Annotated in this window: 64 protein-coding genes and 1 riboswitch (1 of these 65 only partly in view); of the genes, 40 read left to right on the top strand and 24 right to left on the bottom strand. The window is 71.2% G+C overall.

Annotated elements, in window-relative coordinates; translation table 11 throughout:
• The first annotated feature begins 303 nt into the window (after positions 1-303).
• From ACWEGE_RS04820 to ACWEGE_RS04810, 3 genes are all read left to right on the top strand, one after another.
• On the top strand, positions 304-522 hold the full coding sequence (locus ACWEGE_RS04820) for a hypothetical protein (RefSeq protein ID WP_449659069.1): 219 nt from the start codon (positions 304-306) through the stop codon (positions 520-522).
• 113 nt (positions 523-635) lie between these two features.
• Positions 636-4,013 carry a pyruvate carboxylase gene (locus ACWEGE_RS04815; protein ID WP_449659068.1) on the top strand — a complete coding sequence of 1,126 codons (3,378 nt, stop codon included), beginning with the start codon at positions 636-638 and terminating at the stop codon, positions 4,011-4,013.
• A gap of 16 nt (positions 4,014-4,029) precedes the next feature.
• Positions 4,030-4,818, top strand: a complete 789-nt coding sequence (locus tag ACWEGE_RS04810; protein ID WP_449659067.1) for an arginase family protein — start codon at positions 4,030-4,032, stop codon at positions 4,816-4,818.
• Positions 4,819-4,825: 7 nt separating this feature from the next.
• Here the strand turns inward: ACWEGE_RS04810 and ACWEGE_RS04805 are convergent, their stop codons facing one another.
• Complete coding sequence (locus tag ACWEGE_RS04805; protein ID WP_449659066.1) at positions 4,826-5,188, bottom strand: GntR family transcriptional regulator; 363 nt, start codon at positions 5,186-5,188, stop codon at positions 4,826-4,828.
• Positions 5,185-5,880, bottom strand: coding sequence for a hypothetical protein (locus tag ACWEGE_RS04800; protein ID WP_449659065.1), 696 nt, complete (start codon positions 5,878-5,880; stop codon positions 5,185-5,187). Before ACWEGE_RS04800 ends, ACWEGE_RS04805 begins: the two co-directional genes overlap by 4 nt.
• Before the next feature lie 272 nt (positions 5,881-6,152).
• Between ACWEGE_RS04800 and ACWEGE_RS04795 the strand changes: the two genes are divergently transcribed.
• The gene (locus ACWEGE_RS04795; protein ID WP_449659064.1) at positions 6,153-7,436 is read left to right on the top strand and encodes a PucR family transcriptional regulator; all 1,284 of its coding nucleotides are present in this window, start codon (positions 6,153-6,155) and stop codon (positions 7,434-7,436) included.
• Between the two features lie 34 nt (positions 7,437-7,470).
• On the opposite strand, the gene ACWEGE_RS04790 is transcribed toward ACWEGE_RS04795, so the two are convergent.
• Entirely contained in the window at positions 7,471-7,971 is a 501-nt protein-coding gene (locus ACWEGE_RS04790) for a hypothetical protein (protein WP_449659063.1), read from the bottom strand.
• A 160-nt stretch (positions 7,972-8,131) separates the two neighbouring features.
• Between ACWEGE_RS04790 and ACWEGE_RS04785 the strand changes: the two genes are divergently transcribed.
• Both ACWEGE_RS04785 and ACWEGE_RS04780 read left to right on the top strand, forming a co-directional pair.
• Positions 8,132-19,756 carry a LamG-like jellyroll fold domain-containing protein gene (locus ACWEGE_RS04785; RefSeq protein ID WP_449659062.1) on the top strand — a complete coding sequence of 3,875 codons (11,625 nt, stop codon included), beginning with the start codon at positions 8,132-8,134 and terminating at the stop codon, positions 19,754-19,756.
• Positions 19,753-20,199, top strand: coding sequence for a hypothetical protein (locus ACWEGE_RS04780; protein ID WP_449659061.1), 447 nt, complete (start codon positions 19,753-19,755; stop codon positions 20,197-20,199). Before ACWEGE_RS04785 ends, ACWEGE_RS04780 begins: the two co-directional genes overlap by 4 nt.
• Positions 20,200-20,225: 26 nt before the next feature.
• Here ACWEGE_RS04780 and ACWEGE_RS04775 read toward each other — a convergent pair whose 3' ends face one another.
• Positions 20,226-21,656: a DUF6801 domain-containing protein gene (locus ACWEGE_RS04775; RefSeq protein ID WP_449659060.1), complete on the bottom strand. Its 1,431-nt coding sequence runs from the start codon at positions 21,654-21,656 to the stop codon at positions 20,226-20,228.
• An 82-nt stretch (positions 21,657-21,738) separates the two neighbouring features.
• Positions 21,739-22,377, bottom strand: a complete 639-nt coding sequence (locus ACWEGE_RS04770; RefSeq protein ID WP_449659059.1) for a DUF6801 domain-containing protein — start codon at positions 22,375-22,377, stop codon at positions 21,739-21,741.
• A 422-nt stretch (positions 22,378-22,799) separates the two neighbouring features.
• On the opposite strand from ACWEGE_RS04770, the gene ACWEGE_RS04765 reads away from it, so the two are divergent.
• A complete protein-coding gene (locus ACWEGE_RS04765; RefSeq protein ID WP_449659058.1) occupies positions 22,800-23,696 on the top strand; it encodes an RCC1 domain-containing protein in 897 nt (298 codons plus the stop codon).
• A gap of 39 nt (positions 23,697-23,735) precedes the next feature.
• Here the strand turns inward: ACWEGE_RS04765 and ACWEGE_RS04760 are convergent, their stop codons facing one another.
• The 13 genes from ACWEGE_RS04760 to ACWEGE_RS04700 form a co-directional block, all read right to left on the bottom strand.
• The gene (locus tag ACWEGE_RS04760) at positions 23,736-24,383 is read right to left on the bottom strand and encodes a hypothetical protein (RefSeq protein WP_449659057.1); all 648 of its coding nucleotides are present in this window, start codon (positions 24,381-24,383) and stop codon (positions 23,736-23,738) included.
• An 80-nt stretch (positions 24,384-24,463) separates the two neighbouring features.
• On the bottom strand, positions 24,464-25,357 hold the full coding sequence (locus ACWEGE_RS04755) for a hypothetical protein (RefSeq protein ID WP_449659056.1): 894 nt from the start codon (positions 25,355-25,357) through the stop codon (positions 24,464-24,466).
• The gene (locus ACWEGE_RS04750; RefSeq protein WP_449659055.1) at positions 25,354-25,857 is read right to left on the bottom strand and encodes a hypothetical protein; all 504 of its coding nucleotides are present in this window, start codon (positions 25,855-25,857) and stop codon (positions 25,354-25,356) included. The genes ACWEGE_RS04755 and ACWEGE_RS04750 overlap by 4 nt, the downstream gene beginning before the upstream one ends.
• Positions 25,845-27,053, bottom strand: a complete 1,209-nt coding sequence (locus ACWEGE_RS04745; protein ID WP_449659054.1) for an MCE family protein — start codon at positions 27,051-27,053, stop codon at positions 25,845-25,847. The genes ACWEGE_RS04750 and ACWEGE_RS04745 overlap by 13 nt, the downstream gene beginning before the upstream one ends.
• On the bottom strand, positions 27,053-28,141 hold the full coding sequence (locus ACWEGE_RS04740; protein WP_449659053.1) for an MCE family protein: 1,089 nt from the start codon (positions 28,139-28,141) through the stop codon (positions 27,053-27,055). The genes ACWEGE_RS04745 and ACWEGE_RS04740 overlap by 1 nt, the downstream gene beginning before the upstream one ends.
• Positions 28,138-29,175 (bottom strand): MCE family protein, encoded by a 1,038-nt coding sequence (locus ACWEGE_RS04735; RefSeq protein WP_449659052.1) that lies wholly within the window; start codon positions 29,173-29,175, stop codon positions 28,138-28,140. Before ACWEGE_RS04735 ends, ACWEGE_RS04740 begins: the two co-directional genes overlap by 4 nt.
• Complete coding sequence (locus ACWEGE_RS04730; RefSeq protein WP_449659051.1) at positions 29,172-30,164, bottom strand: MCE family protein; 993 nt, start codon at positions 30,162-30,164, stop codon at positions 29,172-29,174. Before ACWEGE_RS04730 ends, ACWEGE_RS04735 begins: the two co-directional genes overlap by 4 nt.
• Positions 30,161-31,165 (bottom strand): MCE family protein, encoded by a 1,005-nt coding sequence (locus ACWEGE_RS04725; protein ID WP_449659050.1) that lies wholly within the window; start codon positions 31,163-31,165, stop codon positions 30,161-30,163. Before ACWEGE_RS04725 ends, ACWEGE_RS04730 begins: the two co-directional genes overlap by 4 nt.
• Complete coding sequence (locus tag ACWEGE_RS04720; protein WP_449659049.1) at positions 31,162-32,439, bottom strand: MCE family protein; 1,278 nt, start codon at positions 32,437-32,439, stop codon at positions 31,162-31,164. The genes ACWEGE_RS04725 and ACWEGE_RS04720 overlap by 4 nt, the downstream gene beginning before the upstream one ends.
• Positions 32,436-33,287 (bottom strand): MlaE family ABC transporter permease, encoded by an 852-nt coding sequence (locus tag ACWEGE_RS04715; protein WP_449659048.1) that lies wholly within the window; start codon positions 33,285-33,287, stop codon positions 32,436-32,438. Before ACWEGE_RS04715 ends, ACWEGE_RS04720 begins: the two co-directional genes overlap by 4 nt.
• Positions 33,288-33,289: 2 nt before the next feature.
• Positions 33,290-34,084, bottom strand: a complete 795-nt coding sequence (locus ACWEGE_RS04710; protein ID WP_086843216.1) for an MlaE family ABC transporter permease — start codon at positions 34,082-34,084, stop codon at positions 33,290-33,292.
• A gap of 442 nt (positions 34,085-34,526) precedes the next feature.
• On the bottom strand, positions 34,527-35,519 hold the full coding sequence (locus tag ACWEGE_RS04705; protein ID WP_449659047.1) for an LLM class flavin-dependent oxidoreductase: 993 nt from the start codon (positions 35,517-35,519) through the stop codon (positions 34,527-34,529).
• Between the two features lie 8 nt (positions 35,520-35,527).
• Positions 35,528-36,904 (bottom strand): FAD-dependent monooxygenase, encoded by a 1,377-nt coding sequence (locus ACWEGE_RS04700; protein WP_449659046.1) that lies wholly within the window; start codon positions 36,902-36,904, stop codon positions 35,528-35,530.
• Between the two features lie 57 nt (positions 36,905-36,961).
• Between ACWEGE_RS04700 and ACWEGE_RS04695 the strand changes: the two genes are divergently transcribed.
• Genes ACWEGE_RS04695 through ACWEGE_RS04685 form a run of 3 tightly spaced genes read left to right on the top strand, consistent with a single transcriptional unit; the run spans position 36,962 to position 41,478 of the window.
• Positions 36,962-37,165, top strand: coding sequence for a hypothetical protein (locus ACWEGE_RS04695; protein WP_449659045.1), 204 nt, complete (start codon positions 36,962-36,964; stop codon positions 37,163-37,165).
• Between the two features lie 7 nt (positions 37,166-37,172).
• Entirely contained in the window at positions 37,173-37,631 is a 459-nt protein-coding gene (locus ACWEGE_RS04690; protein WP_449659044.1) for a Clp protease N-terminal domain-containing protein, read from the top strand.
• Between the two features lie 55 nt (positions 37,632-37,686).
• Positions 37,687-41,478, top strand: a complete 3,792-nt coding sequence (locus ACWEGE_RS04685; RefSeq protein WP_449659043.1) for an nSTAND1 domain-containing NTPase — start codon at positions 37,687-37,689, stop codon at positions 41,476-41,478.
• Between the two features lie 253 nt (positions 41,479-41,731).
• On the opposite strand, the gene ACWEGE_RS04680 is transcribed toward ACWEGE_RS04685, so the two are convergent.
• Positions 41,732-43,846: a HelD family protein gene (locus ACWEGE_RS04680; RefSeq protein ID WP_449659042.1), complete on the bottom strand. Its 2,115-nt coding sequence runs from the start codon at positions 43,844-43,846 to the stop codon at positions 41,732-41,734.
• A 123-nt stretch (positions 43,847-43,969) separates the two neighbouring features.
• Between ACWEGE_RS04680 and rsmD the strand changes: the two genes are divergently transcribed.
• The 14 genes from rsmD to ACWEGE_RS04610 all read left to right on the top strand — a co-directional run bounded on the left by rsmD (position 43,970) and on the right by ACWEGE_RS04610 (position 55,395).
• Positions 43,970-44,530: a 16S rRNA (guanine(966)-N(2))-methyltransferase RsmD gene (rsmD, locus tag ACWEGE_RS04675; protein ID WP_449659041.1), complete on the top strand. Its 561-nt coding sequence runs from the start codon at positions 43,970-43,972 to the stop codon at positions 44,528-44,530.
• Positions 44,531-44,573: 43 nt separating this feature from the next.
• The gene (coaD, locus tag ACWEGE_RS04670; protein ID WP_449659040.1) at positions 44,574-45,059 is read left to right on the top strand and encodes a pantetheine-phosphate adenylyltransferase; all 486 of its coding nucleotides are present in this window, start codon (positions 44,574-44,576) and stop codon (positions 45,057-45,059) included.
• A 128-nt stretch (positions 45,060-45,187) separates the two neighbouring features.
• Positions 45,188-45,889 (top strand): ribonuclease domain-containing protein, encoded by a 702-nt coding sequence (locus tag ACWEGE_RS04665; RefSeq protein WP_449659039.1) that lies wholly within the window; start codon positions 45,188-45,190, stop codon positions 45,887-45,889.
• A 63-nt stretch (positions 45,890-45,952) separates the two neighbouring features.
• A complete protein-coding gene (locus tag ACWEGE_RS04660) occupies positions 45,953-46,456 on the top strand; it encodes a SigE family RNA polymerase sigma factor (protein ID WP_449659038.1) in 504 nt (167 codons plus the stop codon).
• Positions 46,453-47,148: a hypothetical protein gene (locus ACWEGE_RS04655; protein ID WP_449659037.1), complete on the top strand. Its 696-nt coding sequence runs from the start codon at positions 46,453-46,455 to the stop codon at positions 47,146-47,148. The genes ACWEGE_RS04660 and ACWEGE_RS04655 overlap by 4 nt, the downstream gene beginning before the upstream one ends.
• A 114-nt stretch (positions 47,149-47,262) precedes the next feature.
• Positions 47,263-47,991 carry a DivIVA domain-containing protein gene (locus ACWEGE_RS04650; RefSeq protein ID WP_449659036.1) on the top strand — a complete coding sequence of 243 codons (729 nt, stop codon included), beginning with the start codon at positions 47,263-47,265 and terminating at the stop codon, positions 47,989-47,991.
• Between the two features lie 607 nt (positions 47,992-48,598).
• Complete coding sequence (locus ACWEGE_RS04645) at positions 48,599-49,186, top strand: YceD family protein (protein ID WP_449659035.1); 588 nt, start codon at positions 48,599-48,601, stop codon at positions 49,184-49,186.
• A gap of 83 nt (positions 49,187-49,269) precedes the next feature.
• The gene (rpmF, locus tag ACWEGE_RS04640; protein WP_003090635.1) at positions 49,270-49,452 is read left to right on the top strand and encodes a 50S ribosomal protein L32; all 183 of its coding nucleotides are present in this window, start codon (positions 49,270-49,272) and stop codon (positions 49,450-49,452) included.
• A gap of 13 nt (positions 49,453-49,465) precedes the next feature.
• Positions 49,466-50,215, top strand: coding sequence for a ribonuclease III (gene rnc, locus ACWEGE_RS04635; protein WP_449659034.1), 750 nt, complete (start codon positions 49,466-49,468; stop codon positions 50,213-50,215).
• A gap of 87 nt (positions 50,216-50,302) precedes the next feature.
• Positions 50,303-51,658, top strand: coding sequence for a polysaccharide lyase 6 family protein (locus ACWEGE_RS04630; protein WP_449659033.1), 1,356 nt, complete (start codon positions 50,303-50,305; stop codon positions 51,656-51,658).
• A 44-nt stretch (positions 51,659-51,702) separates the two neighbouring features.
• On the top strand, positions 51,703-52,563 hold the full coding sequence (gene mutM, locus ACWEGE_RS04625; protein WP_449659032.1) for a bifunctional DNA-formamidopyrimidine glycosylase/DNA-(apurinic or apyrimidinic site) lyase: 861 nt from the start codon (positions 51,703-51,705) through the stop codon (positions 52,561-52,563).
• A gap of 55 nt (positions 52,564-52,618) precedes the next feature.
• A complete protein-coding gene (locus ACWEGE_RS04620; protein ID WP_013223693.1) occupies positions 52,619-53,053 on the top strand; it encodes a helix-turn-helix domain-containing protein in 435 nt (144 codons plus the stop codon).
• A gap of 594 nt (positions 53,054-53,647) precedes the next feature.
• A complete protein-coding gene (locus ACWEGE_RS04615; RefSeq protein ID WP_449659031.1) occupies positions 53,648-54,214 on the top strand; it encodes a hypothetical protein in 567 nt (188 codons plus the stop codon).
• Positions 54,211-55,395 carry an MAB_1171c family putative transporter gene (locus ACWEGE_RS04610; protein ID WP_449659030.1) on the top strand — a complete coding sequence of 395 codons (1,185 nt, stop codon included), beginning with the start codon at positions 54,211-54,213 and terminating at the stop codon, positions 55,393-55,395. The genes ACWEGE_RS04615 and ACWEGE_RS04610 overlap by 4 nt, the downstream gene beginning before the upstream one ends.
• 190 nt (positions 55,396-55,585) lie before the next feature.
• Here the strand turns inward: ACWEGE_RS04610 and ACWEGE_RS04605 are convergent, their stop codons facing one another.
• Positions 55,586-56,488, bottom strand: coding sequence for an SMP-30/gluconolactonase/LRE family protein (locus ACWEGE_RS04605; protein ID WP_449659029.1), 903 nt, complete (start codon positions 56,486-56,488; stop codon positions 55,586-55,588).
• A gap of 61 nt (positions 56,489-56,549) precedes the next feature.
• On the opposite strand from ACWEGE_RS04605, the gene ACWEGE_RS04600 reads away from it, so the two are divergent.
• The 4 genes from ACWEGE_RS04600 to ACWEGE_RS04585 all read left to right on the top strand — a co-directional run bounded on the left by ACWEGE_RS04600 (position 56,550) and on the right by ACWEGE_RS04585 (position 59,674).
• A complete protein-coding gene (locus tag ACWEGE_RS04600) occupies positions 56,550-56,996 on the top strand; it encodes an Lrp/AsnC family transcriptional regulator (RefSeq protein ID WP_449659028.1) in 447 nt (148 codons plus the stop codon).
• A gap of 86 nt (positions 56,997-57,082) precedes the next feature.
• A complete protein-coding gene (locus ACWEGE_RS04595; protein WP_003090651.1) occupies positions 57,083-57,406 on the top strand; it encodes a PadR family transcriptional regulator in 324 nt (107 codons plus the stop codon).
• The gene (locus tag ACWEGE_RS04590; protein WP_449659027.1) at positions 57,403-58,632 is read left to right on the top strand and encodes a DUF1700 domain-containing protein; all 1,230 of its coding nucleotides are present in this window, start codon (positions 57,403-57,405) and stop codon (positions 58,630-58,632) included. Before ACWEGE_RS04595 ends, ACWEGE_RS04590 begins: the two co-directional genes overlap by 4 nt.
• Before the next feature lie 76 nt (positions 58,633-58,708).
• Entirely contained in the window at positions 58,709-59,674 is a 966-nt protein-coding gene (locus ACWEGE_RS04585; RefSeq protein WP_449659026.1) for an alpha/beta fold hydrolase, read from the top strand.
• A 342-nt stretch (positions 59,675-60,016) separates the two neighbouring features.
• Here the strand turns inward: ACWEGE_RS04585 and ACWEGE_RS04580 are convergent, their stop codons facing one another.
• Complete coding sequence (locus ACWEGE_RS04580) at positions 60,017-60,541, bottom strand: general stress protein (RefSeq protein ID WP_449659025.1); 525 nt, start codon at positions 60,539-60,541, stop codon at positions 60,017-60,019.
• A gap of 228 nt (positions 60,542-60,769) precedes the next feature.
• Here ACWEGE_RS04580 and ACWEGE_RS04575 point away from each other — a divergent pair, with 228 nt between their 5' ends.
• The 5 genes from ACWEGE_RS04575 to ACWEGE_RS04555 are packed head-to-tail and all read left to right on the top strand — an operon-like array spanning position 60,770 to position 65,904.
• Entirely contained in the window at positions 60,770-62,116 is a 1,347-nt protein-coding gene (locus ACWEGE_RS04575; protein ID WP_449659086.1) for a glutamine synthetase family protein, read from the top strand.
• Positions 62,097-62,807 carry a gamma-glutamyl-gamma-aminobutyrate hydrolase family protein gene (locus ACWEGE_RS04570; protein WP_449659024.1) on the top strand — a complete coding sequence of 237 codons (711 nt, stop codon included), beginning with the start codon at positions 62,097-62,099 and terminating at the stop codon, positions 62,805-62,807. Before ACWEGE_RS04575 ends, ACWEGE_RS04570 begins: the two co-directional genes overlap by 20 nt.
• A complete protein-coding gene (locus ACWEGE_RS04565; RefSeq protein ID WP_449659023.1) occupies positions 62,804-64,168 on the top strand; it encodes an aldehyde dehydrogenase family protein in 1,365 nt (454 codons plus the stop codon). The genes ACWEGE_RS04570 and ACWEGE_RS04565 overlap by 4 nt, the downstream gene beginning before the upstream one ends.
• The gene (locus ACWEGE_RS04560; protein ID WP_449659022.1) at positions 64,168-64,935 is read left to right on the top strand and encodes a 3-oxoacyl-ACP reductase; all 768 of its coding nucleotides are present in this window, start codon (positions 64,168-64,170) and stop codon (positions 64,933-64,935) included. Before ACWEGE_RS04565 ends, ACWEGE_RS04560 begins: the two co-directional genes overlap by 1 nt.
• A gap of 12 nt (positions 64,936-64,947) precedes the next feature.
• Positions 64,948-65,904, top strand: a complete 957-nt coding sequence (locus tag ACWEGE_RS04555) for a cyclase family protein (protein ID WP_449659021.1) — start codon at positions 64,948-64,950, stop codon at positions 65,902-65,904.
• Here the strand turns inward: ACWEGE_RS04555 and ACWEGE_RS04550 are convergent.
• Positions 65,901-66,092: a hypothetical protein gene (locus ACWEGE_RS04550; RefSeq protein WP_449659020.1), complete on the bottom strand. Its 192-nt coding sequence runs from the start codon at positions 66,090-66,092 to the stop codon at positions 65,901-65,903. The two genes, ACWEGE_RS04555 and ACWEGE_RS04550, sit on opposite strands and share 4 nt — an antisense overlap.
• A 72-nt stretch (positions 66,093-66,164) precedes the next feature.
• Between ACWEGE_RS04550 and ACWEGE_RS04545 the strand changes: the two genes are divergently transcribed.
• The 7 genes from ACWEGE_RS04545 to ACWEGE_RS04515 all read left to right on the top strand — a co-directional run bounded on the left by ACWEGE_RS04545 (position 66,165) and on the right by ACWEGE_RS04515 (position 75,749).
• Positions 66,165-67,469, top strand: a complete 1,305-nt coding sequence (locus tag ACWEGE_RS04545; protein WP_449659019.1) for a helix-turn-helix domain-containing protein — start codon at positions 66,165-66,167, stop codon at positions 67,467-67,469.
• Between the two features lie 78 nt (positions 67,470-67,547).
• A riboswitch (glycine riboswitch) is annotated at positions 67,548-67,641 on the top strand.
• A 132-nt stretch (positions 67,642-67,773) separates the two neighbouring features.
• Positions 67,774-70,605: an aminomethyl-transferring glycine dehydrogenase gene (gene gcvP, locus ACWEGE_RS04540; RefSeq protein WP_449659085.1), complete on the top strand. Its 2,832-nt coding sequence runs from the start codon at positions 67,774-67,776 to the stop codon at positions 70,603-70,605.
• A 7-nt stretch (positions 70,606-70,612) separates the two neighbouring features.
• Positions 70,613-71,704: a glycine cleavage system aminomethyltransferase GcvT gene (gcvT, locus tag ACWEGE_RS04535; RefSeq protein ID WP_449659018.1), complete on the top strand. Its 1,092-nt coding sequence runs from the start codon at positions 70,613-70,615 to the stop codon at positions 71,702-71,704.
• A 13-nt stretch (positions 71,705-71,717) separates the two neighbouring features.
• Positions 71,718-72,095 (top strand): glycine cleavage system protein GcvH, encoded by a 378-nt coding sequence (gene gcvH, locus ACWEGE_RS04530; RefSeq protein ID WP_372670496.1) that lies wholly within the window; start codon positions 71,718-71,720, stop codon positions 72,093-72,095.
• On the top strand, positions 72,095-73,369 hold the full coding sequence (glyA, locus tag ACWEGE_RS04525; RefSeq protein WP_449659017.1) for a serine hydroxymethyltransferase: 1,275 nt from the start codon (positions 72,095-72,097) through the stop codon (positions 73,367-73,369). Before gcvH ends, glyA begins: the two co-directional genes overlap by 1 nt.
• Positions 73,366-74,367: a lipoyl synthase gene (lipA, locus tag ACWEGE_RS04520; protein WP_449659016.1), complete on the top strand. Its 1,002-nt coding sequence runs from the start codon at positions 73,366-73,368 to the stop codon at positions 74,365-74,367. Before glyA ends, lipA begins: the two co-directional genes overlap by 4 nt.
• 14 nt (positions 74,368-74,381) lie before the next feature.
• On the top strand, positions 74,382-75,749 hold the full coding sequence (locus tag ACWEGE_RS04515; protein ID WP_449659015.1) for an L-serine ammonia-lyase: 1,368 nt from the start codon (positions 74,382-74,384) through the stop codon (positions 75,747-75,749).
• 26 nt (positions 75,750-75,775) lie between these two features.
• Here ACWEGE_RS04515 and ACWEGE_RS04510 read toward each other — a convergent pair whose 3' ends face one another.
• Positions 75,776-84,676, bottom strand: coding sequence for a hypothetical protein (locus ACWEGE_RS04510; RefSeq protein ID WP_449659014.1), 8,901 nt, complete (start codon positions 84,674-84,676; stop codon positions 75,776-75,778).
• A protein-coding gene (locus ACWEGE_RS04505; protein ID WP_449659013.1) for a trypsin-like peptidase domain-containing protein crosses the window boundary here: on the bottom strand, positions 84,666-86,049 show its 3' portion. 665 nt of this gene lie beyond the right edge of the window; only the last 1,384 of its 2,049 coding nucleotides appear in the window; the start codon falls outside the window, past its right edge; the stop codon is at positions 84,666-84,668. The genes ACWEGE_RS04510 and ACWEGE_RS04505 overlap by 11 nt, the downstream gene beginning before the upstream one ends.

The following is an 86,049-nucleotide window of genomic DNA, read 5'->3' as shown; positions in this document are numbered from 1 at the left end:
GCTGCGACGTCCTCTACTCCATGCTCCGCAACGGCACCCACTACCGACACCCCGCGCCCGCCGCGGCTTGACAACCACATAGGGACACCCCCCCCAACCGCCGCGCAGTCCGCGTGCGGCGCGCCAGCCGCCGCAGGGCGGGCCCGCCAGTCGCCGCCGTGCAGCCACCGAGCGGCCCCGCCTGCAGTCCGCGGGCGGCCCATCACCCGCCGTTCGGCCCTCCAAATCCCACTCACTTCCCCTGCCCGCCGTCTGGCGACCGAAGCCGGACTCCGGGAAGCTGAACCCCACAGGAGGTGCGCCATGCCCGAGATCCGCCTCGAACGCCGGCTGCCCTCGTTCGACCTGGCCGAACTCATCGGGCGGAAGACCGCCGAAGCCAGGGCGCGCTGCGAACGCGACGGCTTCCGCGTGCAGGTCGTCGACCTCGACCGGGCGTCGGGGGTCACCCTGGACTGGCGGCCCGACCGGATCAGGCTCGAAACGCGGCGAGGCCTCGTCGAGGACTGCCACCAAGGGTGACCACCGAACCGCCTGGTCCGCATGATGTCCATCACCCGGGACTCAACTCCCGCAGAGCGGGAAAAACCGGGTAACGTGCGTTGACTTACCGATCCAAGAGGGAAGGACCGGGCATGTTCCGCAAGGTTCTGGTGGCCAACCGCGGGGAGATCGCGATCCGGGCGTTCCGCGCCGGCTACGAACTCGGTGCCGGCACGGTTGCCGTGTTTCCGCACGAAGACCGCAACTCGCTGCACCGGCTGAAGGCCGACGAGGCGTACGAGATCGGCGAACCCGGTCACCCCGTGCGCGCCTACCTCTCGGTCGACGAGATCGTCGCCGCGGCGAAGAAAGCCGGGGCCGATGCCGTCTACCCCGGTTACGGCTTCCTCTCGGAAAACCCCGATCTCGCGCGTGCGTGCGAAGAAGCCGGTATCACCTTCGTCGGACCGAGTGCCGACATTCTCGAACTCACTGGTAACAAGGCCCGTGCGGTCAAGGCCGCGCGTGAGGCCGGCGTGCCCGTGCTCGGGTCGTCCGAACCTTCGAGCGACGTCGACGCCCTGGTCGCGGCGGCCGAGGAGCTCGGCTTCCCCGTCTTCGTCAAGGCCGTCGCCGGCGGTGGTGGGCGCGGGATGCGGCGGGTCGAGGACCCCGCCCAGCTGCGCGAGTCCATCGAGGCCGCCGCGCGCGAGGCCGAGTCCGCCTTCGGCGATCCGACCGTCTTCCTGGAGAAGGCCGTCGTCGAGCCGCGGCACATCGAGGTGCAGATCCTCGCCGACGGCGCCGGCAACGTCATCCACCTCTACGAGCGCGACTGCTCGGTGCAGCGGCGCCACCAGAAGGTCGTCGAGCTCGCCCCGGCGCCCAACCTCGACCCCGAGCTGCGCGACCGGATCTGCGCGGACGCGGTCAAGTTCGCCCGGCAGATCGGCTACCGCAACGCCGGCACCGTCGAGTTCCTGCTCGACAAGCAGGGCAAGCACGTCTTCATCGAGATGAACCCGCGCATCCAGGTCGAGCACACGGTCACCGAAGAGGTCACCGACGTCGACCTCGTGCAGTCGCAGCTGCGGATCGCCTCCGGCGAGACCCTCGACGACCTGGGCCTGAGCCAGGACAAGATCTACCTGCGCGGCGCCGCCCTGCAGTGCCGCATCACCACCGAAGACCCGGCCAACGGCTTCCGCCCGGACACCGGGATGATCTCCGCCTACCGCTCCCCGGGCGGCTCCGGCATCCGGCTCGACGGCGGCACCGCCTTCTCCGGCACCGAGATCAGCGCGCACTTCGACTCGCTGCTGGTCAAGCTCACCTGCCGCGGCCGGGACTTCAAGACCGCCGTCGGCCGGGCGCGCCGCGCCGTCGCCGAGTTCCGGATCCGCGGCGTCGCCACGAACATCCCGTTCCTGCAGGCCGTCCTCGACGACCCGGACTTCCGCGCGGGCCGCGTCACGACGTCGTTCATCGAACAGCGCCCGCAGCTGCTCACCGCTCGGCAGTCCGCCGACCGCGGCACGCGCCTGCTGACCTACCTCGCCGACCAGACGGTCAACAAGCCGCACGGCGAGCGCCCGAAGACCCCGGACGCCACGGTCAAGCTGCCGAAGCTCGCGAAGGACGCCCAGCCGGCGCCGGGGTCGAAGCAGAAGCTCGCCGAGCTGGGCCCGGCCGGGTTCGCGGAGTGGCTGCGCAACTCGCCGCACATCGGCGTCACCGACACGACCTTCCGCGACGCCCACCAGTCGCTGCTCGCCACGCGCGTCCGGTCGAAGGACCTCCTCGCGGTGGCGCCGGTCGTCGCGAACACCCTGCCGCAGCTGCTGTCGCTGGAGTGCTGGGGCGGCGCGACCTACGACGTCGCGCTGCGGTTCCTCGCCGAGGACCCGTGGGAGCGGCTGGCCGCCCTGCGCGAGGCCGTGCCGAACATCTGCCTCCAGATGCTGCTGCGCGGGCGCAACACCGTCGGGTACACGCCGTACCCGACCGAGGTGACCACCGCCTTCGTCCAGGAGGCCACGAAGACCGGCATCGACATCTTCCGGATCTTCGACGCCCTCAACGACGTCGAGCAGATGCGTCCGGCCATCGAAGCCGTGCGCGAGACCGGGTCCGCCGTCGCCGAGGTGGCGCTCTGCTACACCTCGGACCTGTCCGACCCGGGCGAGAAGCTCTACACGCTCGACTACTACCTCAAGCTGGCCGAGCAGATCGTCGGCGCCGGGGCGCACGTCCTGGCGATCAAGGACATGGCCGGGCTGCTGCGCGCGCCCGCGGCGACCAAGCTGGTCACCGCGCTGCGCAAGGAGTTCGACCTGCCGGTGCACATCCACACCCACGACACCGCGGGCGGCCAGCTGGCCACCTACCTCGCGGCGATCAACGCGGGTGCGGACGCCGTCGACGGCGCGGTCTCGTCGATGGCGGGCACGACGTCGCAGCCGTCGCTGTCCTCGATCGTGGCGGCCACCGACCACTCGGCCCGCACCACCGGCCTGGACCTGCGGGCGATCGGCGACCTGGAGCCGTACTGGGAGAGCGTGCGCAAGATCTACGCGCCGTTCGAGGCCGGGCTGGCGTCGCCCACCGGGCGCGTCTACGACCACGAAATCCCCGGCGGGCAGCTGTCGAACCTGCGCACGCAGGCCATCGCGCTCGGCCTGGGCGACCGGTTCGAGGACATCGAGGCGATGTACGCCGCCGCGGACAAGATCCTCGGCCACCTGGTGAAGGTGACCCCGTCGTCGAAGGTCGTCGGCGACCTCGCGCTGCACCTGGTCGGCGCGGGCGTCTCGCCGGCGGACTTCGAGGCGGAGCCGAACAAGTTCGACATCCCCGACTCGGTGATCGGCTTCCTGCGCGGCGAGCTCGGCGACCCGCCCGGTGGCTGGCCGGAGCCGTTCCGCACCAAGGCCCTCGAGGGCCGCGCGGCGGCGAAGCCGGTCGCCGAACTGTCCGAAGAGGACCGTACGGCGCTCGCCGAGCACCCGCGGCGGACGCTCAACCGGCTGCTGTTCCCCGGCCCGACGAAGGAGTTCGAGGCGCACCGCGAGGCCTACGGCGACACGTCGGTGCTGCCCAGCAAGGACTTCTTCTACGGGCTGCGGCCGGGGGAGGAGTACGCGGTCGACCTCGAGCCCGGGGTGCGGCTGCTCATCGAGCTGGAGGCGATCGGCGAGGCCGACGAGCGCGGCGTCCGCACGGTGATGTCGACGCTGAACGGCCAGCTGCGGCCGATCCAGATCCGCGACCGCTCGATCGCCTCGGACATCCCGGCGACGGAGAAGGCCGAGAAGGGCAACCCGAAGCAGGTCGCGGCGCCGTTCGCGGGCGTGGTGACGCTGCAGGTCGCCGAGGGCGACACGGTCGAAGCCGGCGCGACGGTCGCGACCATCGAGGCGATGAAGATGGAGGCCTCGATCACCGCGTCCACCGCCGGCACGGTGGGCAGGCTGGCGATCACGAACGTGCAGCAGGTCGAAGGCGGTGACCTTCTGCTGGTCCTCGAGTGAGCGATACGCTCGGCGGATGCTGATCAACGCGGTACCGCAGCGGCAGGGCGCGGCCGGGCCGCGCGCGGCGGAGCTGCCGGACGGCTGTGTGGCCCTCGCGGAGCTGGCCGGGCACGTGCTCGGCCGGCCCGTGCACCACGTCCGGCAGACTCGTGCGGTGTCCGAAGTGGACCGTGGCATCGCGTCGCGGGCGGTGCTGACCGGCCCGAACCGGGCGGCCCAGCTGGCCGCGTTGGAGGCCCCGGGTGGCCCGGTGCTGACGATCGGCGGAGACTGCGGCGTCGAACTGGTGCCGATCGGCGTCGCGCGGTTCCGCCACGGACCCGGCCTGGGCGTCGCGTGGTTCGACGCCCACGCGGACCTGAAGACGGTGGAATCGTCGCCGTCGGGGGCGTTCCACGGCATGGTGCTGCGGTCGCTGCTGGGCGAGGGCGACCCGGAGTTCGCGGCGGCGCCGGCGTTGACGCCCGGGAACGTGGCACTGCCCGGGACGCGCGTGTTCGACCCGGACGAAGAAGCCGCGGTGGCGCGTGGCCTCGCGGTGACGTCGGTCGAAGCCCTGACGGGTGTGGAGAAGCTGTACGTGCACGTGGACCTGGACGTGCTCGATCCGGGAGAGTTCGCGGGCCTGAACTACCCGGAGCCCGGCGGCTGGTCGATCGCGCGGCTGGTGGCCGAGCTGGACGCGCTGGCCCGGTTCGAGGTGGTCGGCGCGGGGATCACGGAGTGCGTGGGAACGCCGCGCGAGGTCGAGGTCCTGGAACCCGTGATCGCGGCGGTGGGCCGGCTGCTCGGAGCGAGGTAGGCGCCGCTCAGCCCGGCCAGGCGGTGCGGACGGCCTCCAGCGTGGTCTCCAGGTCCGCGCCGAGGTCACGGGCCTGGGCCGCGAACTCCGCCGCGGCCGAGGCCAGCAGGGCCCCGCGGTCCGGGCGGCCCGACGGGACCGTCACCACCGTGCCGCGCGCGCGGGCGGTCGCCACCCAGCCCGCCGCCTCCAGCTCGCGGTAGGCCCGGGCCACCGTTCCCGAGGCCAGCCCCAGATCCCGGGCCAGCTGGCGGATCGGCGGCAAGCGGGTCCCCTCCGGCAGCGCACCCGTCGTCGCCGCGCGGATCACCTGGTCGTGGACCTGCCGCCACGGCGGCACGCCGTTTTCGGTGTCGACGACGATCTTCACGCCGCCGCCGGTCGCCGTTTCGCCGGGGCCGTCACCGCCAGGAACGCGGCCAGGCCGGCCACGACCGCCAGGAACGAGACGAAGTCGCCCGCCGGCCAGCCGACCGCCGTGCACGCGCCGATGCCCAGGCCGACCGCCACCCGCGCGCTGCGGCAGCGCAGCGCCAGGTCGGCTCGCGGGGCGCCGATCGCCGGGCGGCGCACGGCCAGCAGCGTGATCGCCGCGCTGACTCCCGCCGTGCCGGCGGCCACGGCCAGCAGCTTCCACTGCGCCGTCAGGCCCAGGTGCAGCAGCGATCCCGCGGCCGCCAGCCCGCCCAGGACCAGGATCCACGCCGGGACGATCTCCTGCAGCGTCCGCGGTGCCAGCTCGGCTTCGCGGCGCGGGCCGCGGGACGGGCGCTGCGCCAGCAGCTCGGCGATCAGGCCCCCGAGCAGCAGCGTGGCGAGGATCGAGCCCGTCGTCGTGTCGTCGAGCAGCGGCGGGATCACGAGGAACAGCCACGGGTACCAGAGCCGGCGCCGCTTGAGGTAGCGGACGGCGAGGTCGACCTCCGCGGCGTCGGGCTTGGCCACGCCCCACCGCTCCAGCAAGCGCTTACCGTGCTTCCGACCCGGCCAGAGCACGATCAGGATCGCCAGCCCGACCAGGCCCATGAGCAAAGCGACAGCGAGCACGTTGTCCCAAGGCATGCGGTTCCTCCTCGACTTGTATCAACCACACGATACAAGATGCGGGCGTAACCGCAGCGCGGGCCGCTCGTTGGAGGTTCGGCCGTTCGTACGCATGTGCACGTGCAGTCGGCGGGACGCCTGTCACCCGCTCGCAGCCGGGCGGCGGGAAATTGTCATGGATGTGACAACAAATCGGTTTTCCTTCACGGGTGTGACACGTTTGGCGTTAGTTTTTCGATGTGCCCGTTGTCACCCTGCAACAGGTGCGGGGTCGGAGCGAAGGAGCTGCGATGTCGGTGGAGCGCGGATTCGATCACGCTGCGCCGCCGCCGACCGCCGCCCTACCGCGCAAACTGGCCGACATCCTGCGGCCGGAACTGGCCAGCCTCGCTGCTGAAATCGTCGAAGAAATCCGCGCGACCATCCCGGCCTACGCGCGCCCGCTCGACGGGCCCTACGGCAAGTCGATCCGAGCCGGTGTCGAATACGCGATCACGTTGTTCGTCGCGCAGATCGCCGACCCCACGGTGTCGAAGGAACAGTCCCACGAGGTGCACCACCGGTTGGGGCAGAACGAAATGCGCGAAGGCCGCAGCCTCGACACGCTGCAGTCGGCCTACCGCGTGGGCGCGCGGGTGTCGTGGCGCCGGATCATGCGCGTCGGACGGCGCAGCGGCCTGTCCTCGGCGGTGATGTCCCAGCTGGCCGACGCGATGCTGGCGTTCATGGACGAGCTCGCGTCCGTGGCGCTCGACGGCTACCTGGAGGCGAAGGCGCGCACGGCGGGCGCGCTGGACACCTGGCGCCGCAAGCTGCTCCACCTGCTCCTCGAGACGCCGCCGGCGTCCCCGAAAGCGGTTGCCGAGCTGGCCCAGCTGATCGGCTGGCCGGTGCCGTCGGACGCGACGCCGGTGGCGGTCGGCCCGGCCGGCGGCGTCGCCCCGGCCCGGCGGCACGCCGGGCTGGACGCGGACGTCCTCGCCGAACTCGACACGCCCGAGCCGAAACTGATCGTCCCGGGCGAACTGAGCGGCGCCCGGCTGGCGGCGCTGCAGGTGGCGCTGCCGGACTGCCGTCTGGCGATCGGCCCGTGCGTCCCGCTGGCTTCGGTCGCGGATTCCCTGCGCTGGGCCCGGAACTCCCTGCAGCTGGCCGAGCGCGGCGTCCTGCCGGCGCGCCCGGTGATCCGCGCCGAAGAGCACCTGGCGACGCTGCTGGTCAACTCCGACACGGGCCTGGTCGGGACGCTGCGGCACCGCTTGTTCGCGCCGCTGGCGGACATGACGGGCAAGCAGCAGGAGCGGCTCCTGGAGACGCTGCGGGCGTGGCTGGACAGCCAGGGCAACGTGGTGGAGATCGCCGAGCGCCTGGGCGTCCACCCGCAGACGGTCCGCTACCGCATGCGCCAGCTGCAGGCGACGTTCGGCGAGAGCCTGAAGGACCCGGCGGCGCGGTTCGAGATGGAGCTGGCTCTGCGGGCGGGGGCGGCGCCGCTGCCGTTGCGGTACCCGGTGAGCGAGCTGCTGCCGTCGCCGCGGACGGGCGGTTCGCGTCCGCAGTGGACGTCGAAGTAGCCCGTCCGGCCGGCGGTTTCCGCGACGATCCGGTTCAGCTGCCCGCGCGCTGCGCTGCCAGTACTTCGTCGGTTATCCGGCTCTGTTCGGTTGCCGGATAGGGAATGTTGCGGACGTTGGGAAGTGTCACGGGCGTTCCGATGTTCACGAACTTCGTTGCCGGATTCGCCGAGGCGACGGCCTGGAAGTCGGCGAAAAGATTTGTTCCGTCGGCGACAATAAGCCGGCATTGTGACGCGATGAGGCCGGCGAAGTAGGGGCCGGTCTCACCGGTGGCGTCGTCCGGGACGACGAGCTTCTGCGCGTTGATCGTGCCGGCGCCGGTCGAGGCCTGGACACCACGCCAGACCAGCTCGGTGTCGGCGCTGTTCGCCGAGGTCAGCAGGCAGGTCTTGAAATGGGACGATACGTCCGGATGGTCCGGTTCGGTGTCGAGCAAAAATGCTGCGGCCAATATCCCCAAAGTGGCTGCTCCGAATGCAGCACAAATGGCGATTCGGAGCCTTCTTTGTGGCGGAGTGAGGGTGGTTGGCATGGGAAGCAGCTTAGCGTGGTCGCGGCATGGCGAAGACCGGAAAAACTGTTCGATGGTGACAAAAAATACGCCTTGTCGCTTTCTGTCGATTGACGGCCGGGTTCGGGCTGTGCTGTATTGACGGGCGGTTTGATCGCCGGAGCCACGAGGGGGAGTGGTCATGCTGGTGCGCCCTGGACGGATCGCGAAGCGCTGTGTTCCCGTTGTCGCCTTGACGGTCGCCGTGGCCGTCGGGTTCGGGCAGTCGGCCGCGCAGGCGACCGAGGCCACCTGGCGGTACCCGGCCACCCCGGCCACCCGGGACATCGCCACCCCCGGCCAGCTCACCGGCTCCGCCGCGGGACGGGGGCACACCGCGTCGTCGGCCGACACCAAGGCATCCGACGGCGTTCAAGGGCACGCACCCGGGGTCGCGCCGCACCAGCTCGAAGCCGATGTCGCGCACCAGCGGGCCGCGACGCCGCGGCTGTCTTCGAACACCGCGACCGTGACCGCCGCGGGTACGTCCACCCCGCCCGGCAAGGGCGAAAGCAGTTTCGACGCCGCTCGCAGCTCGTTGCGGGCGAACGCCGGTGACGAGCACACCCTCGTCTACGACAACCCCGATCACACCAGCACGGCGAAGATTTCCGCCGGCCGCGTCCAGTACTTCCGCCCGGACCACCGCTGGGCGCCGATCGACAACACGCTGACGCGAGCCGGAAACGGGCGCTGGACCAAGAAAGCCGACTCACAGGACGCCCAGCTGGCGCCGAACGCGGCCGACGCCGCACTCGGCTCGCTGGCGGTGGGCGCCGGGCAGCGGGTCGGGTTCGGCGTGGCCGGGGCGGCTCCCGCCGTGCCGCAGGTCTCCGGCGACACGGCGACCTACCGGCTGGTGCGGCCCGACTCCGACGTGCAGCTGCAGGCCGTGGAGTCGGGCATCAAGGAGTCACTGACGCTGCGCTCGCCCGCGGCACCGACGTCGTGGGTGTTCCCCCTGACCGTGCAGGGGCTCACGCCCTCGGTCGCCGCGTCCGGTGACGTGGTCTTCGCCGACCGGTCGGGTGCGGAGCGCGTGCGCATCCCCCACGGATCGATGGTGGACTCCGCCGTCGACCCGCGGTCGAACGAAGGCGCCTGGTCCAGCGGGGTCACCTACCACCTGACCACCGTCAACGGCGGCCCGGCGCTCCAGGTCGACCTGGACGCCCAGTGGCTGCACGATCCGGCGCGCAAGTTCCCCGTCGTCGTCGACCCGACGACGCTCACGAGCACCGCGTCCACCTACGTCATCAACACCGACTGGACCAACCACTCGGCATCCCCGCTCCTGAACGTGGGCTCCTACGACCGCGGTGCCCATGCCGCGGGAGCCGCCCTCAAGTTCGACAACTTCGCCGGCACGTTCGCCAACGACTTCATCCGCGGCGCGTGGCTTTCCGTCTACGACGCCTTCGACCAGTCGTGCACCCCGCAGGAGGTGAAGGTCTGGTCGATCGTCAAGCAGTGGTCCCCGGACGCGGTGAACGCCGACAGCCCGCTGTTCGGCGCGGTGCTGGGGGCGAAGTCCTTCGCCAGCTCTCCGAAGTGCTTCGGCGGCAGGACGGGGAGCTTCAACTGGGCCACGATCGGTCTCGACCCCTCGGCGTTCGACTCGTGGGCGCACGGCGGCGGCGTCTACGGCCTGAGCCTCAGCGCCGACGTCCACTCCGCGTCGAGCTGGAAGCAGCTGGCCTCCAGCACGTCGGCCAACAAGCCGTACCTGTCGATCGACTTCAGCCCGTATGGCGTCAAGTGGCCGGGCAACCTCTCCTGGAGCACCACCCCCACCGCGGCGACCGACGGGGTGCTGCAGGTCCCGGTCCAGAACTGGGGCAATGCGGCGTGGACGTCCGGCAACGGCTACAAACTGCGCTACACGCAGACGAACGCCGACACCGGCGCTTTCCTCTCCCAGGGCACCGCGAACGTGCCGGGAACCGTCACGCCACAGCAGTCGGTGACCATCCCGATCACGATCGCCCACCAGCCCGCGGGCACGCCGCTGCACGTGGCGCTCGACATGGTGGCGCCGGACGGCTCGGCCTTCAGCAGCTGGTTCGCCCCGACCGAGACCTTCGACTACACGCCCGCCGACATCGCCCCGCAGATCGACCGCCAGTCGCCGCCGTCCAACGTCACCGAAGGCACGCTCACCCCGACGTTCAGCGCGACCGGCCACGACCCGGACAACTACAAGGACCCGGTGACCTACGGCTTCTGGGTCTGCCCGGCCACCGCGAAGTGGCCCGACGGCTGCACTGCGTCGGGGTGGCTGCCCGCCGGCGTCAGCGCGTGGACCGTGCCCGCGGGCAAGCTCGCCTACAACCAGAGCTACTACTGGGTCGCGGAGGCCTACGACGGCATCCAGGCGAGCTACCCCAGCGCCCCCTCGTGGTTCACCACGGTCGTCGGGCAGCCCGTTATCACTTCGCACCTCGCGCAGAACTCCGACCAACGCGGGTTCGACCCGGAGATCGGCAACTACACCACGGCCGCGACCGACCTCACTGTTCCCGGGGCCGGGCTGAAGCTCGCGGTGGAACGCACCTACAACAGCCTCGACCCGCGGACGCCCGGGGCGTTCGGCGCCGGGTGGTGGTCGGTGTTCGACATGCAGGCCGTACCGGACGCGGACGGCACCGGCAACGTGGTGGTCACCTACCCGAACGGCCAGGCCGTCCGGTTCGGCCGCAACGCGGACGGCACGTTCACCGCGCCGCAAGGCCGGTACGCCACCCTCACGACGACCGGCACCACGGGGTACACGCTCGTCGACAAACTCGGCACCACCTACGTGTTCACGGGAGCCGCGGGCGCGGTCGCGTTCCCGATCGCGTCGATCACCGACCGGGCCGGGCACCAGGAGCTGTTCGCCTACGCCGGCGGGCGGCTCGCGACCGTCACCAACACGACCTCGCACCGCGCCCTCCACCTGAGCTGGACGACCCCGGCCGGTGCGCGTGCCGCCCACGTCAGTGCCGTGGCCACGGATCCCGTCGCGGCCGGGAACTCGGCGTCGGCGGTCACCGCCACCTACCAGTACACCGCGGACCAGCTGAGTTCGGCGTGCCGCCCGGGACCGGAGTGCACCGGGTACGCCTACCAGGCGGGCGCGCACGACAGGTCCGTCGTCCTCGACGCCGAACCCTCGGCGTTCTGGCGGCTGGCGGACCAGCCCGGTGCGGAGCAGGCCGTGAGCGAGGTGCTCCAGAACGAAGGCGAAGACACGGCTCGGCGGGTCGACGTCGCGTTCGGCAAGCCGGGGCCCAACCCCACCGCGACGGCCGCGGAGTTCGACGGCACCCAGTCCTTCGTCCAGCTGCCCCAGGACCAGATCAAGGGCGTGGCGTTCCTCACCGTCCAGCTGTGGTTCTCCACGACTTCGTCCGGGACCGCGCAGATGCTGCTGGCCACCGGGCACGACCCGGCGAACACCGCGAACCCGAACACCGGTGCCATGCCGGTGCTCTACATCGGCACGGACAACAAGCTGCATGGCCACTTCTGGGACAACACGGTGGCCGGCATGGCCTCGGCCGCCCCGGTCAACGACGGCAGGTGGCACCAGGTCACGCTCACCGGGTCGGCCGGCGCCCAGGCGCTCTACCTCGACGGCAAACCGATCGGCACGGAATCCGGCACGATCGTGAACATCGACCCGTACACGATCGTCGGTGCGGGCGTGTTCAACACGAAGGGCTGGCCCGCGGCCCCCAGCACCACCACGTGGTCCCACTTCCACGGCTCGATCGCCGACGTGGCGATCTACCCGAAGCCGCTGTCGGCCATCCAGATCGCCTCCCAGTACGACGGCGCCGCCAACCCCGCGTCGCTGCTGACCGGAACCACGCTCCCGTCGGGCAAGACCGCCGCTTCCGCGCGGTACGACACGCGGGCCGACCGGCTCGTCGAGCTCACCGACCAGAACACCGGTACCTGGCACGTGGGCGGGCCGACGGTGTCGGGGACGTCGGCGATCTACCGGTCCACCGTCCTGGGCGCGGCGCCGTACGGGTACTGGCGGCTCGGTGACAGCGCGGGCACGACGGCCGCCGGGGAGACGGACACCCAGACAGGGACCTACACCGGTGTGACGCTCGGCGTGGAGGGACCGTTCGGGCGGAACGACAGCACCGCCGCGTCGTTCGACGGCACCGGCAGCTACGTCCAGCTGCCGTCGGACATGCAGCCGTCCTCCGTGCCCAACCTGTACCCGGTCATCCCCAGCCAGGGACCGATGGCGATCGAGCTGTGGTTCTCCACGAAGACCAGCGGGGTGCTGTTCTCCTACTCCGGGAACCCGGTCACCGGAACTCCGAACGCCAACTACGACGACTTCACCCCGGCGCTCTACGTCGGGACCGACAACAAGCTCCACGGTGGAACCCGCACCTGGGACCTGGGGAACAACATCCTCACGATGCAGAGCAAGTCCGCGGTCACCGACGGGAAGTGGCACCACGTCGTCCTGTCGGTCGACGGGGCGGTCCAAACCCTGTACCTGGACGGCACCTCGGCCGGCACGCAGGCTTATCAAGGGGCCTACGACAGCGGCTACGTCTACGCCGGCGCCGGGTTCATCGGGAACCGGTGGCCCGCCGCGCCGCAGCAGGGAACGGGCACGTCCGGGCATCCGAGCCACTTCACCGGCAGCATTGCCGAAGTCGCGGTCTACCAGCACGAGCTGAGCTCCGACGACGTCGTCCACCACATCAAGGCGTACGGCAACTCGCTGTCCCACGCCTCGCCGACGCTCAGCGTCGCCGTCGAGGACCCGGCCGGGAACCCGCAGAACTACACCTACGACCCGTACAACGGCGGCCGCCTGGTCAGCTCGAGCGACGTGCTGAACCACACGACGTCCTACGGCTACGACACCGGGGGCTTCCGCCACACCGTCACCGACCCCAACGGGGTCCAGGTGATCACCGGCCACGACGTCCGCGGCAACGAGGTGTCCCGGACGACGTGCCAGGACTTCTTGACCTCGAAGTGTTCGACCGCCTACTACACCTACTTCCCGGACGGCACTTCGACGTCCCTGCGCCCGGACCCGCGCAACGACGTGGTGACCAGTTTCCGGGACGGGCGGTCGGCCGACGCCACCGACGCCCGGTACGCGACCCGCTACACCTACGACGTCAACGGAAACCTGCTTTCGACGGCAGGCCCCGCGGTCGAGGGAGCCCCGGCCGGCCGGACCACGAGCACCGTCTACACCGACGGGACGACGGCGTTCCCGAGCATCGACGGCGGAGCCGCGCCGCCCGCGCTCCCGGCCAAGACGACCACCCCGGGTGGCGCGACCACGAGCTACCGCTACTTCGCGAACGGGGATCTCGCCTCCGTCACCGACGCGGTGGGTCTCGTCACGAGCTTCACCTACGACGGTCTCGGCCGGGCACTGACCTCCAAGCAGACGAGCGACAGCTACCCGGCGGGCCTCGTGACCGCCCTGTCCTACGACGCGGCCGGCCGCCAGACGACCGTGACCGCGCCCGGCGTCACCGACCGGGCCACCGGCACGGTGCACACCGCCAAGACGACCACGAACTACGACCGGGACGGCAACATCGTCGAGCAGGTCGTGGCCGACACGACCGGCGGCGACGCGGCCCGGACGACGAAAACCGGCTACGACGACTCGAACCGGGTGGTGTCGACGACCGATCCGGCCGGTGCCGTGACGACGTACACCTACGACGTCCTCGGGCACCGCACGTCGCTCACCGACCCGGCGGGGACCACCACCGCCTACGAGTACCTGGCCGACGGCCACCTCGCGACGACGACGCTGCGCGGGTACCGGGCCGCCGACGGCTCCACCCGCGACCTGGTCACCCAGTCCCTCGCCTACGACCCGGCGGGGCGGCTCGCGTCCACCACGGACGCCATGGGCAGGATCACGAACTACCGGTACTACGACGACGGCAAGCTGCAGTCGAAGTCCCACCCCGACCCGGCGACCGGCAAGACGGGCTTCACCGAAGTCGCCTACGAGTACGACCTGGCCGGCAACAACAACACAGTGTGCCGCAACAACTGCCGGCTCGGCTTCGAGGCCTACAGCCAGGGCCTGTTCACCCGGTACCGGTTCGACGCGGCCGACCGGGTCACCACGGCCACGACGCAGTACGACTCGGCGAAGATCGGCACCGTTCCGGTCCCGCAGCCGCGCAACTCCATCACCACGGTGACCTACGACCCGGACGACCACCCGGTGACGATCTCTTCCACGGACGAGCAGTCGCCTTCGGTCAACGGGACGAACGTCGGCTACACCTACGACCCGCTCGGCCGGAAGACGAGCGAGACGGTCCAGCAGGCCCTGCCCGCGCAGGCGGCGGACGCCGCGTTGCTGGCGCAGTGGGACCTCGCCGACGGCACGACGACCACCGCGGCGGACGGTTTCGCCGGCGTGACCGCCGGCCCGGCGACCCCGCTGCCCCTCGACGACACCCGGTACCCCGCGTCGGCGAGCAAGGTGTGGAACGGGCAGGCCGCCCGGCTCGTCTGGCAGAGCGACGGCAACCTCGTGCTCTACCGCACCAGCGACAACGTTCCGATCTGGAGTTCGGGGACCGGCGGCAAGAGCGCGAACGCCGTGCTCGTCCTGCAGAGCGACGGCAACATCGTCATCTACGGCGATCCCACGTTCAAGACCGTGCTGTGGCACACCCAAAGCGGGGGCAACCCCGGTTCCAAGGCTGTCCTGACCGCACGCGGTGAGCTGGTCGTCACCGGCCCGTCGGGGGCGACGCTGTTCACCAGCCGCTCCGCGCAGCTCGGGTTCAACAACCCCGCGACGGTGTCGGGTGGGGTGTCCTGGAGGGCGGCGGATCCGTACTCGAGCGCCTTCGACAACAAGGGCTCCGTCCGGTTCGACGGTGTCACCGGGCAAGCGAGCACCGCCGGGCCCGTGGTCGACACCACCGGCTCGTTCACGGTGTCGCTGTGGGTACGACCGGACGAGTACGGCACTCGCTCCCAGACCTTCGCCGCCCAGCAAGGCGCCCAGCAGCCCGGGTTCGCTCTCGAGTACCAGGGATCGACCGGCAAGTTCGCGTTCACGAGGGCGCTGACCGACACCGCGAACGCCCAGGCCGTTTCGGCGCAGGCGCCCGTGCTGTCGTCCGCGCACGACTTCTGGACGCACCTGGTCGGCGTCTACGACCGCGCGACCGGCAAGGTCTCGCTCTACGAGGACGGCAAGCTCCAGTCGACCGTCACCGACTCCACGCCGTTCGCCGCCACCGGCGCCTTCCTCATCGGGCGGGGCTTCGCCAACGGCCAGGCGACCGGTTTCACCAACGGCAAGATGACCAACGTCCGGGTCTACTCCCGGGCGCTCGGCGACAGCGAGATCAAGGACCTCGCTATCGGGGCCGCCGGCGCCGGTCCGGGGCAGCGCGGCCTGGCCGGGGCCTGGAGCCTCACCGACGGTTCCGCCGGCGCGGCCGTCCCCGCTGCCGGAAACGTGGCGGCCACGCCCAGCGGCGAGGTCGGCTGGTCGGCAGAACACGGCGGCGCCGCGCAGTTCGACGGTTCCTCGGGGCTGCTCCAGAGCAAGCCACTTGGGTTCACCCACACGAAGAGCTACACCGTGGCCGCCTGGGCGAAGCTGGACACGGTGGCGAAGTCGCAGACCGTCGTCTCCCAGGACGGGGCGACGCTGTCCGCCTTCGCTCTCCGGTACGACGCCACGGCGAAGAAGTGGGCCCTCTCCGCGCCGGCTTCGGACACCGCCGGAGCGGCGCTCACCAGCGCGTTCTCCACGACTTCGCCGTCGGCCGGCGTCTGGACCCACCTCACCGGCGGCTATGACGCGGACGCGCACCGCCTGAGCCTCTACGTGAACGGGCAGCTCGCGGGTTCGGTCCCGTACACGGCGCCCGCTTCCTACGAGGGCACCATCGTCATCGGGGCCGGGATGAGTGCCAAGGCCCGCTCGGAACCGCTCGACGGGCGCGTCTCGGGCGTGAAGGTGTTCCAGCAGCTCCTCACCGCGGACCGGATCGGCACGGTGTACGCGGGCGGGAACCTACTGCACCCCACCACGACGCAGACCACCACGTGGACCGTCGACCAGCGCGGTCTCACGACGTCCGTGACCGATGCCCGGGGCAACGCGCCCGGCGCTTCGAAGGCCGCCTACACCACCACGTACGAAAACGACGAAGCCGGCCGGCTCGCGTCGGTCCTGGCGCCGACGGTCAACACCGAGGTCGCGGGCGGAGCCGCGACGCCGACCCGGCCGCGGACCGTGACCGGCTACGACACCTTCGGCGAAGTCACCGAGACACAGGACCCGACCGGGAACATCACGACGACCGGGTACGACCCGGCGGGCCGCCCGGCCTCGGTCGCGCGGCAGGCCTACACCGCCCCCGGAGCCACCGCGCCGGTGCACGCGGTCACGGTGACCACCTACAACCAGCTCGGCCTGCCCGCGACGGTGACCGACCCGCTCGGCAACCAGACCGGGTTCGCCTACGACCAGCTCGGGAAGCTGGTGAAGCGGACCGACCCGGCGGGCGGTGAGTGGACCTACACCTACAACGCCGACGGAGAGCTCGCCTCGGCCACCGACCCGACGGGGGCGCAGAACCAGCTCACCTACGACTACCTGGGCCGGAAGCTGACGAGCACCCAGGTCGTCCGGCAGGCCGGCGCGGCGTACACGACGACCTACGGCTACGACGGGCAAGGCGATCTCGCCACGGTGACCACGCCGGCCGGGGTGCAGACGAAGAGCACGTTCGACAACGCGGGCGAGCAGCTGACCGTGGTCGACGGCGCGGGCAACACGACCGCCAACACCTACGCCAACGGCCGGCTGGTGGCGACCGTCGCGCCCGACGGCAGCAAGGTCAGCCGCGGCTACGACGCCGCGGGCCACCTGACCACGCTCAGCGAGTCCGACAGCACCGGCGCGGTGCTGCGGACCAGCAGCACCGGCTACGACGCGGTGGGCAACCGCACGTCGGCGACCGACGCGACCGGGGTGACCACGGAGTTCGGCTACGACGGGGCGAACCGGCTCGTCAGCCAGCTCGAACACGTGTCGGCCGGCTCGAACATCGTCACGACCTACGGGTACGACGCGGCGGGCAACCGGACCCGCTACACCGACGGCAACGGCAACCCGTGGATCAGCACGTACAACGCGTGGGGCCTGCGCGAGTCCAAGATCGACCCGAGCACGCCCGCTTACCCGGCGCTCGCGGACCGCACCTACACCACGGGCTACGACGCCGCGGGACGCCCGGCGGAGGTCGCCAAGCCCGGCGGGGTCCGGCAGACCCGGACCTACGACGTCGTCGGCAACCTGAAGCGGGAAACCGGCAGCGGCGCCGGCGTCGGCACCCCCGACCGGGAGTTCGGCTACGACACCGCCGGCCGGCTGACCTCGGCGTCCGCGCCCGGCGGCACGAACACCTTCACCTACGACGACCGCGGGCTGCTCACCGGCACCGACGGGCCGTCCGGGAAGGCGTCGTTCGGCTACGACGCGGACGGCCGCACCACCAGCCGCACCGACGCCGCCGGAACCACGGCCTACACCTACGACACCGCCGGCCGCCCGGCGACCTTGACCGACCCGCTCGCGCAGGTCGCCGGGACCTACAGCTACACCAAGCTGAACCAGCTCGCCGGGATCGACTACGGGACCGGGAACAACACCCGGGTGTTCACCTACGACGCCCTGCACCGGCTCAAGACCGACACCTGGAAGACGAGCACCGGGTCGGCGGTCGGCTCGATCACCTACGACTACGACCTCGCCGACCGGGAGACCGGCAAGACCACCACCGGGTTCGCCGGCTCCTCGGCGAACGCCTACACCTACGACCAGGCGGGCCGGCTGTCCACTTGGGACAACGGAACCGCGAGCACGGCCTACGGCTACGACGGCGCGGGCAACCGCACGAAGATCGGCTCCCGGACGTTGACCTACAACGCCCGTGACCAGCTCCTGGACGACGGGACACGGTCCTACGGCTACACCGCCCGCGGCACCCGCGCCGACCTGCCGTCCGACGCGTTCGACCAGGAACTGGCCGGCGACAGCAGCTACGACGCCCTCGGCAGGCTCGTCGCCCACGGCACCACGAAATTCGCCTACAGCGGCCTCGGCACCACCATCGCGTCCGAAGGCGACACGAGGTACAGCCACGACGCCGACGGCGGCGGGCACGCCGCCGCCAAGGCCGGCAGCGCGCTGATCACCCTCACCGACCGGCACGACGACCTCGTCGGCAGCAGCACACCCGGCGCAACCGCGCTGGCGGGCTCGACGACGTTCGACCCGCTCGGCAACCCGACCGCGCGTGCGGGCACCCAGTTCGACCTCGGGTACCAATCCGGCTACACCGACGGGACCTCGGGCCGCGTCAACATGGGCGCCCGCTGGTACGACCCGGGCAGTGGGCAGTTCGGCAGCCGTGACACGGTTTCGAACAGTCCCAACCCGGCCAGCGCCAACGCCAACCCGTATGCCTACGCCAACGGGAACCCGGTCAACGGAACCGACCCGACCGGTCACACGTGCTGGGGGTGCATCGTCGGCGGGGCGCTCGGCGCCATCGGCGGGGCACTGATCGGCTGCGTCGTCACCATCGAGGTCGGCTGTATCGGCGGCGCGGGCGTCGGAGCCTGGCAGGGCGCGGGCTGGGGAGCCGCCGCCGGGATCTGGGGCGGCTTGGCCGCGCAGGTCGTGTCCGACATCAGCAACCCCGACTGGGCGAACGGAAATACCGCAGGCATCCCCACCGTGGAGGTGCCCGTCCTGCCCCTGCCCGTGATCACCGGTATCCACGCCGGAGCGGGCGGACACGCGACGTCCACCGTCCGCGCCCGCCCGTACGTGCCCCGGCCGCCACCGCCGCCGACGCCGACCGACTACGCGAAGAAGCCGCAGCCGCACCCCTTTGACCCCATCCTGGGTTCCGGTTCCGGGATCGCGGCGTCGATCGCGCAGCTGATCGCCGTCGCCACGGCACTTGCGGTGCCGGCCGACGAGCTGACCCAGTACCAGCCGGAAGACCTGGGGACGCTCACCAGCGGAGGGCTGGCCGCGGGCGGAGCCCTCGGCCTGACCGATTCGCCCGATGGGCCGCACCTGCCGAAGCCGCCGTCGCCGCTGGACCTGTTCAACATCGCCAACAGCATCATCGGGCTGCAGAACTGCGATACCATCATCGACTGCGCGGCGGCAGCATTCGGCATCATCCCCGGCGAAGCGCTCGCCGGCGCCGTCGGCCGAGGCCTCGCCGATTCCTCGGCCGCTGTCGCGAACGACGGCCCGGAAAGGATCTTGTTCGGGCAGGCCAGAATCAGCCCGGAATACTCCGGGAAAGCAAGTGCGCCCGACTACCTGCGGAACCGCAACATCTACGAAGTGGCAGATGATCTCATGAACGGCCGGTTGTCTCCGGACCAGTTCCACGTGGTCGCGTTCAGGCACTTCGAAAGCGGTGAACTCGTCACCAACAACAACCGGAGCCTTGCGGTGCTCAGCCTGGCCGGTCTGCGCCCCACCAACCTGCGAATCTTGAATACGCCCGAGGAGATCGCCCGGGCGATACAAGACGGAAGCGTCGACCGGGACATACTCGATCGGCTGCGCGAAGGGAACCCGCTCGGAGATACACTGCCGTCTGTCCGGATACCTGTCACGCCGTCCCAGCGTGATTTGACGATCGACTACGGCGATCCGCAGCGGCCAGGCGTGATCTACATCCCCGGGGAGGCGCCGTGACGCACCGACGCGTCGGAGGCGATGAAACACGCACCCGATATGCGTCCGCTCCCCGGGTCACCGTTGCCGCGCGGCCGAACAACCTGCCCACCTTGACCATGGAGTTCCCCTGTGCCGCGTGGCGCGGGACCGGTCCAGGACCGACGACCAGGCTGACGTTCGCCGATGTGTTCGAGTACCGGTTCGTCGAATCCAAAATCGCCTATTTCGAATCCAATTCGGAAGATTCCGCACTTGCGTTGATCGAGATCGTCGATTCGCAGCTCAAGGAGCGGATCCTCGGCAGGGGTTGGTATCGGAACACTGCCCCAGAAGGCGAATGGATGCCCGGCATAAAAGACGCTGATGTGCACCACTACCGGATCGGTTTCGACGAACACGGGCACTATGAAATCGTATGCCTTGGAGTTGACATAGAAGAAACAAGCGGTGAATGGAGCTAGTCAATTGGCGGCCTGCTGATGTGAGTTCACCTCGGCTTCGCGGCCGCCTTCTGCGCCGCCGCCGGTGAGCCCTGCGTGGGCGGGAGGGTGTCCGGCGGGCACTGGGTGTGGTCGGGCTCCATGCAGCCGTTCAGGTTGTAGGTGTCGATGAGGGCCTCGTTGCCCTTGCCCGAGCTCATGCCGGTGAGCAGCGGGGTGAGGTCCTGGCTGCCGGAGCCGCAGTCGCGGAATTCGGGCAGCTTGAAGTCCGGGTCCTGGATGTGGCCGGTGGAGAAGGGGTCGTAGTGGCCGCTGACGTGAAGGGTGATGGGGTCCTTCGTCACGCAGTCGGGGCCGACGTCGACCGGGACGCCGTTGATCTTCACGCCGCTCACCCGGCCCATCACGTCCAGCTGGGTGGTCAGCCACACGTAGCCGTCGTCGCCGGTGTACAGCCCGCCGCCGATTTCGATCATCTTGCTGTTGAGGTAGTCCACCGGCAGGAACTCGACGGTCGCCGTCACCGGCACGAACCCGAACGCGAGGAACGTGGTGGTCGCCGGCTTGAACACCGCCGACCCGGAAACCCGGGACGCGCCGGTGTCGAGGTCCACCGAGAAGAACCCGTTGATCAGGAGGGCGGGGTCGGACACGACCTTCGCGCCCAGCCGCTTGATGGTCGACTTCGTGAAGATGGTGATGAGGCCGAGCGGCACGGTGTATTCGTTCGGGGGCGGCGGTTCGTCTTCCGGCGCAGCAGCCGCGCCGAGCGCGGCCTTCTGCTCGGGACCCGCCGTCGGCTGGACGAGGATCGTGCCCAGCGTCGCCTGCTGGTCGGGGTCGAGGGTGCACGCGATCGGCGGCGCCGGCTGGGCGGCCGCGGGCGTGGCCGGCGCGTCGGGCGCGGTGGGGGTCGCGGGCGCCTCGGGTGCGGGGACGGCGGTCAGCGCGAGTGTCGGCGCGGTGACGTCGAAGGTGACGGCGCCGATGGTGTTGATCGCGATCTCCGGCACGTCGCCGGTGGTGGTGAGGGTGACGTCACCGGTTTCCGGCAGGGGCGTCGGCGCCACGGTGAGGGGGACCGGGATCTTGTCCGAGCGTTCGCCCTGGTGCACGGTGAGGTCGAGCTGCACCGCGCCCTGCAGCGAACCGGCGGTGGCGCCGGCGGGCAGGAGCGACACCGCGACGTCGCGGGGGAGGCTCAACTGCACCGAGTACTTGCCGATCGTCGCCGAGGTGCCGGACTTCGCCTGGCTGGGCAGGGTCGCCGACGTTTCGACGGTGAGCTTGCGCGGGCCGAGCGGATCGGCGAAGGGACAGGTCACCGAGACCGACGCCGTCGCCGTCTTCTCCGGCGGCGATGCGGGGGCGGGGGCGGCCGAACCGACCCCGGTCAGTGCGCCGTTCGCCGCGGACAGCAGGCCGGCGGCCGCCAGCGCGGTCACCGTGACGGAGCGGGGCCGGACTCGACGGGGCATCGGTTTCCCTGGTGTGTTCGAAAGCGGGGACGGAAGATCCCGGGTGCGGGCCCGGCGAGGGGTCCGCACCCGGGAAACCCGGTCAGGAGACGGTGATGCTCGGGCTGAACGCGGTGTTCTGCGCCGGGTTGGTGACCTTCAGGTTGCAGCTCATCGTCCACGGCGTCCAGGTGTTGTTCGCCTTCTTGTGGAACTCGAGGCTCGCCGTGACCGTGTTGCCCATCGACAGCGTGTCGGTGCCCGCCGTCGCCGGAGCGGTGTAGGTCGGCACGGTGGAGGTCGCGACCTGCGAGATGTTCACCGTGATCGGGCCGCCGGCCGGGTAGATGGTCTCCGGGATGTCGAGCCCGGTGGCCGCCGGCTGCGACAGGGTGCCCGACGCCGCCGTCACCGGCACCGTGGCGGTACCGCGGATGCCGTCGTAGCCGACCGCGGTGAGCAGCGCGTGGACGCCGGCGCTGATCGTCGCGGAGCCGCCCACGTTGGCCGGGGTGACGGTGCCGCCGGCCGCGACGGAGTCATCGGCGTCCAGGTGCGACGTGACGAGGACCGGCTGCGGCGAGACGCCGGGGAACGTGCAGGTGTAGGTCAGGGGCGTGGTGCCACCGGCGGTGTAGGTGATCGTGGCGGCGGCCGCGGTCCCCGCGGTCAGCACCGCGATGGCGCCGACGGCGGTAGCGGTGGTCGCGATTCCGGCGGACAGCCTGCTGAGTCGGGACATACCCATCTCCTTTGATTCAGTACAGTCTCGGCTTTGGCTGATCGATTGCTCGCCGTCGTTGGTCTCCCATCACGTTCGCCCGCCCCCATTGCCCCGAGCGGCGGGACGTGAATTCACCGACGTGCGAGGTGGAGGTCCATCTGCCGGGAATGAGGCTACTCGCGAGTTCATTACGGTACAAGACTTTGTGGCATCGTCAGCGCACCGCACCGGGACGGTTCGGGTTTCTTGTTCGCTGCCGCGCAGGACTGACGGCGGTTTCATCGGATCTTGACAAAGAACCACCGCGTGGTCGAACACCGCTCAGAACGGTCTACCATTCACGATCTTGCCGAAGCAATCCAAGATAACGAAACGGGAGAAAGGAGGCTACCGTGCCACTTATTTCACGTTGTGAACGGGTATCGCTCAGGGGAGCCGTATTGACGGCCTCGGCGGCGGTGGCCCTGTCGCTCTGCGCGTCGCCGGCGTCCGCGGCCACCGTGGGCGGGGTGGTCGGCTGGGGGAAGCCGGACTTCAACCTCACCGTTCCCCCGGCGGCGGCGCTGACCGGGGTCACCGCCGTGTCGGCGGGCACCACGACCGTGCTCGCCTTGAAGGGTGGGACGGTCCTCGCGTGGGGCGCGAACAACTGGGGCGCCAACGAAGTGCCCGCCGCGGCACTGTCCGGGGTCGGCCAGATCGCGTCGGGCTGGGGCCACGAACTCGCCCTCAAGGACGGTCAGGTTCTGGCCTGGGGCAACGACTGGTACGGCCAGACCGACGTGCCCGCCTCGGCGACCAGTGGTGTCACGGCGATCTCGACGTCCTACATGCACAGCCTGGCGCTCAAGCAGAACGGTCAGGTGGTGAGCTGGGGCGTCCGGACCGACGTGCCGGCGGCCGCGCAGTCCGGCGTGACCGCGATCGCCGCCGGTGGTGACCACAACCTGGTGATCAAGAACGGCGGCGTGCTGGCCTGGGGGAGCAACATCTACGGGCAGGCGGCCGTGCCGGCGGCCCTGGCGTCGGGCGTCACCGCGGTGTCCGCCGGGTTCCAGCACAGCCTGGCCTTGAAGGACGGCCGCGTCTACGCGTGGGGGCGCAACAACTACGGTCAGGTGACCGTCCCCGACGAAGCCCTGTCGGGTGTCGTGGGCATCGATGCCGGGGCCAACCACAACCTGGCCTTCAAGGCCAACGGCGACATCATCGCGTGGGGTTCGAACCTCGTCGGCGAAACCCACCCGGACCCCGCCCCGTGCGGGCCGGTCTTCGCCGTCTCGGCCGGGGACAGCGACAGCTTCGGGCTGAAGGAAGATCCCACCGCGGTGTGCTGAGCGGGCGGGTGGCGGGCGGTGCGCCCGCCACCCGTCGCCTCAGCTGACGTCGCTGGTCAGGTCGAGCGAAATCGTGTTGCCCGGCCCGGAAACCAGGGCGCCGAGCGCGAGGTCGGCGAGGAAGCAGTTGTTGAAGTCGGGGATGGTGTAGGTCGAGCTGAGCGTGATGGTCGGCGACGTGATGTCGATGTTCGGCGCGACCAGGTCCATTTCGATCGGCGTCTTCGTCTTGCAGGCGCCGGGCAGGGTCGGCAGCGGGATGGTCGGTTCGCTGAGGATGCCGAAGTAGATGTTGGAGATCTCCATGTTGGACTTGGCGTGCGCGGTCAGCGTGCCGTCGGCGAGGGTGCCGGTGGACGGCCCGAGCGGGACCACCTTCACCGTCGCCTTGATCCGGAACAGACCGGCGACCAGGGAGATGTTGGCCTGGGCCGGCGGCAGCGACAGGTCCGCGCTGAGGCCGACCGAGCCGGTCTGGTCGTCGATGATGAGGTTGCCCTTGAGGGTGCCGGGGCCGAGGGTCATGGCGCTGCCGGTCTTCTTGACGGTGGTGGAGCCGGACACCTTGTAGGACACGGGGATCTCGATGACGTCGGCCGAAGCCGGCGTCACGGCCACCCCGCCGAGCACGACGGCCGTCGCCGACGTGAGCACGGCCAGTCTCTTCAGCTGCGTTGCCACGGACATGGTTGTCCTCCTTTTGCGTTTTCCCGGCCGTTTCCGGGTGCTCCCGGAAACGGTTACGTGCGGTATTTCGGCGAGTCGGGTCAGCGCGGCTCGAGTGCGGTGATGACCCAGCCGCCGGTGGTGTGCTCCGCGGTCACGGAAAGCTGCGCCGCGGCACTGTCGGTCGCATTGTTTTCGGCCCGGACGGCTGATTGGTCGAGAAAGACGAGCAACCGCGCTTGACCATTTTTGAGTTCCTGCACGGCGATGGCCGAAACGCGCGACGTGAGCACGAGCTTCTGTTCGGGTGCCTTCCGCTTCACTTCGGTGAAGAGCTTGTCGTAGGAATCCTTGGCCGACCCGCGCAACACGGCGGCGGCGGCCTTTTCGGTGACGTCGGTCCGGTCGTAGGAATAGGAGAAGATCCGGTTGACGGCGAGGGTGACCGCGGAGCTGACATCGGCGGTGGCACCGACGTCGGTGAGCGCCACGTTCGCGGCGGCGGGGTTGCCGGCGGCGGCGCGGGCTTCGAGGGTGAACCAGACACCGGCCCCGGCGAGGACGAGGGCGGCGGCGAGGAGGAGGGCGGGCAGGCGGCGCCAGACGGGCCGCGGCTCGGCTGGGGCGGCTTCGGCTTCGGTTTCGACGGCTTCAGCTTCGTCCGGGTCGGCTTCGGCGGTGGAGTCGGCTTCGGCGGTGGAGCCGGCTTCGGCCGGATCGGTTTCGGCGGTGGAGCCGGCTTCGGACTGGTCGGTTTCGCTGGCTTCGGCCTGGTCGGTTTCGGCTGCGGGCTCGGTCGCGCGGTCCGCGGTGGCGTCGGCCTCGGCCCCCGCGCGGGCGGAGGCACTGCCTTCGGGAGACGGGGTCGCACCTCCGGAGCCGGCGGCGCCGGGCTCGGCCGCGCCGCCCTCGGCGGTGTTCGCGTCAACGGCGTCAACGGCGTCCGTGGCGGCAGCGTCGGCCGGCTCCTCCACGGCCGTCTTCGCGCGGCTCATCGGGCACCCACCGGCAGCTGGTCCAGCGCGCTCAACTTCCACCCGTCCGGCGTCCGGCTCAGCGCCGCCGCGAAGCGGTTGCGCTTGACCGCCGGGGCCGTTCCTTGCTTGGCCATCGTGATCTCCACCGAGGCCAGCAGCTTCGCCGTGCCCGTGTGCTCGTCCAGTTCGCTCAGGCCCGCGTCCACCACGCGGCCCGTCGCCACCGTGGCGTTCGCCGCCAGGGTCTTCTTCGTCGTCTCGTCGGTGCGGGCCAGCTGGTCGTGCAGCGGGCCCGTCGAGGCCGACAGCCACTTGCCGAGACCGGCGTCCACGTCGTGGTAGTCCAGCGTGGTGAGCTCGGCCACCAGCGTGCGGCCGGTGGCCAGTGCCTCGTCGCGGGCGGCCCCGTACGTCACCGAGGTCGCGTGGGCCGCCGAGTACCACGAATAGCCCGACCAGCCCGCGAACACGGCCGCCGCCGTCAGGGCCACTACCGGCGCGAGCTTCAGCGCAGCCACAGCACCTCCCCGAGGGTCGTCGCCGTCGCCTGCGTCCCGAGCGAGAGCGGGTTCGTCAGCCCGCCCGGCAGCACCGCCGCCGGGACCGGCGGGTGCGGCGCGTTCTGCGAGCCGCGCACCGAGCTCGGGTTCCCGTAGGGCAGCGTGCAGGCCGCGTCGGTGTTGAACGGCATCGGCGAAAGGTCGTTGCTCGGCCGGTGCGGTGTCTTCTCGTAGCCCTGGGTGCACGGCGGCGGGTCGTTGAAGTTCAGCACCAGCCCCATCCGCAGCTGGTCGCCCCGGTCGTTCAGCGCCGACCCGACCGTCGCGACCGCGCGGGGCACGTCCGACAGCAGCTGCTCTTCAGCCTGGGTGCGGGTGCCGAACACGCGAGCCGTGGTCAGCAGGTTGGCCAGCAGGATCGGCAGGCCGGGGTCGTTCTCCTTCAGCAGCCCGCCGAGTTCGGACGCCGCGGGCGGGGCGGCCGCGATCAGCCGCCGCAGGTCGCCGTCGGACCTCGCCAGCTGCTCGGCGAAGACGCGCGCGTTGCTGCTGAACGCACGCCACTCGCCGGAGGAGTCGATCTGGGTGCGCAGCACCGTGGCGCCGTCGCCGATCAGCTTCGACGTCTGCGGCAGGTGGCTGCTCGCCTCCTGGGTGAACGTCGTCGCCGAGTCCATCAGCGTCTGCAGGTCCGGGCCCGTGCCGCGCAGGGCGTCGTCGAGCTCGTTCACCACCGTGCGCAGGTCCTGCGTCGGCACGGACCCGGTGAACTGGTCCAGGTCGGTCAGCAGGCTGTTGACCGGCAGCGGCAGCGTGGTCGACTCGCGCCGGATCACCGAGCCGCCCTCGAGGTAGGGCGCGTCGGCGGTGCGCGGCTGCAGGTCGACGTACTGCTCGCCGACCGCCGAGCGGTTCGCCACCACGGCCCGCGAGTCGGCCGGGATGGGCGGGGCCGCGTCGTCGATCAGCAGGTCCGCCTCCATCCCGGTGACGGTGAGCCGCAGCTCGCCGACCCGGCCGACGGCGACACCGCGGTAGGTGACCTCGCCGTTGGTGAACAGCCCGCCGCCTTCGGCGAGTTCGAGCTTCACCGTGTAGCTGCCGGAGCCGAACAGCCGCCCCAGCCCGGCGTAGTTCGCGCCGACGAACGCCGTCGTGGCCAGCGCGATCACGACGAACAGGACGACCTGGACGCGTACCCTGTTGCTCAGCATCAGCGGCCTCCGGAGGGAGCCGGGGTGGTGCTGCTCGGCAGCGGGGGGAAGATCGGCAGGCCCTCCCGCGGAACACCCTCGTTGAGCGGCGGCAGCGGTGCGCCGGGCGCCGGGATCATCGAGACGAAGGCGTTGACGTAGTCGCCCTTCACCGCGCCGAGCACCGAGTCCGGGAACGGGAACGTCGGCAGCATCTGCAGCGACTGCGGCAGGTTCTTCCCGGCGGCGGCCAGCTGCTCCAGGATCGGGGCCAGCGCCCGCAGGTCGGCCACCATGTCGGCCCGGCTGCGGTCGACGACGTCGGTGGCCACCGTGGAGAGCCGGTCCAGCGACTGCAGCATCGAAACGAGCTGGGTGCGCTGGTCGGTGAGCGTCTTCAACCCCGGCGTCAGGTCGGTCAGCGCGCCGGAAATCTGCTCGTGGCGGTTCGCCAGCGTGGTCGACAGCCGGTTCAGCCCGTCGAGCGCTTCGGTGATCTCCGAGCGGTGGGCGTCCAGGTCGGTCATCAGGGTGTTCACCCCGGAGAGGAACGACCGGATCTGCTCTTCGTTGCCGTCCATCACCTTCGACAGCTCGCGGTTGATCGTCTGCAGCTGCCCGATGCCGCCGCCGTTGAGCAGCAGGGAAAGGGCGCCGAAGATCTCTTCGAACTCGGGGTTGCGGTTGGTCCGGTCCAGGGTGATCGTGGCGCCGTTCGCCAGCCGGCCGGTGCCCGCGGTCTTCGTGTCGCCGTCCGGTGGGGCCAGCTCGACGAACTTCTCGCCGAGCAGGCTGGACTGGCGCAGCCGCGCGACCGCGTTCGCGGGCAGCACGACGTCGCCGTTGACTTCGACGACCGTTTCGGCCGTCCAGCCGTCCCCGCCCAGCCGGACTTCGCGCACGCGGCCCACCGGGACGTCCCCGACCTTCACCGCGGCCTGCGGCACGAGGTCGAGCACGTCGGCGAACTGCACGGTCACCGAGTACGGGTGGTCGCCGACGTCGGCGCCGCCCGGCAGCGGCAGGTCGTAGACGCCCTTGAACTCACCGGACGAGCAGCCCGCGAGCGTCAGGCACCCGACGGCGAAGACGGCGAGCACGCGCTTCATCGCCCGCCTCCGTTCGTGTAGGTGTCACCGGTCACCGGCAGCGGCAGCGGCGGCTGGAGGTAGTAGTCGAAGTTGCCGCGGCCGAGCAGCCGTCCGGTGGCCGGGTCGACCGCGTTGAGCACGTTCGCCACCGCCAGCGGCGCGACGTCGAGCGTTTCGGCCAGCGACGCGCGCTGCTCGACGAGGGTCCGGGTGGTCGTCACCAGGTTGTCCACATCGGCCTTGAGCGCGCCGCGGTTGTCCCGGATGAACGCCTGGACGTCGGCGAGCGCGCGGCCGAGGCCGTCGAGGGCCCGCGCCAGCTCGCCGCTGTTGGCCGCGAGGGTGCCGGAGATCTGCGCCAGCTGCTGGTTCACGGTGCTGACCTGGTTGTCGTTGGTGGCCAGCATGGTGGTGAACTGCTGCAGCTCGGTGACGGTGCCGAACAGGTCGTTCGAGTTCCCGGCCAGCGTGCGGGCCAGCTGGGCGAAGTTGCGGACACTGTCGTTGAACGCGCTGCCGTTGCCCTGCAGGGTCTGCGCGCCGGTCTTCAGCAGGTCCGACAGCGCCCCCTGGGAGTTGGCGCCGTTCGGGCCGAGTGCCTTCGAGATCGTGTCGAGGCTGGCGTAGAGCTGGTCGAGCTCCACCGGGGTGGCCGTCCGCCGGATCGGGATCGTCGCGCCGTCGGGCAGCCGGGGGCCGCCCCGGGCCGGCTTGGCGAACTGCAGGTAGCGGTCGGCGACGACGCTGGGCGCGATCACCAGGAGCGTGGTGTCCTCGGCGACGCCGACCGAGCCGTCGACGCTCATGGTCACCCGCACCTGCTCGCCCTCCGGCGTGACCGAGTCGACCTGGCCGATCCGGACGCCGAGCACACGGACGTCGGAACCGGGGTAGACGCCGACCGCGCGGGTGAAGAACGCGGTGACGTGGTGCTGGCCGGAGCCGGAGAACACCCACCACAGCGCCGCCGAAACGACGAGGGCGAGCAGTAGGGCGGCGGCGACGAACCGGCTCGCCAGGACGCCGGCGCGGGTGGTGGTCAGCGCGCTCACTTCGCTCCTCCCTTGTTCTTCGGCGGGGTGCAGGGGTCGTGGTTCTCGGGCAGCAGCCCGCAGAGGTAGGCGTCGACCCAGTGGCCGTTGCCCGCCGTGTTGGTGAGCACCCGGAAGTACGGGCCGGCCAGCTGCAGGCCCTTGGAGAGGTTGTCGTTCTGCCGCTTGAGCAGGTCGGTGACCTGGTTGAGCGACTGCAGGGCCGGCTTGAGCGCGTCGTTGTTGTCCTGCACCAGCCCGCTGAGCTGGGTCGCCAGCCGCGCCGAGCCGTCCAGCAGGTCGCGGATCGCGTCGCGGCGGCTGTTCAGCTCGGTGAGCAGCAGGTTGCCGTCGCCGATCAGCTTCTCGAAGTCGTCGTTCGAGTTCGCCAGCGTCGTGGTCAGCTTCCGCGCGTTGGCCAGCAGTTCGGCGATCTCGCCGTCGCGGCTGGAGACCGTCTTGGACAGCTGGGACAGGCCGTCGAGCGCGCTGCGGACGTGCTCGGGGGAGTTGCGGAAGGTGTCCGACAACGTCGTGAAGCTGTCCGCGAGCTGCTTGGTGTCGATCGCGCCGACGGTGTCGGCGAGGCCGTTGAAGGCGTCGGTGACGTCGTAGGGCGTGACCGTCCGGCTCCGCGGGATGGGCCGATCGGGGTCCTGGACGTCGTCGCCGGTGGGGTTGAGCGCGAGGAACTTGCGGCCCAGCAACGTCTTGATCTTGATCTCGGCGGACGTGCGGTCGCCGATCCAGGCGTTCTTGACCCGGAAGGAGATCAGGACGTGGTCGTCGGCCAGCGCGACCGTGCGGACCTCGCCGACCTTGATGCCGGCGATCCGGACCTCGTCGTCCGGCTGCAGGCCCGCGGCCTCGGAGAACTCGGCCGCGTACGTCGTGCCGCCGCCGACGACCGGCAGGTTGTCGTAGTTGAGCGTGACGGTGAGCAGGGCGGCCAGGCCGATGCTGCCCACGACGCCGAGGACGATCGGGTTGCGTTCCTTGAAGGACTTCACGATCCGCACCTCGCCGTGTGGGTCAGCACTCCGCGCGGGGGCGTGGCTTCGAGCGTGGCGCGGCAGAGGAAGAAGTTCATCCACGATCCGTAGGAGGCGGTCCGGCCGATTTCGGTGAACTTCACCGGCAGGTTGGTCAGGAAGCTGTCCACATCGGACTGGTTCTGGGCCAGCGTGCCCGCGACCTCCTGCAGGCCGGCGATGCTGTCCTTCAGCGGCGGGCGGGCCTGCTCGAACAGCCCGGCGGCCGACTCGGTCAGCGCGCCGATGCCGCTGATGGCGTCGCCGATCGCGGCGCGGTCGCCGGCCAGGCCGGAGACCAGCTGACGCAGCGTGGACACGAGGTTCGCCAGCGCGTCGCCCTTGCCGTTGACCGTGTTCAGGACCGTGTTGAGGTTCCCGATCACCTCGCCGATCACCTTGTCGCGCCCGGCGAGGGTGGTGGTCAGGGAACCGGTGTGCTGCAGCAGACTCTCGACGGTGCCGCCTTCGCCTTGGAGCACCTGGACGATTTCGCCGGAGAGCTCGTTGACGTCGTTCGGCGACAGCGCCTGGAAGAGCGGTTTGAAGCCGTTGAAGAGGTCGGTGAGGTCCAGCGCGGGTGTCGTGCGGTCCAGCGGGATCTCCGCACCCTGCGGCAGCTGCTCCCGGGTGCCGGTGTTCCCGCGCTCGAGGGCGACGTACCGCTGGCCGACCATGTTGCGGTACTTGATGACCGCGCGGACGTCGGCGGGCAGCCGACGGCCCTGGTCGAGGGAGAACCCGACCACCGCGCGGTTGCGGTCGCCGATGTCGAGGGATTCGACCTGGCCGACGCGGACCCCGGAGATCCGCACGTCGTCGCCGACGTTGAGCGAAGTCGCGTCGAGGAACTTGGCCGTGTAGCGCTCGGTGGCGCCGACGCCGGAGTTCGTGATGGAGATGGCGAGCACCGTCGTCGCCAGCACGGTGACGGCGATGAAGATCAGGCTCTTGATCAGCGGGGCGGCGATGTTCCTCACTTGAGCGTCACCTCCGTGCCGCGGAAGAGCGGGCCGACGAGCACGCTGCTCCAGCCCGGGACCTCGGCCGTCGGCACCCCGATCGACGGGGCGAGGAGCGTGGACAGCAGCTGCTGCTCCTGCGGCGAGTTCGGGAGCCCGAGGTCACCCCGGCCGCCGGTGAGCAGCGGGTGCCCGGTGGTCCCCGGGGCCGCCGCGGCGGTGCCGATCGTCGGGGAGACGCCGGAGGGGTAGCACCGCGGCTCGCCGCCGCCGGTGAAGCGCGGGTCGTCCCGGCCGCCGGGCAGGTACTTGCCGCTGTCGGGCACGATCGCGACTTCGGCGTGCACGCCCGGTTCACCGGTGCCCGCGCCGAGCACCTTGTCCATGGAGCCTCTCAGTGCGTTGAGCGAGCCGATGGTGCAGGCGAAGCTGGGGGAGTACTTCGCCGCGATCTCCAGTGGCGCGCGGCTGTCGGCGGCCAGGGAGATGAGGTTGTCCCGGTTGGCGGCCAGGAAGGTGGCGACCTCCTGGGACGAGGACGTCACCTGCTGGTACACCCCGGCGAGGTCGGACTGCTTCTCCTTGACCGTGTTGAGCGTGACGGCGGAGTCGGTGAGCGCGTCCAGGAGGTCGGGCGCGATGTCGCCGTAGAGCCGCGAAACCGTCGCGAGGTCCTTCAGGTCCGAAGTGAGCTGCGGGAGGTCGGGGTTGAATTCCTTGAGGTAGTCCGCGGCGGTGCCGATGGTCTTGCCGAGCTGCTCGCCGCGTCCCTCCAGGGCCGTCGAAACCGCGGTCAGGGTCGTCGCCAGCTTCTGCGGCTGGACCGCCTGGAGCACCGGGAGGAGGTTGTCGAAGACCCGTTCCAGCTCGACCGCGTTGGCCGACCGGTCCTGCTCGATGACGTCGCCGGCGACCAGGTGCGGGGCCCGCTCGCCGTCCGGGATGGACAGCTGGACGTACCGTTCGCCGAACAGCGTCTTCGGGACGAGCAGCGCGGAGACGTTGCGGGGCAGCATGTCCACTTTGCCCGGCTCCAGAGCAAGCGCTATCTCGGCGCCCTGCGGCGTCGCCCGGACGCCGCGGATCTCGCCGACGAGCACGCCGCGGGCCTTGACCTGGCCGCCGGGGGAGAGCTGGTTGCCGATGCGGCTCGCCTTGAGCGTCACCGGGACGGTGGTGACGAAGTCCTTGTCGTACACCTTGATGGACAGCGTCACGAGGACGCCCATCACGGCCAGGAACAGCACGCCCGCGGTGCGGACCCCGGCCTTGTGGCGGGTTTCGCGTCTCATCCGGCCACCTGCACGGTCGTCGTCGCGCCCCAGATCGCCAGGGACAGGAAGAAGTCGAGGACGCTGATCGCGACGATCGCGGTGCGCACCGCGCGGCCCACCGCGACCCCGACGCCGGCCGGGCCGCCGCTCGCGCGGAAGCCGTAGTAGCAGTGCGCCATGACCACCACGACGCTGAACACCAGGACCTTCCCGAACGACCACAGCACGTCGCCGGGCGGCAGGAACAGCAGGAAGTAGTGGTCGTAGGTGCCCGCGGACTGGCCGTAGAACCAGACGGTGACCTGCCGCGACGCGAGGTAGCTGGACAGCAGCCCGATCGCGTACAGCGGGATGACGGCGAGGAAGCCCGCGATCACCCGGGTCGTCACCAGGTACGGGACGCTGGGGATGCCCATGACCTCGAGGGCGTCGATCTCCTCGGAGATCCGCATCGCGCCGAGCTGCGCGGTGAAGCCGCAGCCGACGGTGGCGCTCAGGGCCAGGCCGGCGACCAGCGGCGCGATCTCGCGCGTGTTGAAGTAGGCGGAGACGAACCCGGCGAACGCCGACGTCCCGACCTGGTTCAGCGCGGAGTAGCCCTGGAGGCCGACGACCGTGCCGGTCGCCACGGTCATCCCGATCATCACGCCGATCGTGCCGCCGATGACGGCCAGCGCGCCGCTGCCGAAGCTGACCTCGGCCAGCAGGCGGACGACTTCGCGCAGGTAGCGGTGCAGGGCGCGCGGGGTCCAGGCGATCGCGCGGAGGAAGAAGAGGATCTGGTCGCCGAGGGTGTCGAGGAAGCCGAACCGGCGGTCGACGGCCTCGCGTACCCGAGCTGCTCTCGGGAGGTCCGTGGTCGTCACTTCTAGCTCCCCTTGGGCGGGACGAGTTGCAGGTAGACGGTGGTGAGGATCAGGTTCAGCACGAACAGCAGCAGGAAGGTGATGACCACCGACTGGTTGACCGCGTCGCCGACGCCCTTCGGGCCGCCCTTGGGGTTGAGGCCGCGGTAGGAGGCCACGACCCCGGCGACGAAGCCGAAGATGAGCGCCTTGATCTCGCTGATCCACAGGTCCGGAAGCTGGGCGAGGGCGGAGAAACTCGCCAGGTAGGCGCCCGGGGTGCCGTGCTGCATGATCACGTTGAAGAAGTAGCCGCCGAGCACGCCGACGACGCTGACCATGCCGTTGAGGAAGACCGCGACCCCCATCGCGGCGAGCACCCGCGGCACGATGAGGCGCTGGACCGGCGAGACGCCGAGGACCTCCATCGCGTCGATTTCTTCGCGGATGGTGCGGGAGCCGAGATCAGCGCACATCGCGCTGCCGCCGGCGCCGGCGATGAGCAGCGCCGTGACGATCGGGCTGGCCTGCTGGATGATCGCCAGCACGCTCGCCGCGCCGGTGAAGGACTGCGCGCCGATCTGCGTGGTCAGCGAGCCGATGTGCAGCGCGATCACCGCGCCGAACGGGATCGAGACCAGCGCCGTCGGCAGGATCGACACGCTCGCGATGAACCAGAACTGCTGGATCAGCTCACGCACCTGGAACGGGCGGCGGAAGGTCAGCCGGACGACGTCGAAACCGAGCCCGTAAAGCCGGCCGGTCTGCCGCAGTGCGGCCGCCCCCGGGAACGACGCCGTCGTCGTCCGTTCGGCCATTCGTGTGCCTCCAGCGGTTTCGGCGGCACGACGAATACGCCCGAGAAGACTAAAGGGAAATGGTCCGAACGGGGTAACAAATTCCGGCCATTCACGGTCTCGGGGGCACCGTGCCGTTTCCTACTGGTCGGTACGCTAACGACGGCCTTGCTGGGAGACAAGAACTTGAGCAGGATCACGGGGTCACGGGCTGGTAACCGAGCATTTCTTGTCCGGTGCTGACAAACGGACCCGATCTTGTTGTCAACGAAGGAAAAGAACCTCCGCTCCCGGCGCGCACGGGCTTGACAATTCCCCGCGCGTTGTCAATTCCCGCGTACCGGAACAGACGACACGCGTACCCCGCCGGACGACACGCGTACCCAGCTGGACGACACGGGAAACCCGGCGGGCGCGGCCGTGTCGTCCTTCGGTGTACGCGTGTCGTCCGGCCGGGTACGGGTCAGGACTTGAGGTCGGCGAGGAGTTCGTAGGAGCGGATGCGGTCGGCGTGGCCGTGGACCATCGTGGTGACCATCAGCTCGTTCGCGCCGGTGTCGGCCAGCAGCTGCTCGAGTCCCTTTTGGACGGTCTCCGGCGAGCCGACGACGCTGGACCCGAAGCGCTCGGCGAGGAACGCACGGTCCATTTCGGTGTACGGGTACTCCGCGGCCTCTTCCGGTGTCGGCAGCGCGATCGGACGGCCGCGGCGGAGGCTGAGGAACGTCAGTCCGCTCGGGCCGGCCAGGAAGCGGGCGCGCTCGTCGGTTTCGGCGGCGACCACGGACACGCCGAGCATCACGTACGGCTCCTCGAGCACGCCGGGCCGGAAGTTCTCGCGGTAGAGCTGCACGGCCGGGATGGTGTTCTCGGCGGCGAAGTGGTGCGCGAAGGAGAACGGCAGCCCGAGCCGGCCGGCGAGCTGGGCGCTGAAGCCGCTCGAACCGAGCAGCCACACCGGCGGCTGGTTGCCCTCGGCCACCACCGCGTTGACCCCGCGGGCCTCCGAGTGGGTGAAGTAGCCGATCAGCTCCTGCAGGTGCTCCGGGAAGTTCTCCGCGGACAGCCCGCCCGGCCCGCGCAGGGCGAGCGCGGTGCGCTGGTCGGTGCCGGGCGCGCGGCCGATGCCGAGGTCGATCCGGCCGGGGTGGAACGCCTCCAGGGTGCCGAACTGCTCGGCGACGACCAGCGGGGCGTGGTTGGGCAGCATGATGCCGCCCGACCCGACGCGGATGCGTTCGGTGGCGTCGGCGACGTGCCCGATCAGCACGACGGTGGCCGAGCTGGCGATGCCGGGCATGTTGTGGTGCTCGGCCAGCCAGTAGCGGTGGTAGCCCAGCCGTTCCGCGGCGCGGGCGAGGTCCAGGGTGTTGCGCAGCGTCTCGCCGACGGTGTTCCCCTCCGAAACCGGGGACAGGTCGAGCACGGACAGCGGCACGTCAGGCAGTGAGCTCACAACCGGGGTCAACGCCCCGGTGCCGTCATTGCTTCCCGCAACGCCGCGGGATCACCGCCGCGGAAGGCCACCACGCCGTCCGGACGCACGAGCAGCGCGTCGGCCGGGGCGTCCGGGCACTCGGCTGTGACGATGTTCACGCCCGCCCCGGCCGCCTCCCGCAGGTCGGCGCGGTCGGCGAAGTCGAACAACACCGTCCGCGCGGCGCGCATGACTTCGGCCACCCGGGTCGGCTCGCCGCCGACGGTCAGCGGCAGGTCGGGCACGTAGGGCAGCTCGTCGGCGTCCCGCAGGAGCTCCCCGAGCCGCCGGGCCGGCTCGGGGAACGCCGCCAGCTCGCCGAAGAGCGTCCGCAGCGCATCGCCGTCTTCGCCGGTCAGGCGGTCGAGCAGGGCTTGGACGCGGGTGTGCGTCAACGTCCGCGCGGCCACCGGGTGCCGTTCGGCGTGGTAGCTGTCGAGGAGGCTTTCCGGTGCCGAACCGCGCACGACGGCGGCGAGCTTCCAGCCGAGGTTGACCGCGTCCAGCAGCCCGACGTTGAGCGAGGACCCCCCGGCGGGAAAGAGGTGGGCGGCGTCGCCGGCCAGGAGCACGCGGCCGGCCCGGTACCGCGAGGCGAGCCGCGCCGAACTCGTCGTCCGCGACAGCCAGAGCGGTTCGCCGAGGGGGAGGTCTTCGCCGAGGACCCGCCGGAGGGCGGCGCGGAACTCCGCCAACGTCGGCTCGCCGGGCGGCTCCGGCGTCACTTCACGGACGCCGACGATCACGACACCCGGCGTCAGCGACGTCACCAGCACGCGGCCGCCCGGCCGGCGCCGCCAGCCGCCGGTCGCGCCGGACAGCGGCGCCTCCGCCCGGAAGTGGCCGAGCCGCAGCAGTTCGCCGTCGGTGGTGCCGGGAAAGCCGATCCCGGCCAGCTCGCGGACGCGGCTGTGCGCGCCGTCGCAGCCGACGACGTACTCCGGGTCCGCGCGGTACTCGCCGTCCGGGCCGCGGACGGTGAACGGGTCGAGGCTCACCAGCTCGTGCCCGCGCCGGAGCTCGGCGCCGAGCTCGGTGGCGCGTTCGGCCAGCACGGCCTCGATCCGCGGCTGCTGCACCAGGAGCGAGTGCAGCGGCGAGCGCGCGAGTGGCGTGAAGTCCAGCGGCACCGGCCCGAACGGGAAGCGGGGGACCGGCCCGGCGAACGCCGCTTCGGCCCGGAACCGGCCGAGGAGCCCGCGGTGGTCGAGCTGCTCGACGATCCGGCCGACGAGGCCGTTGGCCCGCGGCCGCGGGTCGGGGACCGCGCGCCGCTCCAGGACCACCGGGGCGGCGCCGCCGAGCCGCAGCTCCGCCGCCAGCATCAGGCCCACCGGGCCCGCTCCGATCACCGCGATTTCCATGACGCCCTCCCTGGTGTCAGTTCAAACTGACGAGGATGTCAGGCTAGACTGACACCCGTGGAAGCGGAAGAGCTGGCCGGACGCGTCTCGGAAACCGATCCGGCGGTCGCGCTGCGGGCGGTGGGCGCCCTGCACCGGCTCGCCGAGCAGGTCGAAGCGGCGGCCGTCGCGCACGCGCGGGACCGGGGCTGGTCCTGGGAGCAGATCGGGGACGCGCTCGGCGTCGCCCGCCAGTCCGTGCACGCCAAGTACGGGAAATGAGGCGCTCGTGCTCGACCGGCTGATCGCCAAGAGCCCCTTCGCCGCGGTGGTGACGGCGGCCCTCGAGGAGTCCCGCCGCCGCGGCGACCGGCGGCTCGGCACCGAACACCTGCTGCTGGGCCTGCTGCACGATCCGGACTGCGCCCGCACCCTGGGTACGGACCTGACCGCGGCCCGCGCGGCCCTCGACCGCCTCGACCGGGCGGCACTGGCGGCGCTCGGCATCGACGTCGACGGCCTCCGCCCGGCGGAAGTCCCGCCGCGGCGCGGGAAGCCGGGAGCGTTGACGTCCGGGGCGCGCGCGGTCGTCAACGAGGCGATCCGCGGGGTGCCGCGCCCGCGCGAGCCGGGCCGGCTGCTGCGGGCGCTCGTGCGGCTGACCCCACCCGATCCGGCGGCCGATCTGCTGGTGGAACTGGGCGTCGACCGGGACGCCGTTCGCCGTCGGCTGGATTCCGCCACCTGATGCCGCCCGATTGGCTACGGTGGGCGAATCGGAAAATGAACAACAGGAGGGCCGGGTGCCGCGTCCCGAGCGACCCTTGGATCCCGGGGATGATCTGCTGACCGAATTCGCCGCCGATCTGCGGCGGTTGCGCGAGAGCGCCGGGAATCCGACCTACCGCGAGCTCGGGCGGCGCGCGCACTACTCCGCCGGCACGCTGTCGGAGGCCGCCGGCGGGCGGAAACTCCCCAGCCTGGCGGTCACCTTGGCCTACGTCCGGGCCTGCGGCGGGGTGCCGGGGGAATGGGCGGAACGCTGGCACGCCGTCGCCGAAGAGTCGCGGCCGGACGGTGCCGATTCACCGCCCGAGCCGGAACCAGGGGAAATTCCGCCGTACGTCGGGCTGGCCGCTTTCGGACCCGCCGACGCGGAACGATTCTTCGGCCGGGAACGGCTTGTCGAAAAACTCGTCGAAAGACTCACGAGACAACGTTTTCTCGCCGTGCTCGGCGCGTCCGGTTCGGGGAAGTCGTCCCTGCTGCGGGCCGGTCTGCTGCCCTCGGTGAAAGGGCCGGTCGTGCTGCTCACCCCGGGCCACCGCCCGCTGCAGGAGTGCGCGGTCAAGTTCGCCGCCGCGCTCGGTGTCGCGCCCGGCGCCCTGCTCGACGACTTCGCCGCGCACCCGCGCAACCTCGGCCTCGCCGCCCGTCAGCTGGCCGACAGCGGCGAAGAAGACCTCGTGCTGGTCGTCGACCAGTTCGAGGAGGTCTTCACGCTCTGCCAGGACGACCAGGAGCAGGCCCGGTTCCTCGACGCGCTCGTCACCGCGACCACCGAACCGGGCAGCCGCACCCGGGTCGTGCTCGGCATCCGCACCGACTTCTACACCCACTGCGCGCGGCACGCCGAACTCGCCGAGGCCATGCAGGACGCCCAGGTCCTGGTCGGCCCGATGACGACCGAGGAGCTCCGGCAGGCCATCTCGCGGCCCGCCGTCGACACCGGGTACCGCGTCGAGAACGCCCTGGTCTCCCGGCTGGTCGCGGACGCCACCGGCCAGCCCGGCGTGCTGCCGCTGCTTTCGCACGCGCTGCTGGAGACGTGGCGCCGTCGGCGCGGCACCACGCTGACCCTCGCCGGCTACGAGTCGACCGGCGGCATCGAGCGGGCCATCGCGCAGACGTCCGAAGGCACCTACGCCAAGCTGTCGGCGCGGCAGCAGCGGTTGGCGCGGCAGATCTTCCTCCGGATGACCGCGCTCGGCGAAGGCACCGAGGACACCAAGCGGCGCATCGGCCGCGCCGAGCTCGACGCCGACGACGCCGACACCGCCGTGGTGCTCGCCGAGCTGGCCGCGGCCCGGCTGGTCACCCTCGACGACACCGGCATCGAGATCACCCACGAAGCCCTCATCCGCGGCTGGCCGCGGCTGCGCGAGTGGCTCACCGAAGACCGCGAAGGCCTGCGCGTCCACCGGCAGCTCACCGAGGCGACCGGCGCCTGGGAGTCCGTCGCCGAAGACCCGGGCTGGCTCTACCGCGGCACCCGGCTGGCGATCGCCCGGGAGTGGGCCGCGCGCCAGGACTCCGCGCTGTCCCGCCGGGAACGGCGGTTCCTCGACGCGAGCCTCGCCGTCGAGCACGCCGAGCTGGAACGCGACCGGCGGCGCACGCGGCGGCTGCGCCAGCTGGTCGCGCTGCTGGCGGTGCTGCTGGTCTTCGCCGTGGCGGCCACCGTCTACGCCGTCCGCGCCGAGACCACGGCCACCGAGCAGCGCAACAACGCGCTCGCGCAGAAGGTCGCCGGCCAGGCGCTGGCCATGCGCGCCACCAACCCCGCGCTGGCCGCGCAGCTCGCGCTCGCCGCCTACCGGCTCGATCCGGGGGCCGAGGAGCGCAGCGGCCTGCTCGGCATGTTCGGCTCGCCGTACGCGACGCGGCTCACCGGGCACACCGGCCGGGTCAACACCGTCGCCCTCCGGCCGGACGGGCAGGTCGTCGCCACGGCCAGCTGGGACGGCACGGCCCGGCTCTGGGACATCCACGACCCGCACCACCCGGCGCCGCTGGGCGTGCTCGCCGGGCACGAAGGCAACGTGAACAACGTCGCCTTCGCGGCCGACGGCCGGACCGTCGCCACCGCGGGCTTCGACGGCACCGTCCGCGTCTGGGACGTCTCCGACCCGGCCCGGCCCGGGCCCGGCACCACGATCGAAAAGCACGCGGGCAAGGCCTACGCCGTCGCGTTCAGCCCGGCCGGGCCGCTGCTGGCGACCGCCGACGTCAAGGGCACGATCCGGCTCTACGACACGACCGACCCCGGGCACCCGCGGCCGTCGGGGGAGCTGACCGGGCACACCTCCTACGTCAACAACCTCGCTTTCAGCGGCGACGGCCGGCTGCTCGCCTCCGCGTCGGCCGACAAGACGGCCCGCGTCTGGGACGTCGCTTCGCGGGGCCAGCTCGGGGTGGTCGAAGGGCACACCGACGTCGTGCACTCGGTCGCGTTCAGCCCCGCCGGGCCCGTTCTCGCCACGGCGAGCCAGGACCAGACCGCGCGGCTGTGGGACATCGCGGACCCGGCCCACCCGGTGCCGCTGGCGTCGCTGACCTCGCACAAGGCGACCGTGCGCTCGGTGGCCTTCGCCGCCGACGGGCACACGCTCGCCACCACCGGCTTCGACCGCACGGCCCGGCTGTGGGACGTCGCCGACCCGCGGCAGCCGCGCGAGCTGCAGTCGCTGCCCGGGCACATCGGCGCCGTCGTCTCCGCGGTGTTCACCCGCGACGGCCACGCCCTCGCCACGGCCAGCGACGACCAGTCCGCCCGGCTCTGGGACCTGCCCGGCCCGGGCATCCCCGCGCACACGGCCCAGGCGTGCCACGTCACCTTCGGTCCCGGCGGCAAGCTGATGGTTTCCGGCGGCTACGACGAAACCGTGCGGCTGCACGACCTCACCGACCCGCGCGCGCCGCGGCCGACGGCCACGATCGGCGGGTTCGGCAACGCGGTCTGCGGTGTCGCCGTCAGCCCGGACGGCCGCACCCTGGCCACCGGCAGCTGGGACCACACGATGACGCTGCGGGACATCACCGACCCGGCCCACCCCGGGCCGCCGGTGCTGTTCAACCCCTACACCGACGACATCGACGCGGTCGCGTTCAGCCCGGACGGCCGGCTCCTCGCCACCGCAGGCCAGGGCCACACGGCCCGCCTCTGGGACCTCACCGACCGGCTGCGGCCGGTCGAGATCGCCAAGCTCGAAGGCCACGACGACGACGTCCACACCCTCGCCTTCAGCCCCGACGGCCGGACCCTGGCCACCGCCGGCTGGGACCACACCGCGCGGCTCTGGGACATCTCGGCGCCCCGGGCCCCGCGGCCGCTGGCCAAGCTGACCGGGCACACCGACACGATCTTCTCGATCGCCTACAGCCCCGACGGCAGGCACGTCGCCACGGCGAGCGCCGACCGGATGGTGCGCCTCTGGGACGTCTCGGACCCGGCGCACGTGCCGCCGCCTGCGGTGCTGGAAGGCCACGCCGACATCGTCATGTCGGTGTCCTTCAACGGCGACGGCGGGACGCTGGCGTCCGGCAGCTACGACCGGACGATCCGGCTGTGGGACGTCGCCACGGCGGCGCCGTACGCGGTCCTGCCCGAGCAGCGCGACCGCGTCTACGTCGCCCAGTACGCGCCGGACGGCCACACCTTGGCGGGCGCGGGCGCGGACGGCACCGTGCGGTTCTGGGAGGCCGACCCCGACCGGGCGGCCGAACGGATCTGCGCGGCGGTCTCGCCCCGGATCACCGAAGCCGAGTGGAGCGAGAGCTTCCCGGACCTCGGCTACACCCCGCCCTGCCCCTGACCGGGTTGTTCGGCGTTGTTGTTCGGTGGGTGAGCGCGGACACCGAACAACCCGGATCGACTAGACATGCCCTCGGACGGTTCGTCCCACGACGTTCATTTCACCGGGGGTCTGAAGGGCTCCTTCGAGGACACGGGAACCCGCCTCCCGCTCCGCGAAGGGGCCCTTCAGCGTGTGACCTCCCCGCAAGCGCGCCCCGATGCGGGCTCCCGTGCGACTCCCCCGCACCCGAGCCCGCGTCGGGGCGCCCGGATCAGGCGGCCGGGATCCAGTCCGGGTCCGAGGCGAGCACGATCAGCTGCTGCGTCGCCCGGGTCAGCGCCACGTACAGCACCCGGCGGCCCGTCATCGACTCGCGCACGAGGTCGACCGGCTCGACCAGCACCACCGCGTCGTACTCCAGGCCCTTCGAGTCCAGGCTGCCCACGACCTTCAGCCGCTCGTCCGCCTGCCCCGGCAGCCAGCCCGCGACCTCCGGCACCCGGTCCATCGCCGTGATGACGCCGACCGTGCCCTCCACCGCGCCCAGCAGTTCCTTGACCGCCGCCTGCGTCGCCGCGGCCAGCCCGGCCGCCTCCACCGGGCGGACCTCCGGCTCCACGCCGGTGCGGCGGACCGCCACCGGCAGCTCGCCCGCCTCCGCGTGCCCGGCCACCACCTTCGCCGCCAGGTCGAAGATCTCCGCCGAGTTCCGGTAGTTCGTGCGCAGCGTGTACCGCCGCCGGGCGGTCTTGACGCCGAAGGCCTGGTCGCGGGCCGTGGCCGCCTCCGCGGGGTCCGGCCACGAGCTCTGCACCGGGTCGCCGACCACCGTCCAGCTCGCGTACTTGCCGCGCCTGCCCACCATCCGCCACTGCATCGGCGAAAGGTCCTGCGACTCGTCGACGACCACGTGCGAGTACTCGTCGTAGTGCTCCGGCCGCGTCGGCGCCCCGCCCGAGCGTTCCGGCTCGGCCTCGAGCACCTGCCGCCGCTTGCGCTTCGGCGGCGGCCCGACCAGCACGCGCAGCTCGTCCAGCAGCGCCACGTCCGCGATCGACCAGCCCCGCGACCGGTCCGCGAAGTCCGCGGCCAGCATCGAGATCTCCTGGCGGTTCAGCACGCCCTTCGCGGCCGCGGCCAGCCGCTTCTCCTCGCCCAGCCACTTGAGGATCTGCGCCGGGTACAGCACCGGCCACCACACGACGAGGAAGCGGTGGAAGTCGATCCGCTCGCCGAGGTCGGTGATCAGCTCGGCGCGGTCGATCTGCCTGCCGTCGTCCTTCGCGTGCTCCTCGGCCTTGGCGGCGAGGGCGTCCAGCAGCAGCTCGGCCGCCCGGATCCGCGACCGGTTCGGCGGCGCGCCCTGCGTGTGGGCCTTGCGGCGGACCTTCTCCAGCTCGCGCGCGCCGAGCTTCAGCACCTCGCCGCGGTAGACGATCCGCATCTCCTCCGGCGCCTCCGGAGGCGTGTCGCGCAGCGCCCGCAGCAGCACCTTCCGGATCCGCAGCGATCCCTTGACGGCGGCGAGCGGCGCCGCGTCCTGCCGGGTCGCCTCCAGGCCGTCGAGGACCTCGCCGAGCGCGCGCAGCTCGACGTTGGTTTCCCCCATGGAGGGGAGGACCCGCGAGATGTAGCTGGTGAACACGCCCGACGGCCCGATCACCAGCACGCCGGCCCCGCCGAGCTGACGCCGGTAGCGGTACAGCAGGTACGCGGCGCGGTGCAGCGCGACCGCGGTCTTCCCGGTGCCCGGCCCGCCGGTGATCTCGGTGACACCGCGCCAGGGCGCCCGGATGACCTCGTCCTGCTCCTTCTGGATGGTCGCGACGATGTCGCGCATCTTCTCGCCGCGCGAGCGCCCCAGGGCGGCCATCAGCGCGCCTTCGCCGACGATCTGCATGTCGTCGGGCACGGCGTCGGCGATCAGCACGTCGTCGTCGACGTCGAGGACGTTCTGGCCCGAGCAGCGGATCACCCGCCGCCGCACGACGTCCATCGGTTCCTCGGCGGTGGCCTGGTAGAACGCCGCCGCGGCCGGCGCACGCCAGTCCGTGACGAGGTTGTCGAACTCGGCGTCGCGGATGCCGAGCCTGCCGACGTAGGTGCGTTCTCCCTCGCGGTCGTCGAGCCTGCCGAAGACGAGGCCCTCGTACTCGGCGTCGAGCGTCTGCAGCGTCTGGTTGGCGTGGTAGACCATCATGTCCCGCTCGAACAGCATCGACGCCTGTTCGAAGATCGCCTCGCGCTGCGCTCCCTGGCCGATCTCGTAGCCCTTCGTGCGCATGGCCTCGGCCTGCGCCCGCAGTTCGTCCAGACGGGTGTACACGCGATCGACGTGGGCTTGCTCGATGGCGATCTCGGCCCGTCTGACCCGAGGTTCGGACACGCATGGCTCCTTGACAGCTTTGGGATCGCCTCCGAGGGCGAAGAACGACTCTACGCGGTGGCCCGGGCGGGGACACCCGTGTCCCGGTCATCCGCGCCGCGTGCCGTCCCCCACAATCGGGGGGTGACCAGGATCGTGGCCGGGACGGCGGGCGGACGGCGGCTCAAGGTGCCGCCGAAGGGCACCCGGCCGACGTCGGAACGCGTGCGGGAAGCCCTGTTCAACGCCCTGGAGACGGCGGGCGAGCTGGACGGCGCCCGGGTCCTCGACCTCTACGCCGGCTCCGGCGCGCTCGGCCTCGAAGCCCTCTCCCGCGGCGCGGCGGACGCGCTGTTCGTCGAGTCCGACCGGCGGGCGGTGGACGTCCTGCGCGGCAACGTCGCCGCGCTGGGCCTGGGCGGCACGGTCCGGGCCGGGCAGGTCGAGGCGGTGGTCGCGGCGCCCGCCCCCGCCGCGTTCGACCTCGTGCTCGCCGACCCGCCGTACGCCGTGGACGCGGCCGCGCTCGGGGCCGTGCTGGCGGCGCTGGCCGCGGGTGGCTGGCTGGGGCCCTCGGCACTGGTCGTGGTCGAGCGCGCCGCCCGCGACGGCGAGCCGGACTGGCCGCCGGGCTTCGAGCCGGCGCGCACGAAGAAGTACGGCGACACGGCCGTCTTCTGGGCGGAGTACACGGCTGTGGCGTGAACCACGCGGCGGAGACCGGGGCGGGCACGGTAGCGTCCGCGCCATGCGGCGTGCGGTCTGTCCCGGTTCCTACGACCCGGCCACCAACGGGCACCTCGACATCATCGAGCGGGCGAGCCGCCTGTTCGACGAGATCGTCGTCCTGGTCGGGGTGAACAAGAACAAGAAGGGCGTCTTCGACATCGAGGAGCGCCTGGAGATCCTGCGCGAGATCACCGTGGAGCTGCCGAACGTCCGCGTCGACTCGTGGGAGGGCCTGCTCGTCGACTACTGCCGCGAGAACGGCATCGCGGCGGTCGCCAAGGGCCTGCGCTCGGTCAGCGACTTCGACTACGAGCTGCAGATGGCGCAGATGAACCGCGAGCTCACCGGCGTCGAGACGCTGCTGATGGCGAACAACCCGGCGTACGGCTTCGTGTCCAGCTCGCTGGTCAAGGAGGTCGCGGCGCTCGGCGGCGACATCGAGCGGTTCGTGCCGGCGACCGTCTACGAGCGGCTTTCGGAGAAGTTCCCGAAGCTCGGGGGCTGATCCCACACCGGACTCCCTGTCCGGTTCCCGTCGTTCGGCCCCCTCCGTTCGTCGGGACTTCGGCCCGGTGGACCGCGAGTTCACGTCGGCGTCTCCTGACGATCATCCAATCGGGTTACGGTCCGAAAATGACCAACTACCGATCACGCCTGGTCGCGGTCCTTTTCGCGCTCGTGGCCACGCTCTTCGCCGGGGTCACCGCCGCCGCGGCCGATTCCCCGGCCACCCCCGCCCTCGTCGCGCAGAACGCCTGCGGGAACCTGTCCGGCTTCTCGCACACGACGCTCTCGGCGCTGCCGCCGGAAGCGACGACGACGTACCACCTGATCCAGACGAACGGGCCGTTCCCGTACCCGAAGAACGACGGCGTCGTCTTCGACAACCGCGAAGGCGTCCTCCCGGCCTGCGCCTCGGGCTACTACCACGAGTACACGGTGCCGACGCCGGGTTCGAGCACCCGCGGCACGCGCCGGATCGTGACCGGCGGCGCCGGCGAGTACTTCTACACCGGCGACCACTACGCCACCTTCAAGGTCATCGACATCGGCGGCGGGACCACGCACGCCTGCGGCGACCTCTCGGGCCTGGCGAAGATCGGCTACTCGCAGCTGTCGGCGGCGGCGAAGACCGTCGTGGACAACGTCCGCAACGGCACCTCGGCCGGGACCACCTACGAGAACCGCGAGGGCGTGCTCCCGGCCTGCGCTTCGGGCTACTACAAGCTCTTCGCCGTCGGCACGAACGACCGGGTGATCTCCGGCAAGGCGGGCGAGCTGGCCTACACGCCCGACCGCTACGCCACGTTCAAGCGGATCGACCCGAATTCCTGACCCGTGCAACGCGCCGCGCCCCCTCGTCCGTGAGGTACACCGGGAACCGGACGAGGAGGCGCGATGCGGGCTGCGGACGACGCGGACTTCCGGGAGTTCGCCCGTGCGCGTGCCGGCGCGCTGAGACGGACGGCGTACCTGCTGTGCGGTGACTGGCACCTCGCGGAGGATCTGGTCCAGAACGCCCTGTTCAAGCTGTACCGGGTGTGGCCGAAGATCACCCGGCGCGGACCGGTCGACAACTACGCCCGGCAGGTCTTGCTGCGGTGCTGGCTCGACGAGTCCCGGCGGCCGTGGCGGCGTCGCGAACGCCGTGACGGCGTGGTGCCGGACGAGCCCTCGCCCGCACCCGAGACCGGGATTTCCGGCCCGCTCCTGCGTGCCCTCGCCGAGGTGCCGCCGAAACAACGCGCCGCGGTCGTCCTCCGCTACTGCGCCGACCTCCCGGCGGCGGAGGTCGCCCAGGTGCTGCGCTGCTCGGAGGGGACCGTCCGCAGCCAGGCCGCTCGCGGGCTCGAGACCCTCCGGGGCGTGCTCGAGCACAGCGCGGAGAGGAGCACGTGGTGACCGGACTCGAAACCCGGCTGCGTGAGCTGGACCTGGCGGAGCCGCCGCTCGGCTTCGACACCGACGAGGTCGCCGACCGGGCGGCGCGGCACACCCGGTGGCGCCGGGCGGGGATCGCCGTTCCGGCGGTGCTGGCCTTCGCGGCCTTCGCGTGGTTCATGCCCAAGGTGTCCTCGGTGCCGCCGGCCGCTCGGCCGTCCCCGCCGCCGCTCGCCGAGCAGGCGCGGATCCGGCAGGCCCTCACCGACGCCGTGACCGCGGTGCTCCCCGGCCTGCGGAGGCTGTCGGTCGGCACGTCCCCGGCCGACGCCATCGGTCCCGGCCGGATGGCGGTGACCGCCGCCTTCGCCGACGCGTCCGGGCGGCCGGGGGACTTCCAGCTGACGGTGTACGGCAGGCAGGTGCCGGACGACCGCGTCCCGATCGCCCGGTCCTGCCCGGAACCGGGGACGTCCGCGCTGGCCTGCGAGCGGATCCCGCAGCCCGGCGGCGCCGTGCTGGTGGTGTCCGAAACCGGCTTCGTGAGTGCTGGGGGATTCACGAAGCTGCGTGGCTTCGTCGGGGTCCTCCGCCGGGCCGACGGCTCGACGGTGACCCTCGTCGACGCGGCCGACGACGCCGCCGACTCGGTGCAGCTGACCAAGCAGCAACTGACGCGGGTGATCACCGATCCGGCGTTCGTGCTGCCGTGAGGGGGAGCCGGCACCGGGCGTGGTCCTGGGGGACACGCCCGGTGCCGGTGGCGTTCACCGCTTCCGCGCCGGATGCGGGCAGACTGGACGCAGCGACAGGGGATTGGAGTTGCCGTGTACCGGGTTTTCGAGGCGCTCGACGAGCTCGTCACCATCGTCGAGGAGGCGCGCGGCGTCCCGATGACGTCCAGCTGCGTGGTGCCCCGCGGCGACGTGCTCGAGCTCCTCGACGACGTCCGCGACGCCCTCCCCGCCGAGGTCGACGACGCCCAGGACGTCCTCGACAAGCGCGACGACCTGATCCACGCGGCCCGCAAGGAGGCGGGCGAGACGGTGGCGGGCGCGAACGCCGAGGCTGAGCGCACGATCGCCGACGCGACGGACGAGGCGGAGCGCATCCTCGCCGACGCCCGTGCCCGCGCGGAGCAGATGCTGGCGGACGCCCACGACCAGGCCGACCGCACGGTGGCGGCGGGCCAGGCGGAGTACCAGAACCTCACGGACCGCTCCCGCGCGGAGTCCGAGCGCATGATCCAGGCGGGCCGCGACGCGTACGACCGCGCGATCGAGGACGGCCGGGCCGAGCAGGCCCGCTTGGTGGCCCAGACCGAGGTGGTCCAGGCGGCCCACGCGGAGTCGGCCAGGATCGTCGACGAGGCGCACGCGGAGGCGGATCGCCAGCGCGCGGACTGCGACGCGTACGTGGACGGGAAGCTGGCGGAGTTCTCGGAGCTGCTGGCGACGACGTTGCGGACGGTCGATTCGGGGCGCAACCACCTGCGATCGCCGGCCAACCTGCCCGGTTCGAGTGGGCGGTCGACGCTTTACGACTACCAGGTGTGATGAGCTTCTCAGCTTTTTGAGCGGGTTCCGGGTGGTTGCTCGGCCGAGTCCTAGGTGGGTGGGCTCGGTTTTCGGGTGGTCCACAGGCCTGGCAAAGTCGATTGCTGCCGCGGGGAGCGGGGTCTGCTGATCGGGCTTCGCCCGGAGTTGCCACTGGTCTGGGCGTGGTGCCCCCCACCCCGAAGTCTGATTGTCACTACGGCCGGTGGTACCGGGTCAAGGCGGGAAAGCGTGCCTTGACCCGGCACCACCGGCCGTGTGGGGGCTTCGGATCGGGGTGGGGGGAGGTGTGGGCGGGGTGCGGGGCTGGTGTCCGTGTGCCGTTCGGTCCGGTGGGCAGCTGAACAGGGCACTCCGGCTTTGCCGGAGCCCCCGCCCCGCAGGCTCCGCACCGCTCTCGCCTCGGCGGCTCCGCCGCCCGCCGACTCGCAGCCCCGTGGAATCCGCCACTGCGGCCGGCGCCGCCCCGCGGCTGCTCGGCCCCGCCGCCCGCCGCCCGCCGCCCCGCGCCCGCCGCCCCGCCGCCCGCCGCCCCGCGGCTCCGCCCCAGCCCCGCGTGACCTGCCCAGCTCAAAAGGGGTGGCGACCAGTGCGTACCCTGGACTGGATGTCCGAGAACAAGACCCCCCAGCTCGACGACCGCAGCCCGTGGGTGATCGACACCCGTGAGCTCGGCCGTCACGCCGGCCTCAGCCGCGCCGTCAAGCGCAGCGTGCCGGTGGAGACGCCGCTCGGCGTCCCCGATGTCATCACCATCGAAGCCGGCTCCGAGCTGGAACTCGACCTGCTGCTCGAGTCCGTCGTCGAAGGCGTCCTTGTCAGCGGTACCGCACGGGCCACCGCGAAGGGCACCTGCGCCCGCTGCCTCGACCCGCTGACCGAAGAGGTCGAGGTCGAGGTCCAGGAGCTGTTCGCCTATCCGGGGTCGGCCACCGAGGAGACCACCGAAGAGGACGAGATCCCCCGGCTGGTCGACGACCGGATCGACCTCGAACCCATCGTCCGCGACGCCGTCGTGCTGGCCCTGCCGCTGGCTCCGCTGTGCACCGAGGACTGCGCCGGGCTCTGCACGGACTGCGGTGTCAAGTGGGCCGATCTCGAGCCCGGACACGGGCATGAGAAGATAGACCCTCGGTGGGCCGCACTCGTCGAGCGCTTCGACGAGAACGCGGGCGAAAAGCCTGGGCCCAGCTGAGCAAGCCTGACGAGCGTCCAGCTCGTTCCGGAGGAAAGTTCGCTCGCACGACCGCGAGCAGACCGTCATAAGGAGATCTACTCGTGGCCGTCCCGAAGCGGAAGATGTCGCGATCCAACACGCGCTCGCGCCGCAGCCAGTGGAAGGCGGCTCCGGTGCAGCTGGTGCCCTGCTCCAACCGCGCCTGCAAGCAGCCGAAGCTCCAGCACGTCGCGTGCCCGTCGTGCGGCCAGCACAACGGCCGCCAGGTCGTCGAGCCCGCCTGATCGGGTAGCCGATATGGGGGGCAAGACGCCCGGGGGACCCGCTGCCGATCCGGCGCCGTTGCTCGAAGCGCTCGGGGTCACCCTCGACCCCGAGCTGCTCCGGCTTTCGCTGACCCACCGTTCGTACGCGTACGAAAACGGGGGTCTGCCGCCGAACGAGCGGCTGGAGTTCCTCGGTGATGCCGTGCTCAGCGTCGTCGTCACCGATCACCTGTACAACACACACCCCGACCTGCCCGAAGGTCAGCTCGCGAAGCTCCGCGCCAGCGTCGTCAACATGCACGCGCTGGCGCGGGTGGCACGCGGGCTCGGCGAGGGCGGTCTCGGGGCACACCTGCTGCTGGGCAAGGGCGAAGAGCTCACCGGCGGCCGGGACAAGGCGAGCATCCTCGCCGACGGCCTGGAAGCGGTCATCGGTGCCGCGTACCTCGAACACGGCATCGAGATCGCGCGCAAGCTCGTCCACCACCTCTTCGACGGCTTGCTCGCCGAAGCGCCGCTGCGCGGGGCCGGGCTCGACTGGAAGACGAGCCTGCAGGAGCTGACCGCGTCGGCCGGGCTCGGCGTGCCCGAGTACAAGGTCGAGGACACCGGGCCGGACCACCGCAAGGAGTTCACGGCCACGGTGCTGGTCGCCGGCCGTCCCCTCGGCCACGGCACCGGGTCGACGAAGAAGGAAGCCGAGCAGAAGGCCGCCGAGACGGCCTGGCGTTCGCTGTCCGCGGAACTCGAGGCGCAGAAGAAGGCCGAGCCGGAGTCCTGATCAGCGGGAACCCCCGTTGACGCTTTGCCGGACCGCTCAGTAGCGTGTGGACATCCGCCGCCCGGTGCTCACTGAGAGGTTTGGCGGATGCGTCTGTTCTTCGTACCCTTGATCGCCGCGGCGCTCGTCGTCGTGCCCGGCCCGGCGGCGTCGGCCGCGCAGGTCCGCGTCACCTCACTGGCGGCGCTGCAGTCCGCGATGGACAAGGCGAACGCCGGTGACACGATCGTCCTGGCCGATGGCTCGTACTCCGCGGGGTCGACGTTGTCGATCAAGCGGTCCGGCACCGGTTCGGCGCCGGTGACGATCGCGGCCGAGCACACCGGCAAGGCGACGATCACCGGCTCGAAGACGTTCTCCTTCGCCGGCGGTGTCCACAACGTCGTGCTGCAGGGCTTCAAGTTCCGGGGTTCCGCGGCCCTGAGCGTTCCGGCCGGTGCGTCGCACAACCGCTTGTCCCGCAACGACTTCCAGCTCAGCGGTGACGGCAACTGGGTGTCGGTCAACGGCGACGACACCGAGGTCGACCACAACGTCTTCCAGAACCGCACCAGCCAGGGCGTGTTCCTGCAGATCCTCGGGCCGTCGGACGCGATGGCGCAGAACGTCCACGTGCACCACAACTACTTCTACAACCACCAGTTCTCCGGCTCGAACGGCGGCGAGTCGATCCGGCTCGGGCTGAGCAACCACCAGTCCTACTCCGCGCACGCGGTCGTCGAGAACAACCTCTTCGAAAAGGCCGACGGCGACATCGAGGCGATCTCGGTCAAGTCGTCGGACAACGTCGTCCGCTACAACACGATCCGCGACAGCAAGGGCTACATCGTGCTGCGCCACGGCAACCGCAGCACCGTCGAGGGCAACGTGCTGTTCGACTCCGGCATCCGGTTCCACGGCAACGACCACCGGATCGTGAACAACTACGTCGCCAACTCCGGCGGGCGGGCGATCGTGTTCGGCTCGGGCGACGAGGCCGACAGCGGCCCGACGAGCAAGCTCCACGACCGCCCGGACCGCGACACCGTCGCCTACAACACGGTGATCGGGTCGAGCAGCGTCATCGACGGCGACGGCGGGAACTTCAAGCCGAAGGACTGCGTGGTCGCGGACAACATCGTCAAGGGGACGTCGGGCACGCTGGTGACGCTGCCGAGCGGGTCGACGGTCAAGTACGAGGGCAACATCACCTTCGGCGCCGCGGCGGGGATGCCGTCGCGGAACGTCGACCCGAAGCTGGTCAAGGACGCCGCCGGGCTCTACCGGCTGGCTTCGGGAAGCCCGGCGATCGACGCCGGCACCGGGTCGTACCCGTACGCGGCGAAGGACTTCGACCTCCAGACCCGCGCGGGCACCTACGACGTCGGCGCCGACGAGTACTTCGCCTCGGGCACGACCCGGGTCCCGCTCGCGAAGGCCGACGTCGGACCGACCGCGCCGTAGGTGCCTTTTCGAAAACTGTCGTACCCGCCGGGCACAATGGCCGTATGCCCGAACTACCCGAGGTCGAAGTCGTCCGCCTGGGCCTGCAGGCGCACGTCGCGGGGCGGACCATCCGCGAGGCGGAGGTCCTGCACCCGCGCGCCATCCGCCGGCACGCCCTGGGCGCGGAGGACTTCGCGCGGCGGCTCGCCGGCACCCGCGTCGAGGCGGCGCGGCGCCGGGGCAAGTACCTGTGGCTGGAGCTGTCCGACAAGGAGGCGCTGCTGGCCCACCTGGGGATGAGCGGGCAGATGCTGGTCCAGCCGGAGGACGCGCCGGACGAGAAGCACCTGCGGGTGCGCCTGCGCTTCGACGACGACGGGCCGGAGCTGCGGTTCGTCGACCAGCGGACGTTCGGCGGCCTGGCGCTCGACGACCTGAACGACGTCCTGCTCCCGGACACGATCGCCCACATCGCCCGCGACCCGATGGACCCGGAGTTCGACCTGGACGCGGCGGTGCGCGCGCTGCGGTCGCGGCGCACCGAGGTCAAGCGGGCGCTGCTCGACCAGACGCTGGTGTCGGGCATCGGCAACATCTACGCGGACGAAGCGTTGTGGCGCGCTCGCCTGCACTGGGCCCGGCCGACCGAAAAGCTCACCCTCGCGAAGGGCCGCGAGCTGCTCTCGGCGGCGTCGGACGTGATGAACGCGGCGCTGGGCGCGGGCGGCACGTCGTTCGATGCGCTGTATGTGAACGTCAACGGGCAGTCGGGGTACTTCGACCGGTCGCTGGACGCGTATGGCCAGGAGGGGATGCCGTGCCACCGCTGCGGCACGGCGATCCGGCGGGAGCCGTTCATGAACCGCTCGTCGTTCTCGTGCCCGCGCTGCCAGCCGCGGCCGAGGGCGAACTCGGGTAGATAAAGGGGGTTCACCTTTCAGCTAGGATGAATGCGCCTGGTAGCTGAGGGAGTGCATCGTGGTCAAGGAGCCCGGAAAGTCGACGCTGGCCGACAAGATCGACCGGCTGTTCCACGTGGTCCGCAGGCCCGATCGGGAGCCGTACAGCAACGAAGAGGTCGCGAAGGCCTGCCGCGAGGCGACCGGCGAGAGCTTTTCGACGACGTACTTGTGGCAGCTGCGCACGGGCCGCCGCGACAACCCGACCAAGCGCCACCTCGAGGCCTTGGCCCAGTTCTTCGGCGTCCCCCCGGCGTACTTCTTCGACGACGAGCAGAGCCGGAAGATCGCGGAGGAGCTGGCCCTGCTGGGCGCCCTGCGCGACGCGGGAGTTCGCGACCTGGCGCTGCGAGCGGTGACGCTGTCGTCGGACGGCCTGGACACGATCAGCGACATGATCGACGCGATCGCCCGGAGGGAGGCCGGCCGCGGCGGCCCGAAGAAGGAGAGCTGAGCGTGGCCTTCCCGCGCCGAGGGCCGGGCCGGCCGGATGTGGCGGGGGAACTGCTTTGCCGGTGCGGGGCCGGGCGTGCTTGGTGCCGTGCCTTGCTGCCGGGGGTGGTGCGGGGAGGGCGTGCTTGTGTGGCACCGCGTCTTGCTGCTGCGGGGCGGTGCGGGCCGGGAGTGCTTGCTTGGCGCCGCGTCTCGCAGCCGTGGGGCGGCGAGCTTGCGGCCTGCCGTTGCGAGTTGCCTGCGGGTTTCGGATCGCCCCGCTCGCGCGGGCTTGCGCGCTACCGGCGCGAAGTGCCGTTGCGGGTTCGGGGTTGCGCGCTACCGGCGCGGGAGCCGCCGGTGCGGGTGCGATTGGTGGGCATCAAGCCTGGAAGCTGCGCCCGGCCGTCGCGAGCAGCCGGCGGGGGTCGCGGTGCGCGTCACCTCCGTGGGCCGGCCCGGGAGCGTGGGCGGTATCGTCGCTCCGGCCGCCGAGCCGTCCGCGGGAACCTCTTCCGGCGTCCGCGCGTCGGATTTTCCCCGGCCGCGCAACCACCGGCGCTCTGCCGCGTTGATCCGGCTGGGACCGTCCGCGGCGTGGTGAAGGAGGGCTGAGGTGGCGCGACCATCGTGGCGGCGGCGACCCGCCCGCTCGCTGTGGCAGCGGGCCCGTCAGGTCGCCGATGGCGTCAGCCTGCCCGAACCCTTCGAGGCCGGCGCCTTCGTCGCGGGCCTGGCCGCCGAGCGCGGGCGGCCCATCGAGCTGATGCCGGTCAGTGCGCCCGAAGGTGCGCCGTGCGGGTTGCTGATGAGCACCGAACGCGCCGACTACATCCTCTACCCGACCAACACGACCGCCCTGCACCGGCGGCACATCGTGCTGCACGAGGTCGGGCACCTGCTGTGCGGCCACGTCGGCTCCGACAGCCACGCCGCGGGTGCCGACGGGGTGGCCATCGATGCCGCGGCCGGGCGGCAGCTCATGCCGAACCTCTCGCCCGAGCTCGTCCGGCGGGTGCTCGGGCGCACCACCTACTCGGAGGTCGAGGAGCGCGAAGCCGAGCTCGTCGCGAGCCTGCTCGCCCAGCGCGTCGCCCGGCCCGCCCAGGCCCGCGAGCCCGCGCCCGGTGTCCCGGAAGGCGTGCGGCGCTTCGATTCCCTGTTCGGCCGCCGCGCGCCGTGATCGAAACCCTCGCCTACTACCTCTGTGCGGTGGGCTTCGCCGGGTTCGGGTACAAGCTCATCGAGGCGCGCCGCAGCCAGCCGGCGCGCACGATGTGGTTCCTCGCCGGCTTCGGCATCTGCATCGCCACCGGCATCCTCGTGCTGACGCCCGCGATGTCGGCCCTCGCCGGCCCGGGCCCGGTGGCCGAGTGGGTCCTGAACCTGGCCGGTGACGAGCTGAAGCTGGGCGCGATCGGCTTCGCGGTGGCCTTCACGCAGTCGGTGTGGCGCGGCGAAGGCGCGCGGCTCGCGCCGCACGCCCTGTTCACCGGAGCGACGATGGTGCTGCTCGCGGTGTGCTTCGCGCTTTCCGAACCGCGGCGCGTGGGCGACGACACGGTCTTCTCGGACGCCGCCCTGCCGTTCGCCTTGGCCGACAAGGTGGTGTTCCTGCTGTACAGCCTGGTCAGCCTCGGCCTGCTGTTCGCGGTGTTCGCCCGCAGCGCGTGGCACGCCGAGCCGGGCCCGCTGCGCGCCGGGCTGTGGCTGCTGGCTGTCGGCGTCGGCTCGGCGGCCGCGTGGACGTTCTGGGACGTCGACGACGTCGTCCGGCTGGCCCGGACGGCCCGGATCGGCGCCCGCGAGGACCTGCCGTCCTCGATCCTCGCGGCCGTGACGATCGTTTGCGTGGCGGCCGGGGCGACGCTCAGCGCGTGGTCGCCGGCGGTGTCGTCGGTGGTCGGCCGGGTGCGCGCGTACCGGGCGTACCGCCGCATCGAGCCGCTGTGGACGGCGCTGCGCACGGCGGTCCCGGGCATCGCCCTCGACCCGGGGCGCGAACTCGCGGGAGGCGCGGAGTTCGCGTTGTACCGCAGGGTGATCGAAATCCGCGACGGCCACCTGGCGCTGCGCCCCCACTTCGATCCGGACCTCCCGGCCCGCGCGGAAGCGGCGGCGCGCCGGGCGGGCGTCCGCGAGGCGGAGGTGGCAGCAACGGTGGAAGCGGTGACCCTGGCGGCGGCGATCGAGGCGGGCCGCGCCGGACGCCGCTTCGACCGCGAACCCGACCACCCGCCGGACCCGGCCCCGGAGGCGGAGGCGGACGTGGCGGCCGAGGCGGCCTGGCTGGTCCAGGTGAGCCGAGCCTGGCGCCACCGCAACGCAGTGGCGGAACGAGTGGAGACGGCCACACCCGGCTAGCGCGGGCTTGCGCGGTCGGCGGTCCTGCTCCAGCTGCAGTGTTTGGTCCGCGTGGGGCTTGCGGCTGGCCGGTGGCGGTTTGCGCGGCCTCCCGCGGCGGCGATCGGCTCGCGTGGGGCTTGCGGCCGCCCTGGTTTCCGCTGCCGCGATCTGCCCGTGCCGTCGCCGCAGCGGAATCCGCGCGTGCTTCTCAGCGTGGGTAGCGGGCCCCGTTCACCGTCACCCTCAGCGTGTACACCGAACTCGAGGCCGTGATGAACAGCTCGTTGCCCCTCGCGCCGCCGAACGTGAAGTTCGAGCACACCTCCGGGATGCGCAGCTTGCCGATCCGCGTCCCGTCCTCGGCGAAGCAGTGCAGACCGTCGTGCGCCGCGGCCCAGACCTGGCCTTCGCTGTCCACGCGGACTCCGTCGAAGCCGCCGCTGTCGCTCGTCGCGAAGATCTCGCCGCCGGTCAGCCTGCCCTCCGGGCCGACCTCGAACACCCTGAGGTGGCTCGGGTCCTGGCGCGTGTCCGCGATGTACAACCGCGACTCGTCCGCCGAAAACGCCAGGCCGTTCGGCCGGCTGAAGTCGTCCGCCACGATCGTCACCGCACCGTCCGGCGCTGCCCGGTACACGTGGCACGCGCCGATCTCGCTCTCCGCCCGGTACCCCTCGTAGTCACTGTCGATGCCGTAACTCGGGTCGGTGAACCAGATTGACCCGTCCGAGTGCTCGACCACGTCGTTCGGGCTGTTCAGCCGCTTCCCCCGGTACTCCGACGCCAGCACCGTGATCGAGCCGTCGTGCTCGGTGCGCGTCACGCGGCGAAGGCCCTGCTCGCAGCTGATCAGCCGTCCGTGGCGGTCGACAGTGTGCCCGTTCGAGTAATTGGACGGCTGACGGAAGACGCCGACCCGGCCCGTCGTCTCGTCCCAGCGCAGCGTGCGGTCGTTGGGGATGTCGCTGAACACCAGGTAGCGCCCGGCCGGGAAGTACGCCGGCCCCTCCGTCCAGCGGCAGCCCGTGTGCAGGCGCTGCGTCCACTCGTCGCCGTTGACGCGGGCGAACCGCTCGTCCAGCAGCTGGAAGTCCGTCTTGATCAAGTCCATCGACCGCTCCTCATGAGATTCTGCAAAAAGCATGGATCACCGAACCTGATACGGTCAAGCCGTGGACGAAGTAGATCGCATACTGCTCAAGGAACTTCAGCGCGATGCGACGCAGGCCTACGCCGCCTTGGGCAAAGCCGTCGGGCTCTCCGCGGGCGCGGCCCACGAGCGGGTGCGCAAGCTGCGGGACCAGGACGTCATCCGGCGGACCACCGTGGACGTCGACCCGGCTGCCGTCGGCCGCGGCGTCGCGGCCTTCGTGCTCGTCGAAGCGAACGCCTGGATGGGCGACCGCCCCGTCCGCGAAGCGCTCGAAGCGCTGCCCGAAGTCGTGGAGGCGCACGTCATCGCCGGCCCGGCGTCGCTGCTGGTCAAGGTGCGCACGGCGACGACCGAAGACCTCCAGGCCTCGCTGCGCCGGCTCTTCGCGATCGACGGCGTCACCGGCACGCAGACGATCGTGGTCCTCGAATCCTTCTTCGAGCGGCCGGTCGACACCCGGGGCTGACCGGCGGCGTCGCGCCATTGGGCCTCCGCCGTGCACACTACTGTGCAATGCGTGGTACCTTTCCAAGCGTAAGACTGGAGGGTGCAGTGGAGATCAGTCAGCTGCTCAAGGGCGTGCTCGATCTCGCCGTCCTCGCGGTGCTCCGCGAAGAAGACGGCTACGGGTACGACGTACTGAGAAGACTCCGGGCCGCCGGCCTGGACGAGGTGGGGGACGCGTCGGTGTACGGAACTCTGCGGCGCCTGTACAAGGCCGGATTGCTGACCTCGTACGTGGTTCCCAGTGAAGAGGGACCCCACCGCAAGTACTACAGCCTGAACGAGCCGGGCCGGGCGCGGCTGGCGGAGTCGGGCAAGACGTGGCAGAGCTTCGCATCGACGATGAACGCGCTTTTGGGAGAGGCAGCATGAGCGACAAGCCGACCGCCGTGCGGGTGTATCTGGCGCGGGTCCGGACCGCGCTCGCCGACCTGCCCGCGAGCGAGATCGAAGAAATCCTCGAAGACGTCCGCCCGCACCTGGCGGAGCTGGAGGCCGAGCTGGGGGAGGGCGCCCGCGTCGAGACCCTCATCGAACGGCTCGGAACCCCCGAGAGCTACGCCGCCGAGCTGCGCGCGGCCGGCGGGTACCCGGCGCCGGGGGAGGGCACCACGCAGGTGCTCGCGACGGCCGCGCCCAGCCTGGTGAAGCCGCGGATCGCGTTGTGGGGCCTGGTGTTCTGCGCGCTGGGGCTCGCCCTGCTCGCGTTCGGCGCCACCGTCTCCCTCAGCCCCGACGCCTTCATCGGCCTCCTGCTGTTCGCGCCGGTGTTCGTCGTCAGCCTCGTGCTGCTGCTGCGTGGCGGGGTCGAGCCGGTGCTGGCCCTGCCGGAGGTGGTGTGGCTGCGCGACACCATGGCCAAGGGGCGCGAGCAGGAGGACACCGGCAAGTTCCTGCGCTTCGCCGGTTCGCTCAAGCCGGCGTGGTGGGTGCTGTGTGCCGTCGCGCTGATCGCGTTCGGGCTGCTGTTCATGCTGCGGCACCGGAGTGGCGTGCTGCTGCTGCCGTTCCTGATCCTCGCGGCCGTCGCGGCGCTGTGGGTGGGGCCGCGGGTGCGGACCGACCGGCGGCTGCTGTGGGTGGCCGTGCCGATCTCGGCGTTCGTCATCGGCGGCGCGCTGGGCGGCTTCGGTGCCGCGGTCGACCTCTTCGGCCGCAGCTCCTACTCGAGCCCGTCGTCGTACTACCCGTCTTCGGCGGACCACTACGGCACCGACCAGCTGTTCTACGGCGGGCGCGAGGTCGAGAACGTCTACGCCTTCGACGCCGAGGGCAGGCCGCTGACGGAGGTCTACCTCTACGACGAAGAGGGCAGGCCGCTCACGCTGACCCGCTACGGCTGCGAGCGCTCGAGCGGCAGCCGCCAGAAGATCGGTTCGGACAACCGGTTCCCCCGCCCGAAGATCGAGCAGGGCGTGGTCGACGACCAGGGCAACTACAACGGCTACAACGGCTACCGCGGCGCCTGCCGGGAGCTCGGGGGCGTGCCGTTCAGCGCCGCGATCCCGAAGGTGACCGTGCCGGCCACGACGACCACGCCGTCGCCGACGCCGTCACCATCGGCGTCACCGACGCCATCGCCGACGCCGACCAGGTAGGGCCGTTCCGGGCGCGTTCACCCGTTCCGAACGCGCCCGAAACGCCGCGCGAACGTGAGCGTGCTGAGCTGGGCGGGTGACGCCACCGACGGACAGGTTCGCCCCGCGCACCCGGGTCGTCCACGGGTACGAGCGCGCCTACCGGATGGCCGGGCGCGGGCCGGTGCTGCTCTTCCTGCACGGCATCGGCGACGACTCGTCGACGTGGCTGGACCTGCTGGCGTCGCTGGCCGACGACTTCACGGTCATCGCGCCCGACCTGCTCGGCCACGGCTTTTCGGCGAAACCGCGCGCGGACTACTCGGTCGCCGCCTACGCGTGCGGCATGCGCGACCTGCTGACCACCCTCGACGTCGACCGGGTGACGGTGGTCGGGCACTCGCTCGGCGGCGGGGTCGCGATGCAGTTCGCCTACCAGTTCCCGGAGCGCTGCGAACGCCTGGTCCTGGTGGGTTCGGGCGGGGTCGGCGCGAGCGTCCACCCGCTGCTGCGGCTGGCGGCGGCGCCGGGGGCGGGGCTGCTGCTGCCGTTGCTGGGGACCCCGCCCGCGGTGGCGGCGCTGCGCGGGTTCGCCGGCCTGCTGCGGGTTTTCGACGACGCGGACCTCGACTACGTGCTGACCCGGTACGCGCGGCTGCTCGAGCCGGACACGCGGTCGGCGTTCCTGCGGACGCTGCGCTCGGTCGTCGACTGGCGCGGCCAGGTGGTCAACATGCTGGACCGGTGCTACCTGACCGAGGGGATCCCGACGCTGCTGGTGTGGGGCACGGAGGACCGCGTGGTGCCGAGCGGCCACGCGCTGCGCGCGCACCGGGCGATGCCGGGCAGCAGGCTGGTCCTCTTCGAGGGGGTGGGCCACTTCCCGCACCGGTCGGATCCGGAGCGGTTCCTCGAGATCCTGCGGGAGTTCCTGGCCGAGACGCCGCCGGCGCGGTACGACCGCGCGGGCTGGGGGAAGCTGCTCCGCACGGGCCGGCCGCAGCAGCAGCCACTGGACCTGGCGGAGATCCCGGACGCGCCAACGGTGTCCTCGGGCACCTGAGCAGCCCCCGTTTCCACGCTACCGGCGGGCACCGACGGTTCCGGGGCGCCGGCCGGGCTGGTGGGGACAACCGGGGCCTCGGCTCGGCGTTGTGGACAACTCGGGCCGTGCGTGGCGAGCCCGCCCGGACCTGTCGGCCCCTCCCGGTAGCGTGGAAACCGGGGGCTGCTCGGACACGGCGAAGGCCGCCTCCCGCAGGAGACGGCCTTCGCGAGCTACCGGATGAGTGGCCGGGCGACCTACCGGGTCAGTGACCGGGCGACCTACCGGGTCACTGACCGAAAGCGCTGCCGGTTCAGAGACCGGACGTGCTGCCCGTTCAGTGACCGAAGCGCTGCCCGATCAGTGGCCGAACGCGCTGCGCGCCGCAAGGTCGGCCAGGAGCGCGCGGCCCTTCTCCGCGTTCCGCGGCTGGGACAGCACGTCGTACCGCCGGGCCACCAGCTGGCTCTGCGAGATGAACCCGCGCTTGTTGCGGTTCACCGCGTAGCCCAGCGCGCCGAACAGCAGGTTGAACCCGAGACCGGCGACGAGGCCGATCACGATCGGGACCAGGCCCGCGCCCGGGTTGAGCAGGCTGAGCATCAGGCCGAGGAACAACCCGAACAGCGCACCGGACGTGGCCGCGCTGCTCAGCACCCGGCCCCAGGACATCTTGCCCGCCACCCGCTCGACGAGCATCGGTTCCACGCCCACGATCGTGACGTCGGTGACGGGGAAGTCCGCGCCCGCGAGGTGGTCGACCGCCCGCTGTGCCTGCTCGTAGGACTCGTACGAACCGATCGGCCAGCCGGTGGGCAGGGTCGGGAGCTGGGGCCGGGCCTGCTGCTGTCCGATCGTGGTCTGCTGCGTGAATGCTGTGGTCATCGATCTCACCTCTCTTGCCCCGTTCAACGTGCGAGCCCCCGGTTTTCCTCCCGGAGCGCCGGATTCACAGACTCTTCTCAGCCGGGCAACCCGGACAAACCGGCCGCCGACTCAATGGTTCAAAAAGATACCTTTTCTCGGGTTGACCACGCCCACCCGACCGGGTAGGAAGGACCGGCAAAGGATTCATATCAAACCTTTGGGGCGACGATGGCACGCAGGCGAGGCATGCTCACGCTCGACGAACTCCGGGCGCGCGTGGACGCGGGCACGATCGACACCGTGCTCGTCGCGCTCACCGACATGCAGGGCAGGCTGCAGGGCAAGCGCTGCTCGGCCGAGTACTTCCTCGACGAGGTCGTCGGCCACGCCACCGAGGCCTGCAACTACCTGCTCGCCGTCGACGTCGACATGAACACCGTCGACGGCTACGCGCTCTCCTCCTGGGAGAGCGGCTACGGCGACTTCGTGCTGCGCCCCGACCTCGAGACGCTGCGGGAAATCCCCTGGCACGAGGGCACCGCGCTCGTCCTCGCCGACGTCGAACGCGTCCAGGGCGGCCCCGTCCCGATGTCGCCGCGCCAGATCCTGCGCCGCCAGCTCGACCGGCTCGCCGAACGCGGGCTCGCCGCCTTCGTCGGCACCGAGCTGGAGTTCATCGTCTTCGACGACACCTACGAGACGGCCTGGGACAAGCGCTACCACGGTCTCAAGCCCGCCAACCAGTACAACGTCGACTACTCGATGCTCGGCACCGCGCGGCTCGAGCCGCTGCTGCGCCGCATCCGCAACGACATGGCCGGCGCCGGGCTCTACCCCGAGTCCGCCAAGGGCGAGTGCAACCCCGGCCAGCAGGAGATCGCCTTCCGCTACACCGACGCGCTCGCCACCTGCGACAACCACAGCGTCTACAAGAACGGCGCCAAGGAGATCGCCGCGCAGGAGGGCAAGAGCCTCACCTTCATGGCGAAGTACAACGAGCGCGAAGGCAACTCCTGCCACATCCACATCAGCCTGCGTTCGACCGAGGGCCGGGCCGTCCTCGCGGGCGACAGCGAGCACGGCTTCTCGAAGCTGATGGAGCACTTCCTGGCCGGCCAGCTCGCCGGGCTGCACGAGCTGACCTACTTCTTCGCGCCGAACGTCAACTCCTACAAGCGGTTCGTACCCGGCAGCTTCGCGCCGACCGCGATCGCCTGGGGCACCGACAACCGCACGTGCGCGCTGCGCGTCGTCGGCCACGGCGAGTCGCTGCGCGTGGAAAACCGCGTGCCGGGCGGGGACGTCAACCCCTACCTCGCCGTCGCCGCGCTGGTCGCCGCCGGGCTGCACGGCATCGAGAACGAGCTTGAACTGGAAGAACCGTTCACCGGCAACGCCTACAACTCCGGCCGCGGCACCGTGCCGACGACGCTGCCCGAGGCCGCCGCGGCGCTGGACGGCAGCGACCTGGCGCGCGCGGCCTTCGGCGACGACGTCGTCGACCACTACCTGAACGCGGCGAAGATCGAGATCGACGCCTACAACGCCGCCGTCACCGACTGGGAGCTGATCCGTGGCTTCGAGCGCCTCTAAGCCCGTCATCGGCCTCACCAGCTACCTCGAACCGGCGAAGTTCGGCGTCTGGGACACCGAAGCCGTGCTGCTGCACCGCGGCTACGTCGACTGCGTCGTCGCCGCGGGCGGCACCCCGGTGCTGCTGCCCCCGGTGTCCGACGCGCACGAGCGCCTGGTGTCCACTGTGGACGGCCTGGTGCTCACCGGCGGCGCCGACGTCGAACCCGGGCGCTACGGCGCCGAGCCGCACCCGGCCACCTACGTCCGGCCGGAGCGGGACGCCTTCGAATTCGGCCTGTTCGCCGCCGCGCGCCAGGCGGGCAAGCCGGTCCTCGGCGTGTGCCGCGGCCTGCAGGTGATGAGCGTCGCCCTCGGCGGCACCCTGACCCAGCACCTGCCGGAGGCCACCGAGTCCACCGAGCACCAGCCCGCGCCGGCGACGTTCGGCCGGGGCACGGTCACGCTCGCCGGGGGCAGCCGCGCGGCGGCGATCCTCGGCCCCGAGACCAAGACGCTCTGCTACCACCACCAGGCGATCGACCGGCTCGGCGCCGGGCTGGAACCGGTCGGGTGGGCCACCGACGGCACGATCGAGGCCGCTGAACTACCCGGTGAGTTCACCCTCGGCGTCCAGTGGCACCCCGAACAGGACACCGACGACGTCCGGCTGTTCCAGGCTCTCGTCGAAGCGAGCAAGGAGACCCGATGACCACCTTCGCCGTCCTCAACCCGGCCACCGAGGAGGTGGTGCGGGAGGTAGCGCTGACCAGCGCCGAGGAGACCGACGCGGCGATCGCCCGCGCCCACGCGGCCTTCCCGGCCTGGTGCGACGTCACCCCCGGCGACCGCGCACGGCTGCTGCGCCGCTTCGCCGACGCCGTCGAGGCCGACATCGAAAACCTCGCCCGCCTGGAGGTCGAGAACTCCGGGCACACCATCGGCAACGCCCGCTGGGAGGCGGGCAACGTCCGCGACGTCCTCACCTACTACTCCGCCGCCCCGGAACGCCTGATCGGCAAGCAGATCCCGGTGCCGGGCGGGATCAACGTCACCTTCCAGGAACCCCTGGGCGTGGTCGGCGTGATCGTCCCGTGGAACTTCCCGATGCCGATCGCCGGCTGGGGGTTCGCGCCCGCGCTCGCCGCGGGCAACACCGTCGTCCTCAAGCCCGCCGAGCTGACGCCGCTGACCGCCATCCGGCTGGCCGAGCTGGCCCGTGAGGCGGGCATCCCGGAGGACGTCTTCCAGGTGCTGCCCGGCAAGGGGTCCGTGGTCGGGCAGCGGTTCGTCGACCACCCGGCCGTGCGGAAGGTCGTCTTCACCGGCTCGACCGAGGTCGGCAAGCAGATCATGGCGGGCTGCGCGGCGCAGGTGAAGCGGGTGACGCTGGAGCTCGGCGGCAAGAACGCGAACATCGTCTTCGCCGACTCCGACCTGGAGAAAGCGGCCGCGACAGCGCCCTACGGCGTCTTCGACAACGCCGGCCAGGACTGCTGCGCGCGCTCGCTGATCCTGGTGCAGGCCGGCGCCTACGACCGGTTCATGGAGCTGCTCGAACCCGCGGTGCACGGCGTCGTCGTCGGCGACCCCGGCGACGAGAAGACCGAGATGGGCCCGCTGATCTCGGCCGCGCACCGGGAGAAGGTCGCCTCCTACGTCCCGGCCGACGCGCCGGTGGCGTTCCGCGGCACCGCGCCCGATGGCCGCGGCTTCTGGTTCCCGCCGACCGTCCTCACCCCGCCGGACCTGCGGCACCCGGTCGCGGCGGAAGAGGTCTTCGGCCCGGTCGTCGCCGTCGTGCCGTTCGCGGAGGAAGCCGACGCGGTCCGGATGGCCAACGCCACCGAGTACGGCCTGTCCGGGTCGATCTGGACCCGCGACGCCGGCCGCGCGTTCCGAGTTGCGCGCGGCGTCGAATCCGGCAACCTCTCGGTGAACTCGCACTCGTCGGTGCGCTACTGGACGCCGTTCGGCGGCTTCAAGCAGTCCGGTCTCGGCCGCGAGCTCGGCCCGGACGCCGCCGCGGCGTTCACCGAAACCAAGAACGTCTTTCTGAGCACGGAGGAGTAATGGTCCAGCGTTTCGAAGGCCGCGTCGCGGTCATCACCGGCGGCGCCAGCGGCATCGGGCTCGCCTCGGCCCGGCGCCTGGCGAGCGAAGGCGCGAAGGTCGTCATCGCGGACCTCTCGCCGGCCGAGGGCAAGGCAGCCGCCGACGAGATCGGCGGCGCGTTCATCCAGACCGACGTCACCGACGCCGAGCAGGTCGAGAACCTGTTCCACAGCACGGTCGAGCAGTTCGGCTCGGTCGACGTCGCGTTCAACAACGCCGGCATCTCCCCGCCCGAGGACGACTCCATCCTGACCACCGGCATCGAGGCGTGGGACCGCGTGCAGCGGGTCAACCTGACCTCGGTGTACCACTGCTGCAAGGCCGTCCTGCCGCACATGCAGCGCCAGGGCAAGGGCTCGATCATCAACACGGCGTCGTTCGTGGCGGTGATGGGCGCGGCGACCTCGCAGATCTCCTACACCGCGTCCAAGGGCGGCGTGCTCGCGATGAGCCGCGAGATGGGCGTCCAGTTCGCGCGGGAGAACATCCGCGTCAACGCGCTGTGCCCGGGACCGGTGAACACGCCGCTGCTCAAGGAGCTGTTCGCCAAGGACCCGGAACGCGCGGCGCGGCGGCTGGTCCACGTGCCGGTCGGCCGGTTCGCCGAGCCGGAGGAGATCGCGGCCGCGGTCGCCTTCCTGGCCAGCGACGACGCCAGCTTCATCACGGCGTCGCAGTTCCTCGTCGACGGCGGCATTTCGGGGGCGTACGTCACCCCGATCTGACAGGCTGGCGCGATGACAGCGGAGCGGCCGGTGCCCACCCAGGACGACGTGCTCGGGTACTTCGACGCGCTGTCGAACTGGGGGCGGTGGGGCGAAGACGACGAGCTCGGCACGCTGAACCACATCACCGACGACGTCCGGCTCGCGGCGGCGGGGGCCGTGCGCCACGGCCGGAGCGTCTCGTGCGCGTGGGAGGTGGCCGTGCCCGAAGAGATGGAGCGGTCGACGACGACGTGCCCGTGCTTCGCCGACATGCCGGGCGCGGAGAACATGCCGTTGCCCGGCTTCCGCAACGACCGGCACTGGGGCTACTCGAACGAGCGCCTCGGCATCCTGTTCCACGGCAACACGATCACCCACGTCGACTCGCCCTGCCACATCTTCTGGGACGGCAAGATGTACAACGGGCGGTCGCACGCGCTGGTCGGCGCCGAGACGGGAGCGGCGTGGGGAGCCGTCACGGCGGCGGCGAACGGGATCGTCACGCGCGGGGTCCTGCTGGACATCGCAAAGGTCCGCGGTGTGCCGTCGCTGGAACCGGGTGACGGGGTGTTCCCCGGCGACCTCGAGGAGGCCGAGCGCCGCCAGGGTGTCCGGGTGCGCTCCGGCGACGCGGTCCTCCTGCGGACCGGCTACGGCCGCGTCCGGCACGAGGCCGGGGCGTCCGGTGGCGTCACGCAGGCCGGCTGGCACGCGTCCTGCCTGCCGTGGCTGCACGAACGGGGAGTGGCGCTGATCGGTGCCGACACGCCCACCGACGTCCAGCCGTCGGGGTACGACGACCTGGCGATGCCGGTGCACACCGTGGGCCTCGTCGCGATGGGCCTCTGGCTGCTCGACAACTGCGACCTCGAGGCGTGCGCGGCGACGGCCGCCGAACTCGGCCAGTGGGACTTTCAGCTCGCCGTCGCGCCGGTCCGCTTCGCCGGCACGTCCGGCAGCCCGGTCAACCCGATCGCCACGTTCTAGCGGCGCGTCTTGACGCCGTAGACCTCCTTGAGGAACTTCCAGGCGGCGTTGAGGCGTTTGCGCTCCTCGGAGATCGCTTTCTCCCGGCGGCGCAGGACGCGGGTGGTGACCTCGGAGGCGAGGAAGGCGCCGGCGGCGAAGGTCAGCACGCCGACGATGAGCGTCAGGGCGATGAGGGTGGTCGTCATGGTGACCAGCGTCGGAGCGCCGTGGGCGGGTTGTCCCCGCGCAAAGCTAGCGGGTTTCGTTAGCTTTGTGAGGTGACGCACTGGCGCGCCGACGAATGGGCGGAAGCGGTCCGGACCGGCATCCGCTCCCGCGGGCTCTCCCTGGACGAGGCCGCGCGGCGCATCGGTGTTCCGACGTCGACCCTGCGCAGCTGGATCGAGCACCGGCACGCGCCGAAGGTGACGGTGTTCGACCACTGGGCCCAGCTCGCCGAGGTCACCGGGCTGGGGGAGGCCGAACTCCTGCGCGTCGCCGGCGTGCTGCCCGAGAGCCTCGCCGGGCCGGTGCACGTCGCCCAGGCGGCGAAGGCGCTGCGGGAGGGCATCGACCGGGCCGGGCAGTTCCTCCGGCAGGCCACCGCGCTCGTCTACTCCTCGCCCGGCACGCAGGTGGCCAACGCGATCGCGGCGTCGCCGATCGACTGGGAGATGCGGATCCGCTCGGCCACCCGCGGCGACGAGGTCCGCGTCACCTACCACCACTACGTCGGCATCGTGCCGCCGCGGGACCTCCCCTACTCCGACGCCGAAGTGCGGCGCATCATCGAGCACGACGTGCTCGGCGAGCTGTGGCGCCCGCGCGGGCTGTACTGGCGGGTCGCCGAGGTGCACGACTGGCACGAGCCGCCGCGGCTGGTGATCCAGGTGCCCGAACAGGAGGCCACCCGCCCGCCCGTGCCGTCGCCGGTGGTCGCCGCGCCGCCGGTGGTCGTGCTGTCGCCGATCTGGGGCTACGGCGAGCTGCTGGCCTCGCTGGTCGCCGACGGGCTCGGGTTCGGCAACGTCGACTTCCGCTACTTCGGCCTCCCGGACGCGATGGCCGACCGGGTCCGCAGCACCGCCCGTGAGCTGGCCGAACCCGCGCCGCGGCTGGTGCACTCGGTACCGCCGATCATGCTGCTGCACGGCCTCGCGGTGCCGGACCTGACCGGCAGGCTCCCGGTGGTGGTCCGCTACGGCCCGAAGATGCGTGCCCGCGCGGCCCGGATCTACCGGTCGGCGCTGCTCGAAGCGGGGTTCGCCGACCCGCTCGACGGGGCGAGGGCGATCGAGGAATCGCTCTCGGTCCCGCCGGGCTGCCCGTACTACGAGGTGACGCTGGCCGACGAGGACGTCTTCGACGGCGACCGGCCGTCCCTGGACCGGCTCAACGACTCGGTGGCCTGGCACGCCGAGCAGATCGTCGAGCAGGTGCTGCTCGGTGCCGGCCACCCGCCGGTGCCTCTGGGCGGGCCCTTGAAGCGGCTGGTCCTGCCCTCGGGCCGGGTGCGCCGCCCGCCCGCGCTGGCCGGCCGGGTGGTGCGCCGGGTCGCCGATCGAGGCGGGGTCGAAGACTGATGTGGTGTTGGCCGGGTGAAGTAGACGGCCGCGGGAAGCGCCGGGTACCGTGGCCGTCACAACTGCAGATCGGGCCGTAGAGCCGAGGCGGGAGAGCCCTCACGAAGTCGGTGGGGCACCGAAGGAGCAAACTCCCCGGAATCTCTCAGGTACCTGCTACCGCTTCGCGCGAGGCCACTCTGGAAAGCAGGCGCACCCGCGCCTCACCCAAGGTGAAAGCCGTGTCGCCCACGGTGAAACTCTCAGGTGCCATGACAGAGGGGGAGTTCCAGCGCACTGGTGTGCCCGGCCCAAGGAGCTCCCGATCACTTCCACGCAGTTCGACGCCCGCCACATCGGCCCGTCCGAGGCCGAACGCGCGAAGATGCTCGCCGAATGCGGCTACGGCAGCCTGGACGCCCTCGTCGGCGCCGCCGTCCCGAGCGCCATCCGCGCCACCCGTGACCTGCGGCTCCCGCCCGCCGCGTCCGAAGAGGACGCCACCGCGGAGCTGCGCGCCCTCGCGGCGCGCAACCGGCCGATGACGCAGATGATCGGCCTCGGCTACTCCGACACCGTCACCCCCGGCGTGATCCGCCGCAACGTCCTCGAGAACCCGGCCTGGTACACCGCGTACACGCCGTACCAGCCGGAAATCTCGCAGGGGCGCCTCGAAGCCCTCCTCAACTTCCAGACCATGGTCGCCGACCTGACCGGCCTGGCCACCGCGAACGCCTCGCTGCTGGACGAGTCGACCGCCGTCGCCGAAGCCGTCACGCTGATGCGCCGCGCGTCGAAGTCCAAGTCCAACAAGGTCGTGCTCGACGCCGAGTGCCTGCCCCAGACCATCGCCGTCGTGCGCACCCGCGTCGAGGCGCTCGGCATCGAGGTCGAGGTCCGCGACCTGCTCACCGGCCTGCCCGAGGAGTTCTTCGGCGTCGTCGTCCAGTACCCGGGCGCCTCCGGCGTGCTGCGCGGCCGCGGCTTCTACCACGCGATTTCGGAGTCGGCGAAGGCCGCGGGCGCGCTGTTCACCGTCGCCGCCGACCTGCTCGCGCTCACCCTGATCACCGCGCCGGGCGAGTTCGGCGCCGACGTCGCCGCGGGCTCCACCCAGCGCTTCGGCGTCCCGCTCGGCTACGGCGGCCCGCACGCCGGGTACATGTCCGTCCGCGCGGGCCTGGAGCGGTCGCTGCCCGGGCGCCTGGTCGGGGTCTCGGTCGACGCCGACGGCAACCCGGCTTATCGGCTCGCGCTGCAGACGCGTGAGCAGCACATCCGCCGCGAGAAGGCGACGTCGAACATCTGCACCGCGCAGGTGCTGCCGGCCGTGCTCGCCGCGATGTACGCGGTCTACCACGGCCCGGACGGCCTGAAGAAGATCGCCCAGCGCGTCCACGGCCTGGCCGCGGGCTTCGCCGAGGCGCTGCGCAGGACCGGCGTCGAGGTCGTGCACGAGTCCTTCTTCGACACCGTCGTCGCGCGCGTCCCGGGCCAGGCCGCCGAGGTCCACGCGGTGGCGCGGCAGCAGGGGATCAACCTCGGCCACGTCGACGCCGACCACGTCCGCGTCGCCTTCGACGAGGTCAGCACCCCCGCGATCACGGCGAAGGTCCTTCGCGCGTTCGGCGTGGAGGAAGAGGTCGACGACGGTGTCGCGCTGCCGAACGGCCTGGCCCGCGAGAGCGGCTTCATGGGTCACGAGGTCTTCGGCACCCACCGCTCCGAAACGGCGATGCTGCGCTACCTGCGCAAGCTGTCCGACCTGGACTACGCGCTCGACCGCGGCATGATCCCGCTCGGCTCCTGCACGATGAAGCTCAACGCCACCACCGAGATGGAGCCGATCAGCTGGCGCGAGTTCGCCGGTATCCACCCGTTCGCCCCGGCCGAGGACGCTGCCGGGTACCACGAGCTGGTCGAGCAGCTGGCCGGCTGGCTGGCCGAGGTCACCGGCTACGACAAGGTGTCGCTCCAGCCGAACGCGGGCAGCCAGGGCGAGCTGGCCGGGCTCCTCGCCATCCGCGCCTACCACCGCGCGAACGGCGACGAGGCCCGGGACGTCTGCCTGATCCCGTCGTCCGCGCACGGCACCAACGCCGCCTCCGCGGTGCTCGCCGGCATGCGCGTGGTCGTCGTGAAGTGCACCGACGAGGGCAACGTCGACCTCGCCGACCTGCGGTCCAAGGTGGACACCCACAAGGACACCCTGGCCGCGATCATGGTCACCTACCCGTCCACGCACGGCGTGTACGAGCACGACATCGACGAGCTCGCCAAGATCGTCCACGACGGCGGCGGCCAGGTCTACGTCGACGGCGCGAACCTCAACGCCCTGCTCGGCTTGGCCAAGCCGGGCGAGTTCGGCGGCGACGTCTCGCACCTGAACCTGCACAAGACCTTCTGCATCCCGCACGGCGGTGGCGGCCCGGGTGTCGGTCCGGTCGCGGTGCGCGCGCACCTGGCGCCGTACCTGCCGAACCACCCGCTGCTCGACGCGGCCGGTCCCGAGACCGGCGTCGGCCCGATCAGCGGCGCGCCCTACGGCTCGGCGTCGATCCTGCCGATCTCCTGGGCCTACGTCCGGATGATGGGCGCGCCCGGCCTGACCGCGGCCACCAAGGTCGCCGTGCTGGCCGCGAACTACGTGGCCTCGCGCCTGGCGCCGCACTACCCAGTGCTCTACACCGGCCAGGACGGCCTGGTCGCGCACGAGTGCATCCTCGACCTGCGCCAGCTCACCAAGGAGACCGGCGTCACGGTCGACGACGTCGCCAAGCGGCTCATCGACTACGGCTTCCACGCGCCGACGATGTCGTTCCCGGTCGCGGGCACGCTGATGGTCGAGCCGACCGAGTCCGAGGACCTGGGCGAGATCGACCGGTTCTGCGACGCGATGATCGCCATCCGCGCCGAGATCGACGAGGTGGCCAACGGACGCTGGACCGCCGAGGAGTCGCCGCTGCGGGGTGCCCCGCACACCGCGGAGACGCTGGTCGGCGAGTGGGACAAGCGCTACGACCGGGAGCTGGCCGTGTACCCGGCGGGTGTTTCGCGCAAGAACAAGTACTGGCCCCCGGTGCGTCGCATCGACGGCGCCCGCGGCGACCGTAACCTCGTGTGCTCCTGCCCGCCCCTCAACGCTTACGAAGGCTGATCCCGACGTGTCGAAGGAAACCTCCCTGCACGGAGTCCACAAGGGACTCGGTGCGCTGTTCACCGACTTCGCCGGCTGGTCCATGCCGGTCCGCTACGCCAGCGAGCTCGCCGAGCACAAGGCCGTCCGCGAGGCGGCCGGGCTGTTCGACCTCTCGCACATGGCCGAGATCCACGTCACCGGCAAGCAGGCGGCCGACGTCCTGGACTTCGCGCTGGTCGGCAACCTGACCGGGGTCAAGCCGGGCCGGGCGCGGTACACGATGATCTGCGACGCTTCCGGTGGTGTCCTGGACGACCTGGTCGTCTACCGGCTGGCCGACGAGCACTACCTGGTCGTCGCCAACGCGGGCAACGCGAAGGTCGTCGCCGACGCCCTGGAAGAGCGGGTCGCGGGCTTCGACGCCGTCGTGGACGACAGGTCCGAGACCACCGCGCTGATCGCCGTCCAGGGGCCGAAGGCCGTCGAAATCCTGAGCGCGGTGACCGACGCCGACCTGGACGCGCTCAAGTACTACGCCAGCGTCCCGGCGTCGGTGAAGGGCCACGACGTCCTGCTCGCCCGCACCGGCTACACCGGCGAGGACGGCTTCGAGCTGTTCGTCGACGCGGACGAGGCACCGGCGCTGTGGCGCCTGCTGATGGACGCGGGCGAGCCGCACGGCCTGGTCCCGGCCGGTCTCGCCTGCCGCGACACGCTGCGGCTGGAAGCCGGGATGCCGTTGTACGGCAACGAACTCACCGTCGAGCAGAGCCCGTTCGAGGCCGGGCTCGGCCGCGTGGTCAAGTTCGAGAAGCCGGGCGACTTCGTCGGTCGCGCGGCCCTGGAAGAGCGGTCCACGCAGGACGTCCCGCGCGTGCGCGTCGGCCTTCGCGGGTCGGGTCGCCGTGCCCCGCGTCACGGCTACAAGCTGCTGGCCGACGGCACCGAGATCGGGGAAGTGACCAGCGGCGCCCTGTCGCCCACGCTGGGTTACCCGATCGCCATGGCGTACGTCGATCGGGCGTACGCCGAGCCCGGCACCGAGCTCTCCGTCGACATCCGGGGCAGGATCGAGCCCGTCGAGGTCGTCGCCCTGCCCTTCTACTCCCGCGCGTAAAGGACTCCCAGCTGTGAGCATCCCCGAGAACCTGCAGTACACCAAGGAACACGAGTGGCTGAAGGTCGAGGACGGCGTGGCCACCGTCGGCATCACCGCCTTCGCCGCCGAGTCGCTCGGTGACATCGTGTTCGTCCAGCTGCCCGACGCGGGTTCGACGATCACCGCCGGCGAGGTGTTCGGCGAGGTCGAGTCGACCAAGTCGGTCAGCGAGCTGTACGCGCCGGTCTCCGGCGAGGTCGTCGAGGTGAACGGCACCACATCGGACACCCCCGAGGTCATCAACTCCGACCCCTACACCGAAGGATGGCTCCTGAAGGTGCGTCTGACCGGGGACGTGCCGGACCTGCTCGACGCCGCCGCCTACGCCGCGCACACCCAGGAGAACTGATGACGACTTTCGACGCCCCCCTCGCCGACGTCGACCCCGAGGTCGCCGCGGCCGTCGCGGCCGAGCTCACCCGCCAGCAGTCCACCCTGGAGATGATCGCCTCCGAGAACTTCGCCCCGGTGGGCGTGCTCGAGGCGCAGGGCTCGGTGCTGACCAACAAGTACGCCGAGGGCTACCCCGGCCGCCGCTACTACGGCGGCTGCGAGCACGTCGACGTCGTCGAGCAGCTCGCCATCGACCGCGCGAAGGCCCTCTTCGGCGCCGAGCACGCCAACGTCCAGCCGCACTCGGGCGCGCAGGCCAACGCGGCCGCGATGTTCGCCGTGCTCAAGCCGGGCGACACGATCCTCGGCCTGGACCTGGCCCACGGCGGCCACCTGACGCACGGGATGAAGATCAACTTCTCGGGCAAGCTCTACAACGTCGTCGCCTACCACGTCGACAAAGAGACCGGGATCGTCGATCTCGCCGAGATCGAGCGGCTGGCCGTCGAGCACGAGCCGAAGCTGATCATCGCCGGCTGGTCGGCCTACCCGCGTCAGCTCGACTTCGCCGAGTTCCGCCGCATCGCGGACAAGGTGGGCGCGAAGCTGATGGTGGACATGGCGCACTTCGCCGGGCTGGTCGCGGCCGGGCTGCACCCGTCGCCGGTGCCGCACGCCGACATCGTCACCACGACCACGCACAAGACCCTCGGCGGCCCGCGCGGCGGGCTCATCCTCTGCCGCGAGGAGCTGGCGAAGAAGATCAACTCGGCGGTGTTCCCGGGCCAGCAGGGCGGGCCGCTGGAGCACGTCATCGCGGCCAAGGCCGTCGCGCTGAAGATCGCCGCGAGCGAGGAGTTCAAGGAGCGTCAGCAGCGCACCCTGGACGGCTCGCGGATCCTGGCCGAGCGGCTTTCGCAGGCCGACTGCGCTTCGGCGGGGGTTCGGGTGCTGACCGGCGGCACCGACGTCCACCTGGTGCTGGTCGACCTCGTCCAGTCCACTCTGGACGGCCAGCAGGCCGAGGACCGGCTGCACGAGGTCGGCATCACGGTCAACCGCAACGCCGTCCCGTTCGACCCGCGTCCGCCGATGATCACCTCCGGGCTGCGGATCGGCACGCCGGCCCTGGCCACCCGCGGCTTCCAGGCCGAGGACTTCACCGAGGTCGCCGACGTCATCGCCGAGGCGCTGAAGCCGGACTTCGACGAGGCCGTGCGGGCGAAGCTGCGCGACCGGGTCGAGACGCTGGCCAAGAAGCACCCGCTGTACGCGGACCTGTCCCGATGAGCGCTCAGCCCGAAGGGCGGAAGCTGCTGCGTCTCGAGGTTCGCAACAGTGAGACGCCGATCGAGAAGAAGCCGTCGTGGATCAAGACGCGGGTGCGGATGGGGCCGGAGTTCACCGAGCTCAAGGGTCTGGTGCGTCGCGAAGGCCTGCACACCGTCTGTGAAGAAGCCGGCTGCCCGAACATCTATGAGTGCTGGGAAGACCGTGAGGCCACCTTCCTGATCGGTGGCGACCAGTGCACGCGTCGATGTGACTTCTGTCAGATCGACACGGGCAAGCCCGCTGCGTTGGATCGCACTGAGCCGCGGAAGGTTGCGGAGTCGGTGCAGGCAATGGGTCTGCGGTACTCCACGGTCACCGGCGTCGCCCGCGACGACCTGGAAGATGGCGGCGCGTGGCTGTACGCGGAGACGGTCCGGCAGATCCACGCGTTGAACCCGGGTACCGGTGTCGAGCTGTTGATTCCGGACTTCAACGCGGATCCTGAGCAGTTGGCCGAGGTGTTCGGGTCGCGGCCGGAGGTGCTGGCGCACAACGTGGAGACGGTGCCGCGGATTTTCAAGCGGATCCGTCCCGGGTTCCGGTATGCGCGGTCGCTGGAAGTCATCACCAAGGCGCGTGAGGCCGGTCTGGTGACCAAGTCCAACCTGATCCTGGGCATGGGCGAGACCCCTGACGAGGTGGCGCCGGCGATGCAGGACCTGGTCGACGCGGGGTGTGAGATTTTGACGATCACGCAGTACCTGCGTCCCTCGCCGCGGCATCACCCGGTGGACCGGTGGGTGAAGCCGGAGGAGTTCGTCGAGCACTCCAAGGCCGCCGAGGCGCTGGGCTTCGCGGGCGTGATGGCGGGTCCGCTGGTGCGGTCCTCGTACCGCGCCGGGCGCCTCTACGCCCAGACCAAGCGTCACCGTGGAGAAGAGCTGCCGGAGAACCTGGCCCACCTCGCCGACCAGGGCCCGGCTTCGCAAGAGGCCAGCTCCCTGCTGGCGCGATAGGAAGGGGCGGATCAATGGCGATCAGCGTCTTCGACCTGTTTTCCATCGGCATCGGCCCGTCGAGCTCCCACACCGTCGGGCCGATGCGGGCGGCACTGACCTTTGTGGACGGACTCGGCGACGACCTCGCGCGGACGTCCCGCGTCCAGGCGGAGCTGTTCGGCTCCCTCGGCGCGACCGGCTTCGGCCACGGCAGCGACAAAGCCGTCCTGCTCGGCCTGTCGGGTGAGCGTCCCGAAGAGATCGACACGGACACCGTGCCGGGCCGCATCGCGGAGATCCGCGAGTCCGGGCGGTTGCTTCTCGGCGGCACGCACGAGATCGTGTTCGACGAGGACACCGACCTCACCATGCACCGGCGCAAGTCGCTGCCCGCGCACCCGAACGGCATGGTGTTCCGCGCGTTCGACGCTGCCGGCTCGCTGCTGCGCGAGCGCACGTACTACTCGGTCGGCGGCGGCTTCGTCCGCGACGAGTCGTACGAGACGGACACAGTGTTCGTCGAGGACTCGACCCCGGTGCCGTACCCGTTCCGCACCGGCGCGGACCTGCTCGCGCACTGCTCGGCGACCGGCCTGCCGATCAGCGAGATCATGCTGGCGAACGAGCTTTCGTGGCGGTCCCGCGAAGAGGTGCGGTCCGGGCTGCTGGACATCTGGGCGGTCATGGCGGAGTGCGTGCGCAACGGCTGCACGCACGAAGGCGTCCTGCCGGGCGGCCTCAAGGTGCCGCGGCGCGCCCGCGCGCTGCACGAGAAGCTCCTGGCCGAGGACGGCGCGGACGACCCGCTGTACGCGATGGACTGGGTGAGCCTGTACGCCCTCGCGGTCAACGAGGAGAACGCGGCGGGCGGCCGGGTGGTGACGGCCCCGACCAACGGCGCCGCGGGCATCATCCCGGCGGTGCTGCACTACTACCAGCGCTTCATCCGGCACTCGACCGACGACGGGATCGTGACGTTCCTGCTCACGGCGGGCGCGATCGGCTCGATCCTGAAGCAGACGGGCTCGATCTCGGGCGCGGAGGTCGGCTGCCAGGGCGAGGTCGGTTCGGCCTCGGCGATGGCCGCGGCGGGCCTGACGGAGGTGCTCGGCGGAACCCCGGCGCAGGTGGAGAACGCGGCCGAGATCGGCGTGGAACACCACCTGGGCCTGACGTGCGACCCGGTGGGCGGCCTGGTCCAGATCCCGTGCATCGAGCGCAACGCGGTCGGAGCGTCGAAGGCGATCCACGCGGCCCGCATGGCGATGCGGGGTGACGGCAGTCACGTGGTGACGCTGGACAAGGCGATCAAGACGATGCGCGAGACGGGCGCGGACATGAGCGTGAAGTACAAGGAAACGGCCCGAGGCGGCCTGGCGGTGAACGTCATCGAGTGCTGACGCGTCGCTTTCGGGTCGTCCGCTCGTCACAGCCGCTCGGAGCGTTCCCCTTCCTGTGGGCCGTTGCTCATGGCGGCGGCCCCGTCGTCGATCGTCTTCGTGGCATCCAGCGTGGCCACGGCGTCCGCGAGAACCCGCTCGGCGAGCTCTCGGCGCGCCGGTGCCGTCCACACGGGCGGAAACAGGGGAATCCCGTTGTCGAGCGAGGCCAATGCGGCGAACACCTGGCGCAGCAGGGCGCGCTGAGCCGGCAAGAGCCGCGATTGCGCGACAGCCCGGTCGCGTGGCGGGGTCAGTGCCCTGCCCAGCGGTGCGAGAAGGGGCAGCGAACCGGTTGCCTCGCCGGCCTGCTCCGGGGAAGATTCGCCGATCGCGGCCAGCAACGCCTGTGCGACGGCCTTCAACCGGGGATCGTGCCGCACCCGGGACCGGCTGATGATGCCACGGCACACCGCACCGATCTGATTCCGGTCGGCTGAAAGGATCTTGACGTCGATCAGCTCGGCCACCGGCCGGAGTCGCTGCCACTCCCCGGCCGACAGCCGGGCACCCGGCTCGGTCCACGTGTCGGCGATGGCCTCGACGTGCCACGAGCGAAGAGCCCGCAAACCGGCCTGCCACGCCAGCCACACGGCGAGCTCCGCGCAGCCACCGCCCTGCGCGGGGGCGACGAAGTCGGCCGCCAGCGCGGCCGCGACGAGGGCGGCGGCGTCGAGGCGCCCTTCACCTTCTCCGAAGACCTCCACCTCGTGTTCCCGCAGCCAGTCGTGGAGGGCGTCCGCCACCAGCCGGCGATCACCCTTCGGCACGGCCTCGAGCAGCTGGGTGTCGACCGCGCTCCGGCTCAGCCGGTACTTTTCCGGCTTCTTGATCACCCTGACCAGCTCGGCCGGAAGGTCGATCGGGATGCGACGCCGGCCGTTGTCGACCACGATCAGGTGCCGATCGGGGCTTGCGGCCACCGTCGCGATCTCGACCGAGACCGGAGCCGAGCCGACCTGGTGCTTCCGGTCGTCCGTTTCGAACTCCACGATCACGTTTGCCTGGTAATAGCACCCGATGAACCGCCGCACCCCGTTCCGGCCGGTGCGTTCGACCTCCAGCGTGACGCGGAACGTGTCACCCGGCCGCAGCGCGCTGAGCCGTCGCTCCATGTCGCGTGCCGCGACCACCGAAAGCGTGCTGTCGGGGTTGACCCGGGCGGTGAGGCGCTTGAAGCCGGGGCGTGCCATCAGCTCCTGCTGCTCGGTCGCGGTGAGATCGGCGACCCAGCCCAGCTCGCGCGCCGGGAGCCAGCGCAGGCTCGCGGTGTCCCGCTGCAGGCACAGCACACCGTGCTGACCTTCGTCGCCGCCGATCACGCACAGCGGCTCGACCTGCACGTCGGCGCCCGTCTGCTCCTCGCCCGCGGGGAGGCCGCCGCGCAGCTCACCGTTCTCGTCGGCGTGGAACCACTTCGGCCGTTTGTCCACGGCCAGTTCCGCCACGACCCGGGTGGCCGCGGCGGGCGGCATCCCCGGCACGAGCCGGTCCACCGCGACGGTCAGCAGAGACGCGCCGGTCCGCAGCAGCACCCGCTCCTCGTTCAGCAAGCCGAGCACCCGCGCGCGGACCCACCGGCCCGGCCGGACCCGTCCGGCCGGCTGCAGCCGCCGCGACACGACCACCTGATTCTCCCCGGCCTTTTCCACCGTGACCGGCATCGAGTTGAGCAACAGCGACATCAGGCGTTCACCACCGGCGCCGGTGAGTTCGGCGTGCAACCACTCGCTGTCCGGCCACGACGTCTCGTCGAGGCCGGCCGGCTCGACGGTTCTTTCGCCCAAGCCGTAGACGAACCATTTGCCGGCCCGGTTGCGCCCCAGCAGGACGACGTCGCCCGGCTCCAGCTCGGGGTTGGCCCGGGCGTACCGCAGCGTGTTGTCCTGTCCGAGCCACACCGCCGGAAGACGCCTGCTCCGGGGCAGGTCCGCCTTGGACACCGGGTAGTCGAGGCGGTCGCGGCCGTGACCGAGGACCAGTTTCATATCGCCGAGGTCGGCCTTGTCGATGGGCAGCAACGTCCGCGAGCCGCGGAAGGCGCCCCGCGGCCCCGGGGCCCACGAATGCAGCGCGACGCACGACACCTGCAGCTGGTTGTCGTCCGGCTGGTGCAGCGAAAGGCGTACCTTGTCGCCGGCGGCGAACCGGGTCCAGTCGACCATCCTGAGGGGACGGTACTGATCCGACGGCCCGGCCACCAGCAGATCGGCGGACAGTTCGATCACGCGGCCCGGGAATGTCTCCACCCAGAGGCCGCCGTTGTCGGCGACCGGCGCGGCGACGACGTAGTCCTGGGGTGACGGGCCGAACTCGTCGGACAGCTCGCTGACGGCGTCACTCGCCGAGAAACCGAAGCGGGGCAGCTCCGCCTCCGGGTAGCGCAGCGCCAGCTTGCCGGTGAAGAAAACGACACCGCGCGCCGTGGTGACCTGCTCGTCGGCCAGGCTCTGTTCGGCGAACCGGGCTTTCTCCCCGACGATGACCGGCCAGAAGCCGGTTCGCCGGTCGTGGTAGGACCAGCCGCGTTGATCGAAACTCTCGGCGATCCGCCACGCTCCCGCGTCGGCGAAGCTCAGCTGTCCCCACTTGACCGGAATGTCGTCACGTCGCCGGCCGCGCAGCCGGACCAACGGCTGCACGCCGTCACGGTCCACGACGACCACACCCGCCGGGTAGCGGGCCGGGTCCGACTTGCCCAGCACGACCTCGTGGTCGGTCCGGCGGGCGACCACGATCTTGGGGTGCCGGAACTGCATGAGGTCCCGGCCCTCGAAGCCGGGGCTGTCCGCGGTCGCCTGGATGCCCGGAAGGCCGCCGATGGTGAACATCCTCTGCTCGGAGGCTCGTTCGACGGCGGTCCCGCTCCACAGCAGCGGCTGTTTCGGCAACGCCACGGCCGGACGTCCGGGCTCGGGAAGGTACTCGCGGTCGTCGCGGACGGCCCGGAACAGCTCGAACAGACCGAGACCGGCGGCGATCCGCACGATGGAGCCGGGCTCGAGCCGGCCGTTCCGCCGGATCTTGCGGAACGGCACCGAGAAGTAGGCGCCCGGCTTGAACTCCAGCCCGACCTGCTGGTCGCGGACCTTGGTGAGGACGGCGTAGCAGCCGCCGCCGTGGTGCTCGACGTAGTCGAAGAGGTGCGACAGGCGCCGGCCGAGGTCGATGCGGGTGGTCCCCTGCCAGACCCGCTCGCCTTCCGGGTCGTCCATGACCTCGACGAGCATCACCGCGCCGCGCAGCGCCGCGGGGTTCTTGCGGTGGAGGGAGCGCAGCAAGCCTTCCCGGTGGGCGAACACCCGCCGGTTCACCCTCGCGCGCGAGCGCGCTCCGGTGAAGGGTTCGAGGTTGGGCGGCAGGTGCAGTTCGAGGTGCACGTCGTTGTCGCGTTGGACGATGTCACCGGCGATCATGAACAGCCGCTGCTTCTTGGCCAGCTTCGTCACTCTGGCGAAGCGCATGGTCCGGCCGCAGTCCCGGGTGGCCCGCTCGTGGTCGAGCCGGGCGAGCAGCTCGTAGCGGTGCGAGCTGTCGTCCGGCTCGGCGGCCGCACGGTTCAGGAGCCAGGAGATCGTGTCTTCGTCGAGTTCGGCGTGCTCTAGCCGGACCGCCTGTGAGTCGTCCCGGTCGTCGTCGGAAAGACGCTCCTGCCTGCCGTGGACGACCCGCACCCAGGCGGTGCCCGCGGAGAGCGACACCTCGACCTCGATCCGGTGCACGATCCCCTTGGTGGCCTCGAAGTGGATCTGCCGGGCCGGTGTGAAGGCGCCGACCTCGTGCTCGATGGAGAACGACGCGAGGTCCAGCTCGTACCGTCCGGCCTTCCGGACGAAGGCGGCCCGGCGGACGATTTCGCCGTAGAACAGCGGGAAACTGTGGCCGACCGGCTTGCCGGCCACGGTGATCAGCTGCTCGGGGATTTCCGCACGCCAGCCGTAACCCCACTCGAACCGGTGCACGGGCTGTTCGCCGCCGACCCGGCCCGCGTACCGCAGCTCGACGCCCAGCTCTCCCGGATTCGGCTGGATCTGCGTGCCGCGCCGCCGCAGGTCGTCGACGAGCTCGTCCAAGGACAGCGGGGCCACCATCGCGTGGCTGGCGCACCAGGTTCGCTCCCGATCCACGAGCACGACCCGGAGCTCGTTGCGCGGGTAGTCGCCGGTGACCCAGGGCGCACGGTCCGCGTCGAGCGGGACCGCATCCCGCCAGCCGTCCGCAGTGGGCACGAACAGAGTCGAAAGCCGAACCTGGTCGTCGTTCTTGAGCAGCGCTCCGACGAGGTGGGGATCCGGTTTCGCCAGGTGCTCCCGCCACCGTTTCTCGTGCTCCGCGGCCGGGTGCTGCTTTCGATCCCGTGGCACCGTGCGGACCGCGATGTGCCGGGTGAGCCGCCACCAGCGGCCGCCTGACGGTTCTTCCGCCGGTGCTCCGTAAACCCGGACTTCGGTCACCTGCCGCGGCAGCCCGTCATCCCGGCCGTTGGTTTCGCCGTGCAGCGTGGCGCCGCTCGGAAGCGTCACTTCCGCCCGGCCGCGGCCGAACACGGCTGCTTCGGCGTCGTGCGGCTTCGCGAGCAACCTGCCCAAGCCCGCTTCCTCGAGGTGCCGGCGGGACTTGCCCGCGGGCACCAGCCGCAGGCGTACCTCGCCGTTCATGGTCGCCTGGAACAGATCGGTCCGGCGACCGTCCACCGTCGTCGTGCACAGGTAGACGTCTTTGTGGTGCGGTTGCGGTCGTGGGTCCGCCTTCCACAGCGCCTCGACGTACACGGTCTGCGGCGTGGCCCGCAGGTGCCACCGCCCGTCCGGCCCGCACGTGGCCTCGACCGGATCACCGACTCCGGCCGGCAACACGCTGAAGGCCGACTCGGGTACCGCGCGGACCAGAACCTGATCGGCCAACCGCAGCCAGACGGTGTGCAGATTGCCCGGCTGGTCGAGCTTGACGGGCCGGATCGCGCAGACCCCGGGCGCGTAAAGCACATTCGGTGGGACGGCGTGACCGAACAGTTCTTCTGCCGACAGCGATTGTGCACGCCGTTCCGTCACGTTGCGCCACGGCACGCGGGCGGTGACGACGGCCTGTCTCCTCTGGCGCGGGGCCACGCCGCCGCCGACCTCGTCGATCGGCAGCATGGTGATCGACTCGGGGGCGACGCGGACCACCATGCCGTCCGCGGTGCGCGCGAGCCAGCCTCCCCGGCGCGGTTTGCCGAGCAACGAGGTCAGCGTGAGGACATCGTCGGGCTGGAGCCCGACGAGCCGCTCGAACCTCCGCCCCGACTCCGGATCTTCGACTTTGGTGAGGGCGAACTCGGGCATCCTGCTCACCTCGACCACCGCGGCTCGCTGGTCGAGGGCATCCCAGCGGGAGACCACGAAACCGGCTCTGTCCACTCCGGACACGTCATCCAGCCCGGTCACCGCGAGGGAGGTCGCGCCGATCCCGGGCACGTCGGCGAAGAACCGCCACATCCCGTCTTCGAGTTCGGCGACCAGCGTCTCGGGTTCGTCGAAGAGGCCGGCCCACCGGAGGTTGCGGTCGTCGACCGCGTCCGGCCCGGCCGGCGCCAGCCGGACCCGGCCGCGCTCTTCGGTCAGCCGGATTCGCAGCCGCAGCCCGGCGACCGAGGACCAGCCGGCGAGCTCGCCGTGACCGGACTCGGTCCAATCTTCGCGGTGGACCAGGTAGACCACACCGGGCGCGGTCGAGAGCCGCCAGCTGCGCTCCCGTCCGTCCCCGACCGTGCCGACCACCGTCACCACTCGCTCGGCGCCGGACGCCTGAAGGGCGGCGACCAGCTCCGCCATGGTGCGGTCCAGCGGGTACCAGCACCGGTCGTCGGCGTCCCACCGGGCCAGCGTGCGTACCTCGGCGGACTCTCCGAAAGCCGCCGACGTGTCCGGATCCCAGCGTCGCACCCATTCGACGCGGCGGTGACGCGGGGCGTCCTTGGCGAGCCCGCCATCGATGGTCCTGCCACCGGTGTCGACGATCTTCACCGCCGGGATCTTCCCGTGTTCGGCGGCGCCGGTCCGCACCACGGCCGCCCGGATCCGATCCGGTCGGAGGGCCATGTCGAGTTGCCGTGGTGAGCGGGCTGTCACCGGTGTCTCGGCATCTTCCCGGTGCAGCGAGACCTCGACCGCGTCTCCGAGCGACCAGGCCGCTGCCGTTTTCACCCACAGTGGTTCGGCGGTGCCGACGTTGACCCACACACCCGGCTCGCCGTCCGTGCCCAGGCCGGGCGGCGCGCACACCATGCCCAGCGTCCGGGTGCTCTCCGCGGTCAGCTCCGCGAGCCGGCGCTGCCGGTCGGCGACCGGCAGGGCGGCGAGGTCGACGAGCCCGGAGTGCTCCTCCGGCGTGGCCCGGTCGAGCAGGCGGCACCGGACGACCTGGTCGGCGTGGTTCATCGTGACCCACGACAGCCACCGCTCGTCCGGCCACGCGGGTCTTTCCCGGCCGAGCGTCACGGTCTTCTCGACCGCTTGCGCTTCCAAGGCGAGGTCCTCGACCGTCGACCGGTAGATCTCCCCGAGCAGCGCCGGCCCGGTGCTGGTCTTCGCCGACGTACCGGCGACGGCGAACAGCACGTGTTCGATGATCCGCGAGCGAACCCGCTGAACCTCCATCGCGTCGTGCGCCTGGTACGGGCTGATCAGCTGGTAGGCGGTGGCGGTGGCGGGGGGCAACGCGCTTGCGACGTGCAGGAAGCGGGAGCGGAGCAATTGCAGTGTTTCCGGCCCGGCGCCCCCTTCCGAAGGCGGCGTGACAAGGGCCTTGGCCAGCAACCACAGGTCGTTCGGGGCATCGATGGAGAATTCGACGATCGCGTCGATGACTTTCTCGAGCGTCTGACGCAGGATTCGCTGGGCGTTCTCGTGGCCGGCCGGCAACGAGAACAGCTGAACCAGCCGGCGGCGAAGGTCGCGGCGGAAGGTCCTGGGGGAGTGGACCGCGTCGATGTGCCGGATCCAGTCGGCCGACCAGGGCTCCACCACGGACGCGGCCGGCCACTCCGGTTCCGCGAAGACGGCGGCGAGCCGTTCCGTTGCCGCGACGGACACCGCGCCGTCCTCGGGCAGCCGGCCGGCCAGCTCGTCCCAGTGCTCCTCCCACTCCGCGACCGAGAGCGGAGGCGTCAGCAAGAGTTCCTGCGCACCGATCTTGGCGTCGCGCTCCGCCAGCCGCGACGGCCAGTCCGAAGGCGTGCCGAGGGGCTCCTGCGGCCACAGCTGGGCGAGGAGGAGCTTCTGCCTGCCTACCGGGGCCCGGCTGCCGCGGGCGCTCAAGGCTGACACGATCCAGGCGAGCAACTGCCGTGCGGGCGGGCGCTCGCCCTCGAACCAGCGGTTCGACCCGTCGGAACCGGATACCCCGGTACTCCCGGAGACCGCGTTGAACACCCAATCAGTGACGAGCATGGCGGCGGCGGTGTCGTGCAGTTTGCCTGCTTCACTGTTGCGCGGCGGGGCCTTCATCCGGCTGATGGTCAGGTCGACGATCCGGCTCGGCTCGATCCGCTCGTCGCGACAGGCCCCGATCCGGCCGACCCGGAGGTACGTGTGCACCGCGAGTGCAGCCAGCTGTTGCGACATCGGCCGCACGTCCTGGGTCTGCCTCTTCGCCAGACTCGTCACCGTGTCGCGGAGCAGGGGGTCCGCCAGGACGTCCGCGGTGTGCAGCAGGAATTCCAGACCGGTGTCGTCCTCCGGGTGCGGGCGATCGGTGACGGTCAGCTCGGCCGCGGCCAGCGCGGACCCGAGCAGGGTGAGCAGGCGGACCGGGTCGGCGCACCCGGGGAACCGGGTCTGGGTGCGCCGACCCGCGGCGTCTTTCTTGGGTTTGGCGACCCAGAACGAGTCCCGCCGGTAGATCCACGGCGTCGGCTGAGCGGGTTGATCGAGGGCAGGCTGTTCCGGCGCTGTCCCGTCTTCGTCCGGGTCGGGGGCCGCCTTACCGAACGCCGGTGGCGAAGCGAGCCAGTCCCGCAGCCACCGGTAGTCCGACGGGGCTCCGTCGAGCAGGGTGATTTCGGCGAGGGTGAGCTGCCAGACGGCGGCGGTCAGCCGCGCGGGCGCGCTGTCGAGGCAGCCGAGCCGGATCCGAACCTCGTGCAGCCGCCGGTCGGCGACGGCGGGGAGGTCCGCGAGGTCCGCGGCCAGCACCCGGCGATCGGTCGCCTCGGCGGCGATCGCGGTCAGGTCGGTCTCCGGGCCGACCCCGAACCGTGCCCTGGCCAATGCCGCGAGGAGGTCCGGCTCCAGCGCGAGGACACCGGCCTGCGGCCTGCGCAACACGCGCGCGACCCGCTCGGACTGGGTGCGGGTCAGGACCCGGCACGCGAGCAGCAGCGGAAGCCGCCCGTGGCTGCCGCGGCAGGCCCGATCCAGGAGCGTGGCCAACGCCGGTTCGGCCATGATCGCGACATCGGCCCCGGGCGTCTCCGCGCACAGGTCGGCCAATTCGGACAGGATGACCGTTTCGGCACCGAACTCGGCCGTGTCCAGGTAAGGACGATCGTTGAACCCCAACCCGGTCTTGTCGCGCAGGGAGGTCGAGGAGATGTTCCGTACTCGCGCGGGCACGGATGCGGTGGGGGGAGCGGGTGTTCGGCGCACCCCGGCGGCCGCTGCCGCCTCCGTCAAGCGGGCCGCGGCACGATCCTGCACGGCTTCGCCGTCGAAAGCCCTTCGCGCGGCGAAGATGTCCCGAAGGGCGTAGAAGAGCAAGCTCGTTTCGGCGTGTTCGAGCTCGTCGAGCGCGACCACGACGAGCTCCTCGTCCGTCCGGTTGCGCAGTGCGGCGAGCACGTCGAGGAAGCCGTGCGTCGCCGACGGGGTCAGGCCGACGGCGTTGCAGAAGTACCAATCAACGAGCATGTTCCTCACCTCGGCTGCCCAGGTGCGGCAGCTCCTCGCGCAGGCCGCACACGTGGTCGATCACTTCGATGTCGTCGTCGGACCGGCCGTCGAGGACGGCCTGCAGATGGGGCGGCACCGCCGTGAGGGCGCTGACCGCCGCGTCGTCCAGCGGTGTCCTGACCATGAGCGCCCAGAACAACGGGTGGTTCGCCGCGGTGACCGGCAGGTCGTGCACGCCGAGCCCCAAGGCGGCGGCCGCCGCGGCGAGCAGCCGGACCGCAGCGGGATCGCGGTGCGTGCCGGCACGGTCGACGTCGAGCGCCCAGCGATCGTCCTGACGGCGCAGCAGCGAGCCGAGGACGTGGCCGGGCCGGCCGCCGTAGTCACACCACGACCGCACCTCGGCTTCGCTTGCCCCGGGCCGGCGCAGCAGGGCGAGCACCACGGAGAGGGCGACTTCGGCGCTCCGACGCGGTGGCATGTCGGCGGGGCTCGGCACGCCTGCGGCGTCCAGCCAGGTCGAGAGGTCCACACCGCTGCCGGCGACCGCCCACAACGACCGCATCCGATGCGGTGGCGAGCGGTGCTCGGCGTGGGCATGGACGAGTTCGGTGAACAGCTGGAGCGGGGTGATCGTCCGGAGGAGGGCGACCTCCTCCTGGTCGCCGAGTTCCGCGGTATCGAGCGCCTTGACCACCGCGATCGGATCGAACTGCCGGTCTCCGGTCGTCTCCGCGTCGATGCCGAGGAGCGCCAGCACAACACCTACCCGTTCTCGGTCGGCCGCCGTCACTTCGCGAGCTTGCGGCCTGAAACGCAGGACAGGCGTGGGGATCCCGTGCTTCCGCCGCGAGGTGGCGACCTCCTGCGCCGCGTGGGTGGCGTGAACGGTGTCCGGTCCCAGCACGTGGGTGACGAGAGCGACCTCCGGCAGCAACCGCCGCAGTCCGGCCAGGGTGTGCGCGATGATGCCGACTCGGGCCGGCCCCAGGCCTGCCGGGGTGATCCCGGTGACCGGGACCACCACGCCCGCACACCGTCCTCGGGTGTCCGAGCCGATCGATTCGCTCCACCCTTCGGGCGCGAGCAGGCGCTTCGCGACCGCGGCGGCATGCGCGACGTCACCGAGTTCGTCATCGGCCAGGGTGAACCACCGGCGAGGCGCCGACAGCGGAGCGGCGAGGGCCTCCGCTTCGGTCAGCACGGTCGCCAGCGCGTGGCGGTTGTCCGCCGCGGTCTCGTCGTCGCAGAGCACCACCTCGAACGGCCCGGCGGAAGAGCCGATGACCGCGTCGAGCCGGTACCGGTGCACTGGGCTGACGGATGGCCCGCGCTCCGGCTGCCATGTTCCCGGTAGCAGGTCGACGTCGAGGATGGTCGTCTTCAGGGTG

The organism is Amycolatopsis sp. NPDC004747 (assembly GCF_053601335.1).
The sequence above is the reverse complement of the archived record's forward strand: the minus strand, read 5'-3'. Positions and strand labels throughout refer to the sequence as shown.

What these genes read in the sequence shown, in the direction of transcription:
- ACWEGE_RS04820 (WP_449659069.1), top strand. Translation starts at nt 304, where the DNA reads ATGCCCGAGATCCGCCTCGAACGCCGGCTGCCCTCGTTCGACCTGGCC.
- ACWEGE_RS04815 (WP_449659068.1), top strand. Translation starts at nt 636, where the DNA reads ATGTTCCGCAAGGTTCTGGTGGCCAACCGCGGGGAGATCGCGATCCGG.
- ACWEGE_RS04810 (WP_449659067.1), top strand. Translation starts at nt 4,030, where the DNA reads ATGCTGATCAACGCGGTACCGCAGCGGCAGGGCGCGGCCGGGCCGCGC.
- ACWEGE_RS04800 (WP_449659065.1), bottom strand. Translation starts at nt 5,880, where the DNA reads ATGCCTTGGGACAACGTGCTCGCTGTCGCTTTGCTCATGGGCCTGGTC.
- ACWEGE_RS04795 (WP_449659064.1), top strand. Translation starts at nt 6,153, where the DNA reads ATGTCGGTGGAGCGCGGATTCGATCACGCTGCGCCGCCGCCGACCGCC.
- ACWEGE_RS04790 (WP_449659063.1), bottom strand. Translation starts at nt 7,971, where the DNA reads ATGCCAACCACCCTCACTCCGCCACAAAGAAGGCTCCGAATCGCCATT.
- ACWEGE_RS04785 (WP_449659062.1), top strand. Translation starts at nt 8,132, where the DNA reads ATGCTGGTGCGCCCTGGACGGATCGCGAAGCGCTGTGTTCCCGTTGTC.
- ACWEGE_RS04775 (WP_449659060.1), bottom strand. Translation starts at nt 21,656, where the DNA reads ATGCCCCGTCGAGTCCGGCCCCGCTCCGTCACGGTGACCGCGCTGGCG.
- ACWEGE_RS04770 (WP_449659059.1), bottom strand. Translation starts at nt 22,377, where the DNA reads ATGTCCCGACTCAGCAGGCTGTCCGCCGGAATCGCGACCACCGCTACC.
- ACWEGE_RS04760 (WP_449659057.1), bottom strand. Translation starts at nt 24,383, where the DNA reads ATGTCCGTGGCAACGCAGCTGAAGAGACTGGCCGTGCTCACGTCGGCG.
- ACWEGE_RS04755 (WP_449659056.1), bottom strand. Translation starts at nt 25,357, where the DNA reads ATGAGCCGCGCGAAGACGGCCGTGGAGGAGCCGGCCGACGCTGCCGCC.
- ACWEGE_RS04745 (WP_449659054.1), bottom strand. Translation starts at nt 27,053, where the DNA reads ATGCTGAGCAACAGGGTACGCGTCCAGGTCGTCCTGTTCGTCGTGATC.
- ACWEGE_RS04740 (WP_449659053.1), bottom strand. Translation starts at nt 28,141, where the DNA reads ATGAAGCGCGTGCTCGCCGTCTTCGCCGTCGGGTGCCTGACGCTCGCG.
- ACWEGE_RS04720 (WP_449659049.1), bottom strand. Translation starts at nt 32,439, where the DNA reads ATGAGACGCGAAACCCGCCACAAGGCCGGGGTCCGCACCGCGGGCGTG.
- ACWEGE_RS04710 (WP_086843216.1), bottom strand. Translation starts at nt 34,084, where the DNA reads ATGGCCGAACGGACGACGACGGCGTCGTTCCCGGGGGCGGCCGCACTG.
- ACWEGE_RS04700 (WP_449659046.1), bottom strand. Translation starts at nt 36,904, where the DNA reads ATGGAAATCGCGGTGATCGGAGCGGGCCCGGTGGGCCTGATGCTGGCG.
- coaD (WP_449659040.1), top strand. Translation starts at nt 44,574, where the DNA reads ATGCGGCGTGCGGTCTGTCCCGGTTCCTACGACCCGGCCACCAACGGG.
- ACWEGE_RS04665 (WP_449659039.1), top strand. Translation starts at nt 45,188, where the DNA reads ATGACCAACTACCGATCACGCCTGGTCGCGGTCCTTTTCGCGCTCGTG.
- ACWEGE_RS04660 (WP_449659038.1), top strand. Translation starts at nt 45,953, where the DNA reads ATGCGGGCTGCGGACGACGCGGACTTCCGGGAGTTCGCCCGTGCGCGT.
- ACWEGE_RS04645 (WP_449659035.1), top strand. Translation starts at nt 48,599, where the DNA reads ATGTCCGAGAACAAGACCCCCCAGCTCGACGACCGCAGCCCGTGGGTG.
- rnc (WP_449659034.1), top strand. Translation starts at nt 49,466, where the DNA reads ATGGGGGGCAAGACGCCCGGGGGACCCGCTGCCGATCCGGCGCCGTTG.
- ACWEGE_RS04630 (WP_449659033.1), top strand. Translation starts at nt 50,303, where the DNA reads ATGCGTCTGTTCTTCGTACCCTTGATCGCCGCGGCGCTCGTCGTCGTG.
- mutM (WP_449659032.1), top strand. Translation starts at nt 51,703, where the DNA reads ATGCCCGAACTACCCGAGGTCGAAGTCGTCCGCCTGGGCCTGCAGGCG.
- ACWEGE_RS04605 (WP_449659029.1), bottom strand. Translation starts at nt 56,488, where the DNA reads ATGGACTTGATCAAGACGGACTTCCAGCTGCTGGACGAGCGGTTCGCC.
- ACWEGE_RS04590 (WP_449659027.1), top strand. Translation starts at nt 57,403, where the DNA reads ATGAGCGACAAGCCGACCGCCGTGCGGGTGTATCTGGCGCGGGTCCGG.
- ACWEGE_RS04580 (WP_449659025.1), bottom strand. Translation starts at nt 60,541, where the DNA reads ATGACCACAGCATTCACGCAGCAGACCACGATCGGACAGCAGCAGGCC.
- ACWEGE_RS04575 (WP_449659086.1), top strand. Translation starts at nt 60,770, where the DNA reads ATGCTCACGCTCGACGAACTCCGGGCGCGCGTGGACGCGGGCACGATC.
- ACWEGE_RS04565 (WP_449659023.1), top strand. Translation starts at nt 62,804, where the DNA reads ATGACCACCTTCGCCGTCCTCAACCCGGCCACCGAGGAGGTGGTGCGG.
- ACWEGE_RS04560 (WP_449659022.1), top strand. Translation starts at nt 64,168, where the DNA reads ATGGTCCAGCGTTTCGAAGGCCGCGTCGCGGTCATCACCGGCGGCGCC.
- ACWEGE_RS04555 (WP_449659021.1), top strand. Translation starts at nt 64,948, where the DNA reads ATGACAGCGGAGCGGCCGGTGCCCACCCAGGACGACGTGCTCGGGTAC.
- ACWEGE_RS04550 (WP_449659020.1), bottom strand. Translation starts at nt 66,092, where the DNA reads ATGACGACCACCCTCATCGCCCTGACGCTCATCGTCGGCGTGCTGACC.
- glyA (WP_449659017.1), top strand. Translation starts at nt 72,095, where the DNA reads ATGACGACTTTCGACGCCCCCCTCGCCGACGTCGACCCCGAGGTCGCC.
- lipA (WP_449659016.1), top strand. Translation starts at nt 73,366, where the DNA reads ATGAGCGCTCAGCCCGAAGGGCGGAAGCTGCTGCGTCTCGAGGTTCGC.
- ACWEGE_RS04515 (WP_449659015.1), top strand. Translation starts at nt 74,382, where the DNA reads ATGGCGATCAGCGTCTTCGACCTGTTTTCCATCGGCATCGGCCCGTCG.
- ACWEGE_RS04510 (WP_449659014.1), bottom strand. Translation starts at nt 84,676, where the DNA reads ATGCTCGTTGATTGGTACTTCTGCAACGCCGTCGGCCTGACCCCGTCG.